Here is a 115,343-nt window from a genome sequence, read left to right on the forward strand (position 1 = left end):
TTTAAAATGGCACATAAAAATGCAATTACAAAAGCATTTTTGTTTCCAAAGATTAATAGCACAATTAAGTATAAAATAAATACAACAATAAGCTGTAACAGTAAGCCAATAAAATATCGGGTCAGTAAATGGTTAATTTTGGTGATAGAATTCAGGATTTTATCTTCGTTTGAATCAGGAAGTATTCTTCTCGCCTGATTTTTAAAAATATCCTGATCTTTTATAAAAAAGAAAGTGATAAAAAACACCGATACCAAGCCCATTCCCATGTTGGCCATAAAATTGATTATGGAATTTATGAAGCCGGTAAAATAGCTAAAATCTAATATAGAGGTAAGTTTAGAGTCTTTTATAACTTTATTTAAATCGATATGCTGGATATTAAAGTATTCTTCCAAATGGGTTTCGGTTTCTATAAATTTTTCCTGTAAATGCGCCGTATCCAAAAGTGCTAAATTATTGGCTTGCGAAATAATTAAAGGAACAAACAATAGAATGAATCCCACAATTAGAAAAATAAAAAAGATAATGGTAGTGGTGGCTGCCAGAGAATTGCTGAATTTTAGTTTGTTTTTTAAAAATAAAACCAGCGGGTTTGCAATTAAACACAATATTAAAGAAATGCACAAGTAAACAATTACAGTTTGAATTTCATATAAAAAATATAAAACGATACCAATTATTAAGATTGTAGCTAAAGCTCTTAAAATTCCGTTCGAAATAGTTTTTGACGTGATCATGTTTAAAATTTAGACTATAAATATAGGAAAAAGCATTTTAAAATTTAGGGTTAAACAAAAAAAGCGAGATGAAAACATCTCGCTTTAAATTGTGTTTTGTTAACAATTATTGTGCAAAAGAAGCTCTAGCTCCTCCAGTTGTAAAAATTGCTGATATTCTGTTTTTCTGTCCTGTCGAAAACATGTACATTGCTGCGTCGTCAACATAATCCATGTAGTTCATTGTCATTTCTACAGGAGTGCCAGAACAAGTGCTGTAATGTGGGTAAGCAGGAACGCCATAGTTTGCAGTATTGTGCGTTGGAGTGTCTGAAACTAAATCGCTTCCGCAAGTTGCATCTCCCCAGATGTGACGTAAATTCATCCAGTGTCCCACTTCGTGAGTTGCCGTTCTTCCTAAGTTAAATGGAGCGTTTGCAGCACCAGATAAACCGAAATAGCGAGAATCAATTACAACTCCATCAGTTGAAGAAGCACCTCCAGGAAATTGCGCGTATCCTAAAATTCCGCCTCCAATGTTGCAAGACCACATGTTTAATTTTGTAGTTGGAGAGGTTGGTGCAATTCCGCCTTGAGCAGTTTTTTTCATCGCATCGTTTGTTCCCCAAGAAGTTTTGGTAGTCGATTTTCTGATAACCTGATCCAAAACAAATGAGATTCCGATGTTGGCTTTAACTCCTGAGAATAATGCTGGCACATTATTGTAATCAGAGTTTAGCGCATTAAAATCTTTGTTTAAAACATCAATCTGCGATTGAATTTGTGTGTCCGAAATGTTTTGTGCAGCGGTTCTGTAAAGAACATTAACTACAACTGGAATTTCGATTTTTCCATTTACCAAACGGCCTGTAAAAGTAGAACCAGCATGTTGTACCGTAAAAGTTTCAATTTCGTTCATTCTAATAGCCAATGAAGGATCGGCTTTCAATTGAGCTTCTAAAACTTCTTGTGTTGCACAGCCTCTTCTAGAAGCAACAGTTGCATCTGCATTAGCAGATTCTGATGATTCATTTTGACAAGCAAACAGCATTAATGCTGCAAATGTGGTAATAATAACTTTTTTCATAATAATTTGGGTTTTTTGTTATAAAAATGTTGATTAGTTGAATATTGATGCAATTTTATAACAAAAAAGTATTGTAGAAAAATATTACAAAGAATAATTTGTGAGAAATTTTACAATCCCTTACAAACATTGATTCCTACAAAAATTGACTAAAAAATATTATGATGTATTTTCTTATTTTGTAATTTTTTCAAAGCATTTTGACGGCAAAATTTGCTTTTTATCGGATTAATAATCAGATAGATGTGGTCAGGAAAAATAGAAAGTTGTTTTTTTCTAAGTAAAAGACGAAAGAATTCTTACGATAAAATCTAAGTAGAAGTGATCTCATACAGCGCAATACTTGCCGCTTGAACGACATTCATACTGCTGTTTTTGCCAAACATATTGATATGCACAATTTGATGCGAAAGTTTCAAAAGTTCGTCTGAAATTCCGTTAATCTCGCTTCCTATCAAAAGAGCGATTTTTTTATTTTCAGGAATTATAACTTCTTTTAAAGGTTTGCTGTTGGAAGCTATTTCTAAAGCAATAATTTCAAAATGATTCTCAATCAAATAAGAGCGAAGTTCGTTATAATCTTCAATCACTGAATGCTGTACATAAAGATGCGTACTGCGTGAAGTTTTATTGATTTTACGAGGTGTAAGCGGAATGTCTTTTCCGAAAAAGATAATATTTTCAACTCCGAAAGCTTCAGAAATGCGAAATAAAGAACCAATATTTTGCTGAAAGTAAATGTGATCGCATACTAAAGTTATGGGAAATGTTTTTCTTTCAAACTGATTTTCTTCGTGAGTTAACTGCACTTTCTAAAATTTAATTGGTAAAAATATAATTGATGATGTTTGCACCCATTTTCAGCGCTTTGTCTCTTACGTTTGCTGGATCGTTGTGCACTTCGGCATCTTCCCAGCCGTCGCCTAAATCACATTCGTAAGTATATAATATAACGAGTTTATTGTCGATAAAAATTCCAAATGCTTGCGGACGAGTTCCGTCGTGCTCGTGAATTTTTGGCAATCCGTTTGGAAAAGGAAACGGTTTCTGAAAAATAGGATGGTTTGCAGGAATTTCAGTTAAATTATTATTCGGAAATATCTTTTTGATTTCTTTTCGAATAAATTGATCCATTCCGTAATTATCATCAATATGCAGAAAACCTCCAGCAGTCAGATAATTTCTCAGATTGGTTACGTCTGCATCGCTAAAAACGACATTTCCGTGACCCGTCATGTGCACAAACGGATACGACAACAAATCAGGATTGCTTGGCTCTACAGTCGAAGGTTTTGCTTTTATTCTTGTATTAATGTTGTTGTTGCAAAAACTGATTAAGTTGGGCAAAGAAGTCGGGTTGGAATACCAGTCACCGCCGCCGCTGTATTTAAGCAAAGCAATTTCTTGTGAGAAAGAGACAGTTGAAAAAAGTAATAGTAAGTAAAATATTTTTTTCATTTAATTATATTTTTTGCTTCATTTTCCTTGAGATGCTTTTGTCATCCTGAGGAACGAAGGATCACACAAGAAACTCCGTACAGAATTTGCCAATCTTTGTCTATTTACGAGTGTGATCCTTCGTTCCTCAGGATGACAGACCTAACGTTGTATTTTTTTTATTCATTAAAGAAAACCACACTATGACAAGCCACAACAGCTGCGGTTTCAGTTCTTAAACGCGTATTTCCTAAAGTTACAGGTTTGTAATTGTTTTCTAAAGCCAATGCAATTTCCTTTTCAGAAAAATCACCTTCTGGGCCAATTAAAATTGTAACATCTTCATTTGGCTTTAAAACTTCTTTCAATGATTTTTTATCGGTTTCCTCGCAATGTGCAATCAATTGCAAGCCATTTTGCTGTCGTTTGATAAAATCTTTAAACGAAATCGCTTCATTCAATTTCGGAAGAAACGTTTCGTTGCATTGTTTCATTGCCGAAAGAATAATTTTTTCGAAACGGTCACGATTGATTACTTTTCGTTCCGAACGATCGCAGAAAATAGGCGTAATTTCTTGAATGCCAATTTCGGTTGCTTTTTCCAGAAACCATTCAAAACGATCGTTCATTTTGGTTGGAGCAACCGCCAAATGCAAATGAAATTTTGGTTTTTCGGCATTTTTGATAGAAAGCACTTCAACCGTACATTTGTTATCAGAAGCTAAAGTAATCTGAGTTTCAAACAATAATCCAGAACCATTGGTAACTTGAAGAATGTCTGAATCTTTTTTTCGGAGAACTTTTATAATGTGACGACTTTCTTCTTTATCAAAAGAAAAACTTTGGGTTGTTTCGTCTATATTCGGATTAAAAAATAACTGCATGATTAAAATTCGATTCTTGCTTTAGAAACCACAGCAGAAGTTTCAAAACGATTAGATAAGTATTTTTGGTAGCCCACAATTCCAATCATTGCAGCATTGTCTGTTGTGTATTCAAATTTCGGGATGAAAGTTTTCCAACCGTATGGATTCTCTTGCAAACGGGTTCTGATTCCAGAATTTGCAGAAACTCCGCCACCAATGGCAATTTGTGTAATTCCAGTTTCTTTTACGGCAAGTTTTAGTTTATCGATCAAAATTTCAATAATCGTGTGTTGGATTGAAGCACAAATATCATTCAGGTTTTCTTCGATAAAATTCGGATTTTCCTGTTTGTTTTTTTGAATGAAGTACAAAATAGCCGTTTTAAGTCCAGAGAAACTGAAATCTAATCCCGGAACTTTCGGTTTTGTAAAAGGAAACGCTTTCGGATTCCCTTCTTTTGCATATTTATCAATCAAAGGCCCGCCTGGATAAGGAAGACCAAGAATTTTGGCGCTCTTGTCAAATGCTTCACCTACAGCATCATCTGTAGTTTCTCCAATAATTTCCATATCAAAAAAGCTATTCACTTTTACGATTTGCGTATGTCCGCCACTTATCGTTAAAGCTAAAAAAGGAAATTCTGGTTTATCATAGCCTTCTTCATCGATAAAATGGGCTAAAATATGAGCATGCATGTGATTCACAGCAATTAATGGAATGTCTAAAGCCAATGATAGCGATTTACTGAAGGAAGTCCCCACCAATAAAGAGCCCATTAATCCTGGACCTTGCGTAAATGCGATTGCGCTTAACTGTTCTTTTTGTACATTTGCTTTACGAAGTGCAGCATCTATCACAGGGACAATATTCTGCTGGTGTGCGCGTGAGGCCAATTCAGGAACAACACCTCCGTATTGATTATGAATTAATTGATTGGCTACAACATTTGACAATACTTTGTCGTTATGTAAAACCGCGGCAGCAGTATCATCGCATGAACTTTCGATGGCTAGGATAAAAACCTCTGGATTTTGCATATAAAGGCACAAATTTTGAATTATATTTGACAAGTCAAATCTTTAGAAATATCTTTGATAGAAGCAGTGCCCAAAATTAAAGAATTTTTATCAAAAACAGCGGCTCTTTGTCTGTTCAAAATAAATTAAAAGAAAACTAAAATTAAAGAAGCTATCAAAAAAGTAAAAAAAATAATATCCAGAACCCTAATTGGGTTGATTTTACTTTTGTTAGCTCTTGCTATCATACTCTCTCTTCCTGTGGTTCAGACACAGATTGCCAATTATGTCACCAATTCTTTAAATGAAGATTTTAAGGTTAATATTAATGTTGAAAAAACGGCGATCAATATTTTTGGAGGCGTAAAATTGAAGAAAGTAACGATTTTAGATCATCATAAAAAAACGATGATTTATTCGGATATCATTACAACTGATATTGCGAGTTTCTCTAGATTGTTGGATGGAGATTTAATTTTTGGAGATTTACGTTTAACAGGTCTGATTTTTAATCTGAAAACCTATAAAGGCGAAGATGAGAACAATATCAATAAGTTTATACAAGCTTTTGAAGTTGAAAATACGCCAAAGAAAAAATCGACTAAACACTTTTTGCTAACAGCTAAAAACGCCTATATCGAAAAAGGAAGATTTTCTGTTGTTGATGAAAATAAAACGACTCCTAAATTTCTCGATTTCACCAAACTAAACGCTTATATCAGCGAGTTTAAATTGTATGGGCCAGATGTAAATACCAACATTCACAGGTTTTCGTTTATGGATCACCGCGGTTTGTATGTGTCTAATTTTGCTGGGAAATTCAGTTATACTAAAAAACAGATTAAAGTTGAAAACTTGGCTATTACAACCAAAAGATCTTCTATTTACGGTTTAGCCATTTTAAATTATAAGCCATCAGATTTTCTTGATTTTACCGACAAAGTTCGATTTGATGTAAAGATAGATTCGTCTTCGATTGCAACAAACGATATTCGCCATTTTTATGACGGTTTAGGTAAAAATCAGCATTTTAAACTGAAAACAAAATTAGACGGTCCGCTTAATAATATGACGCTTACCAAGCTACGATTAAGCGATACAAACGGATCAAAAATTAACGGAACTATCAATTTTAGGAATCTTCTAGGCAGTAAAGAACAGAAGTTTTCTATGGATGGAAAATTTGATAAACTGCTTTCTAGCTACGATGATTTGGTTATTCTGCTTCCAGGAGTTTTAGGTAAAAGACTTCCGAAAGAAATGAAGCGAATTGGGAAATTCAATATTGTTGGAAAAGCAAAAGTATCGACCACAGCTTTAGAAACCGTTTTTAAAATTGCCACCGATTTAGGAAATGGAGAAGTCGATCTTCATCTGAATAACATGGATTTTATTGATAAAGCTTCGTATGCAGGAAATATTGTTTTAAACAATTTTGATATTGGCGCCGCTTTAAATAGAAAAGATATTGGCAAAACGACTTTGAATCTAGATGTGGACGGAGTTGGTTTTACTGAAAAATATTTGAATACCGTTATTAAAGGTGATATTTCGAAACTCGATTATAATAAATACACTTACAATAATATAGTAGTAAACGGAAACTTTAAATTGCCTTATTATAAAGGGCAAATCGCCATCAACGATCCGAATTTAAATTTAAGTTTTGACGGTTTGCTGGATTTAAGCAAAAGAGAAAACCGCTATGATTTTCATATCAATGTCGAAAATTCAGATTTAAGAAAATTGAAGTTTGTCGGTGATTCTATTTCTCATTTTAAAGGAGATGTTGTCGTTCAGTTAACTGGAAATTCTATTGAAAACCTGCAGGGAGATATTTTTATAAACGATGCCGAATATCAAAATCCAAAATCAACTTATGTTTTTGATCAGGTAAACTTGAATTCTACGTTTGATGCAGATCGTTTGAGAACTATTACAATTAGTTCGAATGATGTGGTTGACGGAAAAATTGTGGGTAAATTTAGATTCGATCAGCTGGATAAATTGGTGATGAATTCTGTGGGTAGTTTATATACCAATTACAAACCTTACAAAGTTAGAAAAGGACAGTTTCTGCGTTTTAATTTCCGTGTTTACGATAAAGTGGTCGAAATGCTTTATCCGCAAATCAATATAGATTCTTCTACGGTTGTAAGAGGAAAAATAGATTCTGATTTACAAGAGTTTAAATTTCGTTTTAGATCGAAAAAAATTACAGCAGACAAAAATACGTTTGATAATATCCGTATTAATATCGACAATAAGAATACACTTTATAATGCTTATGTCGAGTTAGACAGTATCAAAACTCCGTATTATAAAATACGTGATTTTAATTTGATTAATGTTACGGCAAAAGATACTTTGTTTGTGCGTTCGGAGTTTAAAGGTGGAAATCAGGGAGAAGATTATTTTAATCTAGATTTGTATCATACGATTGACAAGAGCAAGAATAATATTATCGGAATCAAGAAATCGGAAATGAAATTTAAGGACTATATCTGGTACTTAAATGAAGATGCTGAAAAAGACAATCAGATTATTGTTGACCAGTATTTTAGAAATTTCAATTTTGACAATATTGTTTTATCTCATGAAAATCAGAAAATTGATTTAAACGGAGTCATAAAAGGAAAAGATTATAAAGATCTGGTGCTGACATTTGAAGATGTTGATATCAATAAAATTACGCCTACTAATTCCAAATTTGTGTTCGATGGTAATTTGAATGGAAGTGTCAATTATAAGCAGAATAAAAATGTTTATCAGCCTACGGCATCCATTAAAATCGATCACCTTGTAATGAATAAAACAGAATTAGGCACGCTTAATTTTGATATTTCGGGAGACGAAAGTTTTAGGAAATTCACGGTTAATTCATCGATTCAAAATGGTTTTACCGAATCGTTTAGAGCAAATGGAACTTTTGCTGTAGAAAATAAGGAAACCATTATGGATATGAGCCTGAAACTGGAAGGTTTCAATCTGGCGACTTTAGGAACTATTGGCGGAGATGTCCTTTCTAATGTTCGTGGTTCTGTTTCTGGAAATGCGGCTGTTGTTGGGAATTTGAAAAAACCAGAAATCAACGGGCGTTTATATGTAGAAAAAGCCGGAATGACAATTCCGTACCTAAATACCGATTATGAATTGAGTGATCGAACGGTAATTGATTTGACAAATGAAAAATTCTTGTTTAGAAATAATCAGTTAACGGATACTAAATATGGTACAAAAGGTTTGTTGAATGGAAGTATCGAGCATAAAAATTTTGGCGACTGGAAGTTAGATTTAAATATTACGTCTAAACGATTGGTTGCACTCGATACAAAAGACAGTGATGATGCGGCTTATTTTGGAACGGCATTTATAAACGGAACGGCGAGTATAAGAGGGCCGGTGGAAAGTCTTTTTATTAAGGTAGATGCGAAATCGGAGAAAGGAACAGAAGTTAAAATTCCGATTAATAACGTGCAAAGTGTTGGAGAAAGCAGCTGGATTCACTTTGTAACGCCGCAAGAAAAATATAATCTAGCCAATGGAATTGTAGAGAAAACTAGAGACTACAACGGACTTGAGCTGGAGTTTGATTTTGATATTACGCCAGATGCCGAAGTTGAAGTGATTTTAGATCGAAATTCTGGGCATGGTATGAAAGGAAAAGGATATGGATCGCTTTTGTTTAAAATCAATACTTTGGGTAAATTTAATATGTGGGGAGATTTCCAGGCATACGAAGGAACTTATAATTTTAAATACGGCGGACTTATCGATAAAAAATTCTCGGTTAAAAAAGGAGGTTCTATTATTTGGGAAGGAAACCCGATGCGTGCGCAGCTGAATTTAGAAGCGGTTTATAAAACGCAGGCCAATCCGGCAGTCCTTTTAGATAATACTTCGTCATTCAATAAAAAAGTTCCTGTAGAAGTAGTAATTGGTTTGCGAGGGGATTTATCAAATCCTGAGCCTAATTTTGATATTCAGTTCCCGTCTGTTAGTAATGTTTTAAAATCGGAGATACAATATAAGTTAGATGATAAAGATATTCGCCAGACGCAGGCGCTCTATTTGTTGTCTACAGGTTCGTTTATGAGTACCGACGGATTTAGTCAGGGAGATTTCTCTGGAACTTTATCAGAAACGGCTTCAAGTTTATTAGGAGGAATTATTAAGTCAGATAACGATAAAGTAAATATCGATTTGAATTATATTGCCGCAGACAGAAGAACAGGGCAGGAGGTTGACGGTCAATTTGTGGCGAATATATCTTCTCAGGTAAATGAACGAATTACGATTAATGGTAAATTAGGAGTTCCTGTTGGCGGAGTGAACGAATCGGCAATTGTGGGAGATATCGAGATTTTATATCGTGTCAACGAAGACGGTACAATGAACCTTCGTCTGTTTAATAAAGAAAACGACATTAATTATATAGGGCAAGGAATTGGTTATACGCAAGGAGTCGGTATTTCGTATGAAGTCGATTTTGATACCTTCAGTGAACTTGTAAATAAGCTGTTTAAAAGCCATAAAATAGAAAAGGCTGTAAAAGGTTCTTCGTCAGATGAGCTGCAGGATTCTTCTTTAAATCCAGATTACATGAATTTTACAACTAAAAAGGAATCGGAGAAAAATAAGAAAAAGGCAAAAGAAGACGAAGAAAAAAGGAAAAAAGAAGAAGAAAAGAAGAAAAAGAAGGAAGAGCAGTCTCCAAACCATAATCAAGGACTAATTCCTGATAACGATTATTAACACTTTGTTAAAAATATACATTTATAAAACCATTATTCTCATAATGGTTTTTTTTGTGCTAAATTTAAGCCCTCTAATAAAATTTTCCATGTGAGCGGGAAATTCTGATTTTTATAACACTTCATCAGGGTATTGTTAATTTTGACGATTTAATTAAAAAAATAGCGATTTATTATTTTTAATGAAATTTTTTCCTAGAAAAAACTTATTAACGAAAACGTTTGAATTTAACAGATTTTATTAATTTATGATAATCGTAACCTGAAAAGTGCTGAATGTTTGCTAATTTTACACTTTAATACTTAAATAATGCCAAAAACAATAAAAAAAGTAGGTGTTCTTACCTCAGGAGGAGATTCACCTGGAATGAATGCTGCAATACGATCAGTTGTTCGAACTTGCGCATACCATAATATAGAATGCATCGGAATTTATAGAGGGTATCAAGGAATGATTGAAGGAGACTTCAAAGAAATGGGACCACGAAGCGTAAATAATATTGTAAACAAAGGTGGAACGATCTTAAAATCGGCTCGTTCAGTTGAGTTTAGAACCCCTGAAGGTAGAAAAAAAGCACACGAAAACCTTGTTAAGGCTGGTGTAGATGCTTTGGTTGTTATTGGCGGTGACGGTAGTTTTACTGGAGGATTAATTTTTAATTCAGAATTTGGTTTCCCAGTTATGGGAATACCAGGTACAATCGATAATGATATTTATGGTACAAGTTTTACTCTTGGGTACGACACAGCTTTAAATACTGTTGTAGACTGTATCGATAAAATTAGAGACACGGCAAGTTCTCACAACCGTCTTTTCTTTGTAGAGGTTATGGGTAGAGATGCTGGTCATATTGCTCTTAATGCAGGTATTGGTGCAGGAGCAGAAGAAATCCTTATTCCTGAAGAAGATTTAGGTTTAGATCGTCTTTTAGATTCACTTCAAAAAAGTAAAGCATCAGGAAAATCATCAAGTATTGTGGTAATTGCTGAGGGAGATAAAATTGGTAAAAACGTATTCGAATTAAAAGATTATGTTGAGGCTAATTTACCTGAGTACGATGTACGCGTTTCTGTTTTAGGACATATGCAGCGTGGTGGTTCTCCATCTTGTTTTGACCGTGTTTTAGCAAGCCGTTTAGGAGTAAAAGCAGTTGAGTCTTTAATTGAAGGAAAATCTAATTATATGGTTGGACTTCGCGAAGACAAAGTGATCTTGACACCACTTGAGCAAGCTATTAAAGGAAAATCAGAAATTGATAGAGAATTATTAAAAGTGGCTGACATCATGTCAACATAATTCATATAAAAGTTTAAAAAAGAAGAGAAGTTTATTGTGAGGAAATTAGACTTTGAAATAGTGTAATAAAAACAAAAGCAAAAATTTAGTAAAATGTCAAAAGTAAAATTAGGAATAAACGGATTTGGACGTATCGGAAGAATCGTTTTTAGAGAGTCTTTCAATAGAGATAATGTAGAAGTTGTTGCAATCAACGACTTGTTAGACGTAGATCACTTAGCTTATTTATTAAAATATGATTCAGTTCACGGTCGTTTCGACGGAACTGTAGAAGTTAAAGAAGGAAAACTATATGTAAACGGAAGAAACATCCGTATTACTGCAGAAAGAAATCCTGCTGACTTAAAATGGAACGAAGTTGATGTAGATGTAGTAGCTGAATGTACTGGTATCTTCACAACTATCGAAACTGCAAGTGAGCACTTAAAAGGTGGTGCTAAAAAAGTAATCATTTCTGCTCCATCTGCAGATGCTCCAATGTTTGTAATGGGTGTTAACCACGAATCTGCAAAAGCTTCAGATTTAGTAGTTTCTAACGCTTCTTGTACTACAAACTGTTTAGCTCCATTAGCTAAAGTTATCAATGATAATTTCGGAATCGTTGAAGGTTTAATGACTACTGTTCACGCAACTACTTCAACTCAAATGACAGCTGACGGACCTTCTAGAAAAGACTGGAGAGGTGGGCGTGCTGCTGCAATCAACATCATTCCTTCTTCAACAGGTGCTGCAAAAGCGGTTGGAAAAGTTATTCCAGAATTGAACGGAAAATTAACTGGTATGGCTTTCCGTGTTCCTACTGCTGACGTTTCTACAGTAGATTTAACTGTAAAAGTAGCTAAAGAAACTTCATACGAAGAAATTATGGCTGTTTTGAAAAAAGCTTCTGAAAACGAATTAAAAGGTATCTTAGGATATACTGAAGATGCAGTAGTTTCTCAAGATTTTATCTCAGATAAAAGAACTTCTATCGTTGATGCTGGTGCTGGAATTGGTTTGAATTCAACTTTCTTCAAATTAGTTTCTTGGTATGATAATGAGTACGGATACTCAAGCAAATTAATCGATTTATCTGTACATATTGCAGGTTTAAAATAATAATATATATTTTTGCAAAATCCCGTTACTTTAAAATAACGGGATTTTCTTATTTTGTTACTTCTATAATTAATGTAAAAAATACACTTTTAAATTAAAAATAGAAAAACCTAATTCCAAAAACTAAACAAATGAAATTAATAGTTGACAGTGGATCTACTAAAGCCGATTGGATTGCGATAGATGATAATGGAAAAGTATTATTCACAACACAAACTTTAGGATTAAATCCTGAAATTCTAGACGGGCCAGAAATCATCACCAGATTAAACGACCGTTTTGATATTTTACAAAATAAAAAAGAAGCAACTCATTTGTTCTTTTACGGTGCCGGATGTGGTACAGATAGAATGAAAGAGTATTTAAAACAAGTTTTTCAAGAGTACTTTTCTAACGCTATTGTTGACGTTCAGGAAGATACTTATGCTGCTGTTTATGCTACAACTCCAAAAGGGCAGGAAGCGATTGTTTCAATCTTAGGAACAGGATCTAACTGCAGTTACTTTGATGGAAAAGTATTGCACCAAAAAGTTCAGTCATTAGGATATATCGTAATGGATGACTGCAGTGGTAATGTTTTTGGAAAAGAATTAATTAGAAAATACTATTTTAATAAAATGCCTAAAGAATTGGCGGTTGAATTTGAAAAGGAATACGACGTTGATCCTGATTTTATTAAAAATAAATTATACAAAGAACCAAATCCAAATGCTTATTTGGCAACTTTCGCTAAGTTTTTAATTAAACATAAAGACTCAGAATTCTGCAGAAAAATTATTTTCAAAGGAATGAAGTCTTTCGTTAAAAACTACATCAAACAGTTTGATAACTGCAAAGAAGTTCCGGTACATTTTGTTGGTTCAATTGCTTTTTATTTAAAAGACGAATTGCAAGAGACATTTGATAAATATGAACTTCAATTAGGGAATGTTTTAAGAAGACCTATTGATGGATTAATTGCTTACCATGTCGCTAATCAATAGTTCTGGTTTTATGGAAATTGCCATTATTGCTCATGATGGTAAAAAAGCGGATTTAATTGATTTCTTAATCAAAAATGAAGCTATTTTGCATAATGAAAAAATAAGGCTTATTGGGACTGGTACTACGGGAGGAAAAGCAGAAGCTGCTGGATTTAAAACGCAGAGAATGCTTTCTGGACCGCTTGGAGGCGATGCGCAAATTGCAGGAAGAGTTGCGGAAGGAATTACGCAGATGGTTTTCTTTTTTAAAGATCCTCTATCGAGCCATCCGCATGAAGCAGATATTAATATGCTGATTCGTGTTTGCGATGTGCATAATGTGCCGCTGGCAACCAATGAAGCAACGGCACAATTATTATTAGATGCTATTGCACAGCGATTATAGAAATCTCTACATTAACATTTTTTGGCAGACAAGCCACTTGAACCGTTTCACGAGCTGGAGCGGTTTTTTCGTTAAAATAAGATCCGTAAACCGTGTTTATTGCTCCAAAGTTATTCATGTCCATGATGAAGATAGTTGACTTTACAACATTTTCAAAAGTCATTCCTGCAGCTTCTAAGATTGCAGCAATGTTTTGCATTACTTGGTGTGTTTCGTCATTAATGTTCTCTGTAATCAATTCTCCTGACTCAGGATTGATTGCAATTTGCCCAGAAGCATAAAGAGTATTTCCAGATAATACGGCTTGATTATAAGGCCCGATTGGAGCCGGAGCTTTCTCGGTAAAAATTATTTTTTTCATAATGAAAGTATTTGGATTCGAAAGTAGTTTATCTATTTGAAACGCTTCGTTTGTTCCATTTGATATCGCTAAGCATGCCAGATTTAATTCCGATAAAGAAATTCCAGTTAGAGTTTGTTCCTAAAGGCTGCCAGTTAAAAGCCATCCTCCAGCTTAATAAATCTCTTTCAAAACGGAATTGTGTAAAGGTAACTCCTTTTTGTACAAAATCGTAACCCGTAGAAACTCCAGCTTTCCACTTAGGAGTAAGATCGGTATTGATAGAAACCATGATCGAGTTTCCAGAAATCGTGCTTTCTCGTTTAATGTTTGAATACGTTAACGAATAGGCAAGTGTCATGTCCCACGGAACTTTAGAGTTAAAGAATTCTGTAATCACATCTTCTTTTTCAGGTTCATTGGCAAACTGGCTGTTACGGCTGTCATTTAAGTCGGTATTGGTACCAAACAAGTCATCGCTTCGTCCACCATTCCGCTGACTCTGCGTATTTTTTTCTTTCCCAGTTCCTTTATTCGAGAACGAGTAGTTTATGGTTACGTTGGCACTAGTCATTCTAAATAAACTTCCGCCATTGTCAATGTTGAATTTATCAATTTTGTTACCACCATTATCGATCGCATACGGATCTAATGTGGCACCAAAGTTCATATTCATTTTATTATCAAAAAACTGCGTTCCACCACTTACCAATACAGGCTGCCATCCAAATGTTGATTTACCGTCAGCATTGAAATTGTAACTTGTACTGAAGTTTAAGTTGTTTAACAGCATGATCTTCTTAGGCTCTGTTTTTGTGCTGTCTCGGTCTCTTACTTTAGCTTCAAAAGTATTGCTCAAAGCAAAACCAACAATATTAGAGTTGTCTTTTCCAGGCGCTCCGTACAATCCGTTTTCAAATCTTGTGTATTCAGAAGTAATTCTTCCAGAGGCATCTACAGCATAAGTGTCGTAATATTTTTCAAAACTTGGCGTGTAAGCGTATGTAATACTCGGACGCATTACGTGTCTAATAGATTGAATTTTTTTATCTTCTCCGAAATTAAAAGTTCCGTAAATCGTCGTACCTAAATTGGTGCTGAAATTGTATGTTCTAAAAGCATCAAAACCATTAACAGTTTGGTTGACTGTTTCTCCTTCGGCAGGATCGTAAACTTTTTTGATGGTTTTGTTTACCCATGTTTCCTGATAAGTTGTAGAAGCTCCAGCACTAAAATATTTGAAGATTTTAAAGTTAGTACTCAACGGAATAGTTTGCTGTAATCCTAACTGCGCATCATTGAACATCTGAGGTTTGAAGAACAATGAATCTTTTGTTTTGAAATAGTTTTTACCGCTTACATTGTACTGTAAGTTGATGTTTTTAATTAATCCTTTTTTTACCCCATTCTTTCCAACAAAAGGATAGATACGGTCAATACTTCCTTGTAAAGACGGAAGGGTCATAATAATGTCTTCTGTCTGCGTATTCTGGCTATGAGTCGCTGATAGAGAAATACGCGAACCTGGAATCGTATTAAAGGTTCTGTTGTATGAAATAGACGAACTTAAGGTGTTATTTAAGTTCGATCCGATATTGGCTTGGTTGATCGATTGTTTGAAGTATTTACTACTACCCATGTTGACAGAAGCCGAAAAAGTAGAATTCGGATTCGATTTTGTGTCTTTAGAATGTGACCACTGAATGTTGTAAATGCTTTGTTTAGAATAATCGGGATAACCGCGTTCGCTGCTAATTAAGTTCTCAAAACGGATATTCACGTTTCCTCTGTATTTATATCGCGTTGCATACGCTGATTCAAATCGCATGGCGTAACTTCCGTTGGTATAATAATCTCCGAGTACGGTTAAGTCGTAATTGTCGCTCAATGCAAAATAATAACCTCCGTTCTGTAATGAAAAACCTCTAGTATTAGAATCGTTATAACTAGGAATAATAATACCAGAAACGCTTTTTTCCTGACTCATTGGGAAATACGCAAAAGGCAATGCCAAAGGAGTAGGGACATCAGCAATTACCATATTCGTTAAACCTGTAATTACTTTTTTTCCAGGTATAAATTTAACTTTACTCGTTTGGAAATAGTATTCAGGATGATCGACATCTGTTGAAGTGGTAAATCTCGCGCCTTTTAAAAAGTACACAGAATCGTTTTCTTTTTTAGTAACGGCAGCTTTAATTTTAAATTCGCCTTGTTCTGTTCTAGAATTGTAGATTAAGGCTTTTTTAGTTTTAAAATTAAATCGGATGGAATCTGGCTGCACTTCGCTTGATCCTTGTTTGAAGTTAGGATATTGCGTTAAAACCCCAGCAGAATCTTTAATTCTTCCGGCATAAACTTCATCTTTTTCATAATTAAGAACAATTATACCCGATTTTAATTCAACATCTTTATAGTATAATTCTGCTTCATTATATAAAGTGATCAGTTTATTTTTCTGGTCGATTTTAGCATAATCTTTCGCTACGTATCTTACTTTTCCATCCAAAAAAGTTTTTTTAGGCCTAACAGTATCTAATTTTATAGTATCTGTTGGAATTATAGCTGGTTTTTCTACAGAAGTAGTTTTATCTGTTTGTTTTCCAGCAGGTAAAGACTTTTTTTTGTTTTTTATCTCTTGCGAATATAAATTACCACAACCTATAGTTAGGAAAAATGATATTAAAACGATATTAAATAAGTTTGTGTGCAAAGGTTTAAATGCTATTTTTGTAAAATTATGGCTTGTTTTTTGACATGTCAAACTTACATATAATTTTTTGGCAAAAATAATCAATTCTAAAAATTATAACAGCTGCATTTTATTAAAATTAACTTTTAGATTTATGAATAGAATTAACAAATTTAAGGTAATATTTACTTTATTTCTAATAATTTCATCCTTTTGTGCTCATAGTCAGTCAAATGTGTTTAAGGTTACGCTTGATGCCGGACACGGAGATCATGACTTTGGAGCTGTTTATAGCGGACGGATCGAAAAGAATATTGCTTTAGCTATTGTTTTGAAAGTAGGGAAGATTTTAGAGCTTAATCCGAATGTTAATGTTATTTATACTCGAAAAACAGACGTTTTTATAGATTTGGTTGAAAGGGCTAACATTGCCAACAGAGCCAATTCGAATATTTTTGTGTCTATTCACTGTAATGCCAATAAAAATACAGCAGCCGATGGAACTGAAACGTATGTAATGGGTTTGAGTAAAGTTGCATCGAACCTTGAAGCGGCAAAAAAGGAGAACTCTGTAATTACACTTGAGAAAGACTACAAACGTAAATATGAAGGATACGACCCTAATTCTCCAGAATCGATGATTGGTATGACTTTAATGCAAGAAGAATATTTAGATAATAGTATTTCGCTTGCTACTAAAATTGAAGATAATTTTGAGAAATTAGGAAAAAAACTTCGTCAGGGAGGTGTAAAGCAAGCGCCTTTCATGGTACTTCATAAAGCTTACATGCCTAGAGTTTTGGTCGAAACAGGATTTGTATCGAATCCGACAGAAGGGAATATTCTGAATTCTGAAGAAGGTCAAGACGATATTGCAAGAGCAATCGCAGAAGCAATCTTAAGTTACAAACGCGAATATTTTGGGACAGGAGCGGAAGCTACTGAAAGTCGGCCCGTAAGAGATACTACGCCTGCAAAACCAAAAACAGCTGCTCCAGTTGCAGTAGCTAAAAATGCTCCAAAAGGAACTTTCTTTAAAGTGCAGCTAATTGCAAGTATTAAAAAAACACCTTTAGAGCCTAAAAACTTTAAAGGGCTTAAAAATGTATCAATGGTATACGAAAATAATATTTATAAATATTTCTACGAAGAAACTCCAAGTTACGAAACAGCTCAAAAATACCTGCAAGAAGCTAAAAGTAAAGGATATGGTGCTGCATTTTTAGTGGCAACTAAAGATGGAGAAAAAATCAGTATTCAGGACGCGATTAAATAATCAGCGCAAGTTCGAATATTTATATTAATTTTGTACAAACACTTAGAATTTTGAAACTAACAAGAGAAATTAAAACGGCTATTTTAGTCATCGCGTCTATTTTATTATTTATCTGGGGATATAGTTTTTTAAAAGGCAGAGATCTTTTTACAAATTATACCATTTTATATGCTGAATATGATAATGTTGAAGATTTGTCACCATCAGCGCCAGTAACCCTAAACGGACTTGCGATTGGTAAAGTAAATAAAATTACAATTAATGAAGTGACTGGTAAATTACTAGTAGAACTTCAGCTTAAAACAGATTTTCCAATTACAAAAAGCAGTACAGCTGCAATTTATTCTCCTGGATTAATTGCTGGGAAACAAATTAAAATCATTCCAGATTTTACTAGTAAAGAATTGGTAGAAGACGGACAGAAATTAACTTCTACTGTCGAATTGGGATTGACAGAATCTTTAGGCGGAAAACTGGAGCCAATTCAGCAAAAGCTAGAAAAAATGCTTGTCAATATTGACGTTCTGGTTTCAGGATTGAATAATACTTTAGATAAGAATACTCAAGAAAATCTAAAGAAAACAATTGCTGAGTTGAGCCAAACAATGACACAATTTCATAAAGCTTCAGGTAGTTTAAACAATATCCTAGATACTAATAAAGGACAGATTAATGGAATGGTTTCTAATTTTAATAAAGTATCTAGCAACTTTAACAAAATTTCTGATTCATTAAATAAAGCAGATTTAGGGAAAACGGTTCGAAACCTAAACCAGACTTTAGCTAAAGTTGATGGTTTAATGGCGAACTTGAATTCAGGAAAAGGAACAGCAGGAAAATTATTGAATGATGATGCATTGTACAATAATCTAGCAAAAACTTCAAAAGAGCTTGAATTGTTATTGCAAGATGTTCGTCTTTATCCAACCCGTTACGTAAACGTTTCTCTTTTCGGAAAGAAAAATAAACCGTATGTAGCACCAACAGAAGAAACAAACTCAACTGATAAAAAATAATTATAAATGAGTTATTTAGATAATATTTTATTTGCCATACTTCTTATAGTAGGTTTCGGCTTTTTTGCAGCGAGCGTAAAAAAAATCTACCGAAACATTAATCTTGGAGTTGATGTAGATCGAAAAGATAATCCTAAAGCTCGTTGGAAAAACATGGCTTTGATTGCTCTTGGGCAGTCAAAAATGGTGAGACGCCCTGTTGCCGGAATCCTTCATATTTTTGTATATGTAGGTTTCATTATAATTAATATCGAATTATTAGAAATTATTATTGATGGACTTTTTGGAACGCATAGAATTTTTGCGCCGTATTTAGGTGTAGTGTATGATGTTCTAATTGCTTCATTTGAAATATTGGCAATATTGGTGATTATTGCCGTAGTTACTTTTTGGATTAGAAGAAATTTTATCCGATTAAAACGTTTTATCCATTCTGATTTAACTGGATTTCCAAAAAGCGATGCCAATTATATCTTGTATTTTGAAACCGTTTTGATGATACTGTTTTTATTGATGAATGCTTCCGATTTGCACTTACAAAATGTGCCAGGAGGATATTCTCATTTTCATAAAGCAGGAAGTTATCCGATAAGCCAGTTTATCGCACCAATTTTTAATGGTGTGTCAAATGAAACTGTAGGATTGCTATTCGAAGTTTTCTGGTGGCTGCACATTGCAGGTATTTTAGTTTTCATGAACTATTTATACTTCTCAAAACATTTGCACATTCTTTTGGCATTCCCAAATACCTATTTTGCAAATCTTGAACCAGAAGGGAAGTTTGATAATTTAGCTTCGGTTACAAAAGAAGTAAAATTAATGATGGATCCAAATGCTGATCCGTTTGCGGCGGCTCCAGTTGATGAAAATGCGCATCCGGCTAAGTTTGGTGCAAGTGATGTTCAGGATTTAAACTGGGTTCAGCTATTAAATGCTTATACCTGTACGGAATGTGGACGTTGTACTTCTTCTTGTCCTGCCAATCAAACCGGTAAAAAATTGTCTCCGCGTAAAATTATGATGGATACGAGAGACCGTTTGACAGAAGTAGGTAAAAATATCGATGCAAACAAAGGGACTTTTGTGCCAGATAATAAAACATTACTAAACGATTATATCACGCCAGAAGAATTATGGGCTTGTACCTCTTGTAATGCATGCGTTGAAGAATGTCCTGTAAATATTAGTCCGTTATCTATTATTATGGATATGCGTCGATACTTGGTGATGGAACAAAGTGCCGCGCCAATGTCATTAAACGCAATGATGACTAATATTGAAAACAACGGTGCACCTTGGCAGTATAGCCAACAAGACCGTTTAAATTGGAAAAACGAGAATTAAAATTTATTGTTTAATCGGTTAGTCTTTAACTGTTTATTCGATTTTAAAATATATTGAGGTTTACTGTGAGGAAACCGATTTAACAAAAAAAAGAGAGATGTCAGAAAGTTTAGTAGTGCCAACAATGGCAGAAATGCTTGCCGAAGGAAAACAGCCAGAGGTCTTGTTTTGGGTAGGTTGCGCAGGAAGTTTTGATGATAGAGCAAAAAAAATTACTAAAGCGTTTGTACGAATTTTAAATCGTACCAATGTTTCTTTTGCAGTTTTAGGTACAGAAGAGAGTTGTACGGGTGATCCTGCAAAAAGGGCTGGAAATGAATTTTTGTTTCAAATGCAGGCCATGATGAATATCGAGGTTTTGAATGCTTATGAAGCTAAAAAAATTGTTACAGCTTGTCCTCACTGTTTTAATACGCTGAAAAATGAATATCCAGAATTAGGAGGTAATTACGAAGTTATTCATCATACACAGTTTTTAAAATCATTAATTGATGATGGAAGATTGACTGTTGAGGGCGGACAATTTAAAGGTAAAAAAATCACTTTCCACGATCCTTGCTATTTAGGAAGAGCAAATCAAGTTTACGAAGCGCCAAGAGATTTAATTCAGAAATTAGATGTTGAATTAGTTGAAATGAAACGTTCTAAAGCAAACGGATTATGCTGTGGAGCAGGAGGAGCTCAAATGTTTAAAGATGCTGAACCTGGAAATAAAGAAGTAAACGTTCTTCGTACAGAAGATGCTTTGGAAACGCAGCCAGATATTATCGCAGCGGGATGCCCATTCTGTAACACGATGTTAACGGACGGAATTAAAAATAAAGAAAAAGAAGGTCAAGTTAAAGTTCTGGATATAGCAGAATTAATTGCAAACGCGCAAGATCTTTAATTAGAGATGCTAAGATTCTAGCTTCTAAGTTTTTTAACTTGAAATCTGAATTTTCTCAATCTAAAATCTAAAATCAACAATCTAAAATTAAAAAATGTATATACCTTTTGAAAATTTACCAGGTGAATCTAGAGTCTGGATTTACCAATCGAACAGAAAATTTTCTGAGGAAGAGTTTTCTGAAATCGAAACAGATTTAAAAGCTTTTGTAGAACAATGGGCTGCACACGGCACAAGTCTTGAAGCTTCGTTTTTATTGAAATACAACCGATTTATTATCTTGGCAGTTAATCAATATGTGCAAGCCGCTACAGGCTGTTCTATTGATAGTTCTGTTGAATTTATTCAAGGATTAGAAAAGAAATATAACGTTGATTTATTAGATAAAATGAACGTTACTTTCAAACTTGGAGATCATATCGCTCATAAACCATTAATTGACTTCAAAAAAATGGTTAAAGATAAAGCAGTAACGGCAAATACAATTGTGTTTAATAATCTGGTAAATAATATTGAAGAATTTAATGATGCTTGGGAAGTTCCTGCAGCAGACAGCTGGCATAGCAGATTTTTCTAAAAATATATAAAAGATTAAAAAAAAGCGAAACTTGTGTTTCGCTTTTTTTTGTTTCAGGTTTCAGGTTTAAAGTTGGAAACCGGTTTTTAAAACCTGTCAGGTTTAGTAACGTCAATATCAAATTTCGTTAACATCAAACTTCGTCAAAGTTTCAAACTTTGACAAAGTTGCTTTAGGTGTTTAATTTCTAATGAAAAACAAAACTTCTAAATTAGCCCCGATGGGAGCGGTATCCTTTTTCTGGTCTCGTTCTCAAAAAACGAGACCAGGAAAAGATATAGCGGACAGCGGGACAGGTGTTCTTTTTGAAACTTTTAGTTCTGCTTCTAAAAATATTTATCAACCGGATTAATCTAATTTTGTCAAAAAACTAACAATTTAAAAGCCTGATGAAACGCTATTTTTGAGTATTTTCGTAGAATTAAATTTTATCCATGAAAATAGCAATTGTTTGTTATCCTACTTTTGGAGGTAGTGGTGTAGTAGCCACAGAGTTAGGTCTCGAATTAGCCAGAAGAGGACACGAAATACATTTTATCACATACAGCCAGCCGGTTAGATTGGCACTTTTAAATCCGAATGTTCATTATCACGAAGTAAATGTTCCTGAATATCCTTTATTTCATTATCAACCTTACGAATTAGCGTTATCGAGCAAGTTGGTCGATATGGTTAAATTGTACAAAATAGAGCTTCTGCACGTGCATTATGCTATTCCTCATGCTTATGCAGGTTATATGGCAAAACAAATGCTGAAAAATGAGGGAATTAATCTGCCAATGATTACAACACTTCACGGAACAGATATTACGTTAGTTGGAAATCACCCATTTTATAAGCCTGCGGTAACTTTCAGTATCAATAAGTCAGATTATGTGACTTCGGTTTCGCAGAGTTTGAAAGATGATACTTTGAAATTGTTTAAAATTAAAAACAAAATCAAGGTGATTCCGAACTTTATCGAATTGAATAAAGTAAAGAAAGATCCTGGTGCGCCTTGCCATCGTTATGTAATGGCGAATGAAAATGAACGCATTATAACGCATATCAGTAACTTTAGAAAAGTAAAGCGTATTCCAGATATTATTAAGATTTTCTATAATATTCAGAAAGAAATTCCAGCTAAACTGATGATGGTTGGGGACGGGCCTGAAAAAGAAAAAGCGGAAATTTTATGCCAGGAATTAGGCATTTTAGACAAAGTGATTTTCTTCGGAAACAGTCATGAAATTGATAAAATTTTATGCATGACCGATTTATTCCTGCTTCCTTCTGAAACAGAAAGTTTTGGTTTGGCGGCGCTTGAAGCAATGGCTTTGGGAGTTCCGGTTATTTCGAGTAATTCGGGTGGCCTTCCTGAAGTGAATTTTGACGGATTTTCGGGTTATTTAAGCAATGTTGGAAATGTGGAGGAAATGGCAGAGAATGCAATTAAAATTTTAAAAGACGATGCCGTTTTGAATCAGTTTAAAGCTAATGCGCTCGAAGTGGCGAAGAAGTTTGATATTCATAACATTCTTCCGAAATACGAGGCTTTGTATCAAAAAGCGATTGACGATTATAAATATGAAAAACAATAATATTAAAAAGAGGTAAATGAAAAAAGTAATTTCGATTTTAGCAGTTTTTGTTTTGATTTCCTGCGGAGCTAAGAAAAGTTCTGCTTCAACAGGATTATATGAAGTTTTGACGGTACAGTCTAGCGGCGGCGGAAACATCAAATTTTTTGAGATTCTGACAGAACCGAATGAGATTAAAATGCTGGAAAACGATCCGCTTTTGGCTGATAAGGTAAAAAATAGCGATACCAATACTTCAAATTATGTGATTCTGAATATGGGCGAAAAAAATACCAGCGGTTATACTATTGATGTTGTAAATGTTGAAGAGACAGATAAAAATATCATTATAACAGTAAAAGAAAACAGCCCAGCAAAAGATGCGATGACTATGTCTGTTATTTCATATCCGTATACTGTAGTGAAAATTAACTCTAAAAAAGAAATTATCATTAAATAATAGTGTGGTTTTTTAACCGCAAAGAGCGCAAGGACGCTACATTTTTTTATTTAATCTCGCAAAGTCGCGAAGTCGCAAAGTTTATTTTTTTGCGACTTCGCGACTTTGCGAGATTCTTTTTATTAGAACTTGCGTTCTTTACGAAAACCTTGCGAACTTTGCGGTTAAACTTATCATAAGCCACATAAAAAAAACCTGTCGCTTTAACACGACAGGTTTCTTCTTACAATTATTTTTTATTTTTAATTAGAATCTGAATTTAACACCTAAACCGACGTCAAATCCAAAATTATCATCGTCATAGTATCCAGAACCAATTTCAGGTCTTGCATCTAATGATAAAGTAAGTGGCACTTCATCAAATCTGTATTCTATACCGATATCTCCAGCAGCAAAAACATAAGTTCCGCTATCATTGTATCTATAGTTGTTATTGTAATAATCATGATCCCAAGCGGCTAAACCTCCACCGACACCTGCGTACCAGTTAAAACCTCCATCGATGTTCCAAACCCATTGGTAAAGAGCAACTCCTTTTATAGCGTCTACATCTCTGCTGTTTCTCCAACCTAAATCGAACTCCAGTCTGTTTTTCTGATTTAGTCCTAATTGATATGATATTTCCCCTCCAAATCCGTTATTGTCTCCCAGACGTAATCCTAAAGCGTGTTTCGAAATTTCTTGTGATTGAGCCGTAAATGCTAAACCAAGAAGCATAATGGCAGATAATAAAATCTTTTTCATAAAAATGGTTAATTAATTTTTTTCAAATGTATAATTACAGTCAGATAGAGAACGTATATTATTTTTGAAAATTGTTATATAATTTACATTTTCATGAAAAAGGCGCGTTAAAATCCTTAAAAACCTGTTTCTGAGCCTCCTATTTAAGGATTATAGACGAAATGAGCTGATTTGTAATAAGATCCTCCATTTCTAACAGATTTTCTTCTTCGACAAAATTACTGGCTTTGTAAGAAAACAGTTTCCAACGTTTTTTATGGTATTCCAACGCGGTTAAGTTTTCTACCCAATCACCAGAATTAAGATATAAAGTAGAGCCGTGTTTGTTTTCAATAGTTGCAATTTTTGGTTCGTGAATGTGTCCGCAGATTACGTAATCGTAGTTTTTTTCGATTGCTAAATCGGTTGCAGTGGTTTCAAAATCTGAAATAAATTTTACTGCTTTTTTTACGCTAGCTTTAATTTTTTTAGAAAAAGAATAAGGTTCACGTCCAAGCTTTGCTAAACACCAGTTGGCAAATCGGTTCATTAAAATTAGATAATCGTAACCTAATCCGCCTAGTTTTGCAATCCATTTTGAATGTTGGACCGAAGCATCAAAAACATCTCCGTGAAAAATCCAAGCTTTTTTATCGTCCAATTCTAAAACTAATTTATCAACAAGAGCAAAATTTCCCATATTCATATCGCTGAATTTTCGAAGTATCTCATCGTGATTTCCAGTAATATAGTACACTTTTGTTCCTTTAGAAGCCATTCCGATAATGCGCTGGATCACTCGCAAATGGGCTTTAGGAAAGTAAGATTTTCGAAACTGCCAAGCATCGATTATATCGCCGTTTAAGACTAGAGTTTTGGGTTTAATGCTTGAAAGATAGTTGTTTAATTCTTTAGCATGACTTCCGTAAGTTCCTAAATGAACATCAGAAAGAATGACCAATTCGACGTTTCTTTTTTTCAATTTTTCTTGATTTGAAGTTTTACAAATGAAAGAAAGTTTGTGAAATTTGACTTTATTAAAAGGTTATTAAAAAGAGGATATTTTTACCAAATTGTAATTTTTATCCCATTTAATGTTTCGTTAATAATACCAGTTTTAAATTTTTTAATTTAATTCATAAAACTTACATTTGCTCAAAACAAAACACAATGGCAGGAAACAGCTTCGGCACATTATATAAAGTAACAACATTTGGAGAATCTCACGGTGAAGCTTTAGGCGGTATTATTGATGGATGTCCTCCAGGAATACAATTAGATTTTGAAGCAATTGAGGTAGATATGGCAAGAAGAAAGCCAGGTCAGTCGGCAATTGTTACACAAAGAAAAGAACCAGACAGCGTTCAATTCTTATCAGGAATATTTGAAGGGAAAACTACAGGAACTCCAATAGGTTTCATTATTCCGAACACCAACCAAAAATCAGACGATTACTCTCATATAAAAGATAATTACAGACCAAGCCACGCCGATTACGTTTACGACCAGAAATATGGTTTGCGTGATTACCGAGGCGGCGGAAGAAGTTCTGCTAGAGAAACAGCTAGCAGGGTAGTAGCGGGTGCAATTGCAAAACAAATGCTGCCTGAAATTAAGATCAATGCTTATGTTTCTTCTGTTGGGCCAATTCATTTAGAAACGCCTTATCAAGAATTGGATTTTTCTAAAATTGAAAGCAATCCAGTGCGTTGTCCAGATGAGAAGTCGGCAGCGATTATGGAAGAATATATTCGTGATATCCGCAAGCAGGGAGACACTGTTGGAGGTGTTGTAACTTGCGTGATTCAGAATGTTCCAGTTGGTTTAGGAGAACCTGTATTTGATAAACTTCATGCAGAATTAGGAAAAGCAATGCTTTCTATTAATGCAGTAAAAGGTTTTGAATACGGAAGCGGTTTTTCTGGATCTGAAATGAAAGGAAGTGAACACAACGATTTATATAATCCTGATGGAAGTACAAAAACAAATCTATCAGGCGGAATTCAAGGGGGTATAAGCAACGGAATGGATATTTATTTCAGAGTTGCGTTTAAGCCGGTTGCAACGATTATGCAGACTCAAGATTCTTTAGATAATAAAGGTAACATTACACCAATGACAGGAAAAGGACGTCATGATCCGTGTGTAGTGCCTCGCGCAGTGCCTATCGTAGAAGCGATGGCAGCAATTGTTTTGGCAGATTTTTATTTAATCAACAAAACATATTAATAAAAGGTAAGACAGTGAGGGTCTTATATTTTAATAATTAAAAAATAATTTAATGCAAGAAGTTACAGAAACTAAAAAACAATCATTTCTTTCGGGATTAACAGGGCAGATTATAATTGCGATGGTTCTTGGAGCCATTTTAGGAATTATACTGCATAATACTATTTCGCCTGAAGCCGCGCAGTTATTTAGTAGTAAAATAAAAATGCTGGCAACCATCTTTATCCGTTTGGTGCAAATGATTATTTCGCCTTTAGTTTTTACTACTTTGGTAGTAGGAATTGCGAAATTGGGTGATATTAAAACTGTTGGAAGAATTGGAGGAAAAGCTATTGGGTGGTTTTTTACAGCTTCATTTATTTCGCTTTTAATAGGATTGTTTTACGTAAATGTTTTGCAACCAGGTGTTGGTTTAAAACTAGACCATGTCGATATGGCGGCAGCTTCTGAAGTTACGGGTAAAACACAAAATCTTTCTTTCGATAATTTTGTTGAGCACATTGTGCCAAAAAGTATTGTCGAGGCAATGGCAACAAATGAAATCCTGCAGATTGTAGTTTTCTCTATTTTCTTCGGATTAGCAGCAGCTTCTTTAGGGCCAACGGTAAAACCAATTATTGGAGCCTTCGATAAACTATCGCATATCGTTTTAAAAATGGTAAACTACGTAATGAAATTTGCGCCAATTGGAGTTTTTGGTGCCATTGCAGGTGTGTTTGCTATACGAGATGCAGAAGAATTGGTTATCACATACTTTAAATTTTTCGGTTCGTTTTTAATTGGTATCAGTACGCTGTGGATTATTTTGATTGCGGTCGGATATATTTTCCTTAAAGGAAGAATGACGGAATTGCTAAGACGTATTACAGGACCTCTAGCAATTGCTTTTGGAACAACGAGTAGTGAAGCGGTTTTTCCTAAATTGACGGAAGAATTAGAAGGTTTTGGCGTAAAAGATAAAATCGTTTCTTTCATGTTACCGCTTGGTTACTCGTTTAACCTTGACGGAAGTATGATGTACATGACTTTTGCCAGTATCTTTATTGCTCAATTTTACAATGTGCATTTAGATTTAGGAACACAAATGGCAATGCTTTTGGTTTTAATGCTTACCAGTAAAGGTATTGCGGGTGTGCCTCGTGCAAGTTTGGTTGTTGTGGCTGCAACTTGCGGTATGTTTGATATTCCGATTGAAGGGATTGCATTGATTCTTCCAATTGACCATTTTTGCGATATGTTTAGAAGTGCAACCAATGTATTAGGAAATGCATTAGCGACTTCTGTTGTAGGACAATGGGAGGAAAACAAAGAATAATAATAGCACTAAGATTTAATTTTTTTTCTTAGTTATCGAAATAATTTTTGACAAGCTGTATTTTTTTATGAAATACAGCTTTTTTTTATTTTAAAGTGTATATTTGATCAAACTAGCCGATTAATGCCCCAAATACGGATTTTTTTACTTTTACTCTTTGTTCTGAATTGCTTTGCCAATTCGGCGATCTCGCAATCTAATTGTAATATTGATCCTAAGATCGATAAGATTGTAAAAAAGGCACTTTTAAATTTTAGGGAATCTAATTTCGAAAAATCACTTACTTATTCCAGAACGGCTTTAAATGCTGCAACCGCAAAAAAAGATTATTGTCTTATTGCCCGTTCGTATAATATTATAGCGGCCAATTATAATGAATTGACAGAGTTTGATAAAGCTGTTTTTTTCTATAAAAAAGGACTGTATTATGCCAATAAGACCAACAATGATACTTTAAAATGTAATCTCTATAATAATCTGGGGAATATGTTTTGTTTCGAAAAGAAACAGTTTGACGAGGGAATTCGCTATTATAAAAAAGCGGTTGCCTACGCTTTGAAAATCAATGATCTGAAAGAAGTTTATTTTACGAATGTCAATATTGCCTGGGCTTATTTTAATATTGAAAATTATAAGCAGGGGTCTCTTTTTCTGAAATATGTCAATAGCACCAAATTAAAATATAATGACGGATCTACAGAAGTTATTGTAGATATGCTAAATGGGATTTATGCTAGTCACAAAAACGATAATAAAGCGGCAAATGCTCATTTTTTGAGCGCAATAGAAGCTGGAAAAAGATGTCAGGAGAAAACAGATTTGGCGCATGCTTATTTAGAATATTCTCATTTTTTAAATAAAATCAATAAGCATAAAGAAGCTTACGATGCGCTTGTAAATCATTATAGCCTTTCTGATAAATTGTATGATGCTAAAAAGCTTAAAAAAGCGTCGCAGGCAGGTTTGAGTTTGGAATTGGATGAATACAAAAGACAGATTGATAAAGTTGAAGGCGAAAAAGTAGAGCAGTCTCAAAGTTTGCGAAAATCAAAAATCATTGTAATTCTATTTATTTTGATTTCGCTGATTCTTTTAATTTTAATTATCACGCTGATAAGAAACATCAGATACAAGAAAAAACACAATTTAGAGCTTCTGCAAGCGAAAGAAATTGCAGAGGAAGCTTCTCTACTCAAAACGCAATTTATATCGACTATAAGCCACGAATTGCGTACACCACTTTATGGAGTGGTCGGGATTACCAATATGCTGCTCGAAGAACACAAAGAAATTTCAAGAAGCCAGCATTTGAGTTCTCTGAAATTCTCAGCCAGATATCTATTGTCTTTGGTAAACGATATTCTGCAAATCAATAAAATTGAAGAAAATAAAATCGTACTAGAAAACCTGACTTTTAATATTACCGATGAAATTACGGTAATCAAGAATTCGCTTTCTTTTCTTTCACAAAAAAATAATAACAGGATTTCTATTGATATTGATCCGTGCATTCCAGAATATTTAATTGGAGACAAGTTGCGACTGGCTCAAATTTTAATGAACTTGGTGAGCAATGCTTTGAAATTTACCAAAGACGGACAAGTTGAAATTATTGTAAAACTTAATAAAGTTGAAGGAAAACTGTATTATTTAGATTTCCTGATAAAAGATAACGGAATAGGAATCGCGCTTGTTGACCAGAATAAGATTTTTGAAAAGTTTGTTCAGGTTGGCAGAAAAGATGAAGATTATCAAGGGACAGGTTTAGGGCTTAGCATTGTAAAAAGACTGCTTGGGCTTTTTGGAAGTACGATTACTTTAGATAGTGATTTAGGAAAAGGAACTTCATTTTCGTTTACAATCGCTTTTGAACACGATTTAGCCAAAACGAAAAGCATTATTGATGAGATTGAAGTGGATCTGACTTCGAGTGAAATCTACAAAATTTTGGTGGTTGAAGACAATTTGATTAACCAGCTGGTGACCAAAAAGATTATTGAAAAGAACAATTATGCCTGCAAAGTGGTAGATGATGGTTTTGGAGCGCTTAAAATTTTAGAAGAAGAAACCTTTGATTTGATTTTAATGGATATTAATATGCCTCTAATGAACGGATTTGAGACTACTAAAAGAATACGTCTTCTCGGCATAGAAACGCCAATTGTGGCTTTGACAGCTTTTGATAAAGATGAAATTACAGATGAAGCGATTTCTTCTGGAATGAATGATATTATAATTAAACCTTTTGAGCCAGTTAAATTGTTTAAAATAATCAATTTCCTTATAAACGAAAAAAACGCTGTTTAATACCAGCGTTTTTTGTTTTTCTTAGAATTATCCGATTTTCTCGATTTGTGAGCGCCACCGCTTCTGTTGGAGTTTTTAGGTTTTTCTCCTGCTTCTGGACTTCCAGAATGCCATTGGTACGGATGATCGGCAATTGTTTTTACGTCTACTTTTATTAGTTTCTGAATATCTTTCCAATAAGGAAGTTCGTCTTTTCCACAGAAAGAAATAGCAATACCGCCGTTTCCTGCACGACCAGTTCTTCCGATACGGTGAACATAAGTTTCAGGAATATTCGGCAAATCAAAATTGATAACATACGGAAGTTGTTCAATGTCAATTCCTCTTGCTGCAATGTCTGTAGCTACAAGAACACCAACTTCTTTATTTTTGAAAGCGTCCAAAACTCTTTGTCTTGCGTTTTGAGACTTATCGCCATGAATGGCTTCTGCAGGAATATCTTTTTTGCGAAGCGCTTTTACAACATTGTCAGCGCCGTGTTTTGTTCTAGAGAAAACAAGCACGTTTGATAAATTTTCTTCTTTAATTAAACTGTATAATAAGTTTCTTTTTTCGGTTTTATCTACAAAATAAATGCGCTGTTCTACATTTTCTGCTGTAGAAGAAACAGGAGAAACTTCAACTTTTTCTGGATCTTGCAAAAACATTTCTGCCAGTTCGCGAATTGCAATCGGCATTGTAGCAGAGAAAAGTAAAGTCTGTCTGTTTTTAGGAGTCAGTTTTACGATTTTTTTGACATCGTTTATAAAACCCATATCCAGCATCTGATCGGCTTCATCAAGCACTAAAGTATGCAAGTGATTAAAATCAAGAAAACCTTGTTTGTGAAGGTCTAATAAACGCCCAGGAGTAGCAATTAAAATATCGACTCCATTTTTTAAAGCGTCAACTTGCGGGTTCTGAGAAACTCCTCCAAAAATAGTCAGCTGTGTTAAATTGGTATATTTGGCATAAGTATCAAAACTTTGCCCGATTTGTACTGCTAGTTCGCGGGTAGGCGTAACCACAAGCGCACGAATCAGTTTTGTTTTTTTTGATGAACCTACAATGCGGTGTAATTGGTGTATAATTGGAATAGCAAAAGCCGCTGTTTTTCCTGTTCCGGTCTGCGCACAGCCAATTAAATCACGCCCCGCCAAAACAATTGGAATAGATTTTTCCTGAATTGGGGTCGGATTTAAATAGCCTTCTTCAAATACGGCTTTTTGTATACTTTTTGAAAGTGATAGATCTTCGAATAACATATCTTAGGTGATTAACTATTTTAGTTTTAATTCTAAAATGCCGTGCAAAGATAAGTTTATTCAGTCAATCGTTTGTTTGAATTGGCTTTTATTTGGCAAAACCAATCTTCTTCGTATCTGGAATCAATTTTTAAATCAATCTTTTTCGATGTTGGCTTTAATGAAATCGGTTACCAAATAACCAATTAATTTACCAATTAAATTATTGTTTGGAGAATTGTCTAAATCTGGCGCTCCTTCGCAGATATGCAGATAAGCTGCATTTTTATGTTCACCAAAGAAAGAAACAAATTGTCTCAGTTCTTCAACTGAAAATCCGCTTATGGTCATGGCACTGCTGGCAATGTTCGGAATTGCATCCAGATCGATCTCGATTCCGAAAGCGTCATTTTTCACAAAATCCAAAGCGGTAATCATTTCACGATTAAAATCTTTTTCTTTTCTAATGTTAACGCTATCGTATGTATTATAACGAACGCGGTCTTCCAGTTTTTTAATAATATCTAAAACACTTTTTGAAGTATAATTTTCATGAAGTCCGAAAATGAAATATTTCCTTAAAAAACCTTCTTCGTAAGCATAAGAGAATCCGTTTCCGCTGTGACGGCCTTCTAAAATTCTAAAGTCAGAGTGCGCATCAAAATTGATTGCATTTATAGGTTTTCCTTTCGCAAGAGCGGCACCTTTAATATTTCCGTAAGCATTATTATGGCCTCCGCCAATAATAATAGGTGTTTTTCCAGCTTTAATTATCGTAAAAATAATATGAGATACTTCTTTGTCTATTTTTTCAACCAGCTGGCTTAATTTTGATCTGTCGTCAATGTCGTTGAAATCTAAGTTTTCTACTTCACGCATTTCATCAGCAACATTAATATGGCCTAAAATAATAATATTGCTTCCTTTAGAAAAACGATTGTGCTGAATGTTAGCAATGCTTTTTATAGCAGATTGCCATGCAGAAGCCGCTCCAGGTCTTCCGTAGTTGGCACGCACGCCAATATCTTCAGGAATTCCTAAAAGCACGTATTTTGCTTCGCTTTCTTTAATAAAATCAACCTTGTCAACTCCAGAAGGAATGACAATCATTTTTTCTCCGAACTTTATTTCACCACTTCTGTGATTTGTGATTTTTGCTAAATCATTTATAGTGAAAGGGATTAATTTTTCCATGAAAAAAATTTATTTTCCAAAAATAATATAATTGTAGAAACTTACGTTATTACCTTATATTAATTCTTAAATTTGTTATTAAAGAAAATTTTTTAAATATGGAAAACCCAAAGAACAACAATTCAAGTCTAAAGGCGGTAATCGCAGTTTTAGCAGTCCTACTTATTGGTAGCTTAGTGTATATTTTTAAACTATCGTCTGATAGTGATGTAGTTAAGACAGAACTTACAACTACATTAACAGAAAAAGAATCTGTAATGAAAGATTTACAGGAGCTAAAAGCAACTTACGATGCTGCAATTGCTGAAAATACTTCGATGTCTGACGAATTAATCCAAGAGAGAGACAAAGTAGTAGCTTTGATGGATGATTTGAACAAGTCTAAAGGAGATGTTTCTAAATACAGATCTCAAGTTCAGGCAATGCAAAGTAAAATGAAAACTTTAGTTGCTGAAAACGATGAGTTGAAAAAACAAAATGGTGTTTTAACTACTCAAAGAGACAGTACTATTGTAGTTTTAGGAGAATCTAAGAAATATAACGAAGTATTAGTTGGTCAAAACGAAGAATTAGCTAAAACTGTAGAAAAAGGTTCTAAATTATCTGTGTTAAACACAAAAACTTCAGCTTACAAATTGAAGAGCTCTGGTAAACAAATAGAAACTGATAAAGCAAGCCGTGCTGATGTTTTGAAAGTTAGTTTTACAATTGCTGAAAACCAAATTGCAAAATCTGGTGACAAAACGTATTATGTTCAAGTTATCGATGCTAAAAACAATGTTTTAGGCGAAAAGAAAACAGAAAGTTTTGGAGATAATACATTGACTTACAGCTTTAAAACTACTGTAAAGTATGAAAACAAAACTGTTCAAGTTAGTGAAGATCTTCCTGGAAAAGATTTTGCTAAAGGAACTTACTTTATCAATGTATTTGATAATGACGAATTAGTTTCTAAAACTAGTTTCAGTTTAAGATAAGCCGAAGGGAAAAATACCACTTAAGATATTAAAGGTCTGCAGTTTTTTGCAGACCTTTTTTTATGGAATAATAATTTAAAAATTGACTGAAAGCAAAAGTTATTTTAAAATTTTGCCTTCTACAAAAACAGATTCGATAAGGTTGCTTCCAAAAGCGTACGGAATCTGATAATAAGAAGAAATTGGTTTTGTCAGGATTAAATTGGCTTTTTTGCCTTTTGTAATGCTTCCGTGAGTTTCTGAAAGTCCCATTGCATAAGCGCCGTTTATGGTTGCAGCATTGATTGCTTCTTCGGGCGTCATTTTCATTTTGATACAAGCCGTTGCTACAACAAAATTCATATTTCCAGATGGAGTAGAACCAGGGTTAAAATCGGTAGCCAATGCCAAAGGTAGACCTGCTTTTAACATTTCGCGCGCTGGCGTATACGGAATACTTAAAAAATAAGAACAAGAGGGCAGAGCAACAGGCATTGTTTCAGTATCTTTTAATGCCTGAATATCTTCTGGATTCATAACTTCTAAATGATCTACAGAAAGTGCATTAAATTTAATTCCAGCCTGAATACCGCCAATCGAATTAAATTGATTCACGTGGATTTTTGGTTTTAAACCAAAGTCGATTCCGGCCTTCATGATTTTTTCGGTTTCTTCTACAGAAAAATAACCGCTTTCGCAGAAAATATCTACATATTCTGCCAGTTTATTTTTGGCAATTTCAGGAATCATTTTAGTAATGATTTCATCAATATAACCTGCTTTGTTTTCTTTGTAATGAGTTGGAAAAGCATGGGCGCCCAAAAAAGTAGCTTTAATGGAAATAGGATAATTTTCGGCCAGTTTTTTAATGACACGAAGCATTTTTAACTCGCCTTCAATTGTTAATCCATAACCCGATTTGATTTCAACGGCTCCAGTTCCTAAATGCATGACTTCTTCAAGACGAATTTTAGATTGTTCGTAAATTTCTTCTTCAGAAGTTTCGTTTAGTTTTTTAGCCGAATTTAAAATTCCACCACCACGATTCGCGATTTCTTCGTAAGAAAGTCCGTTGATGCGGTCTACAAACTCTTGTTCGCGATTTCCTGCATAAACAATATGCGTGTGGCTATCGCACCAAGACGGAAGAACCACTTTTCCTGTAGCATCAATAGTTTCGTCAGCATTTATTTTGGGAAGATTGTCCATTGAGCCGAAATCCTCAATTAACTTGTCTTTTATAATTAAAAAAGCATTTTTAATAGTGGGAAGAATTGCCATTTCAGAACCTGAAACTTTATCAATTGAAGTTTCGCGAACTTGTAATAGCTCTTGTATGTTTGTGATTAATGTGATCATTGGTAGGAATTGTTATAAAACACAAATTTCACAAATTATCACGAACTAATCCGTGTAATCTGTGAAATTCATGTTTTAGTTTTTATGCTTTTTTATTCTGAAACGGTAATTTCAAACATTTTGCTCCAGTTTTTACCAGTTACAAAAATAGTTTTAGTTTTAGGATTATATGCAATACCGTTTAAAACATCATCTTTTGTAATATCTGTCATTGTTTTTCTTAAATCAGATAAGTTTAAAATACCTTCAACAGCTCCCGAATTTGGATTTACAACAGCAATAGCATCTTTAAACCATACATTTGCATAGATTTTTCCGTCAATCCATTCAATTTCATTAACGGCTTTAATTTTTGAAGTACCTGAATAAACGTTGATATAATCAATCATTTTTTGAGTAGCTGGATTAACTTTCCAAATTTTTTCAGTTCCATCTGTCTGATAAATATGTTTCCCGTCATTTGTCATTCCCCATCCTTCAATATCTTTTTCGTAGTCAAAGGTTTTTTCAAGCTTTAAAGTTTTAGCGTTGTAAATGAAACCTTTTTTATTCTTGTAGGTTAATTGGAATAATTTATCGTTTATAAAAGTGATTCCTTCTCCAAAATATTGCTGGTCAAGATCAATTTGTTTGAAAACTTTTCCAGTTTTATAGTCGTATTTTTTTATGAATGAAGCGCCTTCTTGTCCAGTGCTTTCGTATAAAGTATCTTTATAAAACTCTAAACCTTCAGTAAAAGCCTTTTTGTCATGAGGAAAAGTATTTACAATTTTATATTTTAATAATTTTGGCTCAATGTCTGAAACTACCTCAATTCTAGCAGTAGCATCAGAAGAATCTCCTCCAAAATAAACTTTAGCTTTTAGGTATTGATAACCCAATTTTTGATCTATTAATTCAAATCTAAAATTTTCAGCACCCTTTGTGCCTCCAACTCTTTGGTCGTTTACGAAGTAGGCAACGCTGTCAATTTCTTTTGATTTTGGGTTTAAAATTCCAATATTAAGCGCTTCTTTTTGCGTAAGATGAGCTGGAAAAGCAGAATCATCGATAGTAAATAAAGAATTTTCACCTTTATTTTTTTCTCCACATCCAATTAATGTGATTCCTAATAAAATGACAGCTAGGAAGTTATATTTTTTCATAGTTTAAAATTTGAATAAGGCAATATACGACGATATTTTTATTGCCGCAAAGGTCTTGCAAAAATATAAAAAGGTTGTATATTTGCACCGGCAAGTCCTACACGACCAGCTCCTGCAGACTCCCCCAGGATGGGAACATAGCAAGGGTACGTGGTTGAGCGGTGCGATGTAGGTCGCTTGCCATTTTTTATTTTTAGAATTATTTAATTTGTGATCTTCCTTTATGGAAGATTTTTTTATTTTTACCCTGCTGGGATTTTTTTTAACCGCAATCCCGATAGCTATCGGGATTGCGGTTAAATTAAAAGTATATAAAAAGTACACTTTTAACCAGTAAAATATATTTAACTCTTAATAGCTAACTAACAATGAGTAAAGTCGTTTTAATAACCGGAGGGTCATCTGGAATCGGAAAATCTATTGGTGAATTTTTACACCAAAAAGGTTTCGTTGTCTACGGAACAAGCAGAAATCCAGAGAAAGTTTTAAATTCTATTTTTCCATTAGTTGCTTTAGATGTTCGAAATTCTGATTCTATTAAAACGGCTGTTAGCAGAATTATTGAAACTTCTGGAAGATTAGATATTGTAATTAATAATGCTGGAGTTGGAATTACAGGACCTTTGGAAGAAATTCCAACGGAAGAAATCAGAAATAATTTCGAAACTAATTTTTTCGGGCCAATTGAGGTAATGAAAGCGGCGCTTCCGCAAATGCGTAAACAGAATTCGGGACTTATTATCAATATAACTTCGATCGCCGGTTATATGGGATTGCCTTATAGAAGTGTTTATTCAGCATCAAAAGGAGCTTTAGAATTAATTACGGAAGCTTTGAGAATGGAGGTTAAATCTTTCGGAATTGAAATTACGAATGTTGCTCCTGGAGATTTTGCAACCAATATTGCAGCTGGACGTTACCATGCGCCAGTTATTAAAGATTCTGCTTATGAAAAAGTTTACGGAGATGTTTTGGCAACAATGAATGATCATGTCGATGCAGGAAGTAATCCGAATGAAATGGCCGAAGCAGTTTACAGAATCATTCAGACTAAAAAGCCAAATGTGCATTATAAAGTAGGGGCATTTATGCAAAAGTTTTCGATTGTCTTAAAACGAGCGCTTCCAGATAAAATGTACGAGAAAATGCTGATGAATCATTATAAGCTTTAAATATTATAAATTTAGAATAATAAAAACCGAGGTAAACTTTTTTTACTTCGGTTTTTATGTAAATAAAGCTGTAATTCTTACAAAAACATGTTGCATTTTAAAAAGTGAAACATGTTTTTTTGTTTTATAACGCATTGTGGTTTAGTTGATTCGTATTTTTGAGCACCCTTTTGATAATTGATAGTTAAACATTTTTGAAGTTTAAAATGTAAGTCTGTTTTAGAATGGATTTTCTGCTTTTATCATTTTAGAAACTTAAAATCGGATCGAATGAAAATAAAATTACTCCTTTTCTGGATGGTAGTATTAATTTCTACTACAGATGTTTATTCGCAAGTTGGTGTCGGAACTTTCACTCCTAATAATTCTGCTCAATTAGATATTGTAGCATCAAACAAAGGAATTCTGATTCCTAGAGTTTCACTGCAAAGCAATACAGATACTTCAACAATTACTAGCGGAAATATCGAAAGTCTTTTGGTTTATAATACCAATACGGCAAGCAGTATTACACCTGGTTATTATTATTGGTATAACAATAAATGGCACAGAATTATAACAGATCAAAATTTTATTAATCAGGTAGTCACGACATTAGTTGATAATGGCGATGGAACTTATACGTATAAAAGTGAAGATGGAACAATTACTGTGATAGATATTCCCGCTAATGAAACGCTTACCTCTTTGGTTTACGATGCTACCGCAAATACACTAACTTATGTAGACGAGCATAAAAACGGAACTGTTATTAATCTTCAAACTTTGGTTCGAAATGTAGAATCTATTACAACTTTGATTGATAATTCAAACGGAACCTATACGTATACCAACGAAAAAGGAGTTCAAACTACAATTGATTCAAATCATACTGATGTACTGACAACAATTGCAATGAATCAAGATAATGTTCATATCGATTATAAAGATGAAGCAGGAAATATTACGCAGCTGGATTTAACTCAGGCTATCAAAAATTTAGAAACTACTACAACTTTAGTTGATAATGCAAACGGAACGTATACGTATACAAACGAAAAAGGAACAACTTCATTAATTGATGTCTCAAGCAGTGTAATTAATAATGCTACAACTATTTTTAATGCTACGAATGTTGTAAATGAAATTATTCCGATAATAAAAGCCAATGAAACCCTTACTTCTCAAACCCAAAATCTGGCTTCTGGAGATATTACTTTTACCGATGAGGATGGAGGAACTTCTGTTTCAAAAGTTACAAGTGCCAATGCAGGAAATTTAATTACAATAGGAACAGATGGAGGAAGTTTTCTAAATCAAGCATCCATTCAAGCCAATGAAACTCTTACTTCCCAAACTCAAAATCTAACTTCAGGCGATATTACTTTTACCGACGAAGATGGAGCAAGTTCGGTTGTAAAAGTCACAAGTACCAATGCAGGAAATTTGCTTACAACTGGCACAGACGGCGGATCGTTTTTGAATCAATCTGCTATCGCTTCTAATGAAACAAATACAACTTTGTCTATCGCTGCTGGTGCTTTGGCATATACGAATGAAGATAGTAACAATGCCAATGTGAATTTGATTTCTACTGATGTGAATAATGCTGTGGTTGCGGGCGGAGACGGTGCTTTGTTTGTAGACAGCAATGCGCTGGCAATTGAGCCGTGGCTGGTAGAAACAACGGGAGATAAAGCCACTTTAAACACTCAAAATATTTACCAGACTGGGCGGGTTGCTATAGGAGGCAATACTTTCAGCAAGCAATTGGATGTTCATGGTGACTTTAAATCGGTTTTTAATGCTAGTGACGGATTATTTCATGCAGTAGAAGTAAATAATTTAGATACGGGTGGTCCAATTACAGCTATGTTTGCATCAAGCGCAGCTGCGCCTTTTTCTGCACCACAGTCCGCAATAGTGTCAGTATCGCAAGATGGTGTCGACGTGGTTGCTTTTAATACCGTCTCACAATCAGCCGTACTTGCTTTGCCAGATCAATTATCCTTAGCTCACAATAGTCAGACCACATCAAGCCAGTCTTTAATTTCTGTGCGAAATGATCAGGGAATTAGGTATCAATTTAATAATACAGCAGGAGCTATTTTAGGGGAATATATTTTTCCAAAAACTAACGGAAACACAGGACAAGTTTTAACAACAAATGGCAATATACCAACCGCGCAATTAGAATGGACAGATCCAAAAGTGAGCGGTGTGAATGGTTTGACAAGTTCTGGTATAGAGGTAAAATTAGGCGGTGTTTTAACAGAGCCAACAACAATCACAACTGATGCAACCAATACTCTGGCCATTTCCGGCCTGCAACAAAGTACGGCTCAGACCGATAAAATTGTGGTAACAGATGTCAATGGTGTTGTTAAGAATGCCAGCAGTGCTATGCCGAAGTTTTTTTATATGCCGGCAATTATATTTGATACAGCTGTAATTTCACCGGGACTGACTAAAAATTTATATACAGAATATACGGCTCAATTTCAAGCCGTAACGGTCAAAAGCGTGGGAGCTCCAGCAGATATTCCATTTCTTCCTGCGGCAACAGATTTGTATTATTATATAACATATTATGATCCAACAGTATTTAGTAATCTTTCGATAGATGCAAATGGAGTGCTGACTTATGATATTATTGGAAATGGAACTCCAACTTCCTTCATGAATATTGTTTTTGTTGTGAAATAATTAAAATCAAAGACAATGGAAACTTTAATTAAAACTTTAAAAAATCTGAGGAAAAAGGCAGTTCTGGTCAGTTGTCTTCTTGTGTTTATATGTAATTCAGTAAGCGCACAATTTACATTTACAAACGATTTTAAAAATAATACCGCACACGATGTTACCATTGGAGGAGTTGGCGGTGTAAACGGAACGGCATATTTGACGTCTGGAATAGATGATCCAATAGGAGCGGGCTGGTTAAGACTTACCAAAAGCACTACACAACAGGGTGGTTATGCTTATGTGACCAAATCTTTTCCTTCCACTCTTGGTGTGCTTATGGATTTTGAATATAAAATGTGGCGTAATGTAAATGATTTTTTTAATGGAGCTGACGGACTTGGTGTATTTCTTTTTGATGCTGCAGATGTTGAAGCAAACGGATTCCGATTAGGTGGTTATGGTGGTTCTTTAGGTTATGCTCCAAATGCAGACGACGGAACTCCTTTGGGTTTACGAGGCGGATATGTCGGAATTGGTTTTGATGCTTTAGGAAACTTTGCAAATCCTAATTTTGGACCAAGAGCTGGCGGTCCAGGTAACAGACCTAATTCGGTCTCTTTGCGAGGCCCTACAGACGATTCTAATTTTAATAATTCAAATGTTTTTCTAACTGGAGTAACCATTTTAAATGGCCATCAGATTGTAGATATTAATACTAATGTAGGCTCGTTTACAGACAATGAAATTGATTACAATACGGTAGTTGCTACGCGTCCAGAAGATAATGTTTTTTACAGAAGAGTTCAAATCGAAATGTCGCCAACCAATGTTAATGGGTATTATCGGATTATCGTAAGATGGAAAACAGATTTGAATAGTGATTTTGTTCAGCTGATTGATTACACAACTACCGATGTTCCTCCAGAATTGCTTTCCGTAGGTTTTGCAGCTTCGACAGGAGCGGGAGTCAATTTTCATGATGTCAGAAATTTATTTATTACCACGCCTGGAAACCTACGAATTAGCAAGCAGGCCGATAAAGATTTTTTAAGAGCGATAACAACGGGAAATGCCAATGAAATCAGTTATTATATAGATGTTGTAAATGATACCAATGCAGACTTGAGCAATGTTGATTTCACTGATAAATTAACCGATAGTCAGGAAAATATTGTACCGCCTTCGACTTTTGTAATAACTAATATTTCGCATAGCGGGTTTTTGACTGGAACAAATTTGCCAACATTATCTCCGATAAATAGCTTTACAGGAACAGTAAATCTGGCTGCCAATAGTACTGGAAGAATTGTTGTTACGGGACATTTATTAGACGATCAAATTCCTGTTGGAAACGTTTTAACGAATACTTCAGAAGTGTCATCGACCACAATAACAGATGAAGATTTAGGAAACAATAAAGCTTCGGTAACAGTTCCGGTTTTAGCAGAAGATGTTGATTTGGTTTTAACAGAACAAGCTGATAACCTTTGTGTAGAAGGTGCGCACAATTTCAAGCTCAGAGTGGCAAATATAGGGACATCGCCTGCGGTTTACAGAAGAATTGGAACTACAGGACAGAGAATTGTGGTTACTAAAGTTATTGACGCAGGATTTACGTATGATGATAGTGCAACACCTGGCGGTTTCGATAACGGAGCAGGAAATACAGCAAGATGGTCCAGATTTGTAACTCCAGATTCGCCAGCTGTAGGGCAGACTACCTATACTTATGTAGCCCGTTATCCTACAGATGACAGTGATCAAACTTTAGCAGGTTTTGGAACAGAGTATGAAATCGATTATCCAATAAGTTATTCGCTTACTCCTCCAGTTGGAACAACATCTTATGTAAATTCGGCGACGGTCGCTTATACAGCGGTATGTACCGTCGATCCTGATAATTGTTATACAGGCGATAATTTAGAAATTTTAACCCCAACAGATAATACTTTAAATAATACAGTTTCAGAAACACTTCATTCAGTTCCAGCTGCTCCCGCAGTTTCAGCTGCAACAGTTGAATATTGCCAAAATGCAACAGCAACTGCTTTGACAGCAACTGCAAACCCCGGAAATACATTATTATGGTACACAACTTTAAACGGGCCATCGTCGACTATAGCTCCAGTTCCGCTGACAAATCATGTTGGCACGTTTACATATTATGTAAGTCAAGCAAATGGTGCTTGCGAAAGTCCTAAAACTGCAATTCAAGTAACTATTTTAGCAACGGGATCTGGATCAATATCAGGAAATCAAACGGTTTGTAATGGAATCTTACCAAGCGGAATAACATCTTTAACACCAGGTACGGGAACAGGTACAATAACTTATAAATGGGAAAAATCTACTGATGGAACGACATGGAGCGTAATTTCGGGGGAAACGGGTGTAACCTATCAGCCGCCTGTGCAAAGTGTTACGACCCAGTATAGAAGAAAAACTATTGCAAATTCTCCTGGAGGCTCAGTTTGTGAATCTGCCCCTACGACAGCAGTTGTGATAACGGCAAAATACTGTCAAGTCGCTACTAATCCTATGGTTAGACAGCGAGTTAAATAAGTTTGAATTAAAAATTTAAGACGAATGAAAAGGAATTTGATGTATTTGTTTTTGATCATTTTAGAAGCAGGCTATTCGCAGATTGCTCCGGCTGTCAATGTTGGAACTTTTTATGTGAGCGAAAATACCAATGTCAGTATAATTGGAGACTTCAATAATACAGAAACAGCCACATACGAGAATAATGGAGAAGTGCTTTTTAAAGGAAATTTTAACAATGATGGCATAACGGGTTTTAATGCTAGCTTAAATGGTTATACGCGGTTTGAAGGAGCTTTAAATCAGGATATTAAAGGAAAAATAATGGCCGATTTTAAAAATGTTTTGTTTAATAATACAAATACTCAGCCCGCATTTAGATTGTATAATGGCATTTCAATAGCTGGAAGAGCAGATTTTTCAAGAGGAATTGTCGATAATGATGCTTTTGGAGGATTATTTGTTTTTGGAAACTTAGGAAATCATATTAATGCATCAGATCAAAGTTTTGTTGATGGCCCTGTTATTAAAGACGGCTCTACAGACTTTGTATTTCCTGTTGGAGATAAGCAACATTATAGATTTGAAGCGATGTCGGCACCTGCAAATAATTCCAGCAGTTTTACGGGCAAATACTTTTTTGAGAATTCAAATCCTCTTTATCCGCATACAAACAAAGCTTCGAATATTGTTTTAATCGATAATGCTGAATATTGGACATTTGAAAAAGGAGCGGGAGATGATGTCTTGTTAACATTAAGCTGGGACGAAAATTCGACAACTCCAGAGCCTGTTGTGGCTGCTCCTTACGAAGATATTCATATTGTAAGATGGGATTCGCAGCAAAATTTATGGATCGACGAAGGAGGAGTGGCAGATAGCGGAAGAAAAACAGTTACAACGGCAGTGAATTTAACTAATTATGGTGTTTTTACACTTGGAAGGGTAGAAAACAGTTCAGATTGTGTTGAGGTTTATAATTTAGTAACACCAGATGATGACGGTTTTAATGATACTTTCCAGATAAAATGTATTAATTCTTTTCCTGAAAACACTGTGGAAATTTATAATCGCTGGGGCGTAAAGGTTTTTGAAACTAATAATTATAATTCGTCTGGAAATGTTTTTAAAGGTTATTCTCAGGGACGAACAACCGTTGCACCCAATAAAATGCTTCCTGCTGGAACTTATTTTTATATTTTGGAATACGAAAACAATCAAACTTCTGGTGTGAAAAAAGTTAAAAAAGCTGGATATCTTTATCTTCAAACAAAAGAATGATATTTCAGAAAGTTTAAAAAGCGACTTCTTGTATGAAAATACCTCTATTAGTAGCTTTATAGTTTAAAAATGTAAAAAACACACTTATTTTTAACATATAATTTTAAAATGGTTTTAATTTTAAAAACGTTATTGATATTGATTTTGTAATTTTGCAGCTAGATTTTCTTTAAAGCATTATTTTGAAGAAAACTTTCAAACATATAAATACGAACAAACCATTTTTAATTAAACAAATTATGAAATTTTTTATAGACACAGCTAATTTAGCTCAAATTAAAGAAGCACAAGCTTTAGGTGTTTTGGATGGTGTGACAACTAATCCGTCATTAATGGCAAAAGAAGGCATCACAGGAAAAAACAATATCCTTAAGCATTATGTAGACATTTGCAACCTTGTTGATGGCGATGTAAGTGCAGAAGTTAACGCTCTTGACTTTGACGGTATGGTTAAAGAAGGCGAGGAGTTGGCTGAATTACATGAGCAGATTGTTGTAAAACTTCCTATGACTAAGGAAGGTGTTATGGCAGCTAAATATTTCTCTGATAAAGGAATCAAAACTAACGTAACTCTTGTTTTCTCTGCTGGTCAGGCTATATTGGCTGCGAAAGCTGGAGCAACTTATGTTTCACCATTTATCGGTCGTTTAGATGACGTTTCTGTAGACGGTTTAAACTTGATTCAGGAAATTAGAGAAATCTACGATAACTACGGTTACGAAACTCAAATTTTAGCAGCTTCTGTACGTCACACAATGCACATTGTAAACTGTGCTAAAATTGGTGCTGATGTTATGACGGGACCTCTTTCTGCAATTTACGGTTTATTGAAACACCCATTAACAGATATCGGTTTAGCTCAATTCGTAGCTGACTTCGAAAAAGGAAACAAATAATCCTTAGATATTTACAAAATAATAATCGCCTTTTTTCTAACGAGAAAAGGCGATTTTTTTTACTTTTATGTTGAATCTTAAATAGTTAAATATGAAAGTTATCTTATTTATGTTGTCTTTTTTTGCAGCGAGTTTTTCAGTAAATGCCCAAACTGCTAAAGTTATTACTTCGGTAAACGAAGCAGGCGATGTTGCAACTTATGAATTGGATTGCTCGGTTAAATTTCAAACTCTTGCCAAAGGTCTTCGGTATAATATTACCAGGCATGAGTTTAAAGGTCCCGAATTAAAAAATAGCTATCGTCTTTTGCTTGTTATGGATGGTTTTTATTCGAAAACCTTAAATAGCGAAATGACTATTTCGGCAGTTTTAAGCGATGGAACAAAAATACAGGCTAGAAAAACAATAGAAGAAGATGGTTATTTTGACGGAGCTTGCACTTTGAAAATAAAAGACCCGCAAGCGCTTTTAAATGCCGATATCGAGAAGATAATTGTTCACGCAGATAAAGATGTAGTTTATCCGCTCACAGCACAAAATAAAGCTGTTTTTAAGAAGAACTTGAGTAATATTATTAATGCGAAGTAAAAAGCTTCTAAGGTTCTAAGATGCTAAGCTTCTAAGATTATGGAATAAAAAAAATCCAAATTCCGATTAAAATTGGAATTTGGATTTTTTTATATTGACATTTCTAAATTTTTAGTGTCCTCCACCAGCACTTTCGATATGGCTGATTCCTTGTCTTTTTAAGATTTTTGGACAATAGAAACCGTAGAATCCTAAATAAGCAAAACCAAGAAGCGGTATAATATAAGAGAAGTGTGTATAAGTGATTCCGAAAATTCCATTTGGATTTGTAGCATCCAAATCACAGATACTTCCTTGTACCAACGGAATAACTCCACCACCAAGAATCATCATAATTAAGAAAGAAGATGCTTTTCCTGTATTTTTCCCTAATCCAGCAATCGCTAAATCGAAGATAGAAGGCCACATGATAGATAAGAATAAACCTCCAGAAATAAAGAAGAATTTAGCAATTTCTGGGTCTGGCCATACTAATCCTAATACCATCATGGTTAATCCTGAAATTCCGAAAAGCATTAATGTTTTTCCAGCATTTTTTCCTCCCACAAAACTTACCGCAATAAACAATAAGATCCAGATTGGGTAAATGTAGAAAGAAGAAACATCGTGTGCAGCAAAGATATTTGCGCCAATGATTACTCCAAACGCAGCAGCTGGTACAATAAATTTAAGAGCTGTATTTACTAAGTTTGAAGTGTTAAATACGTTTGCTCCACCATTCCAACGGCCGATCATTAAACTTCCCCAGTATAGTGCAATAAAAGGTGCAACAGCATCTTCTAAAACATTTCCGAATTCGTTAGTATGCAATAAAGCAGGTAAATTACTAATGATAGTTACTTCAGTTCCAACATAAATAAAAATTCCTAACATACCTAAGTATAACTGTGGGTAGTCAAGAATACTGAATTTACTGTGTTTGTCTTTAATTATTGCTTCTTCCTCTTTTACAGGGTCTTCGATTTTAGAGAAATTCATAAAAATGGCAACAGCAATAAAAGCTAGACCTAAAATGATGAATGGCAATTTAATATCTTCTAATGAAAGAGCTGTCTTTTTATTGTCTCCCATTCCAAATAAAGCAATACCTAATAAAATAGCTCCGATAGTTGTTCCAAAAGAGTTGATTCCTCCAGCAAGCGTTAAACGGTGCGCTCCAGTTTCTGGACTTCCCATTTTAATTGCCAACGGATTTGCTACAATCTGCTGAATTGAAAATCCTAAACCTACAGTAAATAATGCAGTTAAGAAGAAAGGAAAGCTTTGAATTGTAGCTGCTGGAACGAATAAGAATGAACCTACTGCAGACAAAATCAATCCCGCTGATAACGTTCTTTTGTAACCGTATTTTTGTAAAACGTCTACTTTTAACGAAACGATAAAGAATATAATTGATCCAACAAAATAAGCCGCATAGAAAGCCCATGCTACTAATTGAGATTGTACTTGCGATAACGTAAATACTTTTTTGAATACTGGAATCAGGATGTCATTAGCAGAACCAACAAAACCCCAAAAGAAGAAGACGATTATCAAAGAGATAAATTGCCCCCATTTGGTTTGAACATTTTCTGAACTCATAATAATAAGGTTAATTTTTATTTATTGTTTTTTGAAGACCGTAAATATATTTGTTAGGATTATCAAAAAAAAATAAAAAGGTATAAATAATGTTAAATTTAAACCAACGACTGTGTTTTTTCAACAAAGTGTTAATTTTAACCCAGTTAGAAAATGTAATTCGTAATTATATTTATTCCAATATCTTATTTTTAACCTCTTTGCTGTAGTTTCGGCCTATCGGAATGTTATAAGATTGGATTTGAACGCGGTTTCCTTCTATAGATTTTACCTTATTTAGGGCAATGACGTATGATTTGTGTATTCTAAGGAAGCGATCTGCCGGTAATTCTTCAGATAAAGATGTAAGAGATTTATGCGTAATATAAGTTTTATCTGGAGTGACAACTTTTATATATTCCTTCATTCCTTCAACGAATAAAATTTCTTCAATATTAATCTTCATCATTTTTTTATCGACTTTAATAAATATATGAGAATCGCCTTTTGACGTTTCGACTTTAATATTGTTTTTAAGATTGTATTCGGTAGTAATTTTATTGATGCATTTTATAAATCTTGGCAACGGAATTGGTTTTACCAAATAATCTAAAACATCCAAATCATAACTTTCTGCTGCAAATTCTCTAAAAGCGGTAGTAATAATAACTTTTGTTTTGTTTTCGATAAGACTAATCAGTTCAAAACCTGTCATCATGGGCATGTTGATATCTAAAAACACTGCATCAACCGGAGTACTGTTAAGAAAATCCAGTGCTTCCAATGAGTTGTTAAATGTTGCAACAACTTCAAAATCCGTAAAATTGGTAAAATAATTTTGCAGGACTTTGATAGCTAGAGGCTCATCATCAATTAACACGCATTTAATCTTCATTCTGAGTAGGTATTTGTAATCTAATTATGTAGAAATTTAGTTTGGTTTGGTGTATTAGGCTAAAATTATTTTTATAAATCAGTTTCAGTCTTTTTTTAGTATTAACCAGTCCAATTCCTCTTTTTGGATTATGATTTTGTGAAATTACAAAATTATTTAAGATTTCAAAATCGAGTATTTTGTTGTCGATAACTTTACAGTTGATTTTTATTTTTAAATTTTTGTTGTTCAAACCACCATGTTTAAAAGCATTTTCGACTAGCGAAATAAAGATTAACGGCGGTACAACAACATCTTCTATATTCGATTCCAGGTTTATCGTAACTTCAACATTTTCAAAACGAAGCTTTTCGATTTCAATATAATTCTGGATATAATCGATTTCCTTAATTAACGGAACAAATTTGGTTCCTTTAACATCATATAAAACATATTCCATCAAATTAGAAAGCTTTATAATTACGTCGGGAACTTTCTTTGATGATTCTAATGACAGCGCATACAAATTGTTTAAAGTATTAAAGAAGAAATGCGGTTGGATTTGATTTTCGAGATATTTTAGTTTGATCTTAAATTGATTTTCTCTTAGAGATCGGTTCCTTTCTCGTTCTCTCAGCCATGTCAAAGTAAGATAAACAGACGATGCCATTGCTAGAACATACAACTCTCCAATACAAACGGCCACAATGTGATTAATTTCGAAAGGATGATATTCACGATTGGCTTCGGGCCAAATATTTTCAGATATAATATAATAAGTAAGTGCTGTTTTAGCTAAATATATTGCAAATAAACTTAGCAGTAATAAAAAAGTATACATAATATACTTTTGTTTTAATACATATTTAGGAACTAAAACAAATAAATTCAAATACACTAAAGGAATGACAAGTGAAAATTCAATTAAGTTGGATTTGAATGCATAAGGATAATCATTAAAGTAAGCACCCCATCTCAAAAAGTTTAATGTAAAATAAACTCCCCAAAACCAAATATGATTTTGCAGTTTGATATCAAATTTAACTTTTCTGATTTCTTTCAATGGTTTGTAAGTATTTTATAAAAATTTGGTTTTTCTTAACACAGGCTAAATATTGTGCAACTTTAAACAATTAAAGACAAAGAGACAATTTTTTTGAATAAAATTTTATATAAAAAGGATATTTGTGCTTATTTTTTGAAATAAAACGTTTTCGTGAAACGCATTATTGAATGTTTTATGTCGTTCGTTTAAAATTTCAGGTTGTTGGTTTAATTTATTTTTTTTAACAATGCCTTAAGAATAATTTTACTTCATAACTAACAAAATAAATTAAACATGAAAAAAATTTTCTTAATCTTTATGATTGTTTTTACGGCGCAAGTTTCTCTTGCACAGGTAAAAAATGTCAAGGGTGTGATTACAGATTCTGATGGTATGCCATTACCAGGAGCTTCTGTTGCAGTACAAGGAGGTCAAAAAGGTACTACTACCGATTTTGACGGATTGTATTCAATTGAAGTTCAAAAAGGACAAAGTTTAGTTTTTACTTATGTAGGACTGGAAACTCAAACAATTGTTGTAGGAGATGCTGCTACAATTAATGTGAAAATGGTTCAAGGCGCTACAAATGCATTAAATGAGGTTGTTGTAACTTCTTTAGGTATTAAAAAATCTAAAAAATCATTGGCTTATGCAGCTCAAGAGCTTAAGGGTGAGGAATTAACTCGTGTAAAAGATGCTAACCTTATTAATACGGTAGCTGGTAAAATTGCCGGAGTTGCTGTAACAAGAAGTTCATCTGGAGCAGGGGGGACGACTAAAGTTACTATTCGTGGTAATTCATCTTTCGTAAACAACCAGCCATTATATGTAATTGATGGTATTCCATTATACAATGGTGGAGCAGGTCAACCAAATGGAACTTTTGGAGATTTAAATGGAGGAAACAAAGATGGTGGAGATGTTGTTTCTTTAATTAACCCAGACGATTATGAAGGTATGACAGTGCTTAAAGGTGCTGCTGCTTCTGTATTATACGGTTCTCAAGGAGCTAACGGAGTTATATTGTTATCTTCTAAAAAAGCAAAAGCTGGTGCTGAATCATTCAATGTGAATTCTGTTACAACTTTTGAAACTGCTGCTTACCTTCCTGAATTTCAGTCTGATTACACGTCTAATGCAGGAGATCCAAGATCTTGGGGGGCAAAACAAAAAGTTGAAGGAGATAAAGATATTAAAGACTTTTTTGAAGTAGGAAATACTCAAATTACTTCTATGACTTTTACAAAAGCTACAGATGGAGCTTCAACTGCTTTAAGTTACGCAAATACTGATTCTAATGGTATTATACCAGGAAATCACTTAAAGAAAAATAACTTTGGAATTCGCCAGACAAGTAAATTCTTTAACGACAAATTAAGTGTTGCAGTAACTGCAAATTATGTGACCCAGACAATTAACAATAGACCAACAAACGGTTTATATTTTAATCCAATCGCAGGGGTTTATAGCCATCCAAGAGCATTTACTCTTAACGACTTAAAAGAGTTTGAAGTTTTTGATCCAGTAAAAAACATGATGCAGCAAAACTATCCTGGATTTGCAGCAGTAAATGAAAGTAATGAAAACCCATATTGGCAGATTAATAGACAAAAATCTCTTGATAAAAATAATTTCTTTACGGGAGCAATTGCTTTAGATTATAAAATTGCTGAATGGTTTCACTTAACTTCAAGATATAGCTATAACAGAAACGAAAGTAATTTCCAAAAAGGAATGTATGGAAGTTCTGCAACCTCATTAGTGCACCAAACAGGAAGATATATAAATGCTAATTTAATTGGAACGCAAAATTACGCTGATTTAATTGCTTTATTCAATACAAAAATTAGCGATAATTTTAGCTTTAATGGTACGCTTGGTACAAGTATAAACCACTCGAGATCTACTGGTTTAACTATAGATTCAGGAATCGGAGGAGGACTTGTTTATGACAATATCTTTACATTAGGTAACTTTGTAAACAATAACGGAAATGTTCAAACGGGAGCAGAAAGAGAAGTACAGTCTGTATTTGCGGCAGCGACATTTGGGTACAAAGATTATTTGTTTTTAGATGTAGCAGGAAGAAATGATTGGTCATCAACACTTGCAAATACTGACAACCCTGGTTATTTCTATCCAGCTGTTGGGGCAACTGCAATTGTTAGTGAAATGACTACAATGCCAGAATTTATAAATTATGGTAAAGTTCGTGCAACTTTTGCTCAAGTTGGTAATGATATCGCATCTACAATTACAAGTCCAACATCTGGAATAGTAGCTGGGAACCTTGTTAATCCGCCTTCAGGTCCAATACCAGGAACAAGTTTAAAAAATGAATTAAAATCTGAATTAGAACTTGGTACAGAGTGGAGAATGTTTAATAATAGACTTGGTTTTGAATTGTCTTATTACACGTCTGATACTAAAAATCAGTTCCTTTTAATCCCAGCTGAATCTACAAACTTAAATGGATATACTAATTATGCTATCAATGCTGGTAGTATTTCAAATAAAGGTTTTGAGGTTGTTTTATATGCTGATATTGTTAGAGGTGAAAAATTCATTTGGGAATCAAAAATTAACTATTCTCACAATAGAAGTAGAGTAAATGACATTCCTTCAGAAAGTACAGGAGGAAGAATCGTACTTACAGATCCAGGATCTAACTCTTATAGATATTCATTAATTGAAGGAAGACCATTTGGAGTAATTGAAGGATTTGATTTCAAGAGAGATGATCAAGGAAGAATCTTAGTTAATGATGACAATACATTGCAAAGAACAGATTGGAAAGAAATTGGAAATGCAAATCCTGATTTTATGTTAGGCTGGACTAATACTTTTAAAGTAGGAGCTTTTACAGCAAACATTTTACTTGACGGTCGTTTCGGTGGAGAAGTACTTAGTTTAACACAGGCTATTAATGATTTCAATGGAGTTTCTAAAGCTACAGGCGACGCAAGAAATGCAGGTGCTGTAAGTATCAACGGTGTTAAAGCAAGCGATGGTACTCCAGTGACATCCATGGATCCTTTCGAATACTATAGCAATACTGCGGGAAGAAATGGAGTTAGTAGTCAATATATTTATGATGCTACAAATGTTAGTGTAAGAGAGGTTTCTATCGGATATACATTTAATAAAGCAAAAATACCATTTGTTCAAACTGCTTCAATTTCATTAATTGCTAGAAACTTATTCTTTATTTATAAAGATGCTCCATTCGATCCAAATGTGGCGCTAAGTACAGGTGAAGGTTTACAAGGTGTTGACGTTTTCGGAATGCCATCAACAAGAAGTATCGGTCTTAATTTAAACTTAACATTCTAATCTTACAATCATGACAATCAATATAATAAAAAGAACAGCGATATGTTTCTCTCTTCTTGCAGCTTTTAGTTGTACAGATAATTTTGACGAGATGAATCAAAATCCTGTGGGCGCAACGACACCGGATTTGGAACAAAATTTTAATAATATAAAAGGTTTGATAAAGCCTGCATTTACGAGGCTTTATATCTCTGATGTAACATGGCAGTATCAATTACAGCAAAGTTTACAGGCCGATGGATGGTCTGGATATATGACTTCTCCAAATGAATTTGGAGGAATAAATAATCACAACTACAACTTAAATCAAAACTGGAATGGATTTGCATGGGATGATGCTTATTTAAATATCATAGCTAACTTATACAAAGTTGAACAAAGAGCAAAAGGAAAGTATGATGAGTTCTACGCATGGTCGCTAATTATTAAAGTAGCCACCATGCAACGTATTACAGATATGTACGGGCCAGCTGTTTATTCTAAATATGGAGGACAAGGTTTAGCAACTTACGATTCTCAGCAACAGATTTACACTCAGATGTTTAAAGATTTAGATTTCGCTGTAACTGATTTAACGGCAAGAATTGCTGCAGGTGAGGTCTCTAAATTTACTGAGACGGATCAATCTAACTACGGAGGGAATTATTCTCAATGGGTTAAATATGCAAACTCATTGCGTTTAAGAATGGCAGTACGTATTTCTAAGGTAGATCCTGCATTAGCGAAAACAGAAGCAGAAAAAGCAGTAAGCCACTCTATAGGGGTATTTAAAATTAATAATGATTTAATTAAAATTAAATCTCCATTAGATCTAAATGTTATAGATGTAATGAGCCATGTTTGGGCAGGCTTAGCAATGGGAGCAGATATGGAATCTATATTAATAGGATATGAAGATCCTCGAATAGCGAAATATTGGGAGACTTCAACTCAATTTCCGGGAGAATATAAAGGGGTTAGAACAGGAATTGTTTATCCAACTCCTTCAACTTATGCGAATTTTTCAAGAACTGGAGCCAGAACAAAAACGGGAGAAGTTACTTGGATGTCTACAGCTGAGGTTTATTTCTTAAGAGCTGAAGGTGCTTTAAGAGGATGGAACATGGACGGAAATGCTAAAGATTTGTATGAAGCTGGAATTAAAGCATCTTTTGATCAAAATGGTGTTGACGGTGCAGCAGCGTATGCAACTGATAATGTGAAAAAACCAATTGATTATGTAGATCCTGTTAGCGCAACTAACAACGCAGCGGCTGTGTCTAAAGTGACTGTAGCTTGGGGAACAACTAATGAGGAGAATCTTGAGAAAATAATCACTCAGAAATGGATTGCAACTTATCCAGACGGACAAGAGGCTTGGTCTGAATATAGAAGAACAGGTTATCCAAAATTATTTAGAATAACAAATAACAAAAGTGGTGGAGTTATTAGCACTGAATTAGGTGTAAGAAGATTGCCTTTCCCTCTTTCTGAAGTAACCAATAATCCTACAGGAGTGGAATCTGGAGTTTCTGTCCTTGGCGGTCCAGACAATGGTGCTACAAGACTATGGTGGGATGTTGATAAATCAAACTTCTAAAAAATAGAAAAAAGGATATTGAGTTTGGTTAGTAGTATGGTATAGATGGTGAAAACTATCTATACCATTCTTAAACCAAAATGGTAATTACTACAAAAAAGAAAAGAAATGAAAAGTGCTTTAGAAATAAAACCTGATATCAGTTACAAAAGCGCCGGAAAATTTGAAGAAACTCGATTTGAAAAAATTCACAACGAAATCTTCAAAAATTCCATTGAAGCTTCTGTAATTGTAGCACAGGAAATTGCGCAGCTAATTAGATCTAAGCAGGAAAAAAATAAATCTTGTGTTCTAGGTCTGGCAACGGGTTCTTCTCCTATCAAAGTTTATGAGGAGCTAGTGCGAATGCACAGAGAAGAAGGACTTAGTTTTAGCAATGTGATCACCTTTAATCTGGATGAATATTATCCGATGACTAAGGAGAACAATCAGAGCTATCATTATTTCATGCATGAGCATCTTTTTAATCATATTGATATTAAACCTGAAAACATTAATATTCCTGATGGTACAGTGGCAATTGATGAAATCAATCAATATTGTATTGATTATGAAATGAATATTAAAAATGCTGGAGGTCTAGATTTTCAATTACTAGGAATTGGCCGTACAGGGCACGTTGGATTTAATGAACCTGGTTCGCATATTAATTCAGGAACCAGAATTATTACTTTAGATCATATCACAAGAGTCGATGCTTCATCAGCTTTTAATGGTATTGATAATGTGCCGAAACGTGCCATAACAATGGGAGTTTCAACCATCTTGAGATCAAAACGTATTGTTTTGATGGCTTGGGGGCAAAATAAAGCAGACATTATCAAGAGAACAATTCAAGGTGATATTAGTTCAGAAATTCCAGCTACATTTTTACAGAATCATCCTAATGCTACTTTTGTTTTAGATCAGTCAGCGGCATCAGAATTAACTCGTTTCAAAACGCCTTGGTTAGTTGGAGAATGTCTTTGGACTCCTGAATTAAAAAGTAAAGCTATTGTTTGGCTTTGTCAAAAAACAAAACAATCTATTCTGAAATTGACCGACCGTGATTACAATAATAACGGAATGTCAGATCTTTTGGCTCAAGAAGGTTCTGCTTACGATATGAACATTAATATGTTTAATATCTTACAGCATACAATCACCGGATGGCCAGGAGGAAAACCAAACACAGATGATTCATTTCGTCCCGAAAGGGCAAATCCGGCAAAAAAGAGAGTTATTCTTTTCAGTCCACACCCAGATGACGATGTGATTTCTATGGGAGGAACATTTTCTAAGCTAATCAAACAAGGACACGATGTTCATGTAGTGTACCAGACTTCAGGAAATATTGCGGTTTCAGACGATGAAGCATTAAAATTTGCAGAAGTAGCCAGCGATTTTATTGGAGACGAAAATTCGGATATCAATTTCAAATCGGTTATTGAATTTTTAAATAACAAATCTGAAAATCAAATCGATTCTTTAGAAGTTCGAAAATTAAAAGGGCTTATCAGAAGAAGAGAATCTTATGGAGCAACAAGATATATCGGATTGAAAGATGAGAATACGCACTTTTTAGATCTTCCTTTTTATGAAACGGGACAAGTTAAAAAGAATCCGTTAGGACCAGAAGATATTGCTATTGTAAAAGATATTATTGCGAAAATAAAACCGCATCAGGTTTTTGCGGCAGGAGATCTTGCAGATCCGCACGGTACTCATGAGGTTTGTTTAAATGCCATTTTTGCAGCTTTAAAAGAGTTAAAACCAGAACCGTACATGAACGATTGCTGGTTATGGCTTTACAGAGGAGCTTGGCATGAGTGGGATATTCACGAAATTGACATGGCAGTTCCGTTAAGCCCATCAGAAGTTTTATTGAAACGTCATGCCATTTTACACCACCAGTCTCAAAAAGATAGAGTGATGTTTCAAGGGAATGATTCTCGTGAATTCTGGGTTAGAGCAGAAGACCGTAATAAGAATACAGCCATATTGTATGATGAATTAGGTTTGGCTGAATACGAAGCGATTGAGGCATTTAAGCGTTTTGATTACTAAAAATTTTATGATTCTATGAATCAAATGACAAAATTCAGTTGATTGCTTGTAAAAGTGAGGTACTGCAGAAGTCATTCTGAATTTTGTCTTTTTTTATATAAATTGGGATACTTATTAAAAACTATCCAAACCAAAAAAAAGAAAAATGAAATATCTATTTGTACTATTATTTGCTGGTATATCTGCAGGCGCTCAAGTCCAGAAGGAGCAGCTGAATCTTATGCCTTGGCCTCAGAATGTTGTTATTAATGAAGGTAATTTTAATTTAAATAAAAATTTTAAAGTAAATATTACAGGTAATCCAAATGTAAGAATATTTGGAGGAGTAACGCGTTTTTTGCGCCGTTTAGATGGTAGAACAGGGATATTTTTCGAACAAGGATTTATTACAAAATTAAATGAAGTGCCAACTGCTGAGTTGCAAATCAACTGTACTAAAAGTGGTAAAATTGGTTTATACGAAGACGAAAGTTACCATTTAGATATTACTTCAAACAAAATCACGTTAAATGCTTCAAGCGATTTAGGTGCTTTACACGGTTTGGAGACTTTGTTGCAGATGCTTCAAAACAATTCAAAATCTTTTTATTTTCCAGTTTCAAAAATTTCAGATTTCCCAAGATTTACTTGGAGAGGTTTAATGATTGATGCTTCAAGACATTTTCAGCCAGTTGATGTTATTAAAAGAAATATTGATGCATTGGCAGCAATGAAAATGAATGTTTTTCACTGGCACTTGGTTGACGATCAAGGCTGGAGAATCGAAATGAAAAAACATCCAAAGTTTACACAATTGGCTTCGGATGGAATGTATTACACTCAGGAGGAAATTAAAAATATCGTAAAATATGCTGATGAGCGCGGTATTTTAATTGTTCCAGAAATAGATGTTCCAGGTCACGGATCTGCAATTTTAACGGCTTATCCAGAAATTGGCAGTAAAGTTATCACGCTGACTGGAGGAACATCCGAAAAAAATATTCAAGGTACAGCAATTGCTACCTATGGAATTGAAAGAAATGCTGGTATTTTTTCGCCAACATTAGATCCTTCAAATCCTAAAACATACCAATTATTAAGCGAAGTTTTTGATGAGGTTTGTCCGTTGTTTCCAGGTGCTTATTTCCACATTGGGGGAGATGAAAACGAAGGAAAAGACTGGGATGTAAATCCGAAAATTCAAGAGTTTAAAAAGAAGCATAATTTAAAAACCAATCACGAATTACAGACGTATTTCACCATGCAATTGGCTCCGATGTTAAAGAAACACGGAAAACAGTTAATGGGTTGGGAAGAAATCTTAACCAAAGATTTATCTAAAGAAGCAATTGTACATTCTTGGAGAGGTCCAAACGAAGGAATGGCAGCTGGACAATCTCTAGTAGATGCCGTTAAAAAAGGATACAAAACCGTTCTGTCAAATGGTTATTATATCGATTTGATGTACCCAATCGCAAGTCATTACTTAAACGATCCTATGCCAAAAGGAGCGAATTTGACAAATGATGAAAGAGCAAGAATTTTGGGTGGAGAAGCTACAATGTGGACAGAATTGGCGACACCAACAACAATAGATTCAAGAGTTTGGCCAAGAACAGCAGCAATTGCTGAAAGGTTATGGTCTGCAGAAGATGTAGTCGATGTAGAAAATATGCGTAAGCGTTTAGAAAACATTTCTTTTAGATTAGAAGAATTAGGCATTACACATATTCGTAATAAGGATGTTATTTTAAGAAATATTGCCAATAATCAAAATATCCAGTCGCTTGAAGAATTTTCTAAAGTAAGTGAACCTTTGAAAGGATATACTCGTAACAAAGGAGGAACAGAATACCAAATGTACTCTCCGTTTACATTGTTTGCAGATGCTTGTGGACCAGATGCAAAAGATGCTTTAGCTTTTGACGCAGCAGTAAACCAATATTTAGCCAACAAATCGGCAGATAATAAAACAAAGGTTGCAGCATTTTTTAATAAATGGATTACTGTGAATAAAGACTTAATAGCGCTAAGTGCCAATGCACCATTAGTGCAGCCATTGCTTCCTTTATCTAAAAAATTGAGTGATGCATCGCAAGAATTATTGCTGGTATTAGACAATAAATCGGCTTTAAAAGCAGCAGATTTAAAAAGTTTAATTGAGCAATGCAATACAAAAGACCATGCTGACGTAGAATTGTCAGTTTATGAAAGTTTAAAGAAATTGATTTAAAATTTTGGTTGAGTTAGTGTTATTAGAGTTACATTAATTAGGCTTTTAATTATCTCTGCCGGAGTTCCTCGGTAGAGATAGTTATAGCCCAAAAACAGCACTTAACTAAATCAAATAGTAAAATATAAGCCGTGAAAATTAGTATTAACCTTTAAAAACCAAATAAAAAAAATACAATAAAACATGACAAAAACGAGAGTATAGATTGATGATTAGTCCCAAATTTATCATTTGTATTTACGATTAATTTTTTAAAAATTATAAATAAATATCAGTCACTGCTATTTGCTAATGATTATGTATGAATCAGAAATAGTAATATTTATCTATAGAATGTAATTTGAGTTTATTTCCAGTTGACAGCAGCCTTCCAACCTGCGGTTAAGCGAAACCTGACTGTTGAAGAAGCAGTTATGGCCCAAGTACTTATTTTTCTATTAACCAATATTTATTAACTATGAAACATTATTACAGATTACTCTTTTTGTTGTTGTTTCCCTTACTCGCGTTAGCCCAGCCGGCTCACGGAAAGAAGGTAGTGGGGTATTATGCGCAATGGTCTATTTATGCTCGGGATTTTAATGTTCCGAAAATTGATGGAAGTAAGATTACGCATTTAAATTATTCTTTTTATGGGACAACTTACGATCCTGCCCATCCAGAGAATACAAAATTAAAGTGTTTGGATACCTATGCCGATTTTGAGCATATGGAAGGCGGAATTCCTTGGGATGCTCCGGTTAAAGGAAACTTTTACGATTTGATGAAATTAAAACAAAAGTATCCTCATTTAAAAGTGTTAATCTCTGTTGGAGGCTGGACAAAAGGCCAGGATCTTTCTCCAATTGCAGCCAGTCCAGTTGCTAGAGCCGCTTTGGCTGCAGATATGGCAAACTTCATTACAACATATCCGTTTATCGATGGTTTCGATATCGATTGGGAATATCCTCTTTCGGGCGGAACTGACGGTACAGAAATAGTGAATGGTGCGCCTGTGCCTCCGCAAAAATACAGCCCTGACGATAATAAAAACTTAGTGCTTCTTTTAAAAGCGATGCGTCAGGCAATGCCAAATAAATTGGTAACTATTGCTGCAGGAAACAATGTGAGAAATGTTTCTAAACAGTATTTAGGGCCAAACAACAGAGCGCAATATGGCATGAGCGAAGATATTTCGACTTATTGCGATTATATTACTTATTTCGGATATGATTTTGGAGGAAACTGGTACGATAAAACGTGCTACAATGCTCCATTATATGCAAGCGGAAATACAAATGATCCATTGTATGGTGCAACACAATCGGAATCATTAGACGAATTAACCAATCAATATTTGAATGTAATTGGTTTCCCTGCGAATAAATTAATCATGGGATTGCCTTTCTATGGGAAGAAATTTGATAACGTTGCTGCAAATTCAACTAACGGATTATTTGTATCTGCACCAAGATATATAGTTCCAGGATGTACGAATCCTCAAAACCCAACAGGAACATGGGATGGTGCTGGAGCTTGTGAAAAATCTGGAAGTATCGAAATCTGCGATTTAGTCGGAAATCCAGTTACTAACTCACATGCATATTTAGATCCGAATACAATGATGGTAACGCCGTCTGCAGCTTCTGCTGGATGGGTTCGTTATTTCGACAATACTACAAAAGTTCCGTACTTATATAATGCTACTACGAAGGAATTTATCTCGTATGAAGATAAACAGTCAATGGATTTAAAAGTGCAATACATTAAATCTAAAAATCTGGCTGGAGGTATGATTTGGGAATTATCTCAGGATACTAGAGGTTCAATTCCAAATTCATTATTAAACCAAGTTGATACTTCTTTCGGAAGCGTTGTTCCAGGAACAGTAAGTATTGCTGGTTCGGTAAAAAATGGTGCAAACTTGGTTACAGATGTTACTGTGGAAGTAAGAAATGCTTCGAATGCAGTTATCCAAACAGTAGTTTCTCAAACAGGAAACTTTACATTCAATAACTTAACGTCAGGACAAAATTATTCGCTAACAGCTGCAAAAGCATCTTATACTTTTGTACCAGTTAGTTTAACAAACGTAACGGTTAATCAAACAGGAGTAACGATTCAAGGTTCTCAGCCTGTGTATACCGTAAGCGGAACAATTCTTAACGGAACAACACCAGTTTCTGGCGTAACGGTATCGGCAGTTTCTGGAAGTACAACTTTAACAGCAGTTTCAAATGCAAGTGGTGTTTACAGTGTTGCAGGTTTAACAGCGGGATTAAATTTTACAGTTACAGCTGCAAAATCAGGATTCTCGTATGCTCCAGCTTCAACAGTTTACAATGCAATCGATGCTAATAAAACGTTGAATTTTACTCAAGGTCCAGTAGTTGTAAATTACACCGTAAGCGGAACAGTTCTAAACGGATCAACTCCAGTTTCTGGCGTAACAGTTACAGCATCTTCTACAGGAGGTAACTTTACAGCGGTTACAAATGCTAGTGGTGCTTATTCTTTAAGTTTGCCTTCTGGCGGAAATTACACTGTAACAGCTGCTTTAACAGGTCAGACTTTTACTCCAGCTTCTACTGTTTATTCTAATTTGAATGCCAATAAAACATTGAACTTTACACAAGATGTTGTTTCGACTTCAAGCAAAATTAGCGGAACAGTTAAAAACGGATCAACTCCTGTTGCGGGTGCCAAAGTAGAATTGGTTTTACCTTGGACAGATAATGCACACAATTGGAAAAGCGTTATTGCAACAACAGATGCACAAGGAAAATACAGTTTTGACAATTCCGTTACAGACGGTTATACCACTATTACAAGTTTAAAGTTAAATACTTGGTCAAACGGAGAGGTAAATTACTATCCGAACAATTTGGCAAACTTCCCTGTTCCGTCAACTCCAACAGTTTACAATTTTAATACAACTGCAACGTCAAGAATGGCATTAGCGGCAGCGACAAACTTAATTAGCGGAACAGTTAAAAATGGTTCAGCTCCAGTAGCCAATGCTAAAGTAGAAATTGTACTGCCTTGGACAGATAATACTCATAACTGGAAAAGTGTTTTAGCAACAACAGATGCATCAGGAAATTACGCCTTTGATGATTCAGTTGTAGCAGGTTATACGCAGATTTTAAGTTTAAAACTAAATTCTTGGCAAAATGGAGAAGTAACATACTATCCAAATAATTTAGCAAACTTTGCAGTTCCTACTACGCCAACAGTTTATAATTTTAACAGAAACGCAGTTACTCCGCCGCAAGTTACTATTACAGCACCTTCAACGGCAACTGTAGCAATTGCGCCTGGAACGGCAATTCAATTAAAAGCAACTGCAAGCGTAGATTCTGGTTTAACTATTTCGTCAGTAGTATTCAATATCAACGGACAAAATATTACAGCAGCACTTTCTGGATCAGAATATGTGGCAAGCTGGACGCCAGTTGCAGCAGATTTTAATAAAAATTACACATTAAAAGCAACAGTAACAGCATCAAGCGGAGCGACAGCAGAGAATACAAAAACGTTCTCTTTACAATGTTCAGGAACAACATGTCCTAATGCATCGCCTGTAATTACTTGGAATACACCATCGAATACAACGATATACCAAAATTCTTTTCAAGCTGTGCCAATTTCAGTTACAGCCGTAGATAGTGACGGAACAGTTTCTGGTGTTACTATTACAATTAATGGAGGTACATTTAACATGACAGCAGGTACAAATAATACCTATACGTATAATTTTACACCATCTGCTTATCAAGATTATCCAATTGTAATTAAAGCAACTGATAATAAGTCTGCTATAACTACATTAAACAATACCATTAAAATTGCCCAAGTAGGCACTAATAGATTTATCCCGCTTCCATCTAAAGTTATTTTAGGATACGCACATTCTTGGGAAAATGCAGGTGCGCCATTTTTATATTTTTCTCAAATAGTAGGAAGCAAGTTTAATGTAGTCGATTATGCTTTCGTAGAAACTGTTAATCGTGATGGTTATACACCAATATTAACTACAAATGATGCTAGATATTTGACCAACGGCGTTTTCAATAAACAATTATTGAAAAATGATATAAAATCATTAAGAGATAGTGGCGTTCCAGTTATTGTTTCTATTGGAGGTCAAAATGGTCATGTTGTTTTGGAAAATGTAACTCAGAAAAACATTTTTGTTAACGGTCTAAAAGCAATTATCGACGAGTATCAATTTGATGGAGTTGATATTGATTTCGAAGGCGGATCAATGAATTTTAGTGCAGGAAACTTAAGAGATATTTCTTATGCAGGTATTTCTGCTTATCCAAGATTAAAAAATGTAGTTGATGCTTTCAAAGAATTAAAAGCTTACTATGGTCCTGGATTTTTATTAACTGCAGCTCCAGAAACACAATATGTACAAGGAGGTTACACTACTTATACAGATACTTTTGGTTCTTTCTTGCCAATTATTCAAAACTTGCGTAATGAATTGGATTTATTAGCGGTACAATTGTACAATACAGGTGGAGAAAACGGATTAGACGGCCAGTATTATGGTACAGCTAAGAAATCAAACATGGTTACAGCGCTAACTGATATGATCATAAAAGGGTATAATATTGCTTCTACAGGAATGCATTTTGATGGTTTACCAGCTTCAAAAGTTCTTATCGCATTGCCAGCTTGTCCAAGTGCAGCAGGTAGCGGTTATTTGACTCCGACAGAAGGAATTAATGCTATGGATTATTTAAGAAATGGAACTAATTTTTCAGGAAGAACATACACCATGCAGCCAGGTGGACCCTATCCTTCTTTAAGAGGTTTAATGACTTGGTCTGTAAACTGGGATGCCTCTTCTTGTGGTAATTCATCTGAATTGTCTAAAGCGTACGCAGCTTATTTTGCTTCGCAATCAGCAACTGCAAAAACATTAGCGGTTGAAGATATTTCAGCTACAAATAATGCAACACTAGCGTATTTTAAAAATAACACTTTGTCTGTGTCAAATGATTCGGAAGATATTGCTCAGGTTGATGTATTTAACACAATAGGGCAGAATGTTGTAAGTCAGAGAAATCTTCAAAACAACAAAGAGATCTTGCTTAACAGCCAAAGTTTTTCAAGTAAACAAGTGTTTATTGTGATTGTAACTGATAAATCAGGAAACAAAAAATCTTTGAAAGTGATGAACTTTTTAAACTAAAATAGGATTGAAAATTTAGAAATAAAAAGATGGGACGGTTAAAATTGAGTTTGGTTATTTATTTTTTAACTTTTTTTATTTCGAATAAATGCGCCTTTAGGTAATTTGTTATTTGGTTTTTGTCTAAAGAAACGCATTATGAACCTGGTAGTTTTACTGCCAGGTTTTTTTATGGCATAAAAAGACAATCGAACCTGTTTTTATGATCTATTTTAATATTTTTACTTCAATTAATAAAATAGAAAGATGAAAATCATAAAATACGTATTTCTAACTATTGGCTTAGCATTACTAGCTGGAGCCTTTTACTTTTACCAAAGCAAACAAGCATTTTTAGATCGAGCAGTAAAAGTTCAGGGTACTGTTACAGCATTAATACCTTCAAGATCGGACAACTCGACAACTTATAAGCCCGTTGTTTCTTATACAACAAAAGAAGGAAAGCAGATCGAATTTACTTCATCCGTAAGCAGTAACCCTCCAAGTTATCATGAAGGTGAAACTGTAGAAATTTTTTACGATCCAGCAGACCCTTACGATGCCGATATTAACGGATTTGCTTCTTTATGGCTTGCACCATTAATTTTAGGAATTTTAGGTAGTATTTTCTTTTTAATAGGTTTTTCAATTATTCTATTTGGTAAAATGAAAGAAAAGAAAATAGATGATTTAAAATTCAACGGGAGATCTATTATAACCAAATTTGATAATGTAAATATTAATTACAATTATAAAGTAAATGGAAGAAGTCCGTATGTTATTTATAGTCAATGGCTCAATCCAGCAACTAACGAAATGCATTTATTCCAGAGTGAAGATATTTGGTATAATCCAACAGATTTCATTTTGTCAGAAGAGATAAAAGTACTGATTGATCCTTCAAATCCAAAGAAATATTATATGGACATTTCTTTTCTGCCTAAAGTGAATAGTTAATTTCACAACAGAAAAGACTAAACTTTTAAGTAATTTTGCCGTTTATTTATTTTATTTCAGTTAATGAAAAAGTCAATCCTTTTTTTAGTTTTCCTTTTAATATTTACAAATTGCATTAGTCAAACCAAATTCGGAAATCCAGAAGTCGATCCCGTTCAAATTCAGAAAAGTTACGAAAGCTGGTCTGCTTATAATAAAACCTTAATGCTTTCCAGAGATTTTACGGCTTTGGATGCTTCATCAAAAGAAATTTCAAAAGAAGCTTTTTTTAATATTCTAGTAAACGAAAATTTTATTCCAATCCGATTAAAGACTACAGATTCCGTTTACGAGTATAAATTATTCAAAATTCTGCCAAAATCAGATACCAGTATCAAAGCCACGATCAGTCAAGAAGCTTTTGATGCTTTGAAAAACTATGAAATGGAAGGAAAGCCTTTTCCGAAATTTTCGTTTATAGATTTAGACGGAAATGAAGTTTCAAACGAAACCATGGAAGGAAAAATCATTGTGATAAAATGCTGGTACATTCACTGCGCTGCCTGTATCAAAGAATTTCCAGCCGTAAATGCATTAGTTGCAAAATACAAAGACAGAAAAGATATTATTTTTGTTAGTCTAGCCGAAGATACTCCTGAACAATTAAAGACTTTTTTAGTTCGAAAACCATTATCCTATTCTGTTATTCCAAACATGAAAGAATATATGAATAATACATTACAGCTGAATGCTTTTCCAACCCATTTTATTCTCAACAAAGAAGGAAAAATTGCCAAGGTTTTAAATAACTATGAAAGCCTAGAAGTAGCTTTGGAAAAAGAAAGTTCTTTTTAAACCATATAAGTGATATAAGATACTTTAAGCTTAATGCTGAAATAATCCCTCAATCCCGATAGTTATCGGGAGCAGAGGCGCAAAGTTTTCTCTTTTTTGTCATCCTGAGGGACGAAGGATCTCCATAAGAAACTCTACAAAGATTGTCGATTTTGCTTGTCTAGCTACTTGCGGAGATCCTTCGTTCCTCAGGATGACAAACTATGGTTAATCGTCTATACGCAACACTTAAAATATCTTACATAACTTATATGGTTTACAAACTTTGCGTCTCTGCGACTTTACGAGAGTAAACACAAAGTATATTAAATGAACTAACATGACTTATATGGTTTTAAAAAAAAAACTTTGCGTCTCTGCGACTTTGCGAGATTAAAACACAAAGTATATTAAATGAACTTACATGACTTATATGGTTTTAAAAAAAAACTTTGCGTTTCTGCGACTTTGCGCGATTAAAACACAAAGTATATTAAATGAACTTACATGACTTATATGGTTTTAAAAAAAAACTTTGCGTCTCTGCGACTTTGCGAGATTAAAACACAAAGTATTAAATAAACTTATATCACTTATATGGTTCAAGAAAAAACAAGAAAACCTTAGCCACTTAGCATCTTTGCAACTTAGAACCTTTTTCACTACTTTTGCACCAAATTAATTAAAAAGACATTCATGTTAACAGTCAATAATTTATCAGTTCAATTTGGTAAAAGAGTTTTATTTGATGAAGTAAATACAACTTTCACTCATGGAAACATTTACGGAGTTATTGGAGCCAATGGTGCTGGAAAATCTACTTTTCTAAAAATCATTTCGGGCGATATGGACCCGACTTCTGGGCATATCCATTTAGAACCGGGAAAACGTATGTCGGTTTTAAACCAGAACCACAACATGTTCGACGAACATACCGTTTTGGAAACCGTTTTAATGGGAAATAAAGTTCTGTATGCTGTTAAAAAAGAAATGGATGAGCTTTATTTAGATTATAATGATGCCAATGCTGACCGAATTGGAGAATTGCAAGTGCAGTTTGAAGAAATGAACGGTTGGAATGCTGATTCTGATGCCGCATCTATGTTATCGAACTTAGGAATCACAGAAGCAGATCATTATACTTTAATGGCTGATATGGAAGGAAAAATGAAAGTACGTGTGCTTTTGGCGCAGGCGCTTTTTGGAAATCCTGACGTTTTGATCATGGATGAGCCTACCAACGATTTGGATTTCGAGACAATCGCTTGGTTAGAAAACTTCTTGGCAAACTACGAAAACACTGTAATCGTTGTATCTCACGACCGTCACTTTTTAGATGCGGTTTGTACACATATTTCGGATATTGATTTCGGAAAAATCAATCACTATTCTGGAAACTATACGTTCTGGTACGAATCTAGCCAATTAGCGGCAAAACAGCGTGCACAGCAAAACAAAAAAGCTGAAGAGAAGAAACAAGAGTTGGAAGAGTTTATTCGTCGTTTTAGTGCAAACGTTGCGAAATCTAAACAAGCTACTTCTCGTAAAAAAATGATTTCAAAATTGAATATTTCTGAAATCAAACCATCTAGCCGTCGTTACCCTGCGATTATCTTCGATCAGGATCGTGAAGCTGGAGACCAAATTTTGAATGTACAAAACTTAGCAGCTTCTGTAGATGGCGAAGTTTTATTTAAAGATGTGGACTTGAATATGGCAAAAGGCGATAAAATCGTTCTTTTCTCTAAAGATTCACGTGCAACAACAGCTTTCTACGAAATCTTAAACGGAGAACAAAAAGCAGATTCTGGAACTTTCGACTGGGGTATTACAACAAACCAAGCGTATTTGCCAGCTGAAAACCACAAATACTTCGAAAACGATTTGACTTTAGTAGATTGGTTACGCCAGTACGCTAAAACTGAAGAAGAGCGTGATGAGGTTTTTATTCGTGGTTTCTTAGGAAAAATGATTTTCTCGGGAGAAGAAGCTCTTAAAACATCTAGAGTTTTGTCAGGAGGAGAAAAAGTGCGTTGTATGCTTTCTAGAATGATGATGGAACGTGCAAACGTTTTAATGCTAGACGAACCAACAAACCACTTAGATTTGGAATCTATTACAGCTTTCAATAACTCATTGAAAAACTTTAAAGGTTCTGTAATCTTCACAACGCATGACCACGAGTTTGCTCAAACTGTTGGTAACCGAATCGTAGAATTAACACCAAACGGAGTTATCGACCGTTACATGACATTTGACGAATATCTTGATGATGAAAAGATTCAGGAACAAAGAAAAAAGATGTATAATCTTTAATCTTCAAAATTCCAATAAGGAAATTCCAAATTCCAAACTTTGAGCTTTCCCACTTTGTCAAAGTTTTAAACTTTGACAAAGTTTAACAACCATAAAAAAAATCCCAAATTCCATATTAAACTTGGAATTTGGGATTTTTTATTTTGTTATTTATTATTATTATTATTATTTGCTGCCGAACATCTTGGCAAAAATCCAGATGATAATCGCAATAACAAAAATTACGATAAAGATTCCGAATCCCATTCCGGCTTTAAAAATGTCTCCTATAACTTCACAGCTTGTAAATGAAAACAGTATTACAAATACCATTAACAATCTTAGTATTTTATTTTGCATGATTTTGAGTTTTTAAGTTCATATTAAAATTACTTCAAGAATCAAGAAAATGTGTTATAGAATTTTTTGGAAATGTTTTAGGATTTGGATTTGATTTCATGTAGAAAAGTCGAATCGACAAGAGAGCCAGCGGCTCGGCGACATATTGTAGGGCCGGATTTTAATCCGGTTTAGGTTTATGTGATAGATTAGAAAGAGCCATAGGCTCGGCACATCTTACATTATATCTGGGCGTTCAATTTTTCAGCGGATTAAAATCCGTTGCTACAAAATGTTTGATTCCTACGGAATTTTTGAAACTGCTACTGTTGTTTTATTGTTTTTATTTCCAAGAAAACAATTCCTGATATCACGACGATTTCTCCTAAAAAGTACATAACGCCAAATGCAGAAATATTTTGATGGCAATAAATTATAATTCCTAATGTCAAAAGACAATAAAGGATGTTGGCAATACAAATTATTTTTAAAAATAATTTCCAATTTTCCTTGACAAAAAAATAACAGCTAATAGAATAAATAAATAATGCGAATGCAATAATTGAAAGGTATTTGAAAACATTTTTAGATAAACCGAAAAAATCATTGAAATTTCTGAGGACAAAATAGAGTAGAAGAATAGTTAATAAAGCTCCAAAGCTGTCTAATAAAAATATATTTTTTGTTTTTTTTAGAAATTTTTGGAGCATTATTTTTATTTTTTACTAGCTTTTAAAATTAAGAAAATGTGTATAGAATTTTTGGAACTGTTTTAGGATTTGGATTCTGCCTTTTTAGTTTTGCTATATTTTGTATGAAGATTGCTAAGAAATATTTTTCTATTAAATCCAATTACAAAATTAGATTTCTCACCTTTTCTTAATTCTTTATTCAGTATTTCTTTTTCTAGCATTTTAAATTGATTATAATTAGTAATAAAAGTAAGGAAAGATATACTTTGTGTGCTACGATTTGTAATAGATAATTTTTCTCGTCCAGGTTTCATTATAATGACCGCCTGAGACTGTTTTTTTGACCCAATTGCCTATTTGATCCTTTGTGTAATTGTACTGAAATTGTTCCTCATCATTTAGGTTGTCATTTTTGAACGTCTGTCTTTTTACTTCATCGCCATAATTATTGTAAGTACGAACTATCATAGTCTTCTGTTTGTTCCACCATTCACTATCATTCTGTTTTATTTTAGTGCCACTTTTATCATAGAAATATTCCCATTGATTTGAAATATCTTCATCAGCATCTCTTGTAGAATACATAGTGTGCTTAACTAAAAGGTTTTTAGCATCATACACTTCTTCCCATTCTTTTCTTTTTGCTCCTTCTACTGTTTTATAGGTTGTTATATAGTAAAAACCATTTAAAGTTTTCTTTTCGATAATTTTTTCAGCATCAGAAGTTTTAGGTGTAAATCCTTTTTCATTAAATTCATATCTGGTAGTATCTTTTGGACAGTTAAAAGATCCTCCTTCTGCCATGACAGTTGGGCATCTTTCTCCAATTTCTATAATTTGACGTACTTTACCTTTTAAAAAGTTTTTTTGCCAGTCGGTTGCTATTTTTTGGGCGTTAATTTGATTCACAAATAGCATTGGAACGATCATAAAGAAGATTTTTTTCATTGTGACTTTTTTGATGTTTTAGAATGCTAAAATATATTTTTAAAAGATAATTCTCGAAAAAAGAGGTCAGTTTTATTTTTTTTATCAATAATGAAATCATTTAAAAAGCGTTTTTCATTTTTTTAAATAACGATGGTTTTAAAAAAATAATTTCCAACCCCAACACCCCAACAAATAAAATCAGATTCCGTATATTTGCGCGACCAATCATTACAATTAATTATGAGCCAGAAAGTATTACTTAATTCAAAAGAAGTTACTATCATACTTCATCGTTTGGCTTGTCAGTTAATCGAAAAACATCTTGATTTTTCAAATACTATTTTAGTGGGAATTCAGCCAAGAGGCGTTTTTTTAGCTGAACGTTTAAAACAAATATTAGAAAACGAATATCAGGTTCCTGAAATTTCTTTAGGCTATTTGGATATCACTTTTTTTAGAGATGATTTCCGTCGTACCGAAAAACCTCTTGAAGCCAATAAAACTCAAATCAATTTTATAGTAGAGGACAAAAAAGTCATTTTTATTGATGACGTTTTGTTTACAGGCCGAAGCATTCGTTCTGCCTTAACTGCCATTCAATCTTTTGGAAGACCTTCAGAAATTGAATTATTAGTTTTAATCGACAGACGTTTCAGCCGTCATTTGCCAATTCAGCCCGATTATCGTGGCCGTCAGGTAGATGCAATTAATGGCGAAAAAGTAATTGTGAGCTGGAAAGAAAACGACGGCGAAGATGTAGTTCATTTGGTTACCAATTAATATGTTAATCGTTAAAAATTGAAAAAATAGTCATGACAGAGAACGAAGAGTTTATTTATGAATCAATTTTTAATCAGGTAAGAATGGGATTTCTTTCTATTGATGATATTAAAGAAAACATCATGGAAGAAATTGAAGACAATGAATTTGAAGATGAAATTTCTGAAGCTTGGGCTTTCGAAAAAATCGACGAAGAATACCAGAAGTTACTTTCAGAAAGTAAAAATTGGGTAAGCCCAACAGATACTGAAAAGCTTATAAAAGCGTTTGATGAATTATGCAGTCAGAACATCATTGCGCTTCATAATGCTGGATACACAACAAGTGATGGCGAATATGAAGTGGTTGAGGTCGAGAGAGAGCTTCGAGATAACGGAGTCGAATCTGACGGTTATTGCTTTTATCACGAGCAAGATTTGGCCAGAGCTATAATTCTAGAAGATCCGAGTTTGTATATCGCTTTTCAAAAAGTAGATAATTCTGATGCAGATACGACAATTGAAGTTGGAAATAAAGTTGCAGAAGTTCTAAGAAATAATGGTCTTGAAGTAAAGTGGGATGGTTCTGCTAAAAGAAAGCTAGAAATTCCAGGTTTCAGATGGCAGCAAATTTATGATGAAGACGGCAGAGATTTGCAGGATTACAGCGAAGTTGTCGAAAGAATGACTGAATAGAGTAGCTGCTCTTTAAAGAAGCATTGAATGTCGAATATTTTGCCATTCAGAATTTGACAAATTAATATTAAAGAAAGAAAAATGAAAGAATTAAGCGTAGGTCATTTATTAGGAATAAAATATATCAATGAGAATGATATTAACCTGATTTTTGAAACGGCAGATCATTTTAAAGAAGTCATTAATAGACCTATTAAAAAAGTTCCTTCATTACGAGATATTACGATTGCCAATATTTTTTTCGAAAACAGTACTAGAACCAAACTCTCTTTCGAATTAGCGCAGAAACGTTTATCTGCTGATGTTATCAGTTTTTCTGCAGCTCAGTCATCGGTTAAAAAAGGAGAGACCCTGATTGATACTGTAAATAATATCCTTTCCATGAAAGTTGACATGGTTGTAATGCGCCACTCCAATCCCGGAGCGGCTTATTTTTTATCTAAAAATGTCAAAGCCAGTATCGTAAACGCAGGAGACGGTGCGCACGAACACCCAACTCAAGCTTTATTGGACAGTTATTCTATTAGAGAAAAATTGGGAGATGTTGCTGGAAAAAAAGTGGTTATTGTTGGAGATATTCTACACTCAAGAGTAGCGCTTTCTAACATATATGCTTTGCAGATGCAAGGGGCAGAAGTAAAAGTTTGCGGACCAAAAACCTTGATTCCAAGATATATTGAATCTTTGGGAGTTACAGTTGAACCAAATCTTAGAAAAGCTCTAGAATGGTGTGATGTTGCGAATATGCTTCGTGTACAAAACGAACGTATGGATGTGAATTTCTTCCCATCAACACGTGAGTACGCACAGCAATACGGAGTAGATAAACCGCTTTTGGATTCGCTAGGAAAAGAAATTGTAATCATGCACCCAGGACCAATCAATAGAGGAGTAGAAATTACTTCTGAAGTAGCGGATTCTGATCATTCTGTGATTTTGAATCAGGTAGAAAATGGTGTAGCGATTAGAATGGCAGTGATTTATTTATTGGCTTCTAAGATTCAGTAAAATTAGAGTATTCAGTGGTCAGTTTTTTAGTGATCAGTTTTGAAATACTTTGAGTTCCTAGTTGTCAGGCTGAGCGGAGTCGAAGCCCAGTTAGTTGCTCACGTTATGCCCTTCGACTCCGCTCAGGGTGACAATAGCATATAACTGAACACTAAGAAAACTTACCACTGACCACTAAAAAAACTTTCGTACCTTAGCTCTCAGAAAATCAATTTTTATATAAGCCCCATAAATTAAAAATGAAAGTAGATCAAAAAGGACATACCGTTACGATTAAAGATACTCAAGGAGATGTAAACGCTTTCTTGGAAAAAATAACGCAACAATTTAAAACCTTTGAAAAACAAAATATTATAATCGATTTGTCATCAGATTCTAATATTTCAGAAAATGATTTAAAAGCTTTTTTACCCCTTTCAAAAGTTCATAAAAAAGCAAAAAAGTCTTTTGTAATTGTAGCAACTGACCTTGATTTTAATGCTATTTCAGATAAATTGGCTGTGGTTCCTTCTCTTTTAGAAGCGCATGATATTATCGAAATGGAAGAAATCGAAAGAGACCTAGGTTTCTGATTGTAGATTTATGATTTTAGATTTTAGATTTTTTTAAAGCTGAATCTAAAATACTTTTCTCATTCTAAAATCTAAAATCATAAATCTAAAATGAAATTAACTATACTTGGCTGTTACGCCGCAACTCCTAGAACACTTACTAATCCGACTTCGCAGGTTTTAGAGATTAAAAACCGATTGTTTTTAATTGACTGTGGCGAAGGAACTCAGGTTCAGCTTCGAAAAAATAAGATTAAATTCTCAAAAATAAATCACATTTTTATCTCGCATCTTCACGGAGATCATTTGTATGGATTGATTGGGACTATTTCGACTTTTTCGCTTTTAGGAAGAACTACAGATTTACATATTTATGGACCAAAAGGAATAAAAGAATTGATTCTGCTTCAATTGAAACTGACAGAATCTTGGACTACTTATTCTTTATTTTTCCACGAATTAGAATCAAAAGGAAGTGAAGTTATTTTTGAAGATAAAAAGGTGATTGTAAAAACGATTCCGTTAAAGCATCGTGTTTATACGAATGGCTTTTTGTTTCAGGAAAAACCAGATGAGAGAAAGTTAAATGTTGAAGCAGTTCAGCGTTATGATATTCACGTTGCCTATTATCAGAAAATCAAAAACGGAAGTGACATTACGCTTGACGATGGAACTGTGGTTGAAAATGAAAAACTTACTTTTGATCCTCCAGCAACTAAAAGTTATGCTTTTTGTTCTGATACGGTTTATAATGAAGAAATTATTCCAATTATACAGAATGCCGATATTTTATATCACGAATCAACGTTTTTAGAATCTGAAGCTAGATTGGCAGAAAAAACACTGCATTCGACAGCAAAAGAAGCGGCAAATATTGCTTTAAAAGCAAATGTAAAACAGTTAATTTTAGGTCATTATTCAACCCGTTACGATGGAATTGAGACTTTTAAAAGAGAAGCTCTGGAAATTTTTCCGAATGTGTTGTTGGGAGATGATGGGGTTTCGTTTGAGTTTTGATCAAAGAGACAAAGAGACAAAGGGACAAAGGGACAAAGGGACAAAGGAGCAAAGGGTTTAGTTTGTCTCGCTGAGCGGAGTCGAAGCCTTTATTTTAATTTAAAGTCGCTAAGATTATGAGTTGCTAAGCCGCTAAGAGAGAAAAGCTTTAGTTTGTCTGGCTGAGCGGAGTCGAAGCCCTCGTCTGAAAAATTAAATTCTGGCACACAAGTCCTTCTCCCGAAGTTTCGGGACGCTCAGGATGACAATGCGAGAAAATCTAAAATCTAAAATCAACAATCTAAAATAATAAATCATGAATGATTTAAGCAATTATAGAAAGTCATACGAGAAGAGCGAATTATTAGAAACTAATATTCCTGAAGATCCGATTAATCTTTTTAACCGATGGTTTCATGAAGTGGAAGATTTTGGCGGAAGCGGGGAGGTGAATGCCATGACGGTTTCCACAATCGGTTTAGACGGATTTCCGAAGTCTCGTGTTGTACTGTTAAAGAAATTCTCAGAAGAAGGATTTATATTCTACACCAATTATAATTCTGAAAAAGGAAAAGCGATAGAAGCTAATCCAAATATTTGTCTGTCATTTTTTTGGCAGGAAATGGAACGTCAAGTTATCATTAAGGGAATTGCTCAGAAAACTTCTGAGATTATTTCAGATAATTATTTTGATTCTCGTCCAGACGGGAGTAAGTTGGGAGCAATTGTTTCTCACCAAAGTGAAGTGATTCCGTCAAGAACTTTCTTGGAAGAAAATCTTAAAAAACTAGAATCGCAATTTGACGGAAAATCAATTCCTAGACCTGAAAATTGGGGTGGTTATATTGTGACTCCGCTGCAAGTTGAATTTTGGCAAGGAAGACCAAATAGGCTTCATGACAGAATTCGTTACACAAGCCAATCTGATTTTTCATGGAAAATTGAGCGCTTGTCTTCTTAGTTGTAAGAAAATACCTTTTTAAATAAAAATTTAATGCATTTCATCGATTAATTTTGTAGTTTAACGGTAAATTGAATACGTTTGGAACAGATAAAGCAAACGATATTTAATTCAAAGATAAATTTAAAGGATTTGCCCCAACATTTACTTTAAACCGCTAAAATGCTGATGATTATGAAAACGATTATGCGCACCATGTTGTTCATTGCGATTTTAGTCGCAATGAACGCATGTTCTGCTGACACCGCCGAAGCAAGCTTGGATACTACTACTCCAACAGAAACGCTTGTTGCAAACTACACTTACAACGATACCGAAATAGAAACGATGAAGCTGATAAACGAATACCGTGTGAGTGTTGGTTTGAATGCTTTGGAAAGAGTGAATCATATTTCTTTTAAATGTGAAGAACATAATAAATATATGATTCAAAATAATGTTGTAAATCATAACGATTTTACGGCTAGATCTAGTAATATGACTAGCGTATTGGGAGCTAAGAAAGTAGGAGAAAATGTTGCTTACAATTATAAAACTGCCGAAGCAGCTTTGAGAGCTTGGCTTGATAGTCCAGGACACAAAGAGAATATTGTAGGTGATTTTACCCACTTCGGATTAGCTGTAACTACAGATGCTGCTACAGGAAAAAAATATTATACTAACATTTTTGTTAAGCTATAAAAGTATATTGAACAGGTTGGTTTTTTAGAAGTCGTTGTAATTCTTAGAATTGCAACGACTTTTTAAATTAAAAAAAGCCGCCTATTAGGCAGCTTTTTGGGTTGGTTATTTGCAGTTTATTATAATGCTGTGATAATAAATTCACTTCGTCTGTTGGCCTGATGCTCTGCTTCAGTACAAGGAACTCCGTCTGAACATTTGTTTACAAGTTCTGTTTCGCCATATCCTTTTCCAGTTAGTCGGTTCGGAGCTATTCCGTTTTTAACCAGCCATTGGACTGTTGATTTAGCTCTTCTATCTGATAAAGCTTCATTATATTGATGCGATGCTCTACTGTCTGTATGAGAACGGATATCCAGTTTCATTGTTGGATAATCATTTAATACTGCTAAGATTTTTTCAAGATCTAATGCCGCTTCGGTTCTAATATTCGATTTATCCAAATCAAAATAAATCATTTTAATACCAAAGCATTTTCCTAAATCGTCACCCACAGTAACTTTGCAGGTTGCTTTTTCTAGAGCAATAGGAAGGCTGGTTTTACCGCTTGCTTTATCTATAGTAATACTAAGCTCTTTTGTGGTATATTCTGGTTTTTCGGCTCTTACATAATAGGTTTTTCCGCATTCGACAGAAAAACTATAATTGCCTGATGCATCGGCAACAGCAGAATTTTTTAGATTCATCTGGTCATCATACAAAGTGACTTTTGCTCCTGGAAGTGCAACTCCAGTGTCTATATCTGTTATTGTACCATAAAGTTCTTGAACGCATTTTAGCCTTCTGGTCTCTAAGAATCTATAAATATCATCAGAACCTTGACCTCCGTCTTTGTTGGAAGTAAAAAATCCTCTTCTAGTTTCAGGATCAATAATATAAGCAAAATCATCTTTAGGAGAATTGACATCGGCTCCTATATTCTGAATGTTGCTTATTTTTCCATTATTGTCAATATTGGCCACAAAAACATCTAAACCTCCCAAACCAGGATGCCCGTCTGATGAAAAGTAAATCTCGTTTTCGCTCGTCAAATATGGATAGGTTTCTTTTCCTTCTGTATTAATGGTGTTTCCAAGATTTTCGGGTGTGCCGTAGCCTCCATTTGGATTTACACTGACTTTATACAGATCTGACTGCCCAAAAGATCCCGGCATATCGGAAGCAAAATAAAGTGTTTTTTCGTCTGGACTCAAAGCTGGATGCGCCGTACTGTAATTGTCACTGTTGAACGGAAGTTCGGCAATGTTTGTCCATTTGTTGTCTGTTCCCAATTCTGCTTTGTAGAGTTTTACTAAAGTGATTTTGTTGTCATCTTTCCCTTTTTTTCCATTAATGTAATTGTTTCTTGTGAAATAAACTGTTTTTCCATCTTTAGTGAATATTGGAGAAGCTTCATGAAATTTAGTGTTAATAGCCGATTTAAATTTATTGACTTTTGTAGTGCTTCCTGTTGCAGGATCCAGATCAGCATTATAAATATTGGTAAAATATTCTCCTGTCCATTTGTGTTTGCGTTTTGTGAAATTCCCTGTATCTCGTGCAGATGCAAAATAAATTTTATTATTGTAAACAAATGAGCCGTAATCGGAGTATTTGCTGTTTATACCAGCATCTTCTATTTGGTACCTCCCAGAATTTGCTTTAATCTGATCGAGATAGTTTACATCTTCTTTGTACAGTTTTCCTCTATTATCATTTTTTGAAATGGCATTAAATTCTTCTAGAAGTTTATTTGCTTTGTTAACATCTCCAGTTGATTTTAAAGACTGAGCGTATCTAAAATAATATTCTGGTTCGACATTGGTATTCATTGCAAATAATTCGCCATACCATTTGGCAGCATTTTGAAAATCTGAATTGAAATAATAGGCATTTCCCAGTTTCTTAAACATGTCTTCAGACTTGTAGCCTTTATCAGCCACTTTTTCATAAATTTTTATTGCGTCTACGTAGGCATAGCTGTCATATTTTTTGTCCGCAGCATTTATTTTTGACTGCTGTGCATGACTGCTAAATGAAAAAGCGCCTATAATTGTAACGAAAAGTAGTGTATAGTTTTTCATGATACCTTATTTTAGAAGAAACGAGGAGTTGTCATTTTGCCTTTGTTTGAGAAGAATTCATAACGCAGGAAGATTTCGTGTGATCCTGAATTATAATTATTTAACTTGGTGGTTTCTCTATCATACCCGTAACCGATATATAAACCGTCGGTAATCTGAAAACCAGCCATAGCACTTACAGAAGCGCTCCATCTATAGGCTGCACCAATCATAAATTTATCATAGAACATAAAATTGGCAGAAAGATCTACTTGAAGTGGTGCTCCTTCAACCATTTTGGTCAAAATTGCGGGTTTAAATTTTACGTACTGATATTTATCAAGATTGAATACATAACCTCCAATTAAATAGTAGTTGATTTTATCTTTATAAATGGCAACATCATTATCATCATATCGGTTGGTTTCGATAAAGTTTGGCACTGATAAACCGATATAAGCTCTATCGGAGTGCCAGTAAACTCCTGCACCAATATTTGGACTGAATTTGCTATCTAAATCCTGAAATTGGGGATCCCCCTGATTTTCTGGATTTAATTTGTTGATATCTAAATTGAAGATATTTGCAGTTCCTTTTATACCAAATGAAAGTTTAAAATCTGCTGATGTCTGAATGGTATAAGAAAGATCAACTGAGATGTTGTTCTCATTTGTTGGGCCAATTTTGTCATTAACAAGCGATGCTCCTATTCCTAAATTGCTATTGTTTATAGGTGTATTGATTGAAAAACTGCTTGTCTCTGGCGCTCCATCAAGTCCAACCCATTGGGTGCGGTAAAGACCAAATACACTAAATACTCCACGGGAACCGGCATAGGCAGGATTTATGGTTATTGTATTGTACATGTATTGTGTATACTGTGCATCTTGCTGCGCATAGCCAGAACATGTAACTAACAGAATGACGAAGAAAAATAATTTTGTTCTCATAGTAGATTTTATTAATTTAATAATTACTATTGACTATTTAAATCATTGAATTTCAATGTGTTTATTCAAAATTAATCAAAATTTTCGGATGATTTTATTTAATACGCTGTAAAAGATTCTTTTACAGCGTATTTTTAATATTTACTGGTTGTTAGATAAATATAAGTATCCGTTTAATTTATGATCTTGAACATTGTTGTTTCCATCTAGAGCTTTATAAGTAATGATATAAAAATAAGTTCCAGTTGGTAGTCCGTCAGATTGCTTAACAGTTGTTCTTCCTCTCGAAGTTCCATCAAAAGCATTTGTTGTATTATTGTAGTTTGTAGTTTCAAAAACTAAGATTCCCCAGCGATTATATATTTCAACAGTATTGCCTGGATAACAAGTTATGTCATCGATATTGTCAATTTTGAAGAAATCATTTACACTGTCTCCGTTTGGAGAGAATGCGTTATGAACTACTACATTACCACAAGCTAAGACTCTACAATCATCATTGATTTCCATGTTTAAAACTATGCTTCTTGGACATCTTTCATCGGCTATCACATATTCGAAAACGTAATTACCTAATGCTAAACCAAACGGATTAAGAATACCACCTTGTAAGGCATTAGTATTATTTCTATCCTGCCAAACTCCTGTTGTTGGAGTTCCTTCAGGAAGAAGGTTGCTTAAGTTTACCAATGTAGAATCATCGTTACACGCTGTGCCACTTACTTGTACTACACCATTTGGAACTACTATAATGGTGATAATAGCAGAGTCGCAATTTTCTGGACTTGATTTATCGCAGATTGTGTAGTTGTAAGTATAAGTACCGGCAGGTGTTAAGCTAGATACATTTACATTTCCAGAAGCATCAAAAGTAATATTTGGATCTGTTTTGATATTATTTCCTTCTACAACTAGCGTAAAGTTTACTAATTCTGATGTTACAGCAATTCTTCCTTTTAAATCATTTGCCAATACATTGCCTACTAATCCAAATGTATTACATCCAATATTGCTGAAGGTATCATCATTTGCAACTACAGGAGAGATTATGGTAACAGTCACAATAGCGGTGTCACAGTTTCCGAAATCGGCTTTTTCACAAATTTGATACGTTAATGTATAAGTACCGCCTGCTGTATTTGGTGCGACATTGATAGCTCCGTCAGGGCCTATTGTTATTGAACCCGTTGGATCAGGAATAGTTGTTGTCAATGTTACATCATTTATATTTACTGCTGTACCGTTTAATGTATCATTCGTTAAAACATTACCTACACTAGTTTGAGCGGTAGGTGTAATTATTGGTGCAGGATTATCATCATTGGCAACAATTGCAAATGTTGGTCTTGCAGTACAATAAGGATCTGCTGGCGGATAACTAATGGTAATAGTCTCACTCGGATTTACAGATATGGTTACGTTGGCAGTTGGACGTAATTTTTCAAATCCGTCAGCACCTTGAACCCATCTGTTGTTTTCAAAAATCCAGCCTGGCCAGTCAATACCTTTTCCTTGCTCATCGACTACTGCACCTGGCCATAATACACGACCGCTTAATGGAAGGTTTTCCATTGTGGTTACCACATTGTTATTGCTGTCTGCCCAAGAAATGGTTACGCCGTTTACAGGAGTGAAATTTCCTGGTGTCACAACATAATCAACATAAGGAACATCATTTATACATATTGATGTTGCAGTAACAGTCATTACCGGAGCTTCAATTGTAATGGTAACAGTGGCAGTATCGCAGTTGTCTGTCTGATCGGCTTCGCAAATTTGATATACCATTGTTAATGTTCCTACTGGAGCATTTGGCAATACATCAACAGAACCGTCAGCATTTAATTGTAAAAACTCATTTGGTGTTACTGTTGTTATGATAACCTCAGACGCTGTTACAGGATTTCCTTCTAAAGTATCATTTGTCAATACATTTAATACATTAGTTGTAGTAGTATTTACTCCAGCAATTGGACCAGCGCTATCATCATTAGCCACAATGTCTTTGTACTCTTTACAGCTTACACCGAAATCAATATCCAAATGAACTAGATCTTCTGGAGTTACGTTTACTACATATCCGCTGTCTGTTGTGGTTTTACAAACCGTGTGCAATTGCGTTTTACTTGTTTTTCCAGCGATGTTTTTAGCAGACATTGAAGGTATAACTTTTACTAAACCTGTAAAGCCTAAATTAGCAGCCATCGTATCGAAATTTGCATCTCTAACCAATTTTACTGTATATTCTCCGTATGGATTTTCTGTAGTAGGACGCTCTCTCCAGAATCCCGCAATACCTACAATAACTTCTTTATGGTATCCGTTTGGACCATCAACAATTACATTAGGACTAAGTGCGTTTCCGAAACCTCCAGCGTTTAACTCTCCAACATTTTGAGAACCAGTATAGCTTCCGTCTCCGTTAAGATCGATCCATTCCCATTGGCTGTAATCAACAGCTCCATTTGAATCTGGAATGTTTTTAGTAACAACTCCGTCATTATTGGCATCGTACCATTCATCTTGAATTCCGTTGCTATTAGTGTCATACCAAACATAATCTCCAAGAACAGGAAGATTTGATGTTCCATATTCAAAATCGTGAGTCTGGATTTTACAATCTTCAAGAGTAGTAAAGAATAAGCTAGAGTCAACAGGATACAATTGGTAGGCGCTATTTAAATTAGCATCTTGCACTTGTACTAAATAATCTCCCGCTGGCATTCCAGAGAAACTGTACATTCCGTCTGCTCCTGTAATACGCATTTGTATTGGGCCTGGAGTTGTTCCTTGCGGAATTAAGGTCACAGGTACATTTGCAATAGGAGTATTAGTATCTACATTGATAATTTTTCCAGAAATTTTCACAGTATATTCAGGCTGTGTAATTACGACTGTAGCCGTAGCGGTACAAACTTGATTTTCGCCGTTTACTGGTGCTGTTGCAGTTAGAGTATAAGTTCCCGCTGGTAAATTGGTATTGCCAACTACTTCATTTCTTTCATTTGTTATTACAACAGTAGAGCCAGGACTGCTTGTTACAGCGATGCTTCCATCTGTACCTCCAAAACAGCTAGTATTTGTAGGTACTCCGCTAACAGTAACTTTGCTTTCAACTGTAAAGGTTTGAACCAATTCGGTTTTGTTTCCTGCGCAGTCAGTTAAAGTATATGTTCTTGTTAAGATGTATGGTGTTCCATCACAGCCATTTCCTCCGTTGTTTGTGTCGGCAACAGTAATGTTTACAGTTGGACTGCAATTATCGGCCGCATCTGTAATATCTGATGGACTACCTGCAGGTATTGCATCAATAGTAGCCACATTTGTTACACTTTGAGGAGCAGTTCCTGTTGGAGCTGTTTTATCTCTTACGGTAATAACTTGAACGTGAGTAGTAGTATTGCCACCGCAGTCGCTAATTTTCCAAGTACGAGTCAAAATATAATTAGTAGGACAGTCGTTTTCGATTCCTGATTTTACTTCAGAAAATACTATTGGTAAATTTTCGTTGCAATTATCAGAAACATTTATTTCTGCTGGTTCAGGAACGGCATCACATGATACTTCAATATCTAAAGGAAGGTTTCCTGTAAAGATTGGAGCAGTAGTGTCTTGAATACTAATTACTTGATAGAAAGTTGTTGATGTGTTGCCACAATCGTCTTTTACAGTCCAAGTATTTGTATAAGTTCCTGCGTTTGAACAGCTTTCAGAAGCTACAAATTGTCCGCTCACTTTAGTGATGTTTGAAACATCAGCATCGCACAAGTCAGAAGCCGTTGGGAACTGAGCCTGAGCTGCAGCAAGTCCTTGAGCATCGCTGCATTCTAAAGTTACATTTAGAGTTCCAGCAAGAGTAGTCCAAGTTGGAGCAGTAGAATCTTGAATGGTAATTACTTGAGTGAAAATTTCAGAAGTATTTCCACAATCGTCTTTTACTGTCCAAGTATTGGTATATGTTCCAGCATTTCCACATCCTTCAGAAGCTACAAACTGTCCACTTATTTTAGTAATATTAGAAACATCGGTATCACATGCATCAGAAGCAGTTGGGAACTGAGCTTGAGCCGTTGCAAGACCTTGCGTATCGCTGCATTCTAAAGTTGCATTTAATGAATTGGCTTGCGTAGTCCAAGTTGGAGCAGTATTGTCTTGAATGGTAATTACTTGTGTGAAAGTTTCAGAAGTATTTCCGCAATCGTCTTTTACCGTCCAAGTATTAGTATATGTTCCAGCGTTTCCGCATCCTTGAGAAGCTACAAACTGTCCGCTCACTTTAGTGATGTTAGAAACATCAGCATCGCATAAGTCAGAAGCTATTGGAAACTGAGCTTGAGCTGTTGCAAGACCTTGAGTGTCGCTGCATTCTAAAGTTGCGTTTAGAGTGCCAGCAATAGTAGTCCAAGTTGGAGCAGTAGTATCTTGAATGGTAATTACTTGAGTAAAAGTTTCAGAAGTATTTCCACAATCATCTTTTACTGTCCAAGTGTTAGTATATGTTCCAGCGTTTCCACATCCTTGAGAAGCTACAAATTGTCCGCTTATTTTAGTAATGTTTGAAACATCAGCATCACATAAGTCAGAAGCTATTGGGAATTGAGTCTGAGCTGCAGCTAGTCCTTGAGTATCGCTGCATTCTAAAGTTGCATTTAGAGTGCCAGTTACAGTAGTCCAAGTCGGTGCAGTGGTATCCTGAATAGTAATTACTTGAGTGAAAGTTTCAGAAGTATTTCCACAATCATCTTTTACTGTCCAAGTGTTAGTATATGTTCCAGCGTTTCCACATCCTTGAGAGGCTACAAACTGACCGCTTACTTTAGTAATGTTTGATACATCAGCATCACATAAGTCAGAAGCTATTGGGAATTGAGCCTGAGCTGTTGCAAGTCCTTGAGCATCGCTGCATTCTAAAGTTGCATTTAGAGTGCCAGCAATGGTTGTCCAAGTTGGAGCAGTTGTATCCTGAATAGTAATTACTTGAGTGAAAGTTTCAGAAGTATTTCCACAATCATCTTTTACTGTCCAAGTGTTAGTATATGTTCCAGCGTTTCCACATCCTTGAGAAGCTACAAACTGACCGCTTACTTTAGTAACATTTGTTAAGTCAAGATCGCATGCGCCTGAAGCAGTTGGGAACAAGGCCTGTGCTGAAGCTAAAGCCTGTTGGTTGCTACACTCAACAGTACGATTTAAGGAATTCGCTTGAGTTGTCCAAGTTGGCACACTAGTATCCTGAATAGTAATTACCTGAGTGAAGATAGCTGATGTATTGTTGCAAACATCTTTTGCTATCCATGTGTTGGTATAAGTTCCAGAATTTGCGCAATTGCCGACAGTAAAAATTCCGCTTGTTTTAGTGTAAGTCACCGTTCCTCCGCAATTGTCTGTGGCAACAGGAGCTTGATTTTGAGCAGTACTCAATCCTGAAATATCACTACATTGTAAAGTTACATCTAAAGAAGCAGCAGCCGTTGTCCAAGTAGGAGCAGTTGTATCTTCTATTGTAATCACCTGAGTGAAAACAGTTGAGGTATTGTTGCAGACATCTTTAGCGGTCCAAGTATTGGTGTACGTTCCAGAATTTGCACATGTTCCTGCAGCAAAAGTTCCGCTCACTTTAGTATAAGTTACAGTCCCTTCGCAGTTGTCTGTGGCAACAGGAGCCTGATTTTGAGCAGCTGTCAATCCAGAAGCATCACTGCACTGAAGGGTAACATTCAATGCGTTTGCAGAAGTTGTCCAAGCCGGAGCGGTGTTATCCTGAATAGTGATCACTTGAGTGAAAACGGTTGATGTATTGTTGCAGACATCTTTAGCAGTCCAAGTATTGGTGTACGTTCCAGAATTTGCACATGTTCCTGCAGTGAAAGTTCCGCTCACTTTGTTGTAAGTAACCGTTCCTCCGCAGTTGTCTGTGGCAACAGGAGCCTGATTTTGCGCAGCTGTCAATCCTGCTGCATCGCTGCACTGAAGTGTAACATTTAATGCATTTGAAGCAGTTGTCCAAGCCGGAGCGGTGTTGTCTTCTATTGTAATTACCTGAGTGAATACGGCAGAGGTATTGTTGCAGACGTCTTTAGCAGTCCATGTGTTGGTATAAGTTCCAGAATTTGCACATGTTCCTGCAGCAAAAGTTCCGCTCACTTTGGTATAAATCACTGTTCCTCCACAGTTGTCTGTAGCAACAGGAGCCTGATTTTGGGCAGCCGTTAGTCCTGCGGCATCGCTGCACTGAAGTGTAACATTTAATGCGTTTGCTTGAGTTGTCCAAGCCGGAGCGGTGTTATCCTGAATAGTGATCACTTGAGTGAATACGGTTGAGGTATTGTTGCAGATATCTTTAGCGGTCCAGGTATTGGTGTATGTTCCAGAATTTGCACATGTTCCTGCAGTGAAAGTTCCGCTCACTTTTGTGTAAGTAACCGTTCCTCCGCAGTTGTCTGTGGCAACAGGAGCCTGACCTTGCACAGCTGTCAATCCTGCGGCATCACTGCATTGAAGGGTAACATTCAATGCGTTTGCAGAAGTTGTCCAAGTAGGAGCAGTTGTATCTTCTATTGTAATCACCTGAGTGAATACGGTTGAGGTATTGTTGCAGACATCTTTAGCGGTCCATGTGTTGGTATAAGTTCCAGAATTTGCACATGTTCCTGCAGCAAATATTCCGCTCACTTTTGTGTAAGTCACTGTTCCTCCGCAGTTGTCTGTGGCAACAGGAGCTTGATTTTGAGCAGCTGTTAGTCCTGCGGCATCGCTGCATTGAAGTGTAACATTCAATGCGTTTGCTTGAGTTGTCCAAGCTGGAGCGGTATTATCCTGAATAGTGATCACTTGAGTGAAAACGGTTGAGGTATTGTTGCAGACATCTTTAGCAGTCCAAGTATTGGTGTACGTTCCTGAATTTGCACATGTTCCTGAAGCAAAAGTTCCGCTCACTTTGGTGTAAGTTACAGTTCCTCCGCAGTTGTCTGTGGCAACAGGAGCCTGATTTTGCGCAGCTGTCAATCCTGCGGCATCACTGCATTGAAGTGTAACATTCAATGCGTTTGCAGAAGTTGTCCAAGCAGGAGCGGTGTTATCCTGAATAGTGATCACCTGAGTGAAAACGGTTGAGGTATTGTTGCAGACATCTTTAGCGGTCCAAGTATTGGTGTAAGTTCCAGAATTTGCACATGTTCCTGCAGCAAAAGTTCCGCTCACTTTGGTGTAAGTTACAGTTCCTCCGCAGTTGTCTGTGGCAACAGGAGCCTGATTTTGCGCAGCTGTTAGTCCTGCGGCATCGCTGCACTGAAGTGTAACATTCAATGCGTTTGCAGCCGTTGTCCAAGTAGGAGCGGTATTATCCTGAATAGAGATCACTTGAGTGAAAACTGTTGAGGAATTGTTGCAGACATCTTTAGCTGTCCAAGTATTGGTATAAGTTCCTGAATTTGCACATGTTCCTGCAGCAAAAGTTCCGCTCACTTTGGTATAAGTCACTGTTCCTCCACAGTTGTCTGTGGCAACAGGAGCCTGACCTTGCGCAGCTGTTAGTCCTGCTGCATCGCTGCACTGAAGAGTAACATTCAATGCGTTTGCAGCAGTCGACCATGTAGGAGCGGTCTTGTCTTCAATTGTGATAGTTTGAGAAGCAGTAACATTTCCGCAACTTGTCGCAACCTTAAAAGTACGAGTAACCACAGTTGGACATGTTCCTGTCGCAACATCAGAATAAGATATAGTGTAACTTCCAATTGCGCCACTATTAGATATTGATCCTCCTGCAGTGTTTAATTGAGCAAGAGTTATATTAGCGCTTGCAGTACTATACGGAAGCCCTGTAATTGCTGCGGTGCTACATCCTGAAATAGTTGCATTAGTAGGTGCAACAAGCGCAGCAGCTGGACTAATTGAAACCGTTACATCTGCAGAAGTTAATTCACAATTAGTACTGCCATTTTTTACTTTTACTTTGTAAACTCCGCTAGCCGTTGCAACAAGCGTAGAAGAAGTTTGGTTTGGCAATACAGAATTGTCTTTATACCAAACATAAGTTGGTGAGGCTGCATTTGTAGTAGCAGTCAAAGTAGTAGAGCCACATGCTGTTAAAGTTCCTGTAATTACAGGTGCACACGGAACAAAATAACTCGGACTGGTTATTGCTTTCGAATCGTTGGCGCACGAAGAATTTTGATAATTCAATGTAGAAGTGCTGACCGTTTGATTTCCGCAAGCAGATCCAGTTGGAGTCAATTGATAATTTAAAGAAATTGTTTCTGAATTTAAGAAATCGGTATTCCATGTAATCACTTGTCCTGATAATGAAGCTGTACCTTTAGTTGCTGTAATTGCGCTAATGGTAAAACCCGGAATAATTGTTTCTTTTGCAACCAAATTTTGAGCAACCCATGAGATTTGAGTAGCAATTTGATTATAAATAGCAGTAAGATTAGCGCCACTTTGTGTAATGTAAGCGGCACTTCCCTGAATATTATCCAAAGTATATTTAGCAATATTTTGATCGCTGTTGTTCGTATTTATGTTCCCGCTGATACCTCCAAATAGACCTGCAGAAAAAACTTGGTTGTTGTATACAACACTACTTTTTGTAGTAGTCTTAGCATTTGTTGCCGCATTTATAGCATCTGTAACGCATTGAGAGGTTTTGCTAACATTACAACTTGTATTTCCATTGGTATTAGTTCGGTTTGTAACCCCATCGGTAAGTAGAATTATTGCTCTTGCAGTACTGCAATCAAAACGGCCATTGGCTTCCAATTCTGTTTCAGATCTCACAATACCAGCATAGATATTGGTTGCATCAGTAGCCTGCAAAGCGTTAATTTGATTCGTTATCTGAGTTACACCAGTAGCATTTAAGTAAGTAAGTCCTATTTTTAGACTCGCAGTAGTGCTATAAGCAACAATTGCAATTCGGTTTTGAGGATTTGCTTTTGCCTGGTTAAGAAATGCCAACGCTGCATCTTTTGCATAATCCATCGAGGTTTTAAAATCTCCTTGAATCGTATTACCCATACTACCCGAAATATCAATAGCAAGAACTACATCCGAATTTCGAGTAATCGGATTTGCACCTGTAATATCTACTTTTACATTTACAATTCCGCAATTGGTTGGGTTAGCCGTTACGGTTTTGTTTGTAGTTATTGTTTGTGCAAGACCTCCTATTGATGACAGAAGAAATAATACAACAAATTGTATTTTTTTTATATCTCGTAAAAAATTGTTTAAAAAAAGTAATTGTTTTTCCATTTTAAATCATTTTAAAGGAACTTGATATATCTCGTTTAATCATTAACTGGATTAATGATGTAGGTGTGTAAAACAGTATCAACAGCATAGCTGGTACAGTTTTTTGAAGTAGCAGTAATCTTATTGCAAGACCATTTTTGAATTGACGTACCCGCAGGAATCGTAATGTGGATATAAAAATTTACAGATTCTCCAGCGCTTAGAGTTATTTCACTTAGAGAATTTCTAGAAGAATTTATAAAATCGGTATTGATTATGACATTACCTGCTGTAGAACTTCCATCAGTATTGGCACAAGAGGCATTAATATTCTTCGAACTCAAAACAAAGGTATCCGTAGAGGAGCTGTTATTTGTCAAGACCATGGAGTAGTAAGTGCCATCAAGAGGTGTGCTCCTGATGTTTCCATTATTTTCAACAATCAAAGTTGCATTGCACGAACCAGATTGAGCAAATGAAACCGTCGTAATCAAGCAGAGTAGCAGCGCAAAAATGTTCTTTTGAAAGATGTTTTTCTTCGAAAGGAAAATCATCTTACAATCGCTTACAAATTTCAGTGCTTTTTCAAGAGTAGATTTAGTTTTCATAACTTAAGATTTTGTTTTAAACTATTTATGAAATTTTAACAGAATCAAAGTTATATTAGAGTTTTTCTAATATGTTTTTTTTATCTGTAACTAACCTAAAAACTCGTTGAAATGTTGTTTTTTTATAAAAAATTGACTCAAAAACGCTTTTTTTTAACTCAAAAAAGTAAAATTTTTTCGTACAATTTTTTGTTTTTTTAGTGAAAATGACTTTGTTTTGAGTGATTTAAATATCTAATAATCAAGTATTTAGTTAAAATTTTAAAATATTGCATAATATCGATTAAATACTTATTTTATGGATGAATTACATAAAAAGCATTTTTTTGAATTTGCATTTTGTGTTAATGTTAAAGTTTTGAGAATTACATATTCCTGTTAAAATTTCACTAGAATGTTAACAGAAATAAAAAAAAGAAAAGGTTTAAAATAACTTTTGTAAATTAGGAGTTAATTAAAAAAATGACCTGTAATCAGGTTTTAAATTTTGCTGCTTATGAAAAATCTTGTTTTAATTCGTCATGCCAAATCTAGTTGGGAAGCACCGTTGAAAGATTTCGATCGCCCTTTAATGAAAAGAGGAATTTTAGATGCGCATGATGTTTCATTAAATATTTCAGAGTATCTTCCTAAAACGTATATTATTTGGAGCAGTAGTGCCGCGAGAGCTTCAGAAACAGCTTTAATTTTTGCGCAAAACCTGTCGTACCCTCTAGAAAGTATCATTTTTAGAGACGACCTTTATACTTTTGATGAGAAACAGCTCGAAAAAGTTATCAAATCGTGTGATAATAGTTTTGAAAGCGTTATTCTTTTCGGACATAACGAGGCTATTACAAATTTTGTTAATAAATTTGGGGATGTTTTTATAGAAAATGTTCCAACTTCAGGCTTTGTATCATTGCAATTTGATGCCGAAAGCTGGGATACGATCCATAAGGGCAAAACACATAAAACTATTTTCCCCAAAGATTTAAAATAATAACCGTGTACGAACAGAAATATATCGATAGAGAAAAAAGCTGGTTAGCGTTTAATGCAAGAGTACTTCAAGAAGCAGCAGACAATACAGTACCACTTTTAGACAGACTGCGTTTTGTTGGAATTTTTTCAAACAATTTAGACGAATTTTTTAGAGTTCGATACGCAGCCATTCGGCGATTAAGCCTTTCAGGCATTTCTGGCGAAAAATATTTAGGCGGTATTTCTGCCCACCAATTAATTAAAGACATAACAGAAATCGTAATTCAGCAGCAATCTGAAAGTTTACGTATTTTAGGAAATATTGAAGCGGAGCTAGAATCTGAAAACATTTTTATTATAAATGAAACGCAGATTACGCCAAAACAAGAATGCTTCTTAAAAGACTTTTATACTCAAAAATTAAGTCCAGAATTGGTAACAATCATTTTAAATGATTTGGCCGTTTTTCCAATTTTAAAAGACACTTTAGGATATTTGGCAGTTCGTTTAGAATTGGCCAACGATGAGGTTCGTTATGCTTTAATCGAAATTCCAAAAAACATCAACCGTTTTGTGGTACTTCCATCTGATGACGAAAAACAATATGTCATTTTAATTGATGATGTGATCCGTTTCAAACTGAAAAACATCTTTAATATATTTGATTATAAGAGCGTTTCGGCTCACATGATCAAAATTACTCGCGACGCGCAATTAGACATAGATAGTGATTTGAGTAAAAGTATGCTCGAAAAAATCGCTACCTCTGTAAAAGACCGTCGAATCGGAGAACCTGTTCGTTTTATTTATGATAATTTAATTGAAGAAGATACCCTGCAGTTTTTCTTAGATAAAATGAAAATTGTAGAAACAGATAGTATAATTCCCGGTGGAAGATACCATAACCGCCGAGATTATATGAGTTTTCCAAACCTTGGCAGATACGATTTGCTGTATAAACCAAATGAGCCTATGCCGGTTCCAGGTTTAAGTTTGGAAGGTAGTATTTTAGAAAAAATCAGTAAAAAAGACTATTTAGTTCACGCACCTTATCAGTCATTTTCGTATTTGACTAAATTTTTGCGCGAAGCGGCTTTAGATCCAAAAGTAACAAGCATCAAAATAACACTATATCGTTTAGCTAAGAATTCGCAAGTAATTAGTTCTTTAATAAATGCCGCTAAAAATGGTAAAAAAGTAGTGGTTCAAATCGAACTTCAAGCTCGTTTTGATGAAGCTTCGAATATCTCGTATGCAGAACAAATGCAGATGGAAGGAATTGAACTTATTTTTGGAATGAAAGGACTGAAAGTGCACAGCAAAATTTGTGTAATCGAAAGATTGGAAGAAGGCAAAAATCGTCGTTACGGATTCATTTCAACTGGAAACTTCAACGAGTCAACAGCTAAAATTTATACAGATGTCACTTTGTTAACCTGTCATCAGGGAATTTTGAAAGACACCTCAAAAATATTTGAGTTTTTCGATATCAATTATAGAGTTCACAGATATAAACATTTAATTGTATCGCCTCATTATACGAGAACTAAATTTATCAAATTAATTGATCGTGAAATTCTTCATGCTCTTGCAGGAAGAAAAACACACATAAAACTTAAAATGAATAGTTTATCCGATTTTAAAATGATCGATAAATTATACGAAGCAAGTAATGCAGGAGTAAAAATCCAGCTTCAGGTAAGAGGAATTTGCTCTTTAATTCCTGGAATTCCGGGAATGAGCGAAAACATTGAAGCCATAAGTATTGTAGATAATTATCTAGAGCATTCGAGAGTTTATATTTTCGGAAATGCAGGTTTAACTGAAGTTTACATTTCATCTGCCGATTTCATGACTAGAAATCTAGATGCAAGGGTAGAAGTAACCTGTCCGATTTATGACCTTGAAATTAAGAAAGAACTAATCGACAACTTCAATATTGGTTGGAAAGGAAATGTGAAAGTAAGATATCACTCGTACAAATTAGATAATAAATATAAGCCGAAAAATCATCATGCCCCATTTAGAGCACAATTTGAAACCTATAAGTATTATCAGCATAAAGTAGCAAAGCTAGAAGAGGTTCCTCAAAAAGTAAATTAATAATAAAAACCAATTTCAAATCATAAAGTGAGCATGATTAATATTAGGAAGTTTGCAGCGATAGATATCGGTTCAAATGCCATGAGGCTTTTGATCGCTAACGTTGTGGAACAAGAAGGTAAAGAACCGCAGTTTAATAAAAGTTCCCTTGTTCGTGTGCCAATTCGTTTAGGACAAGACGCCTTTACAGTTGGAGAAATTTCACAAGAAAATATAGATCGAATGGTAGATGCCATGAAAGCATTCAACCTTTTGATGAAAGTACATAAAGTTGAGCGTTATATGGCATTTGCAACTTCTGCAATGCGCGAAGCTTATAACGCAAAAGAAGTAGTGGCTTTAATTAAGAAAAAAGCCGACATTAAAATCGAGATTATCGACGGTAAAAAAGAAGCGGCAATTATTGCTTCTACCGATTTGCATCATTTAATTAAATCTGACGAAACGTATCTTTTTGTTGACGTTGGAGGTGGTAGCACCGAGTTTACGCTGTTCTCTGATGGAAAAATGATTACTTCAAGATCCTTTAAAGCAGGAACTGTTCGTTTGCTAAACAATATGGTTCATGATGTCGTTTGGGATGAAATCGAAAAATGGATTAAAACCAACACAGCAGATTACGACGAAGTTACACTAATCGGTTCTGGTGGAAACATCAATAAATTGTTTAAAATGTCTGGAAAACAGCAGGAAAAACCGCTTTCATACATTTATGTGAACTCGCAGTATGCATTTTTAAATTCGCTGACTTACGAACAGAGAATTGCCGAATTGGGTCTGAATTCTGACCGTGCCGACGTAATTATCCATGCAACTCGTATTTACTTGAATGCGATGAAATGGAGTGGCGCACGCCAGATTTATGTTCCAAAAATCGGACTTTCTGATGGTATCGTAAAAGCAATGTATTACGGTAAAATTTAATATTTTATATTTTTTGTAAATGAATAAAGGCAGACTAGAAGCTTTTAGTGATGGTGTTTTGGCAATCATTATAACCATTATGATTTTGGAAATCAAAGCACCCGCAGGACACGAATTTGCAGATCTAAAACTGCTTATTCCGAAGTTCTTAAGTTATATTCTGAGTTTTATTTACGTTGGAATATATTGGAACAATCACCATTATTTGCTTCATGGTTTATCGAGAGTTAATGGAAAAATATTATGGAGCAACCTGCACTTTTTGTTTTGGTTGTCTTTAATTCCTGTTTCTACCGCTTGGATGGGAGAACATAATTTTGCAAAGCCTGCAATGACATTGTACGGCGTTGTATTGCTTCTTTCTGCAATCTCTTACATTATTTTGCAATATACGATTATGTGTAGTGAAGGAGCCAATTCTGCTTTAAGAAAAGCGCTTAACAAAGATTATAAAGGTAAAATTTCCTTAGTTTTATATGTAATCGGAATTGTAACTGCATTTTACAATCAGTGGGTTTCTGGAGCAGCTTATTTTACAGTTGCAATGTTATGGCTTATTCCAGATAAAAGAATTGGCAGGATTTTTTCTTAAATGAATAACGTATGAAATCTATTTTTCAGTCTATTCAAGATTTTTCTGCCGACGAATTAAATCTTTTAGACGATTTAATTACATTTCGTACCTTAAAAAAAGGAGAACTTTTATTGACTGAAAATCAAGTTTGCAACGAAATAGTTTTTATAGAAAAAGGAATTCTTCGCTCTTTTTTTGTGAATCATAAAGGGGACGAAATCACCAATTGTTTTGCTTTTGAAAATGAATTCATGGCATCATTCTCCAGTTTTATAACCCAAGAAAAAGCAGAAGAAAATATTCAAGCGCTAACCGATACAGAATTACAGATTCTAAATAGAAAAGGTCTCGAAAAACTCTATCAATCAGGTTTTAATTGGCAGGAAACGGGCAGGAAATTAACAGAATTAGAGTTTGTAAACCTCCATAAAAGAATGATTTCTTTTCAGAAACTTTCAGGCGCAGAACGTTATCAAGAATTATACGAAAATCATCAAAAATACCTACAGTTAATTCCATTGCAATATTTAGCCTCTTATTTAGGAATCACACCCAGACATTTAAGCCGAATTAGAAAAGCAGTGATTTAATTTTCATTCTTTTTAAAAGAAATCTGCGGAATCAATTTACAGCAAACAAAATCTGCATAATCTGCCAAATCTGCGAGAAAAAAAGTATCAAGTGCATAAGATTTAAAAACCAATTTATTGATTTCACTCTCCCAATAGATCTCGGCATTTAAGCAGCTTGCTTGATTTTTAAGTTTTATTAAAAATCAAGCAAATCTAAAGCAACAGCAAAATCTCCATAATCTACCAAATCTGCGAGAAAAAAAACAGCAAAGAAAGATTAGGCACATTTATAGACATTTGTCCAGTAAAAGAAAATATACGAACAGTATTTTTGAAAAAACTTCGATATGAAAAAAATACTGATTATAAACGGACATCCAAATCCTGAAAGCTTCAATTTCGGAATTGCAGAATCGTATAAAAACGGAGCCATCGCTTCTGGCGCCCAAGTAGAAACCATAACAATTGCTAATTTAAACTTCAATCCAAATCTTCAATTTGGTTACCAAAAACGAACCGATTTAGAGCCAGATTTACTAGAATCTTGGGAAAAAATCAAAAGAGCCGATCATTTAGTTTGGATTCATCCTGTTTGGTGGGGTGGACTTCCAGCAATTACAAAAGGATTTATAGACCGATTATTTTTGCCTGGAATGGCGTTTCAATATCGTGAGAATTCAGTTTGGTGGGATAAATTATTGAAAGGAAAAACATCTCATATTATCACAACCTTAGATCAGCCAAGTTGGTACTATAGATTGGTTTACGGAAGACCAAGCGTCAATCAGTTAAGGAAATCAACTTTAGAATTTTGCGGCGTAAAACCAGTAAAAGTCAGTTACATCGGAATTGTAAAAGGATCCAGTGAAGAACAAAGAAAAAAATGGCTCGAAAAAGTCTACAATTTCGGGTTTAAGAATAAATAAGCGGTTGCAGAAAAAATTCATTTAATTTATTTAATCTGCGGCTAAAAAAATTGTGAAAATTAGTGAAATTAGTGGCAAACAAAAAAATTAACTATTCAACTCTAATCCAAATGTTGAGCGCAAAAGTTCAATATTTGGGTTGATTTCTAAGAAACGATTATAGCGATCCTGGTCATTAAGAGTTCTCTTCAGTTCTACAGTTTCATTTACAATAACATCGATAGTAATATCATGATTGTGCAGATGCCCTTTTAAATGCCCTAGCAAGCCATTTATCATGCCTTCAAATTCAAGTTTAGAACCTTCATTTGGAAGCTCATAAGTAATTGTTGTTCCATTCAAAACTGGATCATTGATCAACAAGATAGATTCCATGATTTTGAAACCTTTTTGCCCTAATCGCTCCGCATATTTGTTCCAATGAAGACGCATATCGGTTTCGTTAAATTCTTCTGTCATAAAAACGGAAGAAGAAGTCGGCTTAACGTACGATTTGCTGCTTTCTTCCATTTCTTTTTTCTTGCGAATGCTGGCAAGAGAAAATGCAGAAACTTTTGGAGCACCGCTTGTGTCTGTTTTAGGAGCTTCTGGAGTCTGAACTTTTGGTTGTTCAGTAGGAGTTTGAGCTGTGTTTTGAGTATTTACAGCCGTATTACCATTGCCATTTTCCGCCGAAGTTGGAATTTGGGATTTCGTATTTGGAATTTCTGTCTTTGGACTTACAACTTCAACAATAGAATAACCTCCGTTTTTAAAGTAAACGGGCGGAATTATGAATTGCTCAGCTTTTTTTTTTCTCCATCAAAATTGATAGAGGCCAATTGCATCAAGCATAATTCAACTAAAAGTCGTTGATTCTGACTTAATTTGTATTTTAAATCGCAGTCGTTTGCAATGTCAATTCCTTTCAATAAAAATTCCTGAGAGCATTTTTGAGATTGAGTGGCATACATTTGCTGCGCTTGTTCTCCAACTTCTAATAAAGAAATAGTTGAAGGCGTTTTGCTCACTAATAAATCTCTAAAATGCGAAGCCAGACCAGCAATAAAATGATGTCCGTCAAAACCTTTAGCTAGAATATCATTATACGCTAATAAAAGCTTTGGAATCTCATTTTCAAGAAGTAAATCGGTGATCGAAATATACGTTTCGTAATCTAAAACATTCAGGTTTTCAGTTACTGCCTGACGCGTTAGATTGGTTCCGCAATAAGAAACTACACGGTCAAAAATAGATAATGCATCACGCATCGCACCATCTGCTTTTTGAGCAATAATGTGCAGTGCATCATCTTCAAAAACAATTCCTTGACTTTCAGCAACATCAGCCAAATGTTCTTTAGCATCTTTTACTGTAATTCTTTTGAAATCGAAAATCTGACAGCGAGATAAAATCGTTGGAAGGATTTTGTGTTTTTCTGTTGTTGCTAAAATGAAAATAGCATGTTTTGGTGGTTCTTCTAATGTTTTAAGAAAAGCATTAAAAGCGGCAGAAGACAACATGTGGACCTCGTCGATGATATATACTTTGTATTGTCCAGTTTGTGGCGGGATTCGAACCTGATCAATAAGGCTACGAATATCATCAACCGAGTTGTTTGATGCAGCATCCAGCTCAAAAACGTTAAAAGCAAAATCTTCTGTAGGATCATCATATCCAGGCTGATTTATCTTTCGAGCCAAAATACGGGCGCAAGTTGTTTTACCAACTCCACGCGGTCCTGTAAATAAAAGAGCAGAAGCCAAGTGATTGGTTTCTATGGCATTCAACAAAGTGTTGGTAATGGCTTTTTGTCCCACAACATCCTTAAAGGTCTGCGGGCGATATTTACGAGCCGATACTACAAATTGTTCCATATTCTCTTTTATTGGATAGCAAATATATGACTTTTGTTTCGTTGTTTAAAACCGATTTTACTTATTTGGCGAAATTCTTTTTCTTCAAAATAACAAAGAGTAAACTAAGGAATAATACGATGTTGACAATCAAAGATATGATAATGTATTTGCTGTAAGTTTCCAATTTTGTTGTGATTATTTCTTTATCAGAAATTTCTTTTTGTGCTTTTTTATAGATTCTTAATTTTTCTAATTGATAAATCCAATCTTGTAAATTTCGATTTTCAAAACTCAAATTCCAAGCATAAAAAGTCAATGTTTTTAGTTGATCTTCTACCTTTTGAGAAATATGGATTTCTGGTGGAGAAGGCATGGAACCACTTCCATAAGGTTTGAATCCAGTACTTGGAGAACAACCGCTCACCTCAATAGTCTTATCATCGTTAAAATCAGCATAAACAATCCAAAGTTGTTTTACTGACGGAATAATAGAACAATTGCCAGAGTATTTATGTGTAATGAATTGAGAATTGTGTTTCCCTTTAAAAAGTTCAATAATTTTAAAAGTGTAAATCCTTTTTATAGAATCTACTTTTATAACTTCTCCGTAAAATACAATTTCGGCTTTTTTTAATCCAAACCCAACCATATTTTCTCTATCGATCGGTTTACATTCACAAGAAAAAGAATAATTGTAGAAACATAAAAACAATAAAAGAAAAAAGTACTTTAATTTCATACGAAGTTTTTAATTACAATGATAATCTTTTTGAATGATTCTTAGCTAATAAAATAATAGTATTTTTAACACGAATTTGAATTCAATAACATCCTCTATTCTTTAATTAATCATAAAATAAATGAACGCAAAACAAATTGTCAGGTTAAGTAATATTATCGGAATTACATCTATTCTTTTATTGGTTTATTGGGTATTTACCTTTATTGTAATTCAGGTTTTCGGACTAAAAGTCTTTAGAGAAAATATGACCGAAAGCTTCTATTTTAGTATACTTGGGATTCTTGCTCTTATGACAGGATCTCTTATTGTAAACCTAATGTTTAATTTGACAAGAATTGCAGAAAGAAACAATGAAGATGCCGTAAATGCAAAATCTAATAGACGCAAGTTTATTACTTTGCTTTTAATTTTTCCTTTAATTCTGATTATTCTTTTTGGCGGAGATTATTTAACTTCTTCAAAAAAAGAAAAAATGCTAATTGACTCTGCAAAATCAATTGTAGAATCTAACAAATCCAATAGCGATAAACTTTTGAATTACACTTTTTCTAAATCCTACATTAAAGAAACAACAGGAATTTTAAGAGTTTTGTCTGAAACCGATAAAAATTTCCCAGGCGTGACTTTAATTGTGAAAGATTCAATTAAAGATTCTCCTGTTTTTCTTGGTTTTAATGCTTTCTATAATGAAGCTTTGGATAATGATACCATTCAGCCACAAAAAATAAATTATATTTATCAGACTACTAAAGAAGAAAGAATTTATCTGAATGAAGTTTTTAATGAAAATAGCGATAAGCTAAGATACAGTTCAGATAAAGGGAGCTATGAATTATTCTATCCTTATAAAAAGAATGGAAAAACGATTATTATCTATTTTTCTGAACAGCAGCGATATGGTAAATTAGGGAGTTAGATTTCTCATAAGCAAGATTTCAAATTAACTTTTGGCTGCTTGAATCATCTTTAAAAGGTTAATCGTAAATAAAAACTTTCTTCGTTTAAAATAAATTGTAAGAATATTTGTAATATTTGATTGATTATTGCGTTATGCTAATTAAATAATCAATTAAAAAAAATATTATGAAAACTAAATCTATTTTATTGGGAGTTTGTCTCTCTTTGGCTTTGGTAGCCTGCAAACCAAACGATGGGCAAATTCAAAAAGAAATCACTTCAAAACTAAGCGCTTTTCCAGGAGTTGAAGTTACGGTAACAAAAGGAGTTGCTACTGTTTCTGGAACTTGCAAAGACGATGCCTTCAAGCAAAGCGTTGAAAGCATGGTGAAAGGTATTAAAGGAGTTAAATCTGTGGTGAACAACTGCGAAATACCTGCTCCTGAACCAGTAGTAGAATCTACTGTAACTATTAACCCAGATGCTGTTTTGACAACTTCTATTACTGAAGTGGTAAAAGCTTACAGCGGTGTTAGTGCTACAGTTAAAGATGGCGTAGTTACGTTGACAGGAGAAATCAAAAAAACGCAATTGCCTAACTTGATTAAAAGTGTGCAGGAATTGAAACCAAAAAAAGTTGAAAATAAATTAACCATTAAATAAGAAGCCATGACTTTAGTAGATAAATACAGAGAGCTGACAGATTTAGCGGTTAATTTAGGAACAGCAGATCTACAAGTAAGAGAAGTAGATAATGTTTTATATATTGACGGAACAGCAAAGTCTGCCGATGACAAAGAAAAATTGTGGTAAGCTTACGGAAAACTAGATCCAGACTTTAGATCGGCTGATGTAGTGATGAATATTGAAGTTAGTGAAAGTGCAGTAGCAGATTATACCGTTAAAAGCGGTGACTCGTTATCAAAAATTGGGAAACAATATAATGTTTCTTGGCAATCAATTTACGAAGCCAATAAAGACATCATAAAAAATCCAGATTTAATTCAGCCAGGCTGGAAGTTAAAAATACCTACAGCTTAAAAATGAGTGCAAAGTCCGTCTTTTATGGCGGACTTTTTCTTTTTTATTGAATGCAAAACGCGTCAATTACTGGAAACCATATAATACCTTAGGCATATCTTATAAAATAGTACATCATAATCTGTTTAATTTTAACTAGTTAATTATTAAAAAAATGTATTATGAAAATGAGATCCATTTTATTAGGAATGAGCCTTTGTATTGCCTTGGTATCCTGCAAGCCTAACGATGCCGATATTGAAAAAGCAATTAGTGAAAAACTTGGAGATACTCCAGAAGTGCAAGTTGCCGTTCATGATGGTGTGGCTACCATCACAGGAACTTGTGAAGACGAAATTTTCAAAAAAAATATTGAAAAAAGCGTAAGAGCTGTTAAAGGCGTAAAATCTGTTGTAAATACCTGTGAACTTGCCAGAGCCAACCAAGAGCCAGCCGCAGCGACTGTTGTAATTAATTCTGATGCCGATTTGGACAAATCTATTAGTAAGGTTGTAAAAGATTACGAAGGTGTGAGCGCGACTGTTGTTGGAGGTATTGTTACGCTTTCTGGAGAAATCAAAAGAGATAAATTGCAGCCTTTAATGCAGAGTATTCAGGAATTGCATCCTAAAAAAGTAGACAATAAATTAATTATTAAATAAGGGAATTATGAGTTTACAAGATAAATACAGAGAAGTAACAGATTTGGCTTCAGAACTTGGAGTGTCAAATCTTCAAGTAAGAGAACAGGATAATGTTTTATACATCGACGGAACTGCCCAGTCTGCGATGGATAAAGATAAAATTTGGGATGCTTATAATAAAATTGATCCAGATTACAGATCTGGAGATATGGTAATGAATATTGACGTTGCTCTAGGCGCTACAAAAGAATATACTGTTGAAGTAGGAGATTCGCTATCGAAAATAGGAAAGGCGTACGGTGTTTCTTGGCAGGATATTTTTGAAGCCAATAAAGATATAATTTCAAATCCTGATTTAATTCAGCCGGGTTGGAAACTTAAAATTCCTTCAGCATAAATAGAAAAAATTCCAATTTTTTAAATTCCAAATTCCAATTTCGCATCTAGTGAAAAATTGGAATTTGGAATTTTTTTATTGGAATTTAAAAAAAATAGATTTTAAAATTTACTACGTTCCAGTCAATTTTTGGAATTTGGAATTTTAAAAAATTGGAATTTAAATTTTTTTACCTCCCTCTAATACTCAAATCAAATAAAAATTTTGCTGTTTCTTGATCTGAGTCGGCTGAAAAGCCAGCTACATAGACTCCTTTTTTTCCAGAAGTCGATTTAATTCCGTATACAACTGCCTCATCCGCCGGGTCCGACTCACCCTCGTATCGATACACATGAACAATTTCAAATTTCTCAGGATTCTTTTTAATCGCATCAGCATTTCGATTAAAATCGCACGTAAATCCTTTTTCATTCAATTGATCTAAAGCCTTTGAAACAGTTGCGTAATGATACATTCTTTTCATGATAAACTGAATTTAAAATTATAGATTTCTAAAGATAACTATTTTAGAATTAAAAAGTTAGGATAAAAATCATAAAATCTGAAATTTAAAATCATTATTGTTAGTACTTAAATCGCTACTTTTGCAGCGCAGACCGCCTTATCGTCGTCCCGATTCATCGGGAGGGAGGAAAGTCCGGACACCACAGAGAAGCATAGCGGGTAACGCCCGTCGGTTCCGTCTCGTTCTTTGAAACGAGACGGAATTAGGACAAGTGCAGCAGAAAGTATGTACAGGTAATGCTGTAGTGAAACCAGGTAAACTCTATGCGGTGAAATACCAAGTATATCGGCATTTAAGGGCTTCTCGTCCGTTGCCGAAGGGTAGGTAGATTGAGTCCAGTAGTAATGCTGGATCTAGATAAATGATAAGGTATTGTTTCGAATTAAAAACGAGGCAAGAACAGAATCCGGCTTACAGGTCTGCATTTTTTATATATTTGTGAACTATCTAACCTATTTTCATGAATATTAGTACTCCAGATTCTTCTTCCAAAGCTAAAAAAAGCCTTTTTAGAACCATTGCCACCAATCTTACATTTTGGGTTTTAATTGCCATTATTGCAGGTGTTTTGCTTGGACATTTTTCTCCTGAAAATGGTGTCAAGATGGAGTTTCTAGGCAAGAAGTTTATTCAGCTTATTTCTCTTTTTATCGGACCAATTATTTTCCTGACAATCGTTTTGGGAATTTCAGGAATGGGAAACTTAAAGAAAGTCGGCCGAATTGGAGTAAAAGCACTAACTTATTTTGAAGTGGTTTCGACAGTTGCTTTGGCAATTGGCGTAGCAGTTGCTTATATATTTAAACCTGGAAAAATTGACAAATCGGGACTTACTTTTGGTGATGCAAGCCAATATACTCAAGGAGCTGCAAAAGATTTTTCTTGGCTTCAGTTTTTCTTATCCAATTTTACCCTTCAAGTTTTACTGGCCGCAATTATCTGCGGAATTGCATTGAATTTTTATCAAAAAAGAGAACAGACTATTTTAGTTTTAGAACGATTTTCTAAAGTGGTTTTCTTCGGTTTAAAATACGTTATGTACCTCGCTCCAATTGGTGCTTTTGGAGGAATGGCCTATACAATCGGAAAATTTGGTTTGGCTACTTTAATTCCATTAGGAAAACTAATGCTTTGCGTTTATTTGACTATGGCGTTATTTGTCTTTTTGGTTTTGGGAAGCATCTTGAAATATTATAAAATAAGTATTCTTTCGATTTTAAAATATATCAAAGAAGAACTTTTATTGGTTCTCGGAACTTCATCTTCAGAAGCTGCTTTGCCCAGTATTATGGTCAAATTAGAAAGAATGGGCTGCAGTAAATCGGTCGTAGGGTTAGTGATTCCGACAGGATATTCTTTTAACCTCGACGGAACTTCGATTTATCTTTCGATGTCAGTATTGTTTATCGCGCAATTGTACGATGTGCATTTGAGTTTCTTCGAAATTCTAACCGTTATCGGAATTCTAATGATTACTTCGAAAGGCGCGGCAGGCGTAACAGGAAGCGGATTTATAGTTCTAGCTTCGACCTTAACAGCTTTGCATAAAATTCCAGTTGAAGGTTTAGCGTTTTTATTAGGCGTAGACAAATTCATGAGCGAAGCCAGAGCCATTACCAATTTAATTGGAAATACAGTCGCAACCATAATAATCTCCAAAACAGAAAGAGACTTCACAGAATTAAATCTTGATCCTGTAGCGGAAGAATAGTCTTTTGCCACAAAGGCGCTAAGACGCTAAGGTTTTATTTTTTTTTAGCCATTAAGACACAAAGCCACAAAGTTTTATTTCTCCCGCAGATTGGGCAGATTGAGCTGATTCTTAATTTTAAAAATCTCCCTAATCTGCGCAATCTGCGGGAGAAAAATCTTTTAATCAGTATAATGTGTGGCTTAAAAAAAACTTAGCGTCTTAGCGCCTTTGTGGCAAAAAAATAGTGCCTTAGTGGCAAGTTTTAGCTTTCGTCTTTTGTAGTTCGTACCAAGCTAATTCCTGACATGAAAAAGACAATTCCCAGTATTCCGTAAATAATAAGCGATTTTATATCTCTGGTTTCTCCAGAAGTGCCGGCAAAAATAACGGCTGTATAAATAAGTCCAATGATTCCGAGGATTGTAAGCAATCCACCGAAAAATCTTTTTAGGTTCATGATTGTTAGATTTAAAAGTTCTCTAACAAAGTTAAAATCCATACAGTTAATTGCTGTTATACAATTGCTTATGAAAAATTATATGATTTGCAGAAAGTTATTTGTCAATTTTAAACTCTAACCCAATATTTCGAGTACTTTCAATCTTGATTTTCGGATCAGAATTAAAATATTTTCTCAATCTGCTGATAAAAACATCCATACTTCGTCCAGAAAAATAATCATCTGTTTTCCAGACCGACATTAAAATCTGCTCTCTCTTTAATAATTGGTTATGGTTTAAAAATAAATATTCGATAAGAGAAGCTTCTTTTTCGGTAAGCTTCTGAACATGATTTTTATTATTGAGAGTTAAACGCTCGTTATCAAAGATGTAAGAGCCAATTTCAATGGTATTGTTTCCGTTAAGCGTTCTCTTTTGTTCCAGTCTTTTTAGAATATTCTGCAGGCGCAGAATTAACTCATCAGCTTCAAAAGGTTTTGCAATATAGTCGTCTGCGCCAAGTTTCAGTCCGATGATTTTGTCTTCTTGTAACTTTCTCGCCGTTAGAAAAATAAAGGGAACTTCAGGATTGATTTTTATGATTTTTTCAGCCAAAGAAAAACCGTCCAATTTGGGCATCATGACATCAAAAACGCAAATGTCAAAAGTTTGGTTTTTAAAATAATCCAAAGCGATTTCGCCATTTTCGGCCCAAACCACTTCAAATTGATGCAGTTCTAAATATTGTTTTAAAATCGTGGCAAAATCAAAATCGTCTTCGGCTAAAAGTAATCTTTTCAAAATAAGGGAATTAAACTTTTAATAAAATAGTAAACTGAGCGCCTTTTCCTAAATCGCTAATAACATTAATCGAGCCCTGATGCGCTTTTACAATTTGATCAACATAATACAATCCAAGACCTAAACCTTTAGTATTGTGGATATTTCCCTGTTCAACGCGATAAAACTTTTCGAAAAGCAGCGCTTGTTTGTTTTTAGCAATGCCAATTCCGTCATCTTCAAAACTAATCGAGAATTGTTTTTCTATAATTTTTGTTCTAACTGTAATTGTATTCGAGCCATATTTTACGGCATTTTCGAGCACATTTAAAAAAGCTGTAGTCAAATGAAATTTATCCAGTACCAAAATAGTTTTCTCTGTTTGAAAATCGGTTTTAAGATTGATTTTAGGAAAAGTGATTTTAAAATCATTTACGATAGAAAGCAGAAAATCCTCGGCTTCTATTTTTTCTTTTTGCAATTCAATTTCATTTTCAGCTAGTGAATTAGCCATAACCTGATCAATTAAATTCTGAAGACGATTGTTCTGACGCGAAATAGTATTTACAATCGAATTAAAATTTTCATCGTTGTCACGAATGTTTTTCTGCGCTAAAATTTTAGTCGAAATTCCCAAAGTTGCTAACGGCGTTTTCAGTTCGTGCGTAATATTATTGATAAAATCAGTTTTAACGTCGCTAACTTTTTTCTGTTTAATTAAAGCTCTAATAGCAATTACAAAAAGACCGATTAATGTCGCAATAGAGAACAGCGAAAGAATCAGGATAAAAGTCATTCGTCTTAGAATAATCATTTCCCAATCAATTACAGAAACATACATCGAGTCTTCAGTCAATAACTGATATTCATTATTTTCAAAAGTTCCGTTTGTTGTTCCAACATAACTTCGCACTAAAAAAGCATGGTTTAAAGAAGACAGATTTCCGTACAATTTGTTTTGAATAAAAGGTTTTTCAGAGAAAATCGTATCCGCTTTTTGTTGGTTTTTATACAGAATAAATTTGTTTAGAACAACGGCAAAATCAATTTTGAAATTCGGTAAATCTCTTTCGAATTTTCTTTTAATTTTCTGCGTAATAATGTTCTGAAATTCGGTATTCAAAACACCATTTTTAATATCCAATCGGCTATTTTTCCCCTTCATATATTTTTCTGAAAGGCTTTTGTAAAGCGTTTCTTTTTTAGAAACCAAAGCCGAATCGATATCGCTGTAATTATTGGTAATTTGAGCAATTTCGTTTTTAATTTGAGTGTGAAATTGCGCGACTTTATATTCATAAGCCGTTTTTACCAAATAACATTGCACCGTCATAAGCACAAATAGCGCTACGACAGAAAATCCGATTAATAAATTGATTCTTTGTTTCATACTCATTTTAAAATCTGTTTCAAAAATACAGCTTTTGCTAAACAAATAGCAGATTAACGCTCCATTAACCTTCGATTAACTTTCAGAACAGGGATTTCAAAGCATTTTTGCAGCATCGCTAACCTAATTTAAATTTTAAAATGAATTTTTATCTGCCCTTAAAACTGCTTATTGCTCTTTTACTTTTTTGCCTTTCTTTTATGGCAAATGCACAAAATGAAACTCCAAAAGATTCAATTTCTAAAGAACTGAATGAAGTTGTAATTACTCAAAATAAAAACACGTTTACGAACTCAAACGGAAACATAAAAGTAGATGTTGCCAATTCGGTTTATAATGCTATTCCGAATCCTGTTGATCTGCTTTCGAAATTACCGACAGTTCAAGTAAGTGCCAATCGCGAAAATATTTCAGTAGTAGGAAAAGGAACGCCGTTAATTTACATTGACAACCAGAGAGTAGGAATGAACGAATTAAATGCTTTGGCTGTATCCGATATTAAAACAATCGAAATCATTCAGAATCCATCTTCTAAATACGAAGCAGAAGGTCGCGCCGTTATCTTGATTACCAGAAAGCTGAGCAAAAAAGACAGTTTTAAAACAGATATTTCCGAAACAGCATCTTTCAAAAAAAATTACAATAATTATTTAGGTTTTAATTCGAGTTTTAAAAAAGGGAAACTAGAATGGAAAGCTAACTTTAATTATAATCGCTTAAATCCTTGGGAAAACCATAGTATTGCTTACCAAATTCCGCAAGCCGATATTATTTCAGATTATGATGTATCGGCAACTACTTATAGAAACCAATATATTTTTGGTGGAGGTTTGTTCTATAAAATAAGCGACGATGATTATTTTTCTTTTAGTGCAAACGGGAAATCTCAAAACGACACTTTTGATATTAACACCTTTACCTTCAACAAAAATCAAGAGGAAGAAAATAATGTTTTTACATTAAGCGATAATTCAAGTTCAAAGAATTTTATCAATTCATTTGTAAATTATTCAAAGAAAATAAAAGCGATTGATACTAAGTTGTTTGCTGGCTTTCAGTTATCCAATTTTAATCAGCATTTGTGGAGTTTGGTTCAAAATAATTTTAACGAAACAGATTTTCAATTGTCCCAAAATAGAGATCAGAAGTTTAATGTTGATGTTTTTTCGGGTCGAATTGATTTAGAAAAAAAGTTTAAAAATGAAATGAATTGGGAATATGGCGCCCTTTATTCTGCTGCAAAATCCAAATCTGATTATGATATTTTTGATTATGAAAGAACTGAAAACACAGCTTTTCGATATAATTTTAAAGAAGAGAATTCTGCTGCATATTCTCAGCTTTCGGGTAAAATCAAAAAAGCAGATTTTTCATTGGGACTGCGAATAGAAAATACGAGAGTAAATGGAAAATACAGTACAGAAAGTACCGCTTTAATTGATAAAAATTATACAAATCTATTTCCGAAGGCGCAAATTTCATTTCCAATTGATAGTACAAAAAGCATCAGTGTTGATTATTCAAAAAGTGTGTCGCGACCTAATTATTCGGCATTGAGTATGATTGCAACCTATATAAATCCTTATTTTATTTACGGAAGCAATATCAATTTGGGACCAACATTTATGGATGTAATTTCTACTACTTTCCAATATCATAACAAATCGGTTAAACTGACTTTATATCAAAATAAGAATCCTATTTATCAAGATTTTGTTTTTGATAATCAGACCAATGTATTGACTTTTACAGAGAAAAATTTTGAAAAAGAATCGGGTTATAATGTAGAGTTTACGCTTCCTTTTAGCTATAAAATCTGGGAATCGACCAATTCTTTAATTTTCGCAACCAATAAAATTGAAGACAAATTAGCTGTTTTTAATTCTTCTAAAACCTATTTGTATTACTATTCTAATAATACTTTGAAGTTGCCAAAGAATTTCACTTTCGTTCTGTCTTTTTGGGGAGCTACAAAACAGAAAGAAGGTGTTTTTGAACGAAATGCAAAGCTGATTTTTGATCTTTCGTTAGCAAAATCATTTGGTAAAAATTGGAATTGCACTTTGAGTTATAATGATATTTTCAAAAATACAATTTACACTGAAAGATTTACTGTCAACAATATAAGTTCGAGAGCTAGATATCTGGTTGATGCAAATGAAATTGCGTTAACCTTGCGCTATTCTTTTGGAAAAATCAAAGATTCTGAATTTAAAGAAAAGAATGTGAATGAAAGTGAGAATCGCATTCGATAGGGACGCGGATGAGATGGATTTGCTTTCGCAAAACGCTGATAAAAACGGATTTTTATTTAGATAAAACAAGATAGATATGAATTGCCTCCAGCTTTAGCTGGAGGTATTAGTGAATTGTTTTTGGAAAGGCTTTAGCCAAACTTCAAGGTTCGGCTAAAGCCATTACTATTGAAAATAAAAAACCTCCAGCTAAAGCTGGAGGCAATTCATATTAAAATAAATTTGTGAAATTAGTGTAATTTGTGGCTAAAAAATCTGTGTAAATCCGCTTTTTCGCGAAAGCGAATCTGTTTTATCAGCGTCCCAAAAGACTAGCCTTCATCTTCTTCAGACTCTTTTTTAGAAACATCGTGCGGTAATTCCTCGTCGTCGTCGGTAGAATTTAGTTCGAAGAAACTAAAAAAAGAACCGCCATAACTTTTCTGAAACGAAAAATTACTCATATGATCGAGTTTGGTATATTTAGAATGCTCGATAATCATCATTCCGTCATCTTCTAATAATTCTTTTTCAAAAACAGTCGAAACAATTTTCTCAAAAGTAGCCTGATCCAATCCGTAAGGAGGATCTGCGAAGATAATATCGTAAGTCGTTCTGCAGTTTTCTAAAAATTTAAAAACATCGCTTTTGGTTGCGGCAATATCAAAATCATATTCTGACGAAACCTGTTTGATAAATTTAACGCATCCAAAGTCACCGTCAACTGACGTAATAGGAGCACTTCCGCGTGAAGCAAACTCATAACTGATGTTTCCCGTTCCCGAAAATAGATCTAAAACCTTTAAACTGTCAAAATTAAAATGATTATTCAAAACATTAAACAATGCTTCTTTACTCATGTCAGTCGTAGGTCTTACAGGTAGATTTTTTGGCGGAAAAATTCTGCGTCCTTTGTATTTTCCTGAAATGATTCTCATGATTGAAATAAGATATAATGTTTTTGATTTTGAGCGGCTGTAAAATTGTTTCTTTCTTGAAGTTTAGTAACATCTAAGAAAGAAATATGGCGTACATATTTGTAAGCTATTGCATAAAATGGATCATTTTCTGAAATGGTTCCTAATAATTCTAATTTGAAACTTTCCGGATTCATGCTCATTTGTTCTGCTGTAAATAAAATATAGTAGATAAAATCTTCTGGAGTTACGTATTCAAAAGAATTAAACAGCAAAAGTTTTTGATTTTGCACTACAATAATCTCGAAATTACCTGGATTAAAATTGACGATCATTTTCTTGTCGTCGTTGTTTCTTGAACTGTCTAGAATTTTTTCGACCAAAATACTATTGGCGTGTTTATAATCAAAAGACCCCACATTATCGATCAGGAAATTGTTGATATTCACATGCGGAATATAAACCGAATTCATCTGATAATTAGGAATTTGATCAAAATTAAAATGGTCTGTTTCAAATACTTTTGTGGTGTATTGCAGATAACTTCCTAAATAATTTTCATCAAACAAAGCAGTCGGAACAAAAGTCGAAAGGTTATTGTTATGAATAACCATTACTTCATCGTAAGTATTTTTTAGTTCAGGATTGTTTTTGAAAGCATCACTGAATAAATCCTCAATTCGATGTGTTTTGGAAGTATCAAATTTTATTTCTTTAAAAGAAGTAATAATATTATTTAAAGTATCAAAACAGCAATAGGAGAATCCAGTCAGAGAAACCTGAATTGAAAGTTTCCTGTAATTTTTTGAAGTAATGTTAGTATTTTGTAATGACATAGTTGATTTACAATTCGTTACCTGTTTTAAATCAAGAAAGAATTTAAGCGACCACAAACTTACAAATTAAAAAGGAACAATTATAATTGCAATTTCGAAAAACAATTTTGATTAAACTTAAAAGAAAGGTTAAGAAAAGGTTTGGTTAAGGTGCTTTTGAACCATATAAGTTATATAAGTTCATTTAATAGGACGCGGATAAAACGGATTCGCTATTGCGAAAACGCTGATTTTCGCGAATTTTTTTATGGAATTTTATTAAAAGAAATCCGTTTTATCCGCGTCTTCGCGATAGCGAATCCGCGTCATCCGTGTTCAACAAAACCCAGTTTAAATTAAACTTATATAACTTATATGGTTTAAAAAAATAAAAGCCGAACTTTGTATTTCAATATTACTTTATGAATTCTGCACAGTTTTACGGCACTTTACAAAAACGATTTCCTTTTGCACCAACTTACAAACAGGATATTTTTTTTCAGAAAATAGCAATCTTTCTTACTGAACCTCAAAACGACACCATTTTTGTTTTGAAAGGATATGCCGGAACGGGGAAAACAACCGTTATTTCTACCATTGTCAATAATTTGGGAGACATTAATAAAAAATATGTTTTGCTGGCACCTACGGGACGCGCGGCAAAAGTAATCGCCAATTATTCGAATAATCCAGCTTTTACCATTCATAAAAAAATATATTTCCCCAAGAAAGCATCTGGCGGCGGAGTGGCTTTTACAAAGCAGGTCAACAAGCATAAAAACACCATTTTTATCGTCGATGAGGCTTCGATGATTTCAGACAGCACTTTAGACAGCGGATCGCTTCTCGACGATCTGATTAATTATGTGTATTCTGGAAACAATTGCAAAATGATTCTTTTGGGAGATACCGCCCAGCTGCCTCCTGTAAATTTAGATATAAGTCCGGCGCTTGATATTCAGACTTTGGGCGTTCATTATGATAAAGAAATTGAACATATTGAATTGGACGAAGTAATGCGTCAGGAAGAAAGTTCGGGGATTTTGTACAATGCAACCGAATTACGCGAATTATTGAAGGAAAGTTTTATTACGGAATTTAGATTCAATGTCAAAAAGTTCAAAGACATTGTTCGTTTGACGGACGGTTACGATATTCAAGATGCCATAAATACGGCCTACAGCGATTGGAGCATTGAAGATACGGCGTTTATTGTTCGTTCTAATAAAAGAGCCAATCAGTACAATGAGCAGATCAGAAGCCGAATTTTATTTAAAGAAAGCGAACTTTCTGTTGGTGATTTCCTGATGGTGGTAAAAAACAATTATTTCTGGCTAAAAGAAACCGACGAAGCTGGATTTATTGCCAACGGAGATATTATTGAAGTTCTGGAAATGTTCGGTATCAAAGAACTGTACGGATCTAAATTTGCAAAAGTAAAAATTAGAATGGTGGATTATCCGAACCAAAAGCCTTTTGAAACGGTTCTGATTTTAGATACTTTAACCAGTGAATCTCCATCTTTGACCTACGAAGAATCGAATCGTTTGTACGAAGAAGTGATGAAAGATTATGAAGATGAACCAACGAAATACAAGAGATTTCAGAAGGTAAAAGAAAACGAATATTTTAACGCATTACAGGTGAAATTCTCTTACGCCATTACGTGTCATAAATCGCAAGGAGGGCAGTGGAATACGGTTTTTATCGAACAGCCGTATCTTCCAGACGGAATTGACCGCGATTATATCAGATGGCTTTATACCGCAATGACACGTGCCAAAAATAAGTTATATTTGATAGGCTTTAAAGACGAAAGTTTTGAGGAATAAAAACACGAATTTCACAAATTAGCACGAATTATTTTTTAATGCTATTAGTGAAGAAATCTGTGTAACTCATTTTTTTTTAATAGCCACGAATTTCACTAATTAGCACTAATTTTTTTGCATGATAATTAGTGAAAATCTGTGCAATTCGTGTTTAATTTTTTAACGCCATTAATTGCATAATTTTTTGAGATTTTAAAAATTAGAGTAATTTGTGAAATTCGTGGCAAAAAAACAATAACCATGACAACGTTAAACGACTTACATTCGATTTCATCTACGTTTTCGAATACCGATAAAATGCCGGTTCTGTTTTTAGGACACGGCAGCCCTATGAATGCTATTGAAGAAAATCAGTTTGTGGCGGGTTTTCGAAATCTGGCTAAAACATTGCCGCAGCCCAATGCTATTTTATGTGTTTCGGCACATTGGTTTACCAAAGGCACAAAAGTTACCGCAATGGAAATGCCAAGAACCATTCATGATTTTGGAGGTTTTCCGCAAGCGCTTTTTGATGTGCAATATCCAGCAAAAGGAAGTCCAGAATTGGCTGTAGAAACACAGAAGATTTTAGATCCTGTAATGGTTGAATTAGACGAACATTGGGGACTAGATCATGGTGCGTGGAGCGTTATTAAACATTTATATCCAAATGCAGATGTTCCCGTAATTCAGCTGAGTATTGATTATACCAAATCAGGACAATATCATTTTGAATTGGCTCAAAAGCTTCAAGCACTTCGTTATAAAGGTGTTTTAATTATCGGAAGCGGTAATATTGTGCACAATCTTCGAATGGTCGATTTCAGAAATTTTGATAAAGACAATTACGGTTACGATTGGGCAATTGAAGCGCGAGAAACGATAAATAATTATTTGCTGGACGGAAATTTTCAGCCGTTAATTGATTTCGAAAAAATGAATAAAGCCGTTCAATTGGCAGTTCCAACTCCAGAACATTATCTTCCGTTATTGTATACTTTGGGTTTAAAAGATAAAACGGACGAATTGGATTTGTTTAATGATAAATTATTGGCAGGTTCTTTAAGCATGACTTCGGTAAAAATCATGTAAAACTTAGTGAATCTCTGTGGAAAATCTTTGCGAATCTCTGTGAAATAGCTATAGCACAAAGTTGCACAAAGATTTTTCGCAGAGATTCACAAAGAAAATTAGTTATTTCGCTAGTTTATATGCATAAAGATAACCGTCTGCACCTCCATAAAAAATAACATTATTGCTGACGAATGGAGAAGAAACAATAGGACCCAATTTGTAAAATTCATTCATTATCTTTTGGTTTTCGGCATAAATGGATAAATCAGCTTGTTTGGCAACGAAACCAAAATCCAGATAATCATTGTTGAGAATAGTTGCGGCGTATTTATTTCTGTTTTCTGTCGGAATGGTATTCGATTCTTTTCCGTCAGAAAGCAGATTTAAATCAAAGAAATTTCCTGAAAAATCTCCAAAATAAATCGTGTTTCCAGCAATTGCAGGTGAAGAATACACATAACCATTGCCTTTAAAGCGATATTTTTCTTTTCCCGTTTTTGCGTCCAATGCCAACATAGCGTAAGTGTCTGAAGTTCCAACATAAACTGTATTATCTTTGACAACAGCCGAACTCAAAATCCAAGAATTTTCGGCGTTGTATTTCCAGATTAGCTTTCCTGTTTCGGCGTCAAGAGCAAAAAAATACGGATCTCTTGCACCAAAATAAACAATACCGTCAGAAACTGTTGCTGAAGCTTGAATTCCAGTAAAACCCATTTTAATTTCGGTAGAAAATTTCCATTTTTCTTTTCCAGTCTTGCAGTCCAAAGCATAAAAAATACCATCCCAACCGCCAAAAAACAAAGTGGATTTTTCTATAACGGCTGTGCTATGAATTGGTTTATCGGTTTTAAAAGTCCAATTTAATTTTCCTGTTGTGGCATCAACAGCATACATATTTCCGTCGCTGCTTCCAAATATGACTAACGACATTTTATTTTCTAAATATACGACTGGCGACGAAAGGTAAAAATCCCAAAGATCATCCATTAATAGGTCATTTGGTTTCATTCCCCACATTCCAATTTCGCTATACCAATGTTCGCCTTTGGTTTTAAAGCGCCAGATTTCTTTTCCTGTTTTTGAGTTTAAAGCATAATAATAGCCGTCAAAACTTCCGAAATAAACTATATCATTATAAATGCTTGCTGAACTATGTACAGCGCCATTTGTTTTAAATTTCCACTTTAAACTTCCAGACTTTTCATCAATAGCATAAAAATAGCCGTCTTCACTCCCAAAGTAAACCATGCCGTTTTGTACAATAGGAGAAGAAAAGATTTTATCTTCAGTCTTGAATTTCCATTTTAAATTTTGAATTGGCTGATATCCTTTTCCTGATAAAATGCGATTTGAAAAAGAATTTAAAATTTTAGAATTGCTGTTTTGTGAAAAAGCATTCGAAGTAAAAATTAAAAAGAAATAGAGCAGGAGCGAAGTAAAGTTTCTCTTCATGTTTTTTCTTATAAAAGTAAAAATATTATAACATATTAAAATGCAATGCTTTAAGAAATATGTTAGAAAATAAATTCAGTGAAATATTAAAATCTTTTATTTAAATTTGTTTGTGTTTTTATTAAGTATTTGTTTATCAGTTGGTTATTTTTGTTTTTCTTCCTCTTTTTCCACTCTTCTTTTTGTAATTAATGATTTAAGCGCCTTTGTGATTGACTGATGATAAGACGTTTAAAAAATTAATTAAAAGTGCGGCATCAGCACTATAATCACTGATAAAAATGAGATGAATCCGAACAAAGCATTATGGGAAAAGGGCGATTTTACGCGCATTGCAGAAACGATGAGAGAGAGCGGTGCAGAATTGGTTGCCAAAATTGGAATTAAAAAAAATCAAGACGTTTTAGATCTTGGCTGTGGCGATGGTACAACTGCAATACCTTCGGCAAAATTAGGAGCCAATGTCTTAGGCGTTGATATAGCAAGAAATCTAGTGGAAGCGGGAAATATTCGAGCCAAAAATGAAGGACTCAATAATATTGTATTTAAAGAAGGAGACGCAACCGATTTGAATGAATTGAAAGATCAATCATTTGATATTTCGATGAGTATTTTTGGGGCAATGTTTGCGCCAAAACCTTTTGATGTGGCTAAAGAAATGGTTCGAGTTACACGGCCTGGAGGTAAAGTTATTATGGGGAATTGGATTCCAGGTGACCCAACGTTGATTGCACAAATCCTGAAAATTAGTTCTGAATATACACCTCCGCCTCCTGAGGGTTTTGTAAGCCCAATGCTTTGGGGTATTGAAGATAATGTTATCGAAAGGTTTACAAATGCTGGAGTTCCTAAAGAAAATATTTCTTTCGAGAGAGATACCTTTACGTTTGAAGCAGCATTTCCGCCTTCAGATTGGCTGAATAATTTAAAAAATTACTACGGTCCAACAATGAATGCTTTTGAAGCGGCGGAGCAAAACGGGAAAGCTTCTGAATTATATGCTAAGCTCGAAGATTTAGTTAACAGACAGAATACGAGTAATGAAAGTTCTACATCAATTCCTGCAACTTTTCTTCGTGTTACGGTTTCGGTTTAATTTTTAATAAACTATTGTATATTGTTTACAGAGTGTAGAAAATTCAATGCAAGATTTAGATCCCGTACAAAGAGATGAAAAACAGGAAATTTAAAAGCAATTTTTGCATATTTGCAAAAGGTTAAGCCTGAAAAAAATCAGGCACTACATTTTCAGAATAACAAATAGTAAATTTTGAGTTTTTTAACTCAGTAAAACAATATAATGAAGGTAATAGCAGTAATTCCCGCAAGGTACGCCTCAACACGTTTTCCCGCAAAATTAATGAAGGATTTAGGAGGTAAAACGGTCATATTAAGAACTTATGAAGCAGCAGTTGCAACAAAACTGTTCGACGATGTTTTTGTAGTAACCGATTCTGATTTGATTTTTGATGAAATCGTTTCAAATGGCGGAAAAGCAATTATGAGCATAAAAGAACACGAATCTGGAAGCGACCGAATTGCAGAAGCTGTTGCAAATCTTGATGTAGATATTGTAGTAAATGTGCAAGGAGATGAGCCTTTTACTGAAGCTGGGCCGTTAGAACAAGTTTTGTCGGTTTTCAAAAATGATCCAGAAAAGAAAGTTGATTTAGCTTCTTTAATGCGTGAAATCACAGATGAAGAAGAAATCAATAATCCGAATAATGTGAAAGTGGTGGTAGATCAATCACAGTTTGCGTTGTATTTTTCTAGATCTGTAATTCCGTATCCAAGAGAAAAGAATGTTGGAGTGAGATATTTTCAGCACATCGGAATTTATGCTTTTAGAAAACAGGCCTTATTAGACTTTTACAGCCTTCCAATGAAATCTTTAGAGGCTTCTGAGAAGTTAGAGCAGTTACGCTATTTAGAGTTCGGAAAACGCATTAAAATGGTAGAAACCACTCACGTCGGAATCGGAATTGATACGGCTGATGATTTAGAAAGAGCGAGAGCGATGCTGAGAGATCTTTAGTTATGGTTTTAATTTGGCTTTTGGAATTAGACGCGGATGAAACTGATTCGCTTTCGCGAAGACGCTGATTTATACGGATTTTTTATTGTTTTTGATATTGATTTCCATTCAGTTTGTCATTTCGACGAAGGAGAAATCTTCGCAAGTAGCTCGACATGCAAAATCTCCAATCTTTGTAGAGTTTCTAGTGGAGATCCCTCGTTCCCCGGGATGACAAACTGTAAGTGTAAAAAATAAAAAAAGCTCCATAGGAGCTTTTTTTATTATCGTAAAATCTAAAATCTAAAATCTAAAATCTAAAATCTAAAATCTAAAATCTAAAATCTAAAATCTAAAATCTAAAATCTAAAATCTAAAATCTAAAATCTAAAATCTAAAATCTAAAATCTAAAATTAATACAAAGCAGGAAACTTAGAAGGATTCACTTCATGCATCATAGCATAAACTTTCTCGTAGATATCTTCTGCAGAAGGTTTAGAGAAGTAGTCGCCGTCAGTGCCGTATGCAGGTCTGTGTGCTTTTGCAGCTAGAGTCTGCGGTTTGCTATCTAAATATTTGTAAGCGTCTTGCTCTTCTAAAATCTGTTGTAAAATAAAGGCCGAAGCTCCTCCAGGAACATCCTCGTCAATTACTAATAAACGATTTGTTTTCGCAACACTTTTCACAATGTCTTTACTCACGTCAAACGGAAGTAATGATTGAATGTCAATAACCTCACAATCAATTCCTTTTTCAGCCAATTCATTAGCCGCTTGCATAACCAATCTTAATGTTGATCCGTAAGAAACTAAAGTAATATCAGAACCTTCTCTTAAAGTCTCTACAACACCAATTGGTGTTTTAAATTCACCAAAGTTCAAAGGCGTTTTTTCTTTTAAGCGGT

The 115,343-nt window shown here is 34.5% G+C and carries 90 protein-coding genes and 2 other RNA genes (2 of these 92 cut by a window edge); 58 read left to right on the forward strand and 34 right to left on the reverse strand.

Annotated elements, in window-relative coordinates:
* From AC3E9W_RS07850 to tsaD, 6 genes are all read right to left on the reverse strand, one after another.
* Positions 1 to 740 carry the 5' portion of an AI-2E family transporter gene (locus tag AC3E9W_RS07850; RefSeq protein WP_488767940.1) on the reverse strand. Its footprint begins 352 nt before the window's first position, so 740 of the gene's 1,092 nt are visible here — the first part of the coding sequence; the start codon lies at positions 738 to 740; its stop codon lies beyond the left edge, outside the window.
* Between the two features lie 106 nt (positions 741 to 846).
* The gene (locus AC3E9W_RS07855) at positions 847 to 1,806 is read right to left on the reverse strand and encodes a zinc metalloprotease (RefSeq protein ID WP_306160493.1); all 960 of its coding nucleotides are present in this window, start codon (positions 1,804 to 1,806) and stop codon (positions 847 to 849) included.
* A 311-nt stretch (positions 1,807 to 2,117) separates the two neighbouring features.
* A complete protein-coding gene (locus tag AC3E9W_RS07860) occupies positions 2,118 to 2,615 on the reverse strand; it encodes a TrmH family RNA methyltransferase (protein ID WP_488767942.1) in 498 nt (165 codons plus the stop codon).
* 10 nt (positions 2,616 to 2,625) lie between these two features.
* Positions 2,626 to 3,264, reverse strand: coding sequence for a DUF4159 domain-containing protein (locus tag AC3E9W_RS07865; RefSeq protein ID WP_488767944.1), 639 nt, complete (start codon positions 3,262 to 3,264; stop codon positions 2,626 to 2,628).
* A 158-nt stretch (positions 3,265 to 3,422) separates the two neighbouring features.
* Positions 3,423 to 4,127: a 16S rRNA (uracil(1498)-N(3))-methyltransferase gene (locus AC3E9W_RS07870; RefSeq protein WP_488767946.1), complete on the reverse strand. Its 705-nt coding sequence runs from the start codon at positions 4,125 to 4,127 to the stop codon at positions 3,423 to 3,425.
* Positions 4,128 to 4,129: 2 nt separating this feature from the next.
* Positions 4,130 to 5,146: a tRNA (adenosine(37)-N6)-threonylcarbamoyltransferase complex transferase subunit TsaD gene (gene tsaD, locus AC3E9W_RS07875; RefSeq protein ID WP_488767948.1), complete on the reverse strand. Its 1,017-nt coding sequence runs from the start codon at positions 5,144 to 5,146 to the stop codon at positions 4,130 to 4,132.
* Between the two features lie 195 nt (positions 5,147 to 5,341).
* Here tsaD and AC3E9W_RS07880 point away from each other — a divergent pair, with 195 nt between their 5' ends.
* From AC3E9W_RS07880 to AC3E9W_RS07900, 5 genes are all read left to right on the forward strand, one after another.
* The gene (locus tag AC3E9W_RS07880; RefSeq protein ID WP_488767950.1) at positions 5,342 to 9,880 is read left to right on the forward strand and encodes a translocation/assembly module TamB domain-containing protein; all 4,539 of its coding nucleotides are present in this window, start codon (positions 5,342 to 5,344) and stop codon (positions 9,878 to 9,880) included.
* A gap of 309 nt (positions 9,881 to 10,189) precedes the next feature.
* On the forward strand, positions 10,190 to 11,176 hold the full coding sequence (pfkA, locus tag AC3E9W_RS07885; RefSeq protein WP_306160482.1) for a 6-phosphofructokinase: 987 nt from the start codon (positions 10,190 to 10,192) through the stop codon (positions 11,174 to 11,176).
* A 93-nt stretch (positions 11,177 to 11,269) separates the two neighbouring features.
* Complete coding sequence (gene gap, locus AC3E9W_RS07890; protein ID WP_125722828.1) at positions 11,270 to 12,274, forward strand: type I glyceraldehyde-3-phosphate dehydrogenase; 1,005 nt, start codon at positions 11,270 to 11,272, stop codon at positions 12,272 to 12,274.
* A gap of 131 nt (positions 12,275 to 12,405) precedes the next feature.
* Entirely contained in the window at positions 12,406 to 13,257 is an 852-nt protein-coding gene (locus AC3E9W_RS07895; RefSeq protein WP_306160479.1) for an N-acetylglucosamine kinase, read from the forward strand.
* Positions 13,258 to 13,267: 10 nt separating this feature from the next.
* Positions 13,268 to 13,642 (forward strand): methylglyoxal synthase, encoded by a 375-nt coding sequence (locus AC3E9W_RS07900; RefSeq protein ID WP_306160575.1) that lies wholly within the window; start codon positions 13,268 to 13,270, stop codon positions 13,640 to 13,642.
* On the opposite strand, the gene AC3E9W_RS07905 is transcribed toward AC3E9W_RS07900, so the two are convergent.
* Both AC3E9W_RS07905 and AC3E9W_RS07910 read right to left on the reverse strand, forming a co-directional pair.
* The gene (locus tag AC3E9W_RS07905; RefSeq protein ID WP_488767952.1) at positions 13,623 to 14,003 is read right to left on the reverse strand and encodes a RidA family protein; all 381 of its coding nucleotides are present in this window, start codon (positions 14,001 to 14,003) and stop codon (positions 13,623 to 13,625) included. The genes AC3E9W_RS07900 and AC3E9W_RS07905 overlap by 20 nt on opposite strands.
* 28 nt (positions 14,004 to 14,031) lie before the next feature.
* Positions 14,032 to 16,746 (reverse strand): putative LPS assembly protein LptD, encoded by a 2,715-nt coding sequence (locus tag AC3E9W_RS07910; protein WP_488767954.1) that lies wholly within the window; start codon positions 16,744 to 16,746, stop codon positions 14,032 to 14,034.
* Positions 16,747 to 16,828: 82 nt separating this feature from the next.
* On the opposite strand from AC3E9W_RS07910, the gene AC3E9W_RS07915 reads away from it, so the two are divergent.
* The 8 genes from AC3E9W_RS07915 (at position 16,829) to AC3E9W_RS07950 (ending at position 23,795) form a co-directional block, all read left to right on the forward strand.
* Complete coding sequence (locus AC3E9W_RS07915; RefSeq protein ID WP_306160473.1) at positions 16,829 to 17,950, forward strand: N-acetylmuramoyl-L-alanine amidase family protein; 1,122 nt, start codon at positions 16,829 to 16,831, stop codon at positions 17,948 to 17,950.
* Positions 17,951 to 18,000: 50 nt separating this feature from the next.
* Entirely contained in the window at positions 18,001 to 18,966 is a 966-nt protein-coding gene (locus AC3E9W_RS07920) for an MlaD family protein (protein ID WP_306160471.1), read from the forward strand.
* A gap of 6 nt (positions 18,967 to 18,972) precedes the next feature.
* Positions 18,973 to 20,310 (forward strand): 4Fe-4S dicluster domain-containing protein, encoded by a 1,338-nt coding sequence (locus AC3E9W_RS07925; RefSeq protein WP_488767956.1) that lies wholly within the window; start codon positions 18,973 to 18,975, stop codon positions 20,308 to 20,310.
* A gap of 97 nt (positions 20,311 to 20,407) precedes the next feature.
* The gene (locus tag AC3E9W_RS07930) at positions 20,408 to 21,199 is read left to right on the forward strand and encodes a (Fe-S)-binding protein (protein WP_306160467.1); all 792 of its coding nucleotides are present in this window, start codon (positions 20,408 to 20,410) and stop codon (positions 21,197 to 21,199) included.
* A 94-nt stretch (positions 21,200 to 21,293) separates the two neighbouring features.
* Positions 21,294 to 21,776 carry an ABC transporter ATPase gene (locus tag AC3E9W_RS07935; protein ID WP_488767957.1) on the forward strand — a complete coding sequence of 161 codons (483 nt, stop codon included), beginning with the start codon at positions 21,294 to 21,296 and terminating at the stop codon, positions 21,774 to 21,776.
* A 190-nt stretch (positions 21,777 to 21,966) separates the two neighbouring features.
* A complete protein-coding gene (locus AC3E9W_RS07940) occupies positions 21,967 to 22,128 on the forward strand; it encodes a hypothetical protein (protein WP_488767959.1) in 162 nt (53 codons plus the stop codon).
* Positions 22,129 to 22,210: 82 nt separating this feature from the next.
* On the forward strand, positions 22,211 to 23,356 hold the full coding sequence (gene bshA, locus AC3E9W_RS07945) for an N-acetyl-alpha-D-glucosaminyl L-malate synthase BshA (RefSeq protein WP_488767961.1): 1,146 nt from the start codon (positions 22,211 to 22,213) through the stop codon (positions 23,354 to 23,356).
* Between the two features lie 16 nt (positions 23,357 to 23,372).
* On the forward strand, positions 23,373 to 23,795 hold the full coding sequence (locus tag AC3E9W_RS07950) for a protease complex subunit PrcB family protein (RefSeq protein WP_488767963.1): 423 nt from the start codon (positions 23,373 to 23,375) through the stop codon (positions 23,793 to 23,795).
* 246 nt (positions 23,796 to 24,041) lie between these two features.
* Here the strand turns inward: AC3E9W_RS07950 and AC3E9W_RS07955 are convergent, their stop codons facing one another.
* Together AC3E9W_RS07955 and AC3E9W_RS07960 are read right to left on the reverse strand one after the other, a co-directional pair.
* On the reverse strand, positions 24,042 to 24,539 hold the full coding sequence (locus AC3E9W_RS07955) for a hypothetical protein (RefSeq protein ID WP_306160460.1): 498 nt from the start codon (positions 24,537 to 24,539) through the stop codon (positions 24,042 to 24,044).
* A gap of 139 nt (positions 24,540 to 24,678) precedes the next feature.
* Complete coding sequence (locus AC3E9W_RS07960) at positions 24,679 to 25,500, reverse strand: UDP-2,3-diacylglucosamine diphosphatase (protein ID WP_456896541.1); 822 nt, start codon at positions 25,498 to 25,500, stop codon at positions 24,679 to 24,681.
* Positions 25,501 to 25,688: 188 nt separating this feature from the next.
* Here AC3E9W_RS07960 and aroC point away from each other — a divergent pair, with 188 nt between their 5' ends.
* From aroC to AC3E9W_RS07975, 3 genes are all read left to right on the forward strand, one after another.
* Positions 25,689 to 26,747, forward strand: coding sequence for a chorismate synthase (gene aroC, locus AC3E9W_RS07965; protein WP_306160456.1), 1,059 nt, complete (start codon positions 25,689 to 25,691; stop codon positions 26,745 to 26,747).
* Between the two features lie 52 nt (positions 26,748 to 26,799).
* Positions 26,800 to 28,062, forward strand: a complete 1,263-nt coding sequence (locus tag AC3E9W_RS07970) for a dicarboxylate/amino acid:cation symporter (RefSeq protein WP_488767965.1) — start codon at positions 26,800 to 26,802, stop codon at positions 28,060 to 28,062.
* A 123-nt stretch (positions 28,063 to 28,185) separates the two neighbouring features.
* Positions 28,186 to 30,369, forward strand: a complete 2,184-nt coding sequence (locus tag AC3E9W_RS07975) for a response regulator (RefSeq protein WP_488767966.1) — start codon at positions 28,186 to 28,188, stop codon at positions 30,367 to 30,369.
* Here AC3E9W_RS07975 and AC3E9W_RS07980 read toward each other — a convergent pair.
* Together AC3E9W_RS07980 and AC3E9W_RS07985 are read right to left on the reverse strand one after the other, a co-directional pair.
* Positions 30,366 to 31,613 carry a DEAD/DEAH box helicase gene (locus AC3E9W_RS07980; RefSeq protein ID WP_306160451.1) on the reverse strand — a complete coding sequence of 416 codons (1,248 nt, stop codon included), beginning with the start codon at positions 31,611 to 31,613 and terminating at the stop codon, positions 30,366 to 30,368. The genes AC3E9W_RS07975 and AC3E9W_RS07980 overlap by 4 nt on opposite strands.
* 135 nt (positions 31,614 to 31,748) lie before the next feature.
* Positions 31,749 to 32,786 (reverse strand): formimidoylglutamase, encoded by a 1,038-nt coding sequence (locus AC3E9W_RS07985; RefSeq protein WP_456896548.1) that lies wholly within the window; start codon positions 32,784 to 32,786, stop codon positions 31,749 to 31,751.
* Positions 32,787 to 32,884: 98 nt separating this feature from the next.
* Here AC3E9W_RS07985 and AC3E9W_RS07990 point away from each other — a divergent pair, with 98 nt between their 5' ends.
* Positions 32,885 to 33,763, forward strand: a complete 879-nt coding sequence (locus AC3E9W_RS07990; protein WP_306160448.1) for a hypothetical protein — start codon at positions 32,885 to 32,887, stop codon at positions 33,761 to 33,763.
* A 99-nt stretch (positions 33,764 to 33,862) separates the two neighbouring features.
* Here the strand turns inward: AC3E9W_RS07990 and hutI are convergent, their stop codons facing one another.
* Both hutI and AC3E9W_RS08000 read right to left on the reverse strand, forming a co-directional pair.
* Positions 33,863 to 35,101 carry an imidazolonepropionase gene (gene hutI, locus AC3E9W_RS07995; protein WP_488767969.1) on the reverse strand — a complete coding sequence of 413 codons (1,239 nt, stop codon included), beginning with the start codon at positions 35,099 to 35,101 and terminating at the stop codon, positions 33,863 to 33,865.
* Positions 35,102 to 35,193: 92 nt separating this feature from the next.
* A complete protein-coding gene (locus tag AC3E9W_RS08000) occupies positions 35,194 to 36,246 on the reverse strand; it encodes a glutaminyl-peptide cyclotransferase (RefSeq protein WP_488767971.1) in 1,053 nt (350 codons plus the stop codon).
* A gap of 88 nt (positions 36,247 to 36,334) precedes the next feature.
* Here AC3E9W_RS08000 and ffs point away from each other — a divergent pair.
* From ffs to AC3E9W_RS08035, 7 genes are all read left to right on the forward strand, one after another.
* Positions 36,335 to 36,432, forward strand: an RNA gene (ffs, locus tag AC3E9W_RS08005) — signal recognition particle sRNA small type.
* Between the two features lie 182 nt (positions 36,433 to 36,614).
* Positions 36,615 to 37,418, forward strand: coding sequence for an SDR family oxidoreductase (locus tag AC3E9W_RS08010; RefSeq protein WP_488767972.1), 804 nt, complete (start codon positions 36,615 to 36,617; stop codon positions 37,416 to 37,418).
* A gap of 270 nt (positions 37,419 to 37,688) precedes the next feature.
* Positions 37,689 to 40,103, forward strand: coding sequence for a beta strand repeat-containing protein (locus AC3E9W_RS08015; RefSeq protein WP_488767973.1), 2,415 nt, complete (start codon positions 37,689 to 37,691; stop codon positions 40,101 to 40,103).
* 15 nt (positions 40,104 to 40,118) lie between these two features.
* Entirely contained in the window at positions 40,119 to 42,644 is a 2,526-nt protein-coding gene (locus AC3E9W_RS08020; RefSeq protein ID WP_488767974.1) for a DUF8696 domain-containing protein, read from the forward strand.
* 24 nt (positions 42,645 to 42,668) lie between these two features.
* Complete coding sequence (locus tag AC3E9W_RS08025) at positions 42,669 to 43,904, forward strand: T9SS type B sorting domain-containing protein (protein WP_488767975.1); 1,236 nt, start codon at positions 42,669 to 42,671, stop codon at positions 43,902 to 43,904.
* A 239-nt stretch (positions 43,905 to 44,143) separates the two neighbouring features.
* The gene (gene fsa / locus AC3E9W_RS08030; protein ID WP_488767976.1) at positions 44,144 to 44,800 is read left to right on the forward strand and encodes a fructose-6-phosphate aldolase; all 657 of its coding nucleotides are present in this window, start codon (positions 44,144 to 44,146) and stop codon (positions 44,798 to 44,800) included.
* Positions 44,801 to 44,891: 91 nt separating this feature from the next.
* Positions 44,892 to 45,389: a hypothetical protein gene (locus AC3E9W_RS08035; protein WP_456896567.1), complete on the forward strand. Its 498-nt coding sequence runs from the start codon at positions 44,892 to 44,894 to the stop codon at positions 45,387 to 45,389.
* Positions 45,390 to 45,500: 111 nt separating this feature from the next.
* Here the strand turns inward: AC3E9W_RS08035 and AC3E9W_RS08040 are convergent, their stop codons facing one another.
* The 3 genes from AC3E9W_RS08040 to AC3E9W_RS08050 form a co-directional block, all read right to left on the reverse strand.
* On the reverse strand, positions 45,501 to 46,970 hold the full coding sequence (locus AC3E9W_RS08040; protein WP_306161198.1) for an MFS transporter: 1,470 nt from the start codon (positions 46,968 to 46,970) through the stop codon (positions 45,501 to 45,503).
* Positions 46,971 to 47,142: 172 nt separating this feature from the next.
* Complete coding sequence (locus AC3E9W_RS08045) at positions 47,143 to 47,844, reverse strand: LytR/AlgR family response regulator transcription factor (protein WP_306161196.1); 702 nt, start codon at positions 47,842 to 47,844, stop codon at positions 47,143 to 47,145.
* Positions 47,834 to 48,886 (reverse strand): sensor histidine kinase, encoded by a 1,053-nt coding sequence (locus tag AC3E9W_RS08050; protein ID WP_488767977.1) that lies wholly within the window; start codon positions 48,884 to 48,886, stop codon positions 47,834 to 47,836. Before AC3E9W_RS08050 ends, AC3E9W_RS08045 begins: the two co-directional genes overlap by 11 nt.
* A 276-nt stretch (positions 48,887 to 49,162) precedes the next feature.
* On the opposite strand from AC3E9W_RS08050, the gene AC3E9W_RS08055 reads away from it, so the two are divergent.
* From AC3E9W_RS08055 to AC3E9W_RS08090, 8 genes are all read left to right on the forward strand, one after another.
* Complete coding sequence (locus AC3E9W_RS08055; protein ID WP_488767978.1) at positions 49,163 to 52,201, forward strand: SusC/RagA family TonB-linked outer membrane protein; 3,039 nt, start codon at positions 49,163 to 49,165, stop codon at positions 52,199 to 52,201.
* A gap of 10 nt (positions 52,202 to 52,211) precedes the next feature.
* The gene (locus AC3E9W_RS08060; RefSeq protein WP_488767979.1) at positions 52,212 to 53,780 is read left to right on the forward strand and encodes a RagB/SusD family nutrient uptake outer membrane protein; all 1,569 of its coding nucleotides are present in this window, start codon (positions 52,212 to 52,214) and stop codon (positions 53,778 to 53,780) included.
* 108 nt (positions 53,781 to 53,888) lie between these two features.
* Positions 53,889 to 55,826, forward strand: a complete 1,938-nt coding sequence (gene nagB / locus AC3E9W_RS08065; RefSeq protein ID WP_456896575.1) for a glucosamine-6-phosphate deaminase — start codon at positions 53,889 to 53,891, stop codon at positions 55,824 to 55,826.
* Positions 55,827 to 55,971: 145 nt separating this feature from the next.
* A complete protein-coding gene (locus tag AC3E9W_RS08070; RefSeq protein ID WP_488767980.1) occupies positions 55,972 to 58,038 on the forward strand; it encodes a beta-N-acetylhexosaminidase in 2,067 nt (688 codons plus the stop codon).
* A gap of 457 nt (positions 58,039 to 58,495) precedes the next feature.
* Positions 58,496 to 63,223: a T9SS-translocated chitinase ChiA gene (gene chiA / locus AC3E9W_RS08075; RefSeq protein WP_488767981.1), complete on the forward strand. Its 4,728-nt coding sequence runs from the start codon at positions 58,496 to 58,498 to the stop codon at positions 63,221 to 63,223.
* Between the two features lie 246 nt (positions 63,224 to 63,469).
* Positions 63,470 to 64,159 (forward strand): DUF3592 domain-containing protein, encoded by a 690-nt coding sequence (locus tag AC3E9W_RS08080; protein WP_306161184.1) that lies wholly within the window; start codon positions 63,470 to 63,472, stop codon positions 64,157 to 64,159.
* 63 nt (positions 64,160 to 64,222) lie between these two features.
* A complete protein-coding gene (locus AC3E9W_RS08085; protein WP_488767982.1) occupies positions 64,223 to 64,993 on the forward strand; it encodes a TlpA family protein disulfide reductase in 771 nt (256 codons plus the stop codon).
* Positions 64,994 to 65,668: 675 nt separating this feature from the next.
* Positions 65,669 to 67,288 carry an ABC-F family ATP-binding cassette domain-containing protein gene (locus tag AC3E9W_RS08090; protein WP_306161181.1) on the forward strand — a complete coding sequence of 540 codons (1,620 nt, stop codon included), beginning with the start codon at positions 65,669 to 65,671 and terminating at the stop codon, positions 67,286 to 67,288.
* Positions 67,289 to 67,453: 165 nt separating this feature from the next.
* Here AC3E9W_RS08090 and AC3E9W_RS08095 read toward each other — a convergent pair whose 3' ends face one another.
* Together AC3E9W_RS08095 and AC3E9W_RS08100 are read right to left on the reverse strand one after the other, a co-directional pair.
* The gene (locus AC3E9W_RS08095; RefSeq protein ID WP_306161179.1) at positions 67,454 to 67,627 is read right to left on the reverse strand and encodes a hypothetical protein; all 174 of its coding nucleotides are present in this window, start codon (positions 67,625 to 67,627) and stop codon (positions 67,454 to 67,456) included.
* 944 nt (positions 67,628 to 68,571) lie between these two features.
* A complete protein-coding gene (locus tag AC3E9W_RS08100) occupies positions 68,572 to 69,246 on the reverse strand; it encodes a hypothetical protein (protein WP_306161177.1) in 675 nt (224 codons plus the stop codon).
* A gap of 222 nt (positions 69,247 to 69,468) precedes the next feature.
* Between AC3E9W_RS08100 and pyrR the strand changes: the two genes are divergently transcribed.
* From pyrR to AC3E9W_RS08135, 7 genes are all read left to right on the forward strand, one after another.
* A complete protein-coding gene (pyrR, locus tag AC3E9W_RS08105; protein ID WP_144219125.1) occupies positions 69,469 to 70,008 on the forward strand; it encodes a bifunctional pyr operon transcriptional regulator/uracil phosphoribosyltransferase PyrR in 540 nt (179 codons plus the stop codon).
* Positions 70,009 to 70,040: 32 nt separating this feature from the next.
* Positions 70,041 to 70,682, forward strand: a complete 642-nt coding sequence (locus tag AC3E9W_RS08110) for a DUF6891 domain-containing protein (protein ID WP_488767983.1) — start codon at positions 70,041 to 70,043, stop codon at positions 70,680 to 70,682.
* A gap of 81 nt (positions 70,683 to 70,763) precedes the next feature.
* Entirely contained in the window at positions 70,764 to 71,690 is a 927-nt protein-coding gene (locus tag AC3E9W_RS08115) for an aspartate carbamoyltransferase catalytic subunit (RefSeq protein ID WP_488767984.1), read from the forward strand.
* A gap of 239 nt (positions 71,691 to 71,929) precedes the next feature.
* Complete coding sequence (locus tag AC3E9W_RS08120; RefSeq protein WP_488767985.1) at positions 71,930 to 72,262, forward strand: ribonuclease Z; 333 nt, start codon at positions 71,930 to 71,932, stop codon at positions 72,260 to 72,262.
* Positions 72,263 to 72,352: 90 nt separating this feature from the next.
* A complete protein-coding gene (locus AC3E9W_RS08125) occupies positions 72,353 to 73,258 on the forward strand; it encodes a ribonuclease Z (RefSeq protein ID WP_488767986.1) in 906 nt (301 codons plus the stop codon).
* 295 nt (positions 73,259 to 73,553) lie between these two features.
* The gene (gene pdxH / locus AC3E9W_RS08130) at positions 73,554 to 74,198 is read left to right on the forward strand and encodes a pyridoxamine 5'-phosphate oxidase (RefSeq protein ID WP_306161167.1); all 645 of its coding nucleotides are present in this window, start codon (positions 73,554 to 73,556) and stop codon (positions 74,196 to 74,198) included.
* Between the two features lie 174 nt (positions 74,199 to 74,372).
* Positions 74,373 to 74,879, forward strand: a complete 507-nt coding sequence (locus tag AC3E9W_RS08135) for a CAP domain-containing protein (protein ID WP_488767987.1) — start codon at positions 74,373 to 74,375, stop codon at positions 74,877 to 74,879.
* A 119-nt stretch (positions 74,880 to 74,998) separates the two neighbouring features.
* Here AC3E9W_RS08135 and AC3E9W_RS08140 read toward each other — a convergent pair whose 3' ends face one another.
* The 4 genes from AC3E9W_RS08140 to AC3E9W_RS08155 form a co-directional block, all read right to left on the reverse strand.
* A complete protein-coding gene (locus AC3E9W_RS08140) occupies positions 74,999 to 76,942 on the reverse strand; it encodes an OmpA family protein (protein ID WP_488767988.1) in 1,944 nt (647 codons plus the stop codon).
* An 11-nt stretch (positions 76,943 to 76,953) separates the two neighbouring features.
* The gene (locus AC3E9W_RS08145) at positions 76,954 to 77,871 is read right to left on the reverse strand and encodes a PorP/SprF family type IX secretion system membrane protein (RefSeq protein WP_306161161.1); all 918 of its coding nucleotides are present in this window, start codon (positions 77,869 to 77,871) and stop codon (positions 76,954 to 76,956) included.
* A 141-nt stretch (positions 77,872 to 78,012) separates the two neighbouring features.
* Positions 78,013 to 87,123, reverse strand: coding sequence for an HYR-like domain-containing protein (locus tag AC3E9W_RS08150; protein WP_488767989.1), 9,111 nt, complete (start codon positions 87,121 to 87,123; stop codon positions 78,013 to 78,015).
* A gap of 35 nt (positions 87,124 to 87,158) precedes the next feature.
* Positions 87,159 to 87,710, reverse strand: coding sequence for a hypothetical protein (locus AC3E9W_RS08155; protein ID WP_488767990.1), 552 nt, complete (start codon positions 87,708 to 87,710; stop codon positions 87,159 to 87,161).
* Between the two features lie 496 nt (positions 87,711 to 88,206).
* Here AC3E9W_RS08155 and AC3E9W_RS08160 point away from each other — a divergent pair, with 496 nt between their 5' ends.
* The 6 genes from AC3E9W_RS08160 to AC3E9W_RS08185 all read left to right on the forward strand — a co-directional run bounded on the left by AC3E9W_RS08160 (position 88,207) and on the right by AC3E9W_RS08185 (position 93,772).
* Entirely contained in the window at positions 88,207 to 88,692 is a 486-nt protein-coding gene (locus AC3E9W_RS08160; protein ID WP_306161414.1) for a SixA phosphatase family protein, read from the forward strand.
* Positions 88,693 to 88,697: 5 nt separating this feature from the next.
* Positions 88,698 to 90,776, forward strand: a complete 2,079-nt coding sequence (gene ppk1 / locus AC3E9W_RS08165) for a polyphosphate kinase 1 (RefSeq protein WP_488767991.1) — start codon at positions 88,698 to 88,700, stop codon at positions 90,774 to 90,776.
* Positions 90,777 to 90,809: 33 nt separating this feature from the next.
* On the forward strand, positions 90,810 to 91,700 hold the full coding sequence (locus AC3E9W_RS08170) for a Ppx/GppA phosphatase family protein (protein WP_125723695.1): 891 nt from the start codon (positions 90,810 to 90,812) through the stop codon (positions 91,698 to 91,700).
* A gap of 19 nt (positions 91,701 to 91,719) precedes the next feature.
* Entirely contained in the window at positions 91,720 to 92,292 is a 573-nt protein-coding gene (locus AC3E9W_RS08175; protein WP_488767992.1) for a TMEM175 family protein, read from the forward strand.
* A gap of 11 nt (positions 92,293 to 92,303) precedes the next feature.
* On the forward strand, positions 92,304 to 92,864 hold the full coding sequence (locus tag AC3E9W_RS08180; protein ID WP_488767993.1) for a Crp/Fnr family transcriptional regulator: 561 nt from the start codon (positions 92,304 to 92,306) through the stop codon (positions 92,862 to 92,864).
* Positions 92,865 to 93,193: 329 nt separating this feature from the next.
* Positions 93,194 to 93,772: an NAD(P)H-dependent oxidoreductase gene (locus tag AC3E9W_RS08185; protein WP_488767994.1), complete on the forward strand. Its 579-nt coding sequence runs from the start codon at positions 93,194 to 93,196 to the stop codon at positions 93,770 to 93,772.
* An 87-nt stretch (positions 93,773 to 93,859) separates the two neighbouring features.
* Here the strand turns inward: AC3E9W_RS08185 and AC3E9W_RS08190 are convergent, their stop codons facing one another.
* The 3 genes from AC3E9W_RS08190 to AC3E9W_RS08200 all read right to left on the reverse strand — a co-directional run bounded on the left by AC3E9W_RS08190 (position 93,860) and on the right by AC3E9W_RS08200 (position 96,349).
* Positions 93,860 to 94,282, reverse strand: coding sequence for a DNA polymerase III subunit gamma/tau (locus AC3E9W_RS08190; RefSeq protein WP_488767995.1), 423 nt, complete (start codon positions 94,280 to 94,282; stop codon positions 93,860 to 93,862).
* A 260-nt stretch (positions 94,283 to 94,542) separates the two neighbouring features.
* A complete protein-coding gene (gene dnaX / locus AC3E9W_RS08195) occupies positions 94,543 to 95,628 on the reverse strand; it encodes a DNA polymerase III subunit gamma/tau (protein ID WP_306161400.1) in 1,086 nt (361 codons plus the stop codon).
* 61 nt (positions 95,629 to 95,689) lie between these two features.
* On the reverse strand, positions 95,690 to 96,349 hold the full coding sequence (locus AC3E9W_RS08200) for a hypothetical protein (RefSeq protein ID WP_488767996.1): 660 nt from the start codon (positions 96,347 to 96,349) through the stop codon (positions 95,690 to 95,692).
* A gap of 121 nt (positions 96,350 to 96,470) precedes the next feature.
* Between AC3E9W_RS08200 and AC3E9W_RS08205 the strand changes: the two genes are divergently transcribed.
* The 6 genes from AC3E9W_RS08205 to AC3E9W_RS08230 all read left to right on the forward strand — a co-directional run bounded on the left by AC3E9W_RS08205 (position 96,471) and on the right by AC3E9W_RS08230 (position 99,310).
* Positions 96,471 to 97,268, forward strand: coding sequence for a hypothetical protein (locus AC3E9W_RS08205; RefSeq protein ID WP_488767997.1), 798 nt, complete (start codon positions 96,471 to 96,473; stop codon positions 97,266 to 97,268).
* 167 nt (positions 97,269 to 97,435) lie between these two features.
* Complete coding sequence (locus AC3E9W_RS08210; RefSeq protein WP_306161395.1) at positions 97,436 to 97,912, forward strand: BON domain-containing protein; 477 nt, start codon at positions 97,436 to 97,438, stop codon at positions 97,910 to 97,912.
* A gap of 6 nt (positions 97,913 to 97,918) precedes the next feature.
* Entirely contained in the window at positions 97,919 to 98,062 is a 144-nt protein-coding gene (locus tag AC3E9W_RS08215; RefSeq protein WP_488767998.1) for a hypothetical protein, read from the forward strand.
* Positions 98,063 to 98,107: 45 nt separating this feature from the next.
* Positions 98,108 to 98,290: a LysM peptidoglycan-binding domain-containing protein gene (locus AC3E9W_RS08220; protein WP_488767999.1), complete on the forward strand. Its 183-nt coding sequence runs from the start codon at positions 98,108 to 98,110 to the stop codon at positions 98,288 to 98,290.
* Between the two features lie 161 nt (positions 98,291 to 98,451).
* The gene (locus AC3E9W_RS08225; RefSeq protein WP_306161391.1) at positions 98,452 to 98,931 is read left to right on the forward strand and encodes a BON domain-containing protein; all 480 of its coding nucleotides are present in this window, start codon (positions 98,452 to 98,454) and stop codon (positions 98,929 to 98,931) included.
* Between the two features lie 7 nt (positions 98,932 to 98,938).
* The gene (locus AC3E9W_RS08230; RefSeq protein ID WP_306161389.1) at positions 98,939 to 99,310 is read left to right on the forward strand and encodes a LysM peptidoglycan-binding domain-containing protein; all 372 of its coding nucleotides are present in this window, start codon (positions 98,939 to 98,941) and stop codon (positions 99,308 to 99,310) included.
* Between the two features lie 169 nt (positions 99,311 to 99,479).
* Here the strand turns inward: AC3E9W_RS08230 and AC3E9W_RS08235 are convergent, their stop codons facing one another.
* Positions 99,480 to 99,773, reverse strand: a complete 294-nt coding sequence (locus AC3E9W_RS08235) for an SH3 domain-containing protein (protein WP_008467915.1) — start codon at positions 99,771 to 99,773, stop codon at positions 99,480 to 99,482.
* A gap of 125 nt (positions 99,774 to 99,898) precedes the next feature.
* Here AC3E9W_RS08235 and rnpB point away from each other — a divergent pair.
* Both rnpB and AC3E9W_RS08245 read left to right on the forward strand, forming a co-directional pair.
* An RNA gene (gene rnpB / locus AC3E9W_RS08240) (RNase P RNA component class A) lies at positions 99,899 to 100,245 on the forward strand.
* Between the two features lie 30 nt (positions 100,246 to 100,275).
* Positions 100,276 to 101,526, forward strand: a complete 1,251-nt coding sequence (locus AC3E9W_RS08245) for a cation:dicarboxylate symporter family transporter (RefSeq protein ID WP_488768000.1) — start codon at positions 100,276 to 100,278, stop codon at positions 101,524 to 101,526.
* Positions 101,527 to 101,770: 244 nt separating this feature from the next.
* Here the strand turns inward: AC3E9W_RS08245 and AC3E9W_RS08250 are convergent, their stop codons facing one another.
* The 3 genes from AC3E9W_RS08250 to AC3E9W_RS08260 form a co-directional block, all read right to left on the reverse strand.
* Positions 101,771 to 101,965: a hypothetical protein gene (locus AC3E9W_RS08250; RefSeq protein WP_248727465.1), complete on the reverse strand. Its 195-nt coding sequence runs from the start codon at positions 101,963 to 101,965 to the stop codon at positions 101,771 to 101,773.
* 97 nt (positions 101,966 to 102,062) lie between these two features.
* On the reverse strand, positions 102,063 to 102,749 hold the full coding sequence (locus AC3E9W_RS08255; RefSeq protein ID WP_488768001.1) for a response regulator transcription factor: 687 nt from the start codon (positions 102,747 to 102,749) through the stop codon (positions 102,063 to 102,065).
* 10 nt (positions 102,750 to 102,759) lie between these two features.
* Entirely contained in the window at positions 102,760 to 104,118 is a 1,359-nt protein-coding gene (locus AC3E9W_RS08260; protein ID WP_488768002.1) for a sensor histidine kinase, read from the reverse strand.
* Positions 104,119 to 104,258: 140 nt separating this feature from the next.
* Between AC3E9W_RS08260 and AC3E9W_RS08265 the strand changes: the two genes are divergently transcribed.
* Positions 104,259 to 106,373: a TonB-dependent receptor domain-containing protein gene (locus AC3E9W_RS08265; RefSeq protein ID WP_488768003.1), complete on the forward strand. Its 2,115-nt coding sequence runs from the start codon at positions 104,259 to 104,261 to the stop codon at positions 106,371 to 106,373.
* Positions 106,374 to 106,684: 311 nt separating this feature from the next.
* On the opposite strand, the gene AC3E9W_RS08270 is transcribed toward AC3E9W_RS08265, so the two are convergent.
* Both AC3E9W_RS08270 and AC3E9W_RS08275 read right to left on the reverse strand, forming a co-directional pair.
* Complete coding sequence (locus tag AC3E9W_RS08270) at positions 106,685 to 107,290, reverse strand: RsmD family RNA methyltransferase (RefSeq protein ID WP_306161381.1); 606 nt, start codon at positions 107,288 to 107,290, stop codon at positions 106,685 to 106,687.
* The gene (locus AC3E9W_RS08275) at positions 107,287 to 108,105 is read right to left on the reverse strand and encodes a DUF3822 family protein (RefSeq protein WP_306161379.1); all 819 of its coding nucleotides are present in this window, start codon (positions 108,103 to 108,105) and stop codon (positions 107,287 to 107,289) included. Before AC3E9W_RS08275 ends, AC3E9W_RS08270 begins: the two co-directional genes overlap by 4 nt.
* A gap of 401 nt (positions 108,106 to 108,506) precedes the next feature.
* Between AC3E9W_RS08275 and AC3E9W_RS08280 the strand changes: the two genes are divergently transcribed.
* Both AC3E9W_RS08280 and ygiD read left to right on the forward strand, forming a co-directional pair.
* Entirely contained in the window at positions 108,507 to 109,916 is a 1,410-nt protein-coding gene (locus AC3E9W_RS08280) for an ATP-dependent DNA helicase (protein ID WP_488768004.1), read from the forward strand.
* A 240-nt stretch (positions 109,917 to 110,156) separates the two neighbouring features.
* Complete coding sequence (ygiD, locus tag AC3E9W_RS08285) at positions 110,157 to 110,987, forward strand: 4,5-DOPA-extradiol-dioxygenase (RefSeq protein WP_488768005.1); 831 nt, start codon at positions 110,157 to 110,159, stop codon at positions 110,985 to 110,987.
* Between the two features lie 102 nt (positions 110,988 to 111,089).
* Here ygiD and AC3E9W_RS08290 read toward each other — a convergent pair whose 3' ends face one another.
* A complete protein-coding gene (locus AC3E9W_RS08290; protein WP_488768006.1) occupies positions 111,090 to 112,424 on the reverse strand; it encodes an outer membrane protein assembly factor BamB family protein in 1,335 nt (444 codons plus the stop codon).
* A gap of 286 nt (positions 112,425 to 112,710) precedes the next feature.
* Here AC3E9W_RS08290 and AC3E9W_RS08295 point away from each other — a divergent pair, with 286 nt between their 5' ends.
* Positions 112,711 to 113,520 (forward strand): class I SAM-dependent methyltransferase, encoded by an 810-nt coding sequence (locus AC3E9W_RS08295; protein WP_488768007.1) that lies wholly within the window; start codon positions 112,711 to 112,713, stop codon positions 113,518 to 113,520.
* 204 nt (positions 113,521 to 113,724) lie between these two features.
* Positions 113,725 to 114,459: a 3-deoxy-manno-octulosonate cytidylyltransferase gene (kdsB, locus tag AC3E9W_RS08300; protein WP_488768008.1), complete on the forward strand. Its 735-nt coding sequence runs from the start codon at positions 113,725 to 113,727 to the stop codon at positions 114,457 to 114,459.
* A 393-nt stretch (positions 114,460 to 114,852) separates the two neighbouring features.
* On the opposite strand, the gene AC3E9W_RS08305 is transcribed toward kdsB, so the two are convergent.
* A protein-coding gene (locus AC3E9W_RS08305; RefSeq protein ID WP_488768069.1) for an alpha-ketoacid dehydrogenase subunit alpha/beta crosses the window boundary here: on the reverse strand, positions 114,853 to 115,343 show its final stretch. 1,921 nt of this gene lie beyond the right edge of the window; the window shows 491 of its 2,412 coding nt (coding positions 1,922-2,412); its start codon lies beyond the right edge, outside the window — the gene reads right to left on this strand; it ends in the stop codon at positions 114,853 to 114,855.

This window comes from Flavobacterium sp. 38, assembly GCF_057799715.1.

What these genes read in the sequence shown, in the direction of transcription:
- AC3E9W_RS08250 (WP_248727465.1), bottom strand. Translation starts at nt 101,965, where the DNA reads ATGAACCTAAAAAGATTTTTCGGTGGATTGCTTACAATCCTCGGAATC.
- AC3E9W_RS07865 (WP_488767944.1), bottom strand. Translation starts at nt 3,264, where the DNA reads ATGAAAAAAATATTTTACTTACTATTACTTTTTTCAACTGTCTCTTTC.
- AC3E9W_RS08120 (WP_488767985.1), top strand. Translation starts at nt 71,930, where the DNA reads ATGAAAGTAGATCAAAAAGGACATACCGTTACGATTAAAGATACTCAA.
- AC3E9W_RS07935 (WP_488767957.1), top strand. Translation starts at nt 21,294, where the DNA reads ATGTATATACCTTTTGAAAATTTACCAGGTGAATCTAGAGTCTGGATT.
- tsaD (WP_488767948.1), bottom strand. Translation starts at nt 5,146, where the DNA reads ATGCAAAATCCAGAGGTTTTTATCCTAGCCATCGAAAGTTCATGCGAT.
- AC3E9W_RS08150 (WP_488767989.1), bottom strand. Translation starts at nt 87,123, where the DNA reads ATGGAAAAACAATTACTTTTTTTAAACAATTTTTTACGAGATATAAAA.
- pyrR (WP_144219125.1), top strand. Translation starts at nt 69,469, where the DNA reads ATGAGCCAGAAAGTATTACTTAATTCAAAAGAAGTTACTATCATACTT.
- AC3E9W_RS08070 (WP_488767980.1), top strand. Translation starts at nt 55,972, where the DNA reads ATGAAATATCTATTTGTACTATTATTTGCTGGTATATCTGCAGGCGCT.
- AC3E9W_RS08140 (WP_488767988.1), bottom strand. Translation starts at nt 76,942, where the DNA reads ATGAAAAACTATACACTACTTTTCGTTACAATTATAGGCGCTTTTTCA.
- AC3E9W_RS08260 (WP_488768002.1), bottom strand. Translation starts at nt 104,118, where the DNA reads ATGAAACAAAGAATCAATTTATTAATCGGATTTTCTGTCGTAGCGCTA.
- AC3E9W_RS08245 (WP_488768000.1), top strand. Translation starts at nt 100,276, where the DNA reads ATGAATATTAGTACTCCAGATTCTTCTTCCAAAGCTAAAAAAAGCCTT.
- AC3E9W_RS08090 (WP_306161181.1), top strand. Translation starts at nt 65,669, where the DNA reads ATGTTAACAGTCAATAATTTATCAGTTCAATTTGGTAAAAGAGTTTTA.
- AC3E9W_RS07975 (WP_488767966.1), top strand. Translation starts at nt 28,186, where the DNA reads ATGCCCCAAATACGGATTTTTTTACTTTTACTCTTTGTTCTGAATTGC.
- AC3E9W_RS08045 (WP_306161196.1), bottom strand. Translation starts at nt 47,844, where the DNA reads ATGAAGATTAAATGCGTGTTAATTGATGATGAGCCTCTAGCTATCAAA.
- AC3E9W_RS08040 (WP_306161198.1), bottom strand. Translation starts at nt 46,970, where the DNA reads ATGAGTTCAGAAAATGTTCAAACCAAATGGGGGCAATTTATCTCTTTG.
- AC3E9W_RS07925 (WP_488767956.1), top strand. Translation starts at nt 18,973, where the DNA reads ATGAGTTATTTAGATAATATTTTATTTGCCATACTTCTTATAGTAGGT.
- AC3E9W_RS07905 (WP_488767952.1), bottom strand. Translation starts at nt 14,003, where the DNA reads ATGAAAAAAATAATTTTTACCGAGAAAGCTCCGGCTCCAATCGGGCCT.
- AC3E9W_RS07980 (WP_306160451.1), bottom strand. Translation starts at nt 31,613, where the DNA reads ATGTTATTCGAAGATCTATCACTTTCAAAAAGTATACAAAAAGCCGTA.
- fsa (WP_488767976.1), top strand. Translation starts at nt 44,144, where the DNA reads ATGAAATTTTTTATAGACACAGCTAATTTAGCTCAAATTAAAGAAGCA.
- AC3E9W_RS07955 (WP_306160460.1), bottom strand. Translation starts at nt 24,539, where the DNA reads ATGAAAAAGATTTTATTATCTGCCATTATGCTTCTTGGTTTAGCATTT.
- AC3E9W_RS08000 (WP_488767971.1), bottom strand. Translation starts at nt 36,246, where the DNA reads ATGAAAAAATATAACTTCCTAGCTGTCATTTTATTAGGAATCACATTA.
- AC3E9W_RS08080 (WP_306161184.1), top strand. Translation starts at nt 63,470, where the DNA reads ATGAAAATCATAAAATACGTATTTCTAACTATTGGCTTAGCATTACTA.
- AC3E9W_RS08210 (WP_306161395.1), top strand. Translation starts at nt 97,436, where the DNA reads ATGAAAACTAAATCTATTTTATTGGGAGTTTGTCTCTCTTTGGCTTTG.
- kdsB (WP_488768008.1), top strand. Translation starts at nt 113,725, where the DNA reads ATGAAGGTAATAGCAGTAATTCCCGCAAGGTACGCCTCAACACGTTTT.
- AC3E9W_RS08275 (WP_306161379.1), bottom strand. Translation starts at nt 108,105, where the DNA reads ATGTCATTACAAAATACTAACATTACTTCAAAAAATTACAGGAAACTT.
- AC3E9W_RS08015 (WP_488767973.1), top strand. Translation starts at nt 37,689, where the DNA reads ATGAAAATAAAATTACTCCTTTTCTGGATGGTAGTATTAATTTCTACT.
- AC3E9W_RS08115 (WP_488767984.1), top strand. Translation starts at nt 70,764, where the DNA reads ATGAAAGAATTAAGCGTAGGTCATTTATTAGGAATAAAATATATCAAT.
- AC3E9W_RS08220 (WP_488767999.1), top strand. Translation starts at nt 98,108, where the DNA reads ATGAATATTGAAGTTAGTGAAAGTGCAGTAGCAGATTATACCGTTAAA.
- hutI (WP_488767969.1), bottom strand. Translation starts at nt 35,101, where the DNA reads ATGATCACATTAATCACAAACATACAAGAGCTATTACAAGTTCGCGAA.
- AC3E9W_RS08295 (WP_488768007.1), top strand. Translation starts at nt 112,711, where the DNA reads ATGAATCCGAACAAAGCATTATGGGAAAAGGGCGATTTTACGCGCATT.
- AC3E9W_RS08095 (WP_306161179.1), bottom strand. Translation starts at nt 67,627, where the DNA reads ATGCAAAATAAAATACTAAGATTGTTAATGGTATTTGTAATACTGTTT.
- bshA (WP_488767961.1), top strand. Translation starts at nt 22,211, where the DNA reads ATGAAAATAGCAATTGTTTGTTATCCTACTTTTGGAGGTAGTGGTGTA.
- AC3E9W_RS07970 (WP_488767965.1), top strand. Translation starts at nt 26,800, where the DNA reads ATGCAAGAAGTTACAGAAACTAAAAAACAATCATTTCTTTCGGGATTA.
- AC3E9W_RS08175 (WP_488767992.1), top strand. Translation starts at nt 91,720, where the DNA reads ATGAATAAAGGCAGACTAGAAGCTTTTAGTGATGGTGTTTTGGCAATC.
- pdxH (WP_306161167.1), top strand. Translation starts at nt 73,554, where the DNA reads ATGAATGATTTAAGCAATTATAGAAAGTCATACGAGAAGAGCGAATTA.
- AC3E9W_RS08160 (WP_306161414.1), top strand. Translation starts at nt 88,207, where the DNA reads ATGAAAAATCTTGTTTTAATTCGTCATGCCAAATCTAGTTGGGAAGCA.
- AC3E9W_RS08205 (WP_488767997.1), top strand. Translation starts at nt 96,471, where the DNA reads ATGAACGCAAAACAAATTGTCAGGTTAAGTAATATTATCGGAATTACA.
- AC3E9W_RS08290 (WP_488768006.1), bottom strand. Translation starts at nt 112,424, where the DNA reads ATGAAGAGAAACTTTACTTCGCTCCTGCTCTATTTCTTTTTAATTTTT.
- AC3E9W_RS07895 (WP_306160479.1), top strand. Translation starts at nt 12,406, where the DNA reads ATGAAATTAATAGTTGACAGTGGATCTACTAAAGCCGATTGGATTGCG.
- AC3E9W_RS08215 (WP_488767998.1), top strand. Translation starts at nt 97,919, where the DNA reads ATGACTTTAGTAGATAAATACAGAGAGCTGACAGATTTAGCGGTTAAT.
- AC3E9W_RS08025 (WP_488767975.1), top strand. Translation starts at nt 42,669, where the DNA reads ATGAAAAGGAATTTGATGTATTTGTTTTTGATCATTTTAGAAGCAGGC.
- AC3E9W_RS08155 (WP_488767990.1), bottom strand. Translation starts at nt 87,710, where the DNA reads ATGAAAACTAAATCTACTCTTGAAAAAGCACTGAAATTTGTAAGCGAT.
- AC3E9W_RS08265 (WP_488768003.1), top strand. Translation starts at nt 104,259, where the DNA reads ATGAATTTTTATCTGCCCTTAAAACTGCTTATTGCTCTTTTACTTTTT.
- AC3E9W_RS07900 (WP_306160575.1), top strand. Translation starts at nt 13,268, where the DNA reads ATGGAAATTGCCATTATTGCTCATGATGGTAAAAAAGCGGATTTAATT.
- AC3E9W_RS07940 (WP_488767959.1), top strand. Translation starts at nt 21,967, where the DNA reads ATGAAAAACAAAACTTCTAAATTAGCCCCGATGGGAGCGGTATCCTTT.
- AC3E9W_RS08270 (WP_306161381.1), bottom strand. Translation starts at nt 107,290, where the DNA reads ATGAGAATCATTTCAGGAAAATACAAAGGACGCAGAATTTTTCCGCCA.
- AC3E9W_RS08235 (WP_008467915.1), bottom strand. Translation starts at nt 99,773, where the DNA reads ATGAAAAGAATGTATCATTACGCAACTGTTTCAAAGGCTTTAGATCAA.
- AC3E9W_RS08125 (WP_488767986.1), top strand. Translation starts at nt 72,353, where the DNA reads ATGAAATTAACTATACTTGGCTGTTACGCCGCAACTCCTAGAACACTT.
- AC3E9W_RS07855 (WP_306160493.1), bottom strand. Translation starts at nt 1,806, where the DNA reads ATGAAAAAAGTTATTATTACCACATTTGCAGCATTAATGCTGTTTGCT.
- AC3E9W_RS08110 (WP_488767983.1), top strand. Translation starts at nt 70,041, where the DNA reads ATGACAGAGAACGAAGAGTTTATTTATGAATCAATTTTTAATCAGGTA.
- AC3E9W_RS08035 (WP_456896567.1), top strand. Translation starts at nt 44,892, where the DNA reads ATGAAAGTTATCTTATTTATGTTGTCTTTTTTTGCAGCGAGTTTTTCA.
- AC3E9W_RS08060 (WP_488767979.1), top strand. Translation starts at nt 52,212, where the DNA reads ATGACAATCAATATAATAAAAAGAACAGCGATATGTTTCTCTCTTCTT.
- chiA (WP_488767981.1), top strand. Translation starts at nt 58,496, where the DNA reads ATGAAACATTATTACAGATTACTCTTTTTGTTGTTGTTTCCCTTACTC.
- nagB (WP_456896575.1), top strand. Translation starts at nt 53,889, where the DNA reads ATGAAAAGTGCTTTAGAAATAAAACCTGATATCAGTTACAAAAGCGCC.
- AC3E9W_RS08280 (WP_488768004.1), top strand. Translation starts at nt 108,507, where the DNA reads ATGAATTCTGCACAGTTTTACGGCACTTTACAAAAACGATTTCCTTTT.
- AC3E9W_RS08135 (WP_488767987.1), top strand. Translation starts at nt 74,373, where the DNA reads ATGAAAACGATTATGCGCACCATGTTGTTCATTGCGATTTTAGTCGCA.
- aroC (WP_306160456.1), top strand. Translation starts at nt 25,689, where the DNA reads ATGGCAGGAAACAGCTTCGGCACATTATATAAAGTAACAACATTTGGA.
- AC3E9W_RS08190 (WP_488767995.1), bottom strand. Translation starts at nt 94,282, where the DNA reads ATGGAAGAAAGCAGCAAATCGTACGTTAAGCCGACTTCTTCTTCCGTT.
- AC3E9W_RS07950 (WP_488767963.1), top strand. Translation starts at nt 23,373, where the DNA reads ATGAAAAAAGTAATTTCGATTTTAGCAGTTTTTGTTTTGATTTCCTGC.
- AC3E9W_RS07930 (WP_306160467.1), top strand. Translation starts at nt 20,408, where the DNA reads ATGTCAGAAAGTTTAGTAGTGCCAACAATGGCAGAAATGCTTGCCGAA.
- AC3E9W_RS08085 (WP_488767982.1), top strand. Translation starts at nt 64,223, where the DNA reads ATGAAAAAGTCAATCCTTTTTTTAGTTTTCCTTTTAATATTTACAAAT.
- AC3E9W_RS08230 (WP_306161389.1), top strand. Translation starts at nt 98,939, where the DNA reads ATGAGTTTACAAGATAAATACAGAGAAGTAACAGATTTGGCTTCAGAA.
- AC3E9W_RS08055 (WP_488767978.1), top strand. Translation starts at nt 49,163, where the DNA reads ATGAAAAAAATTTTCTTAATCTTTATGATTGTTTTTACGGCGCAAGTT.
- pfkA (WP_306160482.1), top strand. Translation starts at nt 10,190, where the DNA reads ATGCCAAAAACAATAAAAAAAGTAGGTGTTCTTACCTCAGGAGGAGAT.
- AC3E9W_RS08010 (WP_488767972.1), top strand. Translation starts at nt 36,615, where the DNA reads ATGAGTAAAGTCGTTTTAATAACCGGAGGGTCATCTGGAATCGGAAAA.
- AC3E9W_RS08225 (WP_306161391.1), top strand. Translation starts at nt 98,452, where the DNA reads ATGAAAATGAGATCCATTTTATTAGGAATGAGCCTTTGTATTGCCTTG.
- ygiD (WP_488768005.1), top strand. Translation starts at nt 110,157, where the DNA reads ATGACAACGTTAAACGACTTACATTCGATTTCATCTACGTTTTCGAAT.
- AC3E9W_RS07985 (WP_456896548.1), bottom strand. Translation starts at nt 32,786, where the DNA reads ATGGAAAAATTAATCCCTTTCACTATAAATGATTTAGCAAAAATCACA.
- AC3E9W_RS08170 (WP_125723695.1), top strand. Translation starts at nt 90,810, where the DNA reads ATGATTAATATTAGGAAGTTTGCAGCGATAGATATCGGTTCAAATGCC.
- AC3E9W_RS08185 (WP_488767994.1), top strand. Translation starts at nt 93,194, where the DNA reads ATGAAAAAAATACTGATTATAAACGGACATCCAAATCCTGAAAGCTTC.
- AC3E9W_RS07915 (WP_306160473.1), top strand. Translation starts at nt 16,829, where the DNA reads ATGAATAGAATTAACAAATTTAAGGTAATATTTACTTTATTTCTAATA.
- AC3E9W_RS08020 (WP_488767974.1), top strand. Translation starts at nt 40,119, where the DNA reads ATGGAAACTTTAATTAAAACTTTAAAAAATCTGAGGAAAAAGGCAGTT.
- AC3E9W_RS08180 (WP_488767993.1), top strand. Translation starts at nt 92,304, where the DNA reads ATGAAATCTATTTTTCAGTCTATTCAAGATTTTTCTGCCGACGAATTA.
- AC3E9W_RS07990 (WP_306160448.1), top strand. Translation starts at nt 32,885, where the DNA reads ATGGAAAACCCAAAGAACAACAATTCAAGTCTAAAGGCGGTAATCGCA.
- gap (WP_125722828.1), top strand. Translation starts at nt 11,270, where the DNA reads ATGTCAAAAGTAAAATTAGGAATAAACGGATTTGGACGTATCGGAAGA.
- dnaX (WP_306161400.1), bottom strand. Translation starts at nt 95,628, where the DNA reads ATGGAACAATTTGTAGTATCGGCTCGTAAATATCGCCCGCAGACCTTT.
- AC3E9W_RS08200 (WP_488767996.1), bottom strand. Translation starts at nt 96,349, where the DNA reads ATGAAATTAAAGTACTTTTTTCTTTTATTGTTTTTATGTTTCTACAAT.
- AC3E9W_RS07870 (WP_488767946.1), bottom strand. Translation starts at nt 4,127, where the DNA reads ATGCAGTTATTTTTTAATCCGAATATAGACGAAACAACCCAAAGTTTT.
- AC3E9W_RS08100 (WP_306161177.1), bottom strand. Translation starts at nt 69,246, where the DNA reads ATGAAAAAAATCTTCTTTATGATCGTTCCAATGCTATTTGTGAATCAA.
- AC3E9W_RS08145 (WP_306161161.1), bottom strand. Translation starts at nt 77,871, where the DNA reads ATGAGAACAAAATTATTTTTCTTCGTCATTCTGTTAGTTACATGTTCT.